The sequence below is a fragment of the Corynebacterium gerontici genome (assembly GCF_003813985.1).
GTDB classification, from domain to species: Bacteria; Actinomycetota; Actinomycetes; order Mycobacteriales; family Mycobacteriaceae; genus Corynebacterium; species Corynebacterium gerontici.
The window spans coordinates 2,010,793-2,123,791 of sequence record NZ_CP033897.1 but is presented as its reverse complement, the minus strand read 5'-3'; the positions used below and the strand labels follow the sequence as shown (position 1 = coordinate 2,123,791).

Below are 112,999 nucleotides of genomic sequence, written 5' to 3'. Positions count from 1 at the left end.
CGCTTGCGATCCCGCCCTATATCGGCGCCTACACCTATGTGGCGATGACGGGCTACACCGGCTGGATTCAGGTGGGGCTGCGCAACCTCGGTGTGGAACTCGCACCGGGCAGTTTCGACCTGCTCACGCCCTTCGGCGCGGTGCTGATGTTCACGCTCTTTCTGTACCCGTACATCTTTTTGGTGCTGCGCGCATTCCTTTCCCGCGAGGTGGGGCACCTGCTGGAGGCCGCCCGCATGTCGGGCGCCAGCCCGCTGCGCGCATATTTCACGGTGATTTTGCCACTCACGCGCAATGCGGTGGTCGCCGGCGCTACCTTGGTGGCTTTTGAGGTGCTTTCTGATTATGGCCTCGCCTCCTACTTTGGCCTGGAAGTGTTCACCACCGCGATTTTCAAGAGCTGGTTGGGCCTTGGTGATATGGCCTCGGCGCTGAAACTCGCCGCGATTCTGCTGTTGGTGGTCACGCTCCTTTCTGCGGGCGAGAAGGCCCTGCGCGGTCCTCGTTCGGCGGCGGTGGGCGTGCGTGCGCGTCCGATGCAGCGCATGCAACTGCGTGGCCCAGCAAAAATCTTCGTGCCGCTTGCTGCATGGTCTGTGCTGGCATTCGCCCTGCTCATCCCGGTGCTCCAGATGATCTACTGGGCGATCGTCTCTCTGCCCAATATTCGCTTTGAGGGTCTGCTGCAAACCTTGGGCACGTCGGTGTCGGTGGCGCTAGCCGGTGCGCTGGCCACTACCGTGTGTGCGCTGATCGTGGCCCAAACGCAGCGCCTCTGGCCTGGCAAACTGACCAAGACTTTCGCGCGCATCACGGTGATGGGATACTCGGTGCCCTCCACCGTCATTGCCCTTGCCATTCTTTCCGTTGGTGTGTGGTTGGACACCAACCTTGGCACCTCACTTACGGCAACGCCCGCCATCATCGTGGTGGCGTACCTGATTCGCTACCTCGCGGTGAGTATGCAATCGGTGGAGTCTGGCTTTGAGCGCGTTGGTATCCGCGCCCACGAGTCCGCACGCCTGCTGGGCTCCGGCCCCTTGCGCGCCACCGCCACCGTGGACGTGCCCATGATCCGCAGCGCGCTCATCGGCGCGTTCCTGCTGGCGTTTATCGACATGATGAAGGAACTGCCCATCGTGTTGATCCTGCGCCCCTTCAACTTCGCCACCCTGTCCACCCGCGTTTTCGAGTATGCCAACGACGAGATGATCCCCGAATCCTCCCTGTCGAGCCTGCTCATTATCGGTATTGCCATGATCCCCATCGCGCTGATCGTGGCACGCCAATCCCAGGAGAACACCAATGTCTAGCATCAAGCTTGTCGACGTCACGTTCCGCTACCCCCACGCCACCTGCGACCAGCTCGCGCACTTCAACCTCAATGTGGCTCCGCGGAGCTGCACCGCATTGCTCGGCCCCTCCGGCTGCGCCAAGACGACGGTGCTCAGGCTCATCGCTGGTCTTGAACGCCCCGCAGCGGGCGAGGTGTACGTGGGGGATGTGTGCGTGGCTTCGTCGGAAAGCTTTGAAGCGCCCGAAACGCGCGGGATTGGCCTGGTGTTTCAGGACTACGCGCTCTTCCCGCACATGACGGTGCAGCGCAACGTGGAATACGGCCTGCGCGGCATGGGGCGCAGCGAACGCAAGCAACGCGTCGCCGAAACCCTGGACATGGTAGGACTCAGCAACCTGGCGGGCCGCTACCCGCACCAACTCTCCGGCGGCCAGCAGCAGCGTGTCGCGCTCGCACGTGCACTGGCTCCAAGGCCCAAGGTGCTGCTGCTTGACGAGCCCTTCTCGAACCTCGACGCCAACCTGCGCCAACAGGTGCGTGAAGAAGTCCGCGAGCTGCTAGAACGAGCGGGAGTGACCAGCGTGCTCGTCACCCACGACGCTGCTGACGCCCAAGCTCTCGCCACCGACGTCGTGCGTATGCAACCCTCTTTCGACGCGCCTGTCTGCCCGGCGGCGTAAACGCGGCCACACGCACCCAACCACCTGCTGGACCAACCACCAGCAGGCAATACCTGCGGCCAAGGACACCACGATGCCCAGCCAAGGGCTTTCGATGCGCGCCAAAATATCGAACTGCAAAATGTAGCTATACAGTGAAGCGGCTGCCAATAGGCCCAGTGGAGCCAGGGCCCAGCGGGGCACGCGCACCTGCGGCACCCACAGCAAAAGCCCGGCGCCTGCAACCACATAGAGCCACTGCCACGGGGTGGCGAACATGCCCCACGCCGGGATGGCGCACAGTAGCCACGCCAAGACCTGCTGCGCCCTCGAGAGGGCATTACGCAACAGCACGCCCACGGCAATCAACCACATCGCTCCCAAAGGCCCGTGGCGCAAGTGGTCCGGATCGAACACTGCCACCAGATAGCGCGGCACCAGGAGCAAACCCAGCAGTACCAGCGAAGCGGCAAAAGCATCCCGGGCATACAAACGCCACCAAGCGGGCACACAGGAAATTGCCGTCACGACGACCATGCCCACCAGATACGTCTCGATGAACCAGAACAGCCAGGTAGATCCAGGGCTCTCCCACAACCATTCCACGAGGAACACATTGGACCAGCCATAGGTGCCGGTAATCAACACGCCAATCAAGGCCACCAGTGCAGTGGGCAGCCCCACAGCCAAACACGTGCGCGCAACCCTTGCCACACGCGCGCGCCGTGAAGGCAACCCGAAGGCAAAAGACGCCAGTTGATAGCCCGCCACCAGCAATAACGTGTGCGCGCCGCCCAGCAATTGCAGTACTTTCGCATGATTGAACACAATGGTCAGTGCCGCAAACGCACGTAACACCATCGACATATCCGCGCGCGCTCCACCTGAAGAACCCAAAATCTGCTCCAGTGGCACATGATGCCAATTCGGTGGCAACGCATGGCGGCGACCCAAAAGGGACGCGGCGGCGACGTGGTTGAGGGAAGTGCCGCCGTTTTCCACGAAAGACTTCCGCACATCCACATCTTCTAGATATATGCCTAGAAGGTGGGCGAGTTTGGGCAAGGTTTCGGCCCCAGCCCATTGCTTATCGACGATCCCCGCCGCCTTCCGCTTGTCCGGCTTCCCATTGGGAAGCAGCGGCAGCGCCTTGGTGGTGGCGGTGCGCACGTGGGCGCCGTCGAGCCCGGTGGCGCGGATGAGTGTGCGGGTATCGGTTGTGGTGTCGCGCGTGGCGAGGATGCGCACGGCCTCGTCATCGCCGGTGACGATGGCATGGACGCCTTCTTGGTTGAGGCGTTCCTGAATTTGGGGCAGGGAGATGCGTAGGCCGGCGATCTTGAGGAAGTCGTTGCGGCGGCCTTCGATAAAAACGACCCCGTTTTGGATCCGACCTAAATCGCCGGTGCGAAGTTCGGTGATCATGCGGCCGAGGGCAAGGTCGTCTTGGCTCATGGCGTACCCGAGCATCACACCGGGGCCGGTGAAGACGAGTTCGCCATCGCGCACTTCCATGGTTGAGCCGCGGATGACGCGCCCGACGCTGCGTGGGTCTTCCAGCGTGGTGGACGGCGGAGTGATGGTCATGCGTGCACTGGCCTCGGTTTGGCCGTACATCATGGAAAAAGCAATCCCTTGCTTGCCCAGGCGTTGCGACCAGATTTGTGCTGCTTGGGCATCCAATTTGCCGCCGGCTTGGTAAAGCAGGCGTAGGTGTTGTGGTGCCGGATCCAAAGTAGGGTTACTTTGGGCGAGCTGCAGCATGTGAGGCACCACGCCGAAGTTGGTGACGCCGAAGTGGGCGAGGTTTGTATGGAGGTCTGTGTCGGCGATGCTCCATTCGCCCACTGCCACGGCGGCGCCGAGGCGCAGGTGGGTGTGGAGGACGGAGAGGCCGAAGGAGTAGTGCAGAGGGAGGAGGGTGGCGGCGACGTCGAAAGGTTCAAGGCCCAAGCCGTCGATGATGGCTTCGGCGTTGCTGATGAGGTTTTCGGCTGACAGGCGCACCAGTTTGCTGGAGCCAGTAGACCCGGAGGTGCTCAGAAGGACGGTGAGCTCAGGATGCAGCTCGATCGGGTCGCGGTGTAAAGTAACCACGGTTTTACCGCGCATCACCGCGTTGGGGCGATAGGGGGCGCTGGCATCATCCCCGGCCAGCAGCGCCACGTGGCCTGCCTCTAGCACGGAGAGATAACCGATGATCGCCTCGACGCTGCGCTCAAAGGGCACTTGCACCAAGAGGCGGTGCGGGCTGCGTAGGGTTTCGGCCAGGGCGATCACTTCTTCGCGCAACTCGGCGTGGCTCAAACAGCGGCCGTGGCTGAGTAGAGCGGGAGCTGGGGAATCGTGCAGGAGGGCGCGAGCAAGGTTCATTGTCAATACCGGAGGCTAGGGATTCCTAAATTAGTTAAGGATATCCTATCCCTTATGGATCGCTCGGAAAGAATCGTACTGTGCCAGATTCCCCTGCGTGCAGCCGACGTTCGCCTCGAATCACTCCTGAGCGCCACTGACCACGCGCAGCTTGAGCGCTTTGTGCAGCCGGCTGACCGGGCCAGGCGCCTGCTCGGCCACGCCATTCTCCCCCTTCTAGATATATATCTAGAAGGGCAGGTGTGCCCTGAGTGCGGCCAGGAAGGCCACGGGCCGCTGCAAACCAACCCTGGTTTCGCCTCCATCGCCCACGCGGGCCAGTGGGTTTGGGTGGCCGTCTCGGATTTCCCCGTAGGCGTGGACGTCGAGCGACTACCTTGCGCGAAGGATTGGGCGCGCCGGGAAGCGAAGGTGAAATGCCCGCAGGCTACTTGGGTTGAAGACGTTGACGCCCCCGCGGGCTACGTTGGGGCGATCGCGGGGGCGTCGAAAAGCAAGGAAATAACAGTGGTGGATGGGGAGCTACTGCTCGCTGCTTACCTCGTAGAGGGAGCGGCCCATGATGAATGAGCCGATGGCCAGCACCACCAGCAGGCCGGTGATCGTGAGCACCGAAAGCAGCAGGTTATAGAACGTAAAGGTGCCTGCGCCGATGTCGTGAATCAATTTGGCGATGATGAGCAGTGGCAGCGCCAGGCTGGTGTTGGTGCTGAGCACATTCGCGCGGGTAAGCGGGTCCTTGCCGCGCCACACGGCCACGGTGGTAAGCACCATGACGACGCACGCAATGATCACGATGGCGGCGGAAACGATGTCGAACATTAGCGGCGTCCCTTCGAGATGATTCGGGCAGCGGACATGGTGGGCAGCACACCACCGATGATGGCCACCAAGAGCAACACGTCATAGGCGATTTGCGTCTCATGGGTCATGGACCACAACACGTAAAGCCCGATGAGCGTGTAGAAAACGAGGTCGCTGACCACGGCGCGGCTCAGCGCGTCCTTGGAGCGCAGCACCAGGGCCACCGCGGCGAGGGCGCACAAGCCGAGCACCACCATGGCCGCATAAATCACGGTGAGAAACATTTAGGGGCTCTCCTTTCGCTCCGGCACAGGTGCGGGGTGCTCCACGCGAGCGGCATCGAGGTCGTGGTTGATCTGGCGCACCGAAGGCACCATCGTTGCTTCCATATCAGCCAGATCATCCAGCACCGCGCGGGGGTCACTGCCGTAGACGGCGTGCACTAGCAGCGTGTGGTCTTCGCGAAGCCCAATGCTCATGGTGCCAGGGGTCATGGTGATCGAGACTGCGAAGGCGGTGATCTGCCAGTCTTTGCTCAGGCGCAGGGGGTAGTGGACGACGCACGGGTCCATGCTCTTATTTCCCTTGAGCGTATCGACGAGCACCGTATTCGATGCAAGCACAATCTGCCAGACCAGCCAGAACACGTATTTCAGCGCGTGCATTTACTTGCCTCCTTCTAGAGCCTGGGCATTGACCTGGACGTCGAGAGGCAAACCAACGGGGACATTCTCCAGCACCGCTTGGGTGTAGGCGTCGACGTCGAGCAAGCCCTCGGCAGCGGCGTTGGTGGCCTGGAACATTGGGCCGGCAAACAGGAACATGCCAAAGGACACGATCATGAGCGCGGCACTCGGCGCTAGCCTGCGCCAACGTACCTTCAACCCGTCCGGGTAGCGCTCCTTATTCAGCGGCTGCCCCCAGAAGGTTTCGCGCCACAGGCGCATCATGGACATGAACGCGCCGAAGCTCGCCACTATGATCACGCAGATGACGATCCAGGCTGCGGTGTCGCCGCGCTGGGCGGTAGCCACCACGAGCGCCACTTTGCCCCAGAGTCCGGAGAAGGGTGGGAAACCCACCACGGAGAAGGCACCTGCGGCAAACACCGCCGCCACCCAAGGATCGCGGTGAGCTAAGCCGTGCAGCTTGGAAATCAGATCGGTTCCGTAGGTTTCCTCCACGGCACCCGTGGCCAGGATCAGCGAACCCACCGTAATCATGTGGTGGAGCATATAGAGGATGCCAGCCGCTAGGGCAGCGCGCTCATTGCCGGAGGCGAAGGCCAGCATGACCAGGATAAAGGGCATGCCATTGACCATCTGGTAGGACAGTACGCGGCGCATGGAGTTTTCCGCCAGACCAGCAAACGCACCCACCAGCATGGAAGCGCAGCACACTACGATGATTAGCCACATCCAGCGGCTGTCCAGGTCGAACACCACCACGTAGATGCGGAAGAGCATGTACACAGACACCTTGGTGTGCAGGCCGGAGAACAGCCCCATCACCGATGCCGAGGTGGAGGGGTAGGAGCGGGGCAGCCAGGTGTGTACGGGGAACACGCCAGCCTTCACGCACAGTGCGATCACCACAACGCCCATAGCCACGGTAATTGGCCCGTTGCCTTTGGCAGCACCCGCCAGCGCCGCAATGTTCACAGCACCCGCCGCGCCGTAGAGCAGCGCCACGCCCGCCAGGAGCACCGTGGATGTAGCCAAGTTTACCAGCACGAAGGTGCGGCCGGCCGAAAGGCGAGCCCAGGTGCCCGTCATGGTGAGCAAACCATAGGAGGGCAGCAGCATGACCTCGATGAACACGAAGAAGTTGAACAGATCGGCAGTCAGCAGTGCGCCCATCACGCCGGTGAGCAGCATGAGCGAAAGCGGCGCGTAATAGCGGGCGCGGGTTTCGCCGACCACGATGGCGAACCAATTGGAGGCAAAGGCGACGATCGAGCTGGTCACGATCATCACGGCACTGAATTGATCAGCGGCGAAGGGGATGGCCACGCCACCGACGTAGAGGCCAACCGAATGAGCAATCGTGCCGTGGGTGCCGGTATAAGCAAAGAGCCAGCCGCCCGCCAAGCCAGTGATCACGGGAACCATCAGAGCCGAGACGTCGCGGAATCCGCGCCAAGGCGCCAAGGTGGTCAGCGCCACCGCCAGCAGGGGGAAGCCAACAAAGAGGGGAAGTACATAATCCATTAGTGCGCCTCCTCAGCGTTCTTGGCGTTCTCGCCGCGCTGCTGCAAGCGCTTGGCATTGTGGTCGAGGTTTTCTGCAACCTCAGCGCTAGAGATGGAACGCCCCAGGGTCTGCAGCGGCGATTCCTCGTCAGCTACTTCCTCAGCGAGTGTGTCATCAGAGCGGCCAAGGCCAGACAGCGTGAGCATGTAGGTGGTGGTTGCCATGGCAATCACGATGGCTGTGAGCACGAAGGCCTGGGGGATGGGATCCGCGGCGTCGGCAAGCGAAGTGATCGATGGGAATGCCTCACCACGCCACTTGGGCACGCCGGTGGCAAGGATGAGCAGGTTCACTGCGTGGCTGATCAGCGTCATGCCGATGACCAGGCGCAACATGCCGCGCTGCAGCACCAGGTAGGTGCCGCCCGCAGCCAAGATCGCGATAGTGAGTGCGAGGATCATTCTGCCTGCTCCTTCCTTAGCTCGGTGATGGTTTGTGCTTTTCTGCGCTCCCCGCGCGCTGGGCGCTTTGCCGTGGTGTGCGCGAAAGGCTCGCTATCGGGGAAGTCCTCATCATCGTCCTCACGCGCCTGTACCTCCGGCGGCGAGTGCAGTGGGGAATCTTCCTTGGTGAAGGTGAGCTGTTTTCGGCTCATGCCCGGGCGCAGGTAGCTGCCCAGCACATTGATGGCCATGCTCAGCATGCCCATCACCGCCAGGTACACGCCGATGTCGAAGATCATCGAGGTAGTCCAGTGCTCGCCGGCGAAGTGCCCGTGCAGCGCGTAGAGGAAGGAGCCCTTGCTCAAACCGATAAAGCCTGCCAGCAGGGCAAAGAGCACGCCCACTGCGGTGAGCTTGACCGGAGTATTGATCTCCACGATGCGCTGATCGCGCGGGAAGGAAATGTAGGAGATCATCAGCGCGCCACCGAAGATGAGCGCGGCAATGAAGCCACCGCCGGGGCTGTTGTGGCCACGCATGAACACCAGGAAGCTCACCACACCGAGGGTGGGGATGAGGAATCGCAGGAGTTGTTGCGCGGGGATGGCATTAATGCGTGCCTTGCCAAAGGGCGCAGGGTGCGTGCCTTTGGCAAAGGGGTAGCGCGGCATGGAGGTGACCACTGCGGCGATCACCACGGCTGCCATGCCGAGCACGGAAAGCTCGCCCAAAGTATCGAATGCACGGAACTCCACCAGGATGGTGTTCACAATATTGTCGCCGCCGGTGATCTCCGGGCCGTTTTGCAGGTACCAGATGGACAAGTCCGTGCGCTCGCGTCTGCCCAGCAGGAAGAAGACGGCGCCGAAGGTGGACAAGCCCACCAGCCCGGCCATCACTGCGGCAGAAATGCGACGCTTCGCCTTGGTTGGGTGGAAGGTCTCGGGCTGTTGGCGAACCACCAGCATCATGATCACCACGGTCAGTGCCTCCACCAGGAGCTGGGTAAGTGCCACGTCGGGCGCACCCAAGGTGAGCATCTGGAAGGTCACGCCCATACCGGCGATACCCACCAGCACCACAGCCGTCAGACGGGAGGCGGTGCGAAGCAGCAGCACCAGGGACACCACCACGATCAGAAGCGGCACCAGATCGCTCCAGCGATCCATGCCCTCGATGCGGGGAGCCAGCGGCGCGCCGTCGATGCCGCCGTGGACCACGCCCTTGATAGTAACGGTTCCCGCCAGCGCAATGATCATGAGGAACATGACGGCCAGGTGGCGGGTGGGGCTCAGGGAATCGCCCATCTTGCCCACGGCCTTGCCATAGCGAGCCAAGCCGCGAACCACACCATTGAGCAGCTCATTGCCGCTGCGCAGTGCCAGTTTGCGATCATCGAGTGTGGCCCAAATCTGCTTGCGGAACAACACGCCCACAACGCCCAAGACCAGCACCGCTATTGAGATGCCAAGCGGCAAGCTCACGCCGTGCCACAGCGCCAGGTGCGTATGGGGATCGCTAGAAATGACGCTCACGGCGGCGTCGACAGGCTTATCCAGCGCGGAAACGAAGAACACCAGCGGCAAAGAGAGCACGCCAGGAATCGCAGCCGGGAGCCACAGCGACACGGGTGCTTCTTTGGTTTCCGACATGTCGCGGTCACCATCGACGAAGCCATCGCAGACGATGCGGGCGGAATAAGTGAAGGTGAACAGGGCGCCCACACCAGCAGCAATCAGCAGCACAGCGGCAGGGACGGTGCCGATGGGGGCTTCCTCAAAGGCGGCGAGCATGCCTTCCTTAGAAATGAAGCCCATGGTGGGCGGCACCGCAGCCATAGAGGCGGCAGCGATGCACACCGAGCCGAAGGTAAAAGGCAAGTAACGCCAGGAGGAGCCAAGGCGCGAAGCGTCGCGCGTGCCGGTCTGGTGATCCACCACGCCGATGAGCATGAACAAGCTGGACTTGAACATTGCGTGCGCCAGCGTGTGCACCAGCGCTGCGGCCAGCGCTAGGGGAGTGCCCACGCCGATGGTGGCCACGATCCAACCGAGGTGCGAGACGGTGGAATATGCAGTGAGCTTTTTCAGATCCGACTTCTGAATAGCAAACAGTGACGCCATCACAGCGGTGCTGATGCCCACCACGATGAGCAGCCAGTTCCAGGTGGAGTTGTCGTGGAAGATGGTGCTAAAGCGCAGCAGCAGGTAAATACCGGCCTTGACCACCGCGGCGGCGTGCAGGAACGCAGACACCGGGGTGGCGGCGGCCATGGCCTCCGGCAACCAGAAGTGGAAGGGCAACTGAGCGGACTTAGTAAAGGCCGAGATTGCGATGAGCACCGCGATGGTGGTGGTGAGCCCAGGCTTTTGCGCCCACACATCACTGTGCAACATGCCAGTGATATTGGTGGTGCCGGTCTGCGTAGCGGCGATGGCCAAGGACACCAGCATGGTGAGACCACCGACGAAGGTGAGCACCAATGTGCGCTGCGAGCCCAACTCGCCACCACGTCCGCCCGAGCGGGCGATGAGCATGAAAGACGCCAGCGAGACGAGCTCCCATGCGATGAAGAGCACGAAGGCGTCGTCGGCAAGCACCAACATCAAGATGCTGGCGGTAAATGCCGTCATGATCGTGTAGAAGCTGGTGTTGCCTTTGTTTTTGGACAGATACGCGGCCGAATACACAAACACCACAGCGCCCACGAGCAGGGCGAGGAGGGCGAAGAAGACGCTTAGCGCATCCGCTCTCAATGCGAACGTCACGCCCAGGCCAGGGCCGAGCAGATCCGGCACCCACGTCTTTTCGTAGGTCACCGCCTGGCCTTCGTAAATGCCGGGGAGCTTTTGCATCAGCAAGAAGGCGGCGATAATAAAGATGCCCGCGAGGGGCCAGCCTGCGGCGCGGTCGATCAGCTTCACCAGCACAGGGGAAAGCACAATCGCCAACGCAGCAAGCGCTAACACATATATAAGGGTCACAGTAGTTTCACACCCAGTGAGGTCGGGAACTCTTGCCAACCAACACGACGTTGTTAAAAACAACACCGAATCGGAAGGTTTCGGGCACAGCTAACGCCCCCACACTACCAGCCGCGTTTTCCACAGAACACCTGGAAAAGGTCACGATTGCGCCAAGATTTCTCAATGGTCGCCGGTGCGTCTCCGCCCTAAAGCCCCAGCATGGAGCTAGGTTTTTAAGGTTATGAGCCCCAATTCCCAGCCACCGAGCGCAACCAAGCGTGTGATCGCAGGCATGCTTCTCGCCGCCCCGCTAGTGATCGGCGCGGGCGCGATTGCCGCGAGCAATACCCACATTCCCAACACCTGGAACACGACAGGGGAGGACCTCGGTGCGCCCAGCGGCGATGTTGATCTGAGCAATCTTCGCCGGGCGTTGGGGGACGCGAACATGGAGGCGTCCCTACTCAAGGCGGGAACCTCGCAGCTCGTCAGCGGCACCGGGAAGCTCAAAGGAGGCTCCGAGGAACTTTCGAACAAAATGCAAGAAGCTCGCAAGGGCTCACAGGAGCTTGCCGAAGGCATGGTGCAGATTCAAGCCGGCACCGCCCAACTGGGCGAAGGTGCAAGCAAAGTGGCTGAAGGTGTGGACTTCGCGGTAAAACAGATCGTCGGGCTTGAAGCCGCGCGCGGGCAAATCCTCACCGCCATCGAGGATGCGCAGCGCGACGCCGAGCAGAGCCAAGACCCCAAGGCTGCCGAATTGAAGCAGCGCCTTGAGGAATTTCACCGCCAAGTAGAGACGGCTCAAATCGATGCCGGGACGAAAGCGCAGTTGGAGGAACTTCGCAGTGGCTCGCGCGAAGTGGCGAATCAGCTTAATGCACCCGGCTATGGCTATCGCGACGGTATTTATAGTGCCACTAAGGGCTCAAAGGATCTGGCTTCTGGGCTCGGGCAGTTGTCGCAAGGAGTAGAAGAAGCAAAGGGTGGCATCACCCAACTCGACGACGGCGCAAAGCAGATTGACGCGATGGCGCAAGATACCCGCAATAACCTCGCCGCCGCGCGCAAAGCGCTGCCGAGCATCGCCCCGGGCACGCCGGAGGCCATCGATGCCGGTATAACGAAGTCACTCGCGCCCCTGTTGGCGTTTATGGTTGCTGCCGGGGTCATGCTCGCAGCCGGGGCTGCGAAGCGAGACAAGATGCTCAGCATCGTCAGCGTGGCTGGACTTGCGGTGTTGGGCGGGGTGCTCGTTGCAATTTTGGGCGTTGGAACTGGCCCCGTTGAGGTGCTGGCCGCTGGGGTGATCAGTGCCGCAGCGGCTGCGATGGCACTGTTGGGCACCACCCTCTTGGTGCGCCTGCTCGGCGCTCGCATCGGCGGTATATGTGCCGTGCTGGGCCTGGTGCTCCAAACTGCAGTGGTTGGCTGGGTTTGGAACAGTGCGAGTACCCAAGGGATCTCGAAGCCTCAGGAGGTGCTGAGTGCGCTCATGCCGCTGCACTACCCCACGATGGCTTTGAGTGCGGTGGGCAATGGTGTGAGTGGTGCTTCGCTTTGGTTGGCGGCAGGAGTGATGGGATGTGTGTTGTTGTTTGTGACTGGTATTGCGCGTTGGCTGCCCGCGGGAGCTCGGGGCGCGCAGGGAAATGTTAGCGAGGTGCGGGAATAGACCAGCCATAGCCCAGCAAATGTGACTGGAGTGTCTAGTGTGACATCCTGGACTTGTTCAAGGGGCGAAACTTCCGCTAGGTTGGAGTAACGAAATTATAACGACTCATGTGACGCTCCCCGTGTCGCTTCAAAGCGAAGCGGATAGTGTGATTGCCGAAAGAAGGACCCACATGCGCAACCGCGCCATCGCCACCATCGCAGCACTCGCCGCGAGTGCATCGCTGGTGCTTGCACCGCAGGCAAGCGCTGCAGAACCCAACGCCGTGTTCTTTGGTGACTCAGTGCCCGCCAACCCTTCCGTAGTTGATTTCTTTGCAGGCAAAGTGATCCAAAACCCCGCCACCGTCGCACTGTCAGCAGGCATCAACATCAACCAGTTCGGTTGCGGTTCCGATAATCAAATCACCAACGCTTTTGGGCGTGCTTCCGGGTTGCCTACCGCCAACTTCACCTGCGCCGGTGCCAGCCTGGCCTCCGGCGGCCGCCACGTGATTGATCAGATCAACGAAGCTGCGGCCCAGGGCCAGCTCGGCCCACAGACCAAGCAGGTGGCAATCCTCGCCGGAGCCAACGACACCTACGTGTATAACGGCAAGGAGCCCCTGGACGTCATCTTCGGGCGCATCCACAACACCATGCGCGATGCCGTGCTGCGCGCCAAGGAACTGGCACCGAATGCTGACATCAAGATTGTGGATTACCCCACGATCGCACCCGACGGCAACGTTTGCCTCATCCGCTTGGCCCCCGGCCAAACCGCCCCAATCCACCTGCAGGCTATGGGCGATTATGAGCGTGGAATGTCCGACACCTTCCGCAACGTCGCCCGTGAAACCGGCGTGAAGTTCGTGGACTCCAAGGCCCCCACCGCTGGCCATGGCATGTGCGATGTTGATCCCTGGTATGCCGGCCTGATCGACTTCGGTGCCGGTCCTCACCAGCTTCCGATCCACGCCACCGACGCTGGCCTGAACGCAGTCGGTGAGTTCGCAGGCCGTGCCTAACGCCTCTCTGCTGAAATAAAAAGCGCACCTTCGGGTGCGCTTTTTGCGTTAAGTGTGGGCGGGGTGGGATATGGCGTGGCGCGGAATAAATGACTGCCGGGTCTGAAGGAAGTTGAGGCTCTAAACATACAGCAGCGCTGCAATCTTGAATACAAGCCTGAACCACTGAAAATGAAAAACCGCAGATCAGAAAGCATCTAACTTATCTGACCTGCGGCTATTGGTCGGGATAACAGGATTTGAACCTGCGACCTCTTCGTCCCGAACGAAGCGCGCTACCAAGCTGCGCCATATCCCGCCATAACACCTGCGTGCTACCCAGAACAGCATAGTGAGCTGTTGGGCGAACTCCAAAACGGCAGGTCGCGCTCAACTGCTGTTAGGGCACATTTGTGCCCGAAGAAACACTCAATCCTTTGCTACCAAGCGCAGCAGGGTTGCAGAAGGCTTGCAGAATAGGCGCACGGGAGCGTACTTAGATTGGCCAAGGCCGTTACTCACGTGCATCCACATCTCGCCAAAGCGATGCAGCCCTTTGCAGCGCTCGGGATCGATGCCGCAATTGGTCACCAGTGCCTTGCCGCCGGGCAGGCACACCTGGCCGCCGTGGGTGTGCCCAGAAAGCGACAGCATGTAACCGTCTGATTTAAATCGTTCCAGCACTCGCGGTTCGGGGGAGTGCAGCAGGGCGAGGCTGAGATCAGCCTCGGGGTGTGGCTGGCCTGCGATTGCTTCGTAATCGTCGAGGTGGTGGTGTGGATCATCCACTCCGGCGGCGGCGATTTTCAGGCCGGAGGCTTTGAACTCGTGGCGGGCCTGATTGGCGTCCATCCAGCCGTGCTCCAGAAACGCGGCGCGCATCCCCTCCCAGGGCAGCGGCACCTTGCTGACCTTCCGCTTTTTGCCCGTCAAATATTTCAGTGGGTTCACTGGCCGCGGTGCGAAATAGTCATTGGTGCCAAATACGAAGAGGCCGGGGAAACGCAGGAGTGGTTCCAGTGCGCGCAGCACCCCCGGCACTCCTTTGAGGTCGCTCAAATTATCGCCAGTATTTACCACCAGATCTGGTTGCAGCGTGGCCAGCGAACGCACCCACTGCTGCTTTTTGTGCTGCGAGGGCACCATGTGCAGATCGGAGATGTGCAGGATGGTGAAGGCATCGCGCCCCTCAAGTGCGCCGGGTTCCAAAATGGGCACGTCTACCGTGTGGAGGCGAAATTGGGAACATTCGCGCATCGCCCACCCGAGCGTCGCTGCTGCTGTTCCTGCGAGCGTGAGGAAGCTGCCTGCCGTTGCCTTAAGAATCGAAACCACACCCCCACACTACCGGTACGCTGGGGGCATGAGTGAACTGAAAGCAACCATCCGCAATGACCTCACCACCGCCATGAAGGCGCGTGACAAGCTCACCACTTCGGCTTTGCGCATGCTCCTTTCGTCCATCCAGGCCGAGGAAACTTCCGGGGCGCGCCATGAGCTTGACGACGCCACCGTGCTCAAAGTCATCGCTCGTGAGATTAAGAAGCGCCGTGAATCCGCCGAGGTCTACGCAGACAACGGCAGGCAAGAGCTCGCCGATACTGAACTGGCGGAGGCTAAGGTATTTGAGCAATATCAGCCCACGCAGCTCGACGATGCCGAGTTGGAAACCCTAGCGCGGGAATCTGTGAAGGAAGCCGCTGGTGATGGAGAGGTTTCCATGAAACTCATGGGGCAGGCAATGAAGGTTGCGAGCGCCAAGGCTGATGGCCGAGCTGACGGCAAGCGCCTCAGCGCCGCGGTGCGGGCTGCGCTGCAAAGCTAAATCGGGCGCGACCAGGATTGGGGGAGGATGGCGCTGGTGGCGTCGAAAAGCTCCCTCGAACCTTCTACTGTCCTAGCAGGCGCCTGAGTGAATCGGCCAGGCTATCGGCTGGCTGGCTGGGGATCTGCGGCACTGGCGGAATGGATGGGGTGACGGTGCGCGCAGGAGCGGGACGAGGCGCTGGGCTGCCGTCTGAGACGTACAGGGTGATCGTGGCGCCCTTTTTCAGCGGTGTTGGCACACTGCTGCGAACTACTTGATCTTTGGGTGCCCCGTTGCCGGAAACGTATTGGCGCAGTACCTTGTATCCCCTCTTGGTCAGTTCCTTCTCGGCAACGCCAAAGTCGCGCCCGATGTATTGATCTCCGAGGGAAGCGGCGGTGCCACGGCGGTACTCGTTTTTTGCTGGGGGCAGAGTGCCCTCTTCGGCGGTGTCGCTGCTGGTTGCGGCGGAGAACCATGTGAGCGCTGGCTCATCGCCACCGTAGAGGCTCCCCGAAGCGCACTGCTGCACCGGCGAAGTACACAGCGGTGCCACGGATGTGCCGTCGTTATAAATGTAGGTCACTGCAGCGAACCTGCTATTGAATCCCATGAAAGCTGCGGATTGGTGGGATTCCGTGGTGCCGGTCTTCGCGGCCAAGGGAGTGTTCCAGTTGAACGCCTGGGCGGCGTCCGAGCCGGTTCCCTTGGTGACGTCTTTGCTCAATGCCTGGCCGAGGGCGTGGGCTGCATCAGGATCCATGGCATCTTCGCAGTCGGGGCGATCCAGGAACACTTCGTTGCCTTTGGCATCGGTCACGCTATTGACTGGAGTGGGTTCGCACCAGCGCCCGTCCGAGGCGATGGAGGCAGCCACGTTGGACATTTCCAGAGCATTAATCGCCGTGGGGCCAAGAGTGTAAGAGCCCAGATTATGGTCTTTGAAATAGTCCGCAATCGACGCTTCTCCGTCGAAAGTGCCCGCTTCTTTGTAGCTTCGCAGGCCGAGTTTGACGGATAAATCCACCACATTGTCCACGCCCACATCGCTGATGAGCTTCACAAACGGTGTGTTTGGTGAGTACGCGAGGGCGTCTTGCAGCGACATGGTAGATGCGTAGGAGCCGGAGTTTTCCACACAATACGTACCCGCGGGGCAGTTATCTGCGCCGCCCTCGCCCAGCCCCTTGGCCTCGTAGCGAGTAGGGACATCGAGCATGGTGTCCAAGCCGTAGCCCTGCTCCAGCGCGGCACCGGCGGTGAACACCTTGAATACTGAACCTGCACCGGAGCCCACCAATGAGGCTGTCTGCGGCAACACGGTCTGCCCCGCTTCGAGGTCAAGTCCATAATCTCGGGAGGAGGCCATCGCCAGGATCTTGCGGCTATCGCGGCCTGGTTCAACCACGTTCATCACGTCTGCCACGCCGGGCGTAGAGGAAGGCACCTGCTGCACAAGGGCATCGTGCGCGGCGGCTTGCACCGCAGGGTCAAGGGTGGTGCGGATGGTGTAGGAACCGGCTGTGAGTGTATCGGTGCTCAGGCCCTTTTCATCCAGATACTTCATGACGTAGTCGCAGAAGAATCCCGAATCTCCCGCCGCGATACATCCGTTGGGAAGCCCGCCCGGTTGTTCTTGCACCCCAAGGGGCTCGGCTTTGAAATTATTGGCTGCCTCGGCATCGATGGCGCCGCTATCCGCCATGGCATCCAACACCTCATTGCGGCGATTCGTGACCGCCTCTGGGTTGGTATAGGGATCGAAATAAGAGGAGGACTGCACGATACCGGCGAGCATCGCCGCTTCTGGCACATTCAATTCTGCCGCTGGCTTAGCAAAGTACGTTTGCGCCGCAGCTTCCACCCCATAGGCCCCATTGCCGAAGGGCACCAAGTTGAGGTAGCGGGTGAGAATTTCGTCCTTGCTGAGCTTCGCGTCGATGCTGGAAGCCATGCGCATTTCGCGCAGCTTGCGGGGAATCGAGGTTTCGGTAGCTGCCGCTTGCTCATCGGCATTATCGGAAGCTACCAGGAGCAGATAATTCTTAACGTACTGCTGGTCTAGGGTAGAGGCACCTTGCTCAACGCCGCCTGCAAAAAGGTTGGTTGCCATGGCGCGAAGGTTGCCTTTGAGGTCTACACCGTTGTGTTCGTAGAAGCGCCTGTCCTCGATGCTGACGATGGCGGCTTTCATGGATTGGGCGATCGCTTCGGAAGGAACCGAGTAGCGCCGCTGCTTATATATCCATGCCATTGGCTGATCGTTGGCATCCAAAATGGTGCTCACGCCGGGGGTGGTGCCGAAGGTGAGATCGTCGATGTTGGACTGCATTGTCTCGTCCGTGCGTTCCACGGCTACCGCCCCGATGGCAGCTACCGGCGTCAGCACCAACGCTGTGATGGTGCCGGCGGCGATGGCGCCACCGAACATTTTGAACAGAGATTTCCCTAGAGACACGGTTTTACCCTACTCAGTTCCTGCGGATGGTAAAAGCATCATTCTCAATCTGGCTACCGGGCTGAGTGTCCATCGGGTTTCTCTTGAGCGCTTCGAAGTGTGTCCTTGGTCGGGGGTACCCCTTTCGTGTGACGTATTCGCTTGATGGGTTGTTAGGTGAATAGAATTACAGATGTACGTTTTCGGTGCTTCAAACAGCGTCGATCGGGTCCCAATGTGTGGCAGGAGGCGTTCAACGTGACCACCTCGTTGATGAAAGAAACCAGGCGCGATCCTTTTGCGGTGGAATCCCGCGAATTGGATGTGACGAGTCCTCGCGGCGAGTGGGTGATGCAAGCAACGTGCCGCAATGTGGACCCTGACCTCCTCTTTGTCCGCGGTGCCGAACAGCGACAGGCCGCCACGATTTGCGATGGTTGCCCCGTTTTGATGCAGTGTCGCGCAGACGCGCTGGATAATCGCGTGGAGTTCGGCGTATGGGGCGGACTCACCGAACGCCAGCGCCGCGCAATTCTTCGCAAGAACCCTAACGTTGATAATTGGGCGGAGTTCTTCGCCCGCGGTGGCGCGCCGGTTGGGCTCTAAACCCCAAGCTTTTCGACGACCCACGTCCATCATCTCAGCGCACCCATTAGTATGTGCCCTATGACTCAATGGGAATACGCAACCGTACCGCTGATTACGCACGCCACCAAGCAGATTTTGGACACCTGGGGCGAAGATGGCTGGGAGCTCGTGACCGTAGTGCCCGGCCCCAACCCTGAAAACGTGGTGGCTTATCTCAAGCGCCCGGTGCAGGCATGAGCAGCGTCTCAGATCGCCTGCTAGAGCTGGGTATTCGCTTGCCGGAGGTGGCTGCACCGGTGGCCGGTTATGTGCCAGCAATCCAGGTTGGCAACCAGGTGTGGACCTCCGGGCAGCTCCCATTCGTTGAAGGCTCCCTGCCCGCCATGGGCAAAGTGGGTGCTGATGTTTCTCCAGAAGATGCCAAAGACTATGCGCGCTTGGCGGCGCTCAACGCGCTTGCAGCCATCGACGCACTCGTAGGCATCGACCGCGTTGAGCGTGTGCTCAAGATCGTGGGGTTCGTTGCATCCGCAGACGAGTTCGGTGGCCAACCCGGAGTGGTCAATGGTGCCAGTGAGCTGATGGGTGAAATCTTCGGCTCTGCCGGAGCTCATGCCCGCAGTGCGGTGGGCGTTGCCGAATTACCGCTCAACGCCCCGGTAGAAATTGAGGTTGTCGTGGAGCTGACCGCCCCTTAACGGGGTAGGTTCGGTGCCCGGACATGTCTGATTGGGTGCGTGTTCGGCGGAAGTGTTTCCGAATGCACACCGAAGGTGAGTGCTGGGACACTTCCCCGCAAAGAACTAGTCGGAGATAACAAAAGTGTCCTAAGCTAGTGCGTATGGAGCATCCCGCTTACAGTCAGCGAAGGCCGGTGACCCCCTCAACCTCGGTGGTTCTTTGCCCGAATCCGGGGTACGCGTCACTGGAAGGCACGAACTCTTGGGTGATTCGCGGCGAGGAAGACCCTCGCGCAATCGTGATTGATCCCGGTCCTGCGGACGAAGGTCACCTCAACGTGCTGCACCGCAACGCAGATGAAGTAGCACTGGTTTTGGTCACCCACCGCCACCACGATCACGCCGATGGCACCGAGCGCTTCCGGCAACTCACCGGCGCACCCGTGCGAGCTTTTGATCCGGCCTATTGCATCGGAGGCGAAGCGCTCAAGGATGGCGAGATCATCGCCGTCGATGGCGTCACCCCTCAGATTGAAGTGGTAGCTACCCCCGGCCACACCGCCGATTCTGTATCTTTCTTCATCTGGTCCGGCAAGCCTCACGAGTCCACCTTGGAAGCCATTGCCACCGGCGATACCATTGCTGGCCGTCACACCACGATGATCTCCGAAACCGACGGTGATTTGGGCGAGTATCTCAAAACGCTGGACGTGCTGGAAACACGAGGCAAGGACGTCCACCTCCTGCCGGGCCACGGCCCCGACGGAGACAATGTTGCCGCTTATGCCCGCAAATACATTGATCGCCGTCATCAGCGTCTGGACCAGATCCGCGATGCAAAAGAGAAGCTCGGTGAGGACGTCAGCTTGAAGGAGCTTATCGACGCCATCTATGACGACGTCGATCCGGTTCTGCGCGGAGCGGCGGAGCAGTCCACGCGAGTGGCGTTGCGCTACCTCGATTCGCAGGAGTAAGCGAACACAACTAAAACAGCGATGCTCCCGGTGGAAGCCGGGGGCATCGCTGGTTCGTCGAAAAGCTCAGCGGGCCCGCTTTGCCAGGTGCTCGGTGTCAATGATGAGCACGGACTTACCTTCGAGGCGGATCCAATTGCGGTGCGCGAAGGTGGCGAGCGCCTTGTTCACGGTCTCGCGGGAAGCACCCACCAACTGGGCGATTTCTTCCTGGGTGAGGTCGTGATTGACGCGGAGCGCTCCGCCTTCCTGGGTGCCGAAGCGGTTGGCGAGCTGTAGCAAGGCCTTGGCAACGCGGCCGGGAACGTCGGTGAAGATGAGGTCGCCAAGCGATGCGTTGGTGCGGCGCAGGCGACGAGCCAACATGCGCAGGAGCTGCTCTGAAATCTCCGGATAATCGGAGATCCACTTGTGCAACATGGCGGAGGTCATGGTGGCTGCGTGCACCTCAGTCACGCACACGGCTGAGGAGGTGCGTGGGCCTGGGTCGAAGATGGAAAGCTCGCCGAACATGTCGGACGGACCCATCACCGTCAGGAGGTTTTCGCGACCATCGAGTGCGTGGCGCGCGAGCTTCACCTTGCCGGAGGTGATGATGTAGAGGCGGTCGCCCGGTTCACCTTCCTCAAAAATGGTGGCGCCGCGGGGGAAGCGGACCGTTTCCAGTTCTTTGATCAGGTTCTCAACGGCCACAGGGGCAACGCCCTGAAAAATACCGGCGCGGGAGAGAGTCTCTTGTACACCTTCCACGTAAGTTCTCCTAAGTTTCAAGGTGCTGGGCTGCAAGACAATTGCAACGCAACACCGGAGTGTCGTGTCCAGCGGGCCCGGCCGGGTGGGGCTGTGGCGCGCTGATCGCTCATTTCTTTGTCCTCAGTAACCCTACTATGTGGTGCGTCACGTCCGCACCTCCCTGTTTGAAATCGTCACATTTCCACGCGGCGATTGTGGGGAGTGGGGGTAGGTCGGCTTTGGGGGCTTGCCCCAGGTTCTCCCTACCCCATCACGCTATCGTGTGGGAATTTCTTGGGTTTTGCGCCCCTTCGTGCCCGTTTATGTGTATTTTTGTGGACTTTTTAGAGTGTGGTGCGGAGCACCCCCATAGGTGGGCAATATTCCGTGGCCCCACCAAGGTCTGGAGGTAACGGGTGCCATAACACTTCGGGAACTATTGTGGTTGGCATGCCAACAACACGCCCCCGCAGCACGAATTCGCAACTTGCCCGCACCCGACGTGCCCGCAAGTTCAACCGACTGCTCACCGAGGCGTATCCCGATGCTCATTGCGAGCTCAACTTCAACAATCCGCTTGAACTTACCGTCGCCACGATCCTATCGGCGCAATGCACAGACGCCCGCGTTAATACCGTGACACCCGCGATCTTCGCCCGCTACCCCGAGGCGCATGATTACGCCAGTGCCAACGAAGCCGAACTACAAGAGCTCATCCATTCCACCGGCTTCTATAAAGCCAAGGCGCGCAACATCATCGCCATGGCACAACAACTCGTTAGCGAACACCACGGGGAAGTGCCGGAAGATTTCGACGCGCTGATTTCCCTTCCGGGTGTGGGACGCAAAACCGCACACTGCGTGCGCGGTAATGCCTTCGGTTACCCCGGTCTCACCGTAGACACGCACTTTGGCAGACTGGTTCGCCGCTGGGAGCTCACAAACTCAGAAGACCCGGTGAAGGTAGAACACGAAATCGCGGCCATGCTGCCCAAAGAAGAATGGACGATGTTCTCGCACCGCCTGGTATTTCATGGCAGGCGCGTATGTCACGCACGCAAACCGGCGTGTGGGGCTTGCCTGCTCAAGAACCACTGCCCGAGCTTCGGCATTGGGCCAAGCGACGCGCTCGCGGCCGAATTGCTCAAAGGACCAAACACCGAGCACTTACTTGAACTTGCCGGGCTGAACACAGCAGAGGAAGCATAAAACGAACATGAGCATGCGAAACACCCTGATTGCCTCCATTACCGCATTTGTGGTGATCCTTGGCCTGCTGATCCTTCTCATTGCTCGTCCAGCGAGTGAGGATCACAGCAACACCAATGCGACTGCGGAGCAGGCACAGACGGAGGACGTCGAAAAGCGCCCCGATTGCCCGGATGTCACCTTTGATGTGGAGTTGGACTGCCTCGGCGGCCAAAAAATTCCCGCGAAACAGCAGCTCACCGTGGTCAATGTGTGGGCCTGGTGGTGTGGCCCCTGCCGTGAGGAGCTGCCCGTGGTAGAGGAATTTGCTAAGGCTCATCCCGAATATCACGTGGTTGGTGTCCATGCCGATCAGAACTCAGCCAACGGCGCGTCGATGCTCAACGAGCTCGGTGTTGATCTGCCCAGCTTCGCCGATACCGAGGGGAAGTTCGGCGCTTGGTACGCACTGCCCAACGTTGTGCCCACCACGGTGCTGCTTGACGAAAAGGGCAACATGATCGGGCAAAAAACACAGGTGTTCCACAGTGCCGAAGAAATGGATGCGGCGATCACCGCGCTGAAGAAAGTGGCCAGTCAGCAATGACGCCAGACGCCACGCCACTGGGTCGCGACCTCAAACCGGATTCCCCAGGCGAGAACACAGAACTGCTGCCCGAACGCGCCCCGCTTTGGATGCGCCAGCTCGTCGGAGATGTGCGCGCCGGCGCCATGAACGAACCCCTGCGCAGGGCCCTCACTCCCGACACCGGAATCGACCGGACCCGCCAAGCCTCTGTGCTCATGCTCTTCGCTGGCGCAGAGACCTCGGCAGAACTGCCCAACGATGCCGCGGTGTTGCTCACGCACCGCTCGCCGCGTTTGCGGTCCCACTCGGGGCAAATGGCATTCCCCGGCGGGCGCAGAGACCCCACGGACCGCAACGCAGTGGACTGCGCCCTGCGTGAAGCATGGGAGGAAACCGGCCTGGATAGGCACAACGTCACCCCCTTAGCTCAATTGCCAGAAGTGCACATCCGCGCCACCGGCTATCCGGTTCACCCGATCCTCGGCCACTGGCATACCCCCTCGCCGGTGGGCGTGGTTGACCCCGGTGAAGCAGACGCAGTTGCCAGCGTGCCACTAGCGGAATTGCTGGCACCGGAAAACCGCCTGACGGTGGCACGCAGCGGTTGGTCAGGCCCTGCGTTTCGCCTCAACGGCTACATCATTTGGGGTTTTACCGGTGGCTTGCTGGATGCAATCATTCGACAAGCGGGATGGGAACGCGAATGGGAACGCCACAGGCACTACGATCTTGTGGATACTTTGGCCGCTTCGAGAAACAACGAAGCCATCCGTGAGCCATTACCGGAAAGGAAGCCGCGCACGTGAGCCTTGGGCTACTGGTTGATCTCACAATTGTGCTCATCTTGCTGATCGCCTTTTTTGCAGGGTGGCGCCAGGGGGCCGTCTCTGCGGTGCTTTCCACCGTCGGCGTTGTCGCTGGCCTTATCTGCGGGGCAGCACTCGCGCCGCTCATGATGCAAATCAGCGAGTCCCAAGCTCTGCGATTCATCCTCGCGCTCGGAGTGCTGGTGCTGCTCGTAGGCGCGGGCAACATGGCGGGTGCGGCAATTGGGGCGGCGCTGCGCGATGGTCTGCTTTGGAAACGTGTGCGCTGGTTGGATTCGCTCATCGGCGCCTGCTTCCAAACGCTTGCCGTGCTGCTGGTGTTGTGGCTGGTGTCCATCCCGGTGGCCTCCGGCCTGCGTGGTCAACTGCCCAAGGGCATCCAGGAATCGAAGATCCTCGGCAACGTGGATGCCATGGCACCAGCTCCGGTGAAGGCTCTGCCCAGCAAGATTTCCGCCATGCTCAACGAGTCCGGCCTGCCGCCTTTGGTGTCGCCTTTCACCCACGGCACGCAGCCGAGCGTGGAGGCGCCGAATATCCAGGTCAAAGATGAAGCATTGATGCAGCGTCTGCGACCCTCGGTGATCCATGTGCTAGGCGAATCTCAATCCTGTGCCCGTCGGCTCATGGGCTCCGGTTTCGCGGTTGATGATCAACACGTGATTACTAATGCGCACGTTGTGGCTGGCACGCAGACTGTGAGCTTGGATACCGTGCTTGGGCTCAAAGAAGCGCAGGTGGTCTACTACAACCCTGAGCTAGACATTGCCGTGTTGTCCACCCAATCGCTTGATGTTCCCCCTCTGCAGTGGGCACCACAGCCAGCCCATACCGGCGACGACGCGATTGTTCTGGGCTTCCCCCAATCGGGTCCCTACACTGCTTCACCTGCGCGTATCAATGACAGGATCACCATTTCCGGGCCTAACATCTACGCAGATGGGCGGGTTGAGCGCGAGGCCTACACCGTTCGCGGCAATATCCGCCAGGGTAACTCTGGTGGTCCGCTTGTCAACGCCAACGGCGATGTCCTCGGCGTTGTCTTCGGGGCTTCCGTTGATTCATCGGATATCGGCTACGCCCTGACCGCCCAGCAGGTGCAAGACGCCATTGGTGATGTACGCCAGTTGAACGAGCCCGTTGATACCCGGGAATGTGTGGCTCACTAGCGGCGCACGGGGGCGTGGGCCACTAGCCGATTGCTTTTGCGAAGCGCGCGACGCTGTGCGCAAACGCCACTGGCTGCTCGATGTGCGGGCGCTGGCGAGTGCCGGGGATACGCTCCGTGGAAAAGGGGCCTTGGCAGCGGGCAGCGCCACGTTGGACCATGCTGCGTGACGTGGCTGAAGCGTCAGCAAAGATATGCGCAGGAGCTGTGACTTTTTCCTTTGCCCAGCGCACCGGCGGCACATTCACCACGTACCGAGACGTCTTCGCTACAGGCGTAAAAGTGGATTGGATGGACATCGCGGCGAAGCGAAGTTGGAGTTCGTCTTGAAACGCTTGAGACTGCTGGAACTCCAGGGAGGTGTTATTGCGCAGGTCCCTGGCGATCATGCGTTCGCGCCACGCCCATGCCTGCTTCGATAGCAGCCTGGGAAGTCGAAAGGCGGTCGTCATCGCCACGAGATTGCTGAAGTTCCACGGGCTTGTCAGAATAGCGCGGCGCATATCGAGTGGGTGGAGCGCCCCCGAACTCATCACGCTGAGTACTCGATCCTGATGGTGGGCGGCGACGAGCCACGCAATGGAGGCGCCTGCGCCGATGCCGAGCAGATGTGCGCGCTGGTGCCCCAGGGTGCTGATGCAGCCGACCACGTCGCCGACGGCCTCGCGGTGGTTGTAGCCCTGCGGGGGTTTATCGGACATGCCGTAGCCGCGCAGATCGATGGCGGCAACGTGGAATCCCAATCGTGCCAAGGGAGCAATGGCGTGCCGGAAATCAAACCAGCCGCCAAAAGAATCATGCAGCAGCACGATGAGGGGATGGTGGGATTCGCCGGCGGTGACGGCGTGTAAACGCACGCCGCGGGTGTGCAGCATTTGGTGCTGAAAGTCTCCCTCGAATGCCACGACATTCGGGGAAAGCTGCCTGCGGCGACGCTTCGCTGGGCTGGGCAGTTGTTGAATCTGCGGATCAGAACTCAAGGTTGTTACCTTCAAAAGATCGAACACCCCGCCTATCCCACAAGCGTGGGACAGCGGGGCGTGAAATCTACATGCGGTGTTAGCTGTACATGCCGCGGGTTTTGGAGTCTTGCTTTTCGCTTGCTTTGCCCGGCACCAGGGTCTTGAGTTCTCCAACAGACTCGATGGTCTTCTTCGGTGCACCAATCTTCTTTACCTTGCGGTAGCCAAACAGCGCCAACAAGCCAGCGAGAGCCACCATGATGATGAAAACGATGAGGAACGCCGCCCAGCGGTCCAGCCACTGGGAAAGCAGTTCGGCTAGGAAGAAGAAAAAGAAGAAGGAGCTGTACAGGGCAAGCGTGCCAGCAACACCGAAGAGGCCACCGCCGATGGCGCCCTTCTTCGCCTCTGCTGCCAGCTCAGTCTTGGCGAGCTCGACTTCAGAGCGGAACAGCGAGGACATCTGGGCAGTTGCCTGCGAAACCAGACCGCCGATGGAATCCTTGCTCACCGAATCGACGTCGCTGAGCGGAATCGAATGTACTTGCGCCTCGAAAGTCTCGGCACCCTCGGTGTAAAAGCCACTGTCCTTGCTCACGGGAATGTCCCTTCACGATCAATTAGAGAAAATACTACGTAGTTACTCAATATGGTGCCACGAATTGCCCGCTAACGCGAAGTTGGCACACATTCTTAGAATATTCTTCATGGCTCTGCTTGAACACCTTGCTCAAAACCCCACCGTGCAGCCTGCCCTGGAACGCGCCACCAACGCCATTGAAGCGGTGCATCGCAGGCCAGTGAACCTGCGCAAAGTGGCCATCACGAGCTCCGAGTCTGCAGTTCGTGGAGCTAAGTCAGCCTCGATGCTCACCGGCGAGGATCAATCAATCTGCCTGAAGGCTTACAGCGTTTTAGCTCCTGAAAGCGTGGATACTACTGCCAGAACGCTTCGGCGAGCACCGCTTCAGGTGCTCGCACGCATCGATGTGCTCGCGGGTGGCAGTGGACGCCCGGCGGAAGGAAAATCTGAGGCAGCGCAGTCACTTGCTGCAGTGCTAAGTAAACAGCCGCATCCGGGCGTGATTCCGGCGGTGGCGATGGCCGCCATTGCTGGACAGGAGATGTTCGGACAACGATCATTGCTGCTTGGCCTGGTGGCCGCCCGTGCCGCTGCGATTGCGTTCGGCTTTGATCCCCGAGGCTTGTGCGTCCCGGAGCCCTACTACTACAGGCGCCAGAAGCAATGCGCCGCACTAGTGCGCGACGCCCTGGACAGCACCGATGCCATGGCGAATTGGATCGCGTTTACCTGCGAAGCCTTCGAAGGAGGTGCGAAGGAAGCCGAAGGCATCGCGGCTGTGGCGGCGCAAACGGGTTAGGGTTCTTCGCGGGGGCGTCGAAAAGCCCACCAAAGGCCAGCGATACCGGCCACAGCGGCGGCGACTCCCGTAGCGGTGGTCACGTCCTTCTTCGTGGGTGGGCGAAACAGCGGGACAGGATTGTTGAAGGTGCGCACCTCCCAGCCATGCTCAAGCGCGTGCTTTTTCATGGCTCGATCCGGGTTGACGGCCACGGGATGGCCAACCGCATCGAGCATCGGCACATCATTGAAGGAATCTGAGTAGGCAAAGGACTCCTTGAGCTCGTAATTGCGCTCACGCGCCCTACGCGCCAGCGCCTTCGCCTTCGCGCCACCCTTGCAATAAAACAGCAGCTCACCGGTAAATTTTCCGTCCTGCACCTCCAGCTCGCTGGCGATGACGTGTTCAATGCCGAGTTCTCGTGCGATGGGCTCCACCAGAATTCTTGCCGAAGCAGAAATGATCACCACCTCATGCCCGGCCGCCTGGTGCTCCTCGATGAGCTGCCTGGCCTCCGCGTAAATCGTGGGGCGGATGATGCTGTGCATGGTGTCTGCGGCGATGTCGCGAATTTGCTGCTCATCCCAGCCGGTAGCCATGTGGGTGAGCTGATCTCGGGTGGCATCGAGCTGCTGGGAGGTGTGGCCGCTGAACATGTAGGTGGCTTTGGCCATGCTCATTTGGAGGGCGTCCGCGGGGCTGATGAGTCCCGATTGGAGGAATTCCTTGCCATACGCCAGGGCGGAGGAGGTGGCGATGATGGTCTTGTCAAGATCGAAAAACGCCGCGATGCACGCCGGGTGCTGGCCGGTGTGCTGCGGGTTCTTGGTGCTCATAATGGCTCTAAGCATACGGGGTGGCGCGGTGCTTGTGCAGGGGGAAGGTGCGGGGCAGTTTGCCGTAGCAGTGCGCCATGCCAGCCTTTGGTGTGACGCAAGTGAAACCTGGGGTGAGTTTTCCACAGAGTTGGCGTGGTTCGCGCCGCGCGCCGGAGGCTATCCACAGGGCTGCAGATGTGCGTTCGACGGGAAGGTGGGGCAATTTCATACTCGTGGCATGAAGCAACAAGCAGTGCTCATCGCCATCACCGACCCCACCCTGCACTCCGAAGCAAGCCATGTGGCAGCAGCAAGCGGCCGGGAAGTCATCAGCACCGCCGATCCGCGAGAGATCACCCGCATTGCACCCAAAGCTGCCGCAGTGCTTGTCGACGCCACCACGGCGCACCATGTAGCTAAACTGCCCACCCACCGCGCGGTGTTATTGAGTGCCGAACCAGGGCCGGTGGATTGGCAGCTTGCCATGGAAATTCACGCCGAGGCTGCCATGCTCCTGCCTGCTCAGGCCCCCGAGCTGTTGGAACTGATCGGGCGCGAAGATGAGCCTCCGCCAGGTGAACACACTGCCATCATGGTCTGCGGCGCAGCAGGCGGCGCTGGTAGCACCACGCTGGCGGCTGGCCTTGCGCACGAAATCGCGGGAGCGGTGCTCATTGATGCCGATCCTTACTCAGGCGGTTGCGATCTTGCCCTCGGCATCGAAGATCAGCCAGGACTTCGGTGGAATGACCTCGGTGGCGACGTTGCGGGAGTCTCCGGTGAAGAACTCGCGCGGGCGCTTCCTCACAGCCTCAATGGGGTTCCCGTGCTGACGGCAGCGCGGGGAGGTGAACGCTGCTTGCACGCCGAGAAATTGCAAGCAGCCACCCGCGCCCTGCTCGGATCCATGGACGTGGTGATTGATGCCCGACTGGGCAGCGAACTTGCCCATGCCGCCCTTGAAGTAGTCGATGTGGCGGTGGTGGTCATTCCCGCAGAAGTGCGCGCAGCGGCGGCAGCGGCGGAATTGCAGCGGCAGTTGCAGCAGCGGCACGTGCTGAGCGTGGGCGTCTTACGGCATCGGACGTGGTCCGGGCTGGATTGTGAGGAGGCAGAGAACATCAGCGGGGTCCGCATTGTCGCTGAGCTACCCAACATGTCGCGACTGAGCAAGATGATGGAACTTGAGGGCCTCATTGCGGTGCCCAAGACGCTGCGGCGCACCGCAATGAATCTGCTGCAAGCAATCGAGGCAGCATGATGCAGCGAGACGCACTCATCGAAGCAGTCCAGCGCAAGCTTGCCCAAACACCAGACACGAATGAGACGCAGCGTGCGCAGATGGTTCGCGAAGTCTCCGGTGGCGTCATGAGCGACGTGGAGGTAATCAACATTTTGCGCCAATTGCGCCACGAATCCCAGGGGGTGGGCAGGCTCGAGTCTGTCCTTGCGATTGAAGGCGTGACCGATGTGCTGGTCAATGGCGTTCACGGAGTGTGGTTTGACCGGGGGCGGGGTTTGGAACGGGCTGCTGTGACCTTCGGTTCTGACGCCGAAGTGCGCAAACTCGCCACCCGCTTGCTCGTTGCGTCGGGGCGCAGGCTTGACGACGCCCAATGCTTTGCCGACGGACGCCTCCAACGCCAAGACGGCACCGCACTCAGAGTGCACGCAATGTTGAGCCCGCCCAGTGAATCCGGCACCTGCATTTCACTTCGCGTGTTACGCCAGGCAACCACCAGCATCGATCAGTTGCAGCGCAGCGGCACCTTTGATACCTCCGTGGCGGACTGCCTTCGCAACCTCGTGGCGGCAAGAAAATCGGTGCTCATCATCGGAGGAACCGGCAGTGGGAAAACCACGCTGCTGAGTGCGCTGCTCAGCCAAGTGCACGAGCATGAGCGCATCATCTGCATCGAAGACACAGCAGAACTCAAACCCAATCACCCCCACGCCATCTCGCTGCTCAGCAGAACCGAAAATGTGGAGGGCAAAGGGGCGATCAGCATGGCTGATTTGCTTCGGCAATCCTTGCGCATGCGGCCGGACCGAATTGTGCTAGGAGAAATCCGAGGTGCCGAAGTGGTGGACCTCTTGGCCGCATTGAATACCGGCCACGAAGGATGCGCTGGCACCTTGCATGCCAACACCGTTGTTGAGGCGGTGGCGCGCGTTGAAGCACTAGCGGCGCTCGGTGGTTTGCAGCAACACGCGCTGCATTCCCAGCTTGCCGCTGCGGCACCTGTGCTGTTGGCGATGAAGCGAAGCAGCAGCGGAAGAACACTCCATCAAATAGGTGTGTTGCGGGGCAACCCCGTGGAGGTGGAGTTGCTGTGGGATGCCCGAAGCAACGGGCAATGTGACGTGGATTGGGGGCAGCAATGAGGCAAAGTTTCATCGGCGAGCTAGCACCGCTAATCGTGATCGTGTTGGCTTCGGCATGGGTTCCTCCGGCACCTGTAAGGCGAATACAGCGCAGGAAGTCCAGCTCCACATCAGCCCGCTTCGTCCTAGTTGGTGCAGTGCTGCTGGTCGCGCCGCTGCTCGCCCGCTATGTGTTGTTGTTCGCTAGCGCGCTCGTGTTGCTCGCAGCCGGGTGGAAAGTATTCCGAGACATGCAGAAGGAGCGCAGGCAGCAGCAACAGCGCCAAACGTTATCGAAAATGCTGGGCATGTGCGTCAGCGAACTTCGCTGCGGAGCCAGCCTTGGAGATTGCCTCGAACATGCTGCGCAACAACATCAATACGAACCAGCCGCCACAGCATTCGCGGCAGCGGCTCGTAGCCTGCACACCGGCGGTGGCGCCAGTGCTCAATTAGAGCACTACTGCGAACAGATGCCGGACCTTCGCACCGTGGCACATTGTTGGCGAATTGCAGAACGCCACGGCATCGCCATGGCACCCCTGCTGGAAAATGCCGAACGACAACTACGAGCCCGCCTGCACCATCGCCAGCGCACCAACGCGGCAATGCAAGGGCCGAAGGCCACCGCTGCGATCCTCTGCGCACTGCCACTAGTGGGGATGCTCTTAGGCGCAGCGATGGGCGTGAACGTTCCGCAGCTACTGGTGAGCAGCTTCATCGGAAACTGCATGCTGCTTATCGGCATCGTATTGATCAGCAGTGGGCTGCTGTGGACCCAAAGAATCATCAGGGGTGCAACATCATGACCATTCTGGCTCTGATCTGTCTGGCCGTCGCATCGTGGCCTGGTGGAATCGGCATCAGCGCACGTATCCATGGGGCTACGGACACGGGCGCCGTGCATCGGATTCGCGCCCGTGAACCACCACCCTGGGCGCGTTCGCTGCTGCAAAAGTTTGCTGCTGGATCAAGCGTTGATCCGCACGAGCTTGCGGGTGACCTGGAACTGTACGTGGCTTGCGTACAAGCCGGGCTCAATCCCGCAGCAGCAGTGACGGCGGTGGCGGAAAGCGCCACTGCCAGCACCGCAAGAGCGTGGGAACAAACAGCCACCATGTTGCACATGGGAATTTCAGCTCAACAGGCGTGGGCGCCCATCGCCAACGTCCAGGGGCTCGAAGGTATCAGCGCCATCGGGCAAACATCCAGCAACAGCGGGGCATCCATGGAATCGGGGCTTAAGGGCATCGCCCAACAGCTCCAGCAGGGCGCCGAAGCGCACGCGGTGGCGAGCGCAGAGCGCGCAGGAGTCTTCATCGCCATGCCGCTGACCGTCTGTTTTCTGCCCGCGTTCTTCGTGCTCGGGTTGCTGCCAGTGCTGTACCAACTTGGCAGCAGCATGTTCTAGAAAAGCAAAGATTTCAATGAAGGAGTGTTCAAGACCATGATTCAGCAAGCAATGATCGCCCGAATTTACAAGCTCTACACAGATGAGGAGGGCATGAGCACCATTGAATATGCAATGGGCTCGCTCGCAGCGGCGGCGCTCGCCGCAGCCCTCTACCTGGTTGTGTCCTCCGGGTCAGTCTCCGATGCGCTCGAAAGCATCATCACCTCAGCGCTCAATAACTCCCCGGGCTAAAAGCACCATGAAGCGATCCATCCACAGCCGTCTGGTTGACCAACGCGGAAGCGTCAGCATCGAAGCAGCGATCGCCAGTACCGCCTTGTTGTTGCTGTGCGCTTTGATGGTGGCAGCGTTGGCAACTCTGGCGGCGTATGTGCAAGCCGTGGACATCGCTGGGGCGGCGGCGAGGGCTTACGCCATCGGCGAAGCATTCGAGGCTCCCAAGGGTGAGGTTGAAATTTCCACCAGTGACGGCATGATCCGAAGTGAAGCCAGGGTGCCATCGCCTTTCGGGACGATGAAAGCGAGTGCGCAATTTCCGCAGGAGGTGGTGCATGAAGTCCAAGGTGATTGATGAGCAGGGGAATGCCACGATTCTCGCGGCGGGGATCGCAGCCGCATTGGCCTTAGTACTCGGTGTGTTGCTGCTCGCAGCCAGCGCGGTCATTCACACTCACCAGGCGCAGGTAGCTGCAGACATGGCAGCGGTAGCCGGGGCATATGCCGAGGCTGAGGGGCGCTTCGGGTGCCCCGTTGCCACCCAAGTGCTCGAAGCCAACCAGGCGCAGATGCTTACCTGTGATAGCGAGGGAGGTGATGTGCAGATTCAGGCGAACATCGGCGGCCAGGTGGCGGCAGCGCGCGCAGGCCAGATCCAAGAAACAGCATCCTAGGGCGTGAAACCAAGCATCGTGCACATGGCACCCAGCAGTTGGATAGCACCAGCCTTGTCCAAAGGCTGGTTGCCATTCCCGCACTTTGGAGACTGCACGCAGGAGGGGCACCCGGATTCGCACTCGCAACTGCGAACCGCCTCAAAGGTTGCAGCAATCCACTGCCCAAAGCGTTGGAATCCACAATCGGCAAAGCCGGCACCGCCCGGGTGCCCGTCGTACACAAACACCGTTGGCAGACCTGTATCGGGGTGCTCTGCGGTGGACACACCTCCGATATCCCAACGATCGCACGTAGCAATGAGTGGCAACATACCAATCGCCGCGTGTTCGGCGGCGTGGAGGGTGCCCGGAACGTCGTCGACACCAAGTTGTTGCAGCACCAAAGGATCAACGGTGTACGCGACGGCCCGGGTGCGTAACTGCTGGGGCGGCAGATCCAGTGGCACAGTTTCCAAAACGCTTCCGTCGCTCGCCTTCACGGTGTAGCCCACTACTTGATCGGTCACCTCAACGTCCACGTTGCTCAACCAAAAGCCGGGGGAGGGGTTTTGCACCGAGTCATCGACACCGATGATGCGGATGTCGGTAGTGGTGCGCGCATGAGTGCTATAGGCGGGAGCGTCCGGGTGCACGAGTGCAACATGATCGTCAAGCAAGAGCTTGTCCACCACAAAGGATTCGCCCTGGTGAAGGTACACCGCGCCGGGGTGTACCTGTGCCATGCCCGTTGCGGCATCGATCGTGCCCAATAACCGGCCATCGCTGTGATCCACAATGGAAATCCGCTGTCCGCTGCCGCGCAAATTCACCTGCGCGTGAACGTCGGGCGCGCCGGGTTGAGGAAGTGCGAACCAGCCACGAGGGCGGTGCCGCATCAGCCCCTGCGCCGCCAGCGCTTCGGCTATGTCTCGCGCACCAAGTGCATCCACTTCGCTTTCGGTGAGCGGCAACTCCTCCGCCGCGCATAAGAGGTGTCCGCTGAGGATGTGGGGATTATGAGGATTGAATACCGTGCGTTCCACAGGGCGAGTAAGGAGCGCCTCCGCGTGATGCACCAGGTATGTATCCATTGGTTCATCGCGCGCCACCAGCACCACCAAGGAGCCCTGCCCCCGGCGTCCAGCGCGGCCGGCCTGCTGCCAGAAACTCGCGATGGTTCCAGGAAACCCAGCTGTAATCACCGCGTCCAATCCACCCACATCAATCCCCAGCTCAAGCGCATTCGTTGAGGCAACACCAAGCAGCTCGCCGGAATCGAGTTGCTGTTCGAGGCGCCGGCGATCTTCCGCAAGATAGCCCGCGCGGTACGCGGCAATCCTGCGTGCGTCCTGCAAACGACCCATCCCCACCAGTTCTTCTGCGGTGCGCATGGCAACCACCTCGGCACCGCGCCGGGAACGCACGAACGTGAGCGTGCGCGCGCCTTCCGCGATGAGGGTGGCCATCATTCCGGCGGCTTCGGTGGAGGCGGCTCGCCGGACCGGGGCGCCGTGCTCACCCGTTGCGCCCTCGATGAATCCGGGTTCCCACAGCATGACGGTTCGGGCACCACTTGGTGCGCCATCTTCAGTGACCGCCTGCACCGGTTCGCCAATGAGCAATGTGGCGTGCTCAGCAGGGTCGGCGGCGGTTGCCGAGGCGAAGATGACGGTGGGGCTGGCGCCATAACGCCGGGCAATGCGAAGCAGGCGGCGCAGCACCAGCGATACGCCTGCACCGAATACGCCCCGGTAGGTGTGGCACTCGTCTACCACCACAAACTGCAGGTGGCGCAGAAAGCGCATCCACCGGCTGTGATGAGGCAGGATTGCGGCGTGGAGCATGTCGGGATTGGAAAATACGCACCGCGATTGCTCGCGAATTCCAGCTCGCGCTTCTTTGAGGGTATCGCCGTCGTAGGCGCACGGGTGGACGTCGAAAAGCTGGGGTATCGCGGCGGTGAGCGCGAGTGCGTTGCCGAGCTGATCGGATCCGAGCGCTTTGGTGGGAGTGAGGTACAGCGCTGTGGCCTGCGGATTTATTGCAAGTTTGCTCAAAATGGGCATGAGGTATCCCAGGGATTTTCCTGAGCTCGTGCCTGTGGCAACCACAACGTGGCGGCGCTGCCAGGCGTGTTCTGCGGTGGCAACTTGGTGCGAATACGGGGCTTTGATGCCCTGGTCAATGAGGTATTCGCGTAACTCAGGCAAGACCCACTCCGGCCAATCTGCGGTGATCGACGGGCGCGGCGGGATGGTGGTGAGGTGGGTGCAAGACTCCTCGGCGAAGCGGTTTTTCACACTCGCCGCAAGCTCTAGGCCGAGCTGAGCACCCGCAACGGGGTTGAAATCTTGCATGAAAATCCCTTCCTGGATCTTTCCCTGACCTGCGCTAACCAAGCATTTCAGCTGCTTTGCTCGTGTAAGCGGGGGTAGTGCTTACCAAGCGCCAAATGTGAAAGCGTGACACACTGGGCTTTGGTCGCCGCATCCAGCAGCAACGCTGGTGCATTTTTTACTAACGCGATCTGCGGGAATTCTATCCCGCGGTGATGCTCGAAGTGTGGAATGAACGGCTCCCACGACAATTCGGTAATCGCCGAAGGTTTTTCAAAGAAGTAAGGTTTTACAACATGGCACAGGGTACTGTGAAGTGGTTCAACGCCGAAAAAGGTTTCGGCTTCATCGCTCCCGAGGACGGCTCCGCTGACGTCTTCGTTCACTATTCAGAAATTCAGGGCAACGGCTTCCGTACCCTCGAAGAAAACCAGCGCGTTGAGTTCGAGGTCGGCGAAGGCGCTAAGGGCCCGCAGGCTCAGCAGGTGCACGCTCTCTAAGCGCGCCGCATAAGACTTTTGAGCACGTCATCCCGTAAGGGATGGCGTGTTTCTGCATGTCCGGGGCTTTTGCGCGGCGGCTCTGCGGCCCGGTTTCGGCGCCTGGAAGGCCACGGTGGAACGTCGAAAAGCTAAGTAAGCGGCGTCACTTTTGCCCCCGCGATTGTGCCCTAGGGCGCTTTACTGCTTATGCTGCTTGCTTAGACCTTTGTGCGCAGGGGCATCCCTTATATATAAGGAATGAATTTGCGTGGGCAAGAGCCCGAAGCAAAGTCGGCTGAAACTACAAATTCGCAGTGTTTTGAATTGAGGTTTTCACCTTTTATGGCTGAAACATCCGGCACCAAGCGCCTCGTCATCGTTGAGTCCTCCACGAAGGCGAAGAAAATCGCGCCCTACCTTGGCAATGACTACATCGTGGAGGCGTCCGTGGGTCATATCCGCGACCTGCCGCGCGGTGCCGCCGACGTGCCTGCGAAGTACAAGAAGGAGCCCTGGGCGCGCCTGGGTGTCAATACTGAGGACGGCTTCAAGCCCCTGTACGTGGTCAGCGCCGACAAAAAGAAGAAAGTGTCCGACCTCAAGGCAAAGCTCAAGCTTGTCGACGAACTCCTGCTCGCCACAGACCCCGACCGCGAAGGCGAGGCAATTGCTTGGCATCTCTTGGAGGTTCTCAAACCCAAGGTGCCCGTCAAACGCATGGTGTTCAACGAGATCACCAAGCCAGCGATCCTAGCCGCGGCTGAGAACACCCGCGATCTTGACGAGCACCTGGTGGATGCTCAGGAAACCCGACGCATCCTCGACCGCCTCTACGGCTACGAGGTGTCCCCGGTTCTGTGGAAGAAAGTCATGCCGCGCCTTTCGGCAGGTCGTGTGCAGTCTGTGGCTACCCGCGTCATCGTGGAACGCGAGCGTGAACGCATGCGCTTCGTTTCCGCCGAGTACTGGGACCTCGAGGCCGAGTTCGATACCGGAAAACCCGCGCAGGACGGCAACCCGCGCACCTTCATGGGCCGCCTGGTGAGCCTGAACAACCAGCGCGTTGCCACTGGCCGTGACTTCAACGATCGAGGTGAGCTCACCTCTGACGCCGTGCGCATCGAGCGCGATCAGGCCACGGCACTGGCAGACGCCCTACAGGGCGCCCCAATGCAGGTGGCGAAGGTGGAGGAAAAGCCCTACACCCGCCGCCCCTACGCGCCATTCATGACCTCCACGCTGCAGCAGGAGGCCGGCCGCAAGCTGCACTTCACCTCCGAGCGCACCATGCGCATTGCGCAGCGCCTCTACGAAAATGGCCACATCACCTATATGCGTACTGACAGCACGACGCTGTCCGAGCAGGGCATTCAGGCCGCTCGTGAGCAGGCAATTTCGCTCTACGGCAAGGAGTACGTAGCAGACGGTCCGCGTCGCTATGACCGCAAGGTGAAAAACTCCCAGGAAGCACACGAGGCAATCCGGCCCGCCGGTGAATCTTTTGCCACCCCTGGCCAGCTTCATTCGCAGCTCGACGCCGAAGAGTTCAAACTCTATGAGCTGATTTGGCAGCGCACCGTCGCCTCGCAGATGGCTGACGCCAAGGGCACGTCCATGAAGGTGACCATCGCTGGCGAGGCGTTGGGTAACGCCGTCGAATTCGCCGCCACAGGCCGCACAATCACCTTCCCTGGCTTCCTGCGCGCCTATGTTGAAACCTCCAAGCTTGCCGACGGCCGCGATGTAGCCGACAACGCCGAAAAGCACCTGCCGCGCCTTTCGCAGGGGGATGACCTGGGCGTGAACAAGTTGAGCGCCGAAGAGCACAACACCAATCCGCCTGCCCGCTACACCGAGGCGTCGTTGGTGAAAAAGATGGAAGACCTCGGCATTGGCCGTCCTTCTACCTATGCCTCGATTATCAAGACCATCCAGGATCGCGGCTATGTGTTCTCCCGCGGCAATGCACTGGTGCCAAGCTGGGTTGCCTTTGCCGTTGTGGGGCTGATGGAAGATAGCTTCTCCGCGCTGGTGGACTACGACTTCACCTCCTCGATGGAAGACGAGCTGGATGAAATCGCCGCTGGCCACGAGAACGGTACTGATTGGCTCACCGGCTTCTACTTTGGGGATGCTGAGGCTTCGGAAGCCACGGCGGAATCCATCGCCCGCCAGGGCGGTTTGAAGGCGCTGGTTGGTGACAACTTGGAGCACATCGATGCTCGTTCGGTGAACTCCCTGCACCTCTTCGACGACGCCGAAGGCCGCGCTATCAACGTGCGCGTGGGCCGTTATGGCCCCTATATCGAACGCCAGGTAGGCACCAAGGACGGCGAGCCTGAGTATCAGCGCGCCAACCTTACTGATTCCACCACGCCCGATGAGCTCACCCTCGAATTCGCCGAGCGCCTCTTTGCTACCCCGCAGTCGGGGCGTGAGCTGGGGCGCAATCCCGAAAATGAGCGCATGATCGTGGCAAAGGAAGGCCGCTTCGGGCCGTATGTCACGGAGCTGGTCAATGACGATGAACGCGAAAAGGCCGAGGCCAAGGCCGAGGAGATCGTCGCCGCCGAGCGTGCCGAGGAAGATGAGCAGCGCAAGGCTGAGGGTAAGCGTGCGAAGAACTGGGGCACCAAGACGGCTGCCGCGCAGAAGGAAAAGCGCATCAACCAGATCGTGGAAGAGACGCTGAAGCCCAAGACGGCCTCGCTGTTTAAGTCCATGGAGCCCTCCACCGTCACGCTTGAACAGGCTCTGCAGTTGCTCTCCCTGCCCCGCGAGGTAGGCGTGGATCCCAGCGATGGGGAAGTTATCACTGCCCAAAACGGCCGCTACGGCCCTTACTTGAAGAAGGGCAACGATTCGCGCTCACTCAACCGCGAGGAGCAAATCTTCGAGATCACCCTGGACGAGGCTCGGCGAATCTACGCCGAACCGAAGCGCCGCGGCCGTGGCGCCACGCCTTCTGCGATTAAACAGCTCGGCGATAATGACGTCTCGGGCAAGCCCATGAGCGTGAAAGATGGCCGCTTTGGCCCCTATGTCACCGATGGTGAGACGAATGCCTCGCTACGTCGTGGCGATGATCCGCTGAAGCTTACCGACGCCCGCGCGAATGAATTGCTCTCTGAGCGCAGGGCAAAGCAAGCCGCCGAAGGTCCGAAGAAGACCACTAAGCGCGCCACCAAAAAGAAGGCCACGAAGAAAGCCGTGAAGAAGACCACCAAGCGCGTAGTCAAGGCGGGTAACCGCAAGAAGTAGTGCCCAGGCTCGTGCCTAGAAAGACTCCCGAGAGCAGCATACGTTGAACGGGAGTCTTCCTTTTGTATTTGGTGGTTTGGACTTCCAGGATCCACCATCGACATCCTTCTAAATTTGGCTATGCTAACCTTATTTTTCCAAGATATGTCGGTTATTTTCCTAGGCTGACACTCGCAAGCGGGAATTGTTTCCCTTGGTAAAAATAAGGAATACGCATGTTCCAACAACGCAAAACGCTTGGGCTAGTAGGTATCGGAGTGACTTTGAGTTGTGCACTGGTTGCCTGCGGTGCTTCTGAAGAAGTAGAAAACTCAAACGTCCAAGCATCCGTCAATGTCGAAGGTCATACGCAGTATCCAATCAGCATTGAAAACTGCGGAGAGTCTATCACCATCGACGAGGCGCCCAGCCGAGTCGTTTCCTTGGACCAAGGCTCCACAGAAATCCTGCTGTCCTTGGGGCTACAAGATAAAATCGTTGGAACCGCCTCCTGGACGGATCCGATCCTTCCCGAGCTTGAGCAGGCAAATAAGAACGTGCCGCGCCTTTCCGATAACGCACCAAGCTATGAGGTCGTCCTCGATACTGACCCGGACTTCATCACCGCCTCCTTTGGGCGCCACTTCAAAAAAGAAGGCGGCGTTGCCCCTCGCGAGCGTTTTGAAGAAACCGGCATCCCCACCTACCTTTCACCAACCGACTGCGATAACGGCGAGAGCATCAACGCCGGCGGTACGCGCAGCTCTGCGCTGACCCCTGAGATGATCTACGAAGAGATCACTCAGTTGGCAGAAATTTTCGACGTCCAAAGCCGCGGCGAAGAACTCATCGATTCGTTCAAGCAGCGCGTAGAAAAGGCCACCAAAGATCTGCCCGATGCCGATGGACAGAGCGTTGCCTTCTGGTTTGCCGATACCAAGACCCCCTATATGGCCGGCGGCCAAAGCGAACCCCAGATGCTGGCGAACATGACCGGTCTGAGCAACGTCTACGCCCAAGACAAAGAAGACTGGCCAGCAGTGACCTGGGAGGACGTAGCCGATAAGCAGCCAGACATCCTGGTGCTTGGCGATCTTGAACGCGATCGCTTCCCCGGGGACCGTTTGAAAGACAAAAAGGAGTTCCTGGCCAAGGATCCGCTGACCAAGAACATGAAGGCAGTCAAGGAAGAGCGCTACATCGCACTGCACGGTGCAGAGCTGAACCCATCCATCCGCTTTGTTGATGGCTTGGAAAAGATTGCTGAATACTTGCGCGAACACGATCAGCGCTAAGGCGAATTGTGAACGCTGCACCCCATCGCTTTCGCCACATTCTCGGTGTTGGAGCGCTCACGCTGCTTGCCTGCGTCCTCATCGCCGCCTCCCTGCTCGGGGCCACCGTGTTAGGGCCTGCGGCGGTCAGTGCCGTGAACGTGCGTGATGTGCTGGCCAACCACCTGCTCGGTGCCGATATCCCGGTTCGGAATATCAAAGATGCCATCGTCTGGGAAGAACGCCTCCCGCGCGCCATCCTCGCCGCCTTATGCGGCGCAGGCTTGGGCCTGTGCGGTGTGATTATGCAGTCGCTGCTGCGAAACCCACTGGCAGATCCCTATATCCTGGGTGTTTCCTCTGGTGCCTCCACCGGAGCCGTGGTGGTGGGCATCTTCGGCCTTGGAGCATCACGCTTAAGCCTTTCTTCCGGTGCCTTCGTCGGCTCGCTCATCGCCTTCGGCCTAGTGCTGCTGCTGGCTCGGTTTTGTGGTGGGACAACGGAAAAAGTGCTGCTTGCCGGCATCGCTGCAACCCAGCTCTTCTCCGCGCTGACTTCGCTGCTGGTATTTGCCTTCGCAGATTCCGATGAGGCTCGCGGCGTGATGTTCTGGCTTCTCGGCTCCCTTGAAGGCATCCGCTGGTTCGATGTTCGCATCGCCGCCGTGGTGGTCGTATTGGGCACGCTGCTCTGCCTGTACTTTGCGCGCGTGCTCGACGCCTTCGCCTTTGGCGATACCATCGCATCCACCCTGGGCATTAACGTGACCAGGATCCGGCTGCTCCTACTCGGGCTGTGCGCACTTATCACCGCCACCTTGGTATCAATCACCGGAGCTATCGGCTTCTTAGGCTTGGTGCTGCCGCACGTAGCAAGGCTATTGCTGGGCACCGCTCAACACCTCAAGGTCATCCCCGTCACCATCGTCGTCGGTGCGGTGTTCATGGTGTGGGTGGATGTCTTCTCCCGCCTCGCGTTTGCCCCAACCCCATTGCCAGCCGGTGTGGGCACCGCTCTCGTGGGCGTACCGGTGTTCGTCTTCTTAATGGCAAGGAGGCGAGCATGAGCCTGCAAGCACACGAAGTGAGCTGGAAGCGCGGCAACAACCTAGTAGTCAACGGTGTGTCGCTTACACCAGAGCCCAACACCACCGTGGGTCTGCTCGGCCCCAATGGCTCAGGCAAATCCTCCTTCCTGCGCCTCCTGCACGGCGAGGTGCGTCCCACCGAAGGCAGGGTGCTATTAAACCAACGCGATTTGCACAGCATTGGGCGCAAAGAACGAGCCAAGCACATCGCGGTGGTAAGCCAGCATGTGGGCACTGAGCTGAACATGTCGGTGCGCGAGGTAGTGGCCTTAGGGCGTATCCCATTTCGTTCCCTCATCGCTGCAGAGCAGCGCGCAGATCAAGCAGCCATCGAGGCCGCCATGGAAAGAACTGGGGTCACGCACTTACAGGATCGTTCCTGGCATCAGCTTTCCGGTGGCGAGCAACAGCGTGTTCACATTGCGCGCGCCTTGGCTCAAGAGCCCAAAGAGCTGCTTCTCGACGAACCCACCAACCACCTCGATATCCAACACCAGCTGGAAATCCTCCGCCTAGTTCGCTCCCTTGATGCCACCTGCGTGGTGGCCTTGCATGATCTCAATCTCGCCGCGATGTTCTGCGATAGCCTCATGTTGCTCAAAGACGGCAAAGTGGCAGTAGCGGGCGCCACGGAAGAGGTGTTGCACCCAGAGACCATCCAAGAGATCTTCGGGGTTCGGGCAAAGATCAACCGCGACCCAAACAATGGGCGCATGCATATCGCCTACGAGTGCTAAAACAAATAACCCCCCGGCTAGCGCCTTTTTAAAGCTGTAGCCGGGGGTTAGGTTTAATCCGAGCGATCCGCCAAGGTGGGCCTGATTGGGCGGGCGAGTTGCGTCATCAAATTCCTACCGCGTAGCTCCACCGACTTCATCAGCGTCCAGCGGGCCTGCTCCGCCTCATTGGCGCTTTCGAGGGTGGAGGCGTTGGTGAGCACGCGCCCAGGGGTGTCCTTGGCAATCTCGGTGAGGCGCGCGGCGGTGTTCACAGCATCGCCGATCACGGTGTACTCGAAGCGGTCATGCCCGCCAATGTGCCCTGCCACCACGTGGCCTGAAGCCACGCCGATGCCCGCCTGCAAGCGTAATCCCTGCAGCTCCTGGCGCAGCTCGCGGGCGGCGGTGAGCGCGTGGCTCGTAGAATCTGTCAAAGAAATTGGGGCGCCAAAAACCGCGAGAGCGGCGTCGCCCTGGAACTTGTTGATGATGCCCTTATTGCGGTGCACGACCTCAACAACGTGCTCGAAGAAGCGATTGAGCTCCTCGACTACTTCCTCGGGATCATGATTCACGGCGAAGGTGGTGGAACCCACCACGTCCACGAACACCACGGCCACCTCGCGGTCCTCGCCACCCAGGGTGGGGCGTTCCTCCAGGGCACGGCGGGCGACCTCGATGCCTACATAACGACCGAAAATATCGCGCACGCGCTGACGCTCCTGCAGGCCACGCATCATCTCGTTGAAACCTGCTTGGAGCACGCCGATCTCCGAGCCGTCATAAATGTCTACCTGCACGTCAGACTCGCCGCGACGCACGCGATTGATGGCGGCCTGCAGTTCGCGAATGGGATCCACCACCGACATGATGGCCAGCGTGGTGCCAATGAAACCGGTGATAAGGCCAGTGATCGCCAGTGCGATCACGGCAGGGGCGATGTTGTTGGCGTTTTCGGCGAAAAGCCCCATGGCCTCACCCAGGGCCATAAGAGCAATGCCCAAAATCGGCGCCGCAGAGGTGAGCAACCAGGTCAGGCCGAGGCGTTGATTGATCGGTGGCTCCAGGGTGGAATCCTCAAAACGCCTCGCCAACGCAATGGCCGCCACGGGCCGCACAAGGCGCTCAGCAAAAAGATAAGTGATCACCGTGATCGCACTACCAGCCAAGGTGGTGGCAACCGCGATCACGATGGAAAGGCGCGTCGAGGTTTGAGCTGCAGCGACGCTCACAATGACGATGCCAAGCAGCCACACCGCCAAACACAATGCCGACTGCAGAAAAGGAATGCGCATCACCAGGTGGCGCACCATGTTGGGATCGTGACGCTCCGGGTGGCGCTGCCAATCGATCACAGGCCGAAAGAGAATAAACGTGGCAATGGCCCCCACCACCACCGCGAAGATCACATAGGCAACGCCAATGGCGGGAAGATACGGGGCGTCGGCGGGGAAGTCAGCGAGTTCCGGCATTGGCACCAGGTACTTCAAGAACAGCATGACGCCCGCTGCGGCAAGCAGATTCGTGCCCAGCACCGCCGTGGCGTACAAAGGCCACGAGGTACTGAACAGCCACTTGAATGCTCGCCACAATCTGGTCATAGCAATAACTCTAACCGGCAGTGCAATCTTGTGGTGACATAGCGGTTAGGGTGGATTCCGTGACTAGCAATGACGTGTTCACCCAAATGGGTGTGAGCGAACTAATCGCACCACAGTTGCGCAACGCCGCACGCGCAGCCCGCGCGGGAGATACCGGAAGCGCGATGACGCACGCCTGGCTTTTTAGCGGCCCTCCCGGCTCCGGACGTTCCGTGGCGGCGGTGGCATTCGCCGCAGCACTCGAATGCTCCAACCCCGAAGTGGTGGGCTGCGGGCAGTGCGAACAATGCCGAGCAGTGCGCAACGGCACGCATGGCGATGTAGTCCACATCGTGCCCCAGGAACTTTCCATCGCCGTGGCCACCATGCGCCGAGACGTGATCGAACCAGCCGCCACCCGGCCCACCGTGGCCTCCTGGCGCGTGGTGATTTTGGATAATGCCGATCGGCTTACCGATGGAGCCGCGAACGCCCTGTTGAAAACTGTGGAGGAACCGCCCAAGCACACCGTCATTTTGCTATGCGCGCCTTCGACTGACCCCCAAGACGTGATGCCCACGCTCGTCTCACGCAGCCGCCATGTATATGTGCCACAACCAAACACCAAAGAAGTGGCGCGGCTTTTAATGCAAAGCGACGACGTGAGCGAAGAAATTGCCACCTTGGCCGCCGCATCGACCAGTAATCACGTCGGCCGTGCCAGACGATTGGTGCGAGACCCCGATATGCAGCGCAGCCGTGCGCGCACACTCACCCTTGCCGAGGACGTATTCAGGGGCGATAAAGCCTTCCGCAATGTCACCGCCATGGTCAAAGAAATCACCAAAGTAGCAGAGCAAGGCCTGGCTGAGGCATCCGAGGCAGAAGTAGAAAAATTGCGCACCGCTTTGGGCATGGGCGCTAGTGGCCGTGGCGCACAAAAGGCATTGCGTGGCAGCGCCGGGCAGATCCGAGAATTGGAAGATAAGCACAAAAAGCGCAGAACGCGTGCGGTGCGTGATGCTCTGGATCTGGCCCTAGTAGACCTCGCAGGGCTGTATCGCGATGCGCTGATCAAGGCCGTGGACTCCAACGTTGAGCTCATGCACCCAGATTTCCAGCAGCTCTCCGAGGGGCTGTGCCAAAGAGTGAGCCCACAGGGGCTCAGCGCCTGCATCGAGGCCATTATGAAAGCCCGTGAACACCTGGGAATGAACGTGCGGCCAGAGACAGCTTTAGATGCGATGGTTGGGCGTATCAGGCTTGCATGCGGTGTAAGTGAGTAGCAATTTTCTTGCTGCCAGCACCGTGATGTAAAGTGCCAACAGGATCATTTGATCCAAGGCCGCCTTAGCTCAGTCGGTAGAGCATCTCACTCGTAATGAGAAGGTCGCGAGTTCGATTCTCGCAGGCGGCTCCACACAATATTCAACCTCCACGTTCCACCGCAGGAACGTGGAGTTTCTTTTTCCCACCTCGTGCATTTGCCTGCCTGTAGGCTGATCAGACGAACTCAAGATCTGATGCCCGAGGGGGACGTTGTGACCTTATCGCCAGCAAGCCTATCGGCTGCGCTTGCTGTTCTGGGCAATCCCGAGCAGGCGGTTCCTGCAGAGACGGTGTGGGCACAAACGTCGGTGTTCTATCCGCGGTGGTGGTGCAAGCGCTGGCCGCAACATCTAGCACTGCCTGAGTTTCTTAAAAGACCCGACCCGCTTCTTTAGGTTTCTAGAAAAGACTCTTCGAGCTCGCCGGTGGCATTGAGACTGAAGCCGACGCGCTGCGCTTTTATGTGGCTGTCTGCTCTTGGGGTGCTGGAACGTATGCGCAGCAGATCGCCCGCAGCATGAAAACCTCCGGTGCAGCCCGATGCGCCCATTGATTTTGGATAAGCGAGTGGCGCAGGCCATTGGTTGGAGGAAAACTGCTGATTGGTCCACCGGCGAGTACAGCGCCTATCTCGACCTCGTCGAGGCGTTACATCGACAGTGGCGTCCGGATCTTCCTACCGACGTGATTGAGTACACCCTTGGTCCAAGGCCCTGCGGCTGCGCTGCCACCAAGCATGTAAGCGGCGCTCTTTTTCTGCGCAGGCACCGGCGTATGTATTAACAACAATTTTGTTGTTATGGCTAGCATCGGGGTATGTCTGCTAAAGATTCGCTCATCTACCTGGTGGCTCCGGCTGGGCACCCTAACTTTGGCGACGAATACATCGTGGCCTCCTGGCTGCGCACCTTGGCCGAGCTGCGCCCTGATGCGCGTGTGATTCTCGATTGCCATTCACCCGGCAGGGCCTCCTTGCTGCACCACAACCACCACCCCGATCTCATTGTGACCAACACATTGTGGGATCTCGCCGGCCACGCCTACCACGCCACGGCCGATCACTTCGGCCTCGATCCGGCCCAACCCGAGGGCTTCCACGCCGAGGCCTATGAGTATCTTGCACACACGGCGGTGCAATTGCTTTTCGACGCAGGCCCGCACCCCGAACACGTCACCGGCACCAATATCGCCCGCACCGCCGATGTGGTGCACATCCTTGGTGGTGGCTGGCTCAATGATTTCTGGCCGAAAAATGTTGCGGTGTGCGCCATGGCCTCCCAGGCTGGTGCCGAGCATGCCCGTCGTTTTGCCACAGGCCAAGGCGTAGTGCCCCTTGAGCAGGCTCGAGCGGTACTGGTTGATTCCCTCCAACGCTGCGACGTGGTGGATGTTAGAGATGCAGCATCCCGCGACCTGCTCCAAGCAGCAGGCCTGCAACCGAGCATGAGCGGTGATGATGCCTGGCTGGGTATCAACAGCCCGGAGCATAGCGAGGGCGTTTTTGGTCCTGGCGCAGACGATGCCCGCGAGCGTCCCTTTGTGCTGTGCGCCCAAGCAGACCTCCTGCGCAGCAACGCTGCCGATGCCGCAGCCTGGATCCACCAGGGCCTGCAGCACTATGGCGTGTGCGGAGAAGAATTAAGCATTATCGAGTGCATCCCCGGTATCGATGGCCAGATCTGGCGCGAGCTGCATCAGCGCTGGCCAGAGCGCTACCAGGGTTTCCGCTTCGTGGCCTTTGATGAGCTCTGGGCCTTCGGGGTGCCAGTCACAAGCGAGCAAACCTGGCTCAGCACCCGCTATCACCCACACATGATTGCCGCCGCTGCCGGTGCCAAGGGCGTTGCTCTAGAGATGCACAGGCAGGACTATTACGCGGTCAAACACGAGGCGGTGCAGGCGGCTGGTTCTTCCTGGCCGATGGCGCACTTGAGCGCTACGCAACAGGATCCTTGGCCACAACCGGGTAAGGGGATCGACCCGGATCAAGTGCAGCAGTGCCGGGATGCCAAGTGGCAACTTGCGCAGCGCTGCTATCCGCCGGAGCCGGAGGAGCACATAGATGAGCCTGAACAGGCACCCGAGCCACCACATGCTTCCCGTCGGCTTGGGCGCCTGGTGGCTCGTGTGCGCGGTGATGAACGCTAGAAAGCGTTAGCCCACGGCAGCCAGCGATGCCGGAGCACCCTCGACGTCTGTGTGCGTGATCGAGTCATCGCTGAGGTTTACCTGGTAGAGAGTATTGCTCTTCGGGTCGCTTACCCACACCAGGGTATCCTCGCCGTTTTCGCCTGCAGCGATGCCAGGTGCCACGCCGCCATGACCTTTGGGTTTGGTCCAGGCGCCCATCACCGGAATGCTGCGTTGCTCTACGGCCTGATCATCCAAAATGTGCAACACGCCCTCGGTATCAAGGTAGGCAAAGCCGCCTTCGGGCAAGCTAATGCGATTGCCAAAAGCCGCTGGGGTGGGCACCACTTTTGCCTGGTGTTCGCGGATCAGCAGCAGCGACTCCTCGCCCCAATCGCCAAGGGCCGCGCTGGCATCGTGATTAAAAGTAATCGCACCCACGCGCTCACCGGAGGCATCGGGCGCGGGGATCATCGTCGGCTTGCCATCTTGGATCTCCAACACTCCATCACTGCATCCAAAGATGGCGTTATTGGCGTGCACATCCTCGCCGTGCATCTCTGAGCAGTCGAAAGTCCCGATCGTCTCACCATCGGCGTCGAGCAACGTGATGGTATCGGCCAGGCGTGCGCCCTTCTGGGATACCAACATCTGATCATTGGCCAAAGGCACAACAACCCCGTGGTGGGCTTCTTTGGCCTTGATGCGTTGTGCTGCATCAAGCTGGCCATGTTCAAGTTTTTCTGCGTCCAACACACGCCCTTCGGCGTCATCGTCGAAGAAGATGGCGCTGGTGCCAGCGTTCGCATTGCTTACAACATGAATGGGCTTTGCCCCTTCCAGTGCTTGCTGCGCCTTGGAGGGCTCGGTGGTGTAGTAGTGGGAGTGATCACCGTGGGGCACGCTCCAACTGCCCGCATCGATGATCTCCACCGCGTTGTTCTTGGTCAGTACCGCTGCAATATGGCGATGATCGCCAAGGGTGCTCAAGGTGGGCCGTGCCGGTAGATCGAATGAGGCGAGCTGCTGCAGATTGCCATCGAAGATCGTGATGCCATCCTCGGTAGCCACGGCTACCCTGGCCTGGGGTGCATCTTGTTCTTGAGCCTGCTCGCTACTGCTCTGTGCACCTGGCTGCTCGCTGCTGCTCGTCGTGCTTGCCTGCTCGCTGCTGCCGGGACTGCAGGCCGCCAGTGGGAGGGCGATGCTGCTCAGCGCTGCCATGAATAATGTCAAAGTCTTATTGGAAAACATACCCACCAAATGTAATGGTGATGTTTTTCAGTAGCAAGGCCTCGCCCACACCTGAGGGGCATTAACCACCTTGGAGTGCACGCAACAAATAATCCCCATACCCAGACTTCTGCATCGCCTTGGCCTGCGCTTCAAGCTGGGCATCACTAATAAATCCCTCACGCCAGGCAGCCACTTCTGGTGAACCAATTACCCCGCCGGTGCGCTTTTGCAACACCTCCACATAGGCTGCCGCCTCGCTCATGGAATCAATGGTGCCGGTATCAAGCCACACATCACCGCGCTGGAGACAGTGTACATTGAGCTTCCCGCGGCGCAAATACTCCTCATTCACTGAGGTGATCTCGAGTTCTCCGCGCGCAGAGGGTCGAATGTGTGCGGCAATATCAACCACGGAATTGTCATAGAAATACAACCCCACCACAGCAAAATTGGAGCGCGGTTGCTCGGGCTTTTCTTCAATCGAAGTAGCGCTGCCGTGCTCATCAAATGCCACCACGCCATAGCGCGAAGGATCCGACACCTCGTAAGCAAACACGGTGCCACCTTCGGGTTCGCGGCATCGCTTTAGCGCATCGCCAAGGCCGTGGCCGTCAAAGATGTTGTCGCCTAGCACCAGGGCGACTGAATCTGAGCCGATGAAATCCCGGCCGATGATGAATGCCTGAGCAAGACCTTCTGGTCGCGGCTGCACTGCGTATTCCAGCGTGACGCCAAATTGAGCACCGCCACCAAGCAGGCGTTGGAACGCGGGCTGATCCTCTGGGGTGGTGATGACCAGGATTTCCTGAATACCTGCTTCAATCAAGGTGCTCAATGGGTAGTAGATCATTGGCTTGTCGTACACGGGCATGAGCTGCTTGGAAATGCCAAGGGTAATCGGATGCAAGCGTGTCCCGGAACCGCCGGCGAGGATGATCCCTTTCACTGTGCCCCAGCCTCCTTCGATGGTCGTACCTCGACAGTCCTCACGTATTCAGCCAACGCCGGGCGCCAGTCGCGCGGCACAAATCCACTGGCTTCAATTTTTGCCAAGTTCAATGCGGAGTGTGTGGGACGAGGAGCGTGAGGTTGCGTGCCAAAATATTCTTCGCTGCTCACAGGCTCTACGTCTTTCGCGGAGCGTCCGCACAGTCGATACACTTCGCGGGCGATATCTGCCCAGCACACGACCTCACCGCTATTGCTGAGGTTGTACACGCCCCACGGCGCTTGCTCTTGGAGGAGATGCACGATGCCAAAGGCGAGGTCGTCGGCGAATGTTAGGCGTCCGAACTGGTCGTTAACCACCTTCGGATGAATGTCGCGTTTGGCCAAGGAGCACATGGTGGCGACGAAATTATTGCCATTCCCAACGACCCAACTACTGCGCACAATATAGTTTCGTCTTGCTCCCATTGCTGCGAGTTCGCCCGCAGCCTTCGATTGTCCATAGACACTCAACGGGCTGAGCATTTCTGATTCATCGTGGCATTGATTGGAGCCGTCAAAAACATATTCGCTGGATACCTGCACCAAGGTGATCTCATGCTCATTTGCTACAGCAGCTAAGCGTTGCACAGCGGTTGCATTCACAGCCCAGCTTGTGGCTCGATCATCCTCGGCCTGATCCACTGCGGTGTAAGCGGCGGCATTGATGATCACCCCCACCTGCGACCAATCCATCTCCGGCAGCGGCTTGCGCATATCCCAATCGCTGCGTGTCCACGTAAGTGCATTGGGCAGGACTGCTTGGAGCGCTTGCCCGAGCTGACCATCAGCGCCGATGATCAGCGTTTGCTTTTGGGGGACAGGGGTGGCGTCGAAAAGCTGGGGGTGTTCACGATCCTTCTGCGACCATTCGGTGATGGGCAGGGGCCAATCGATGCCCAAGGTTGGGTCGGCGAGATTGACAAAGCTGTAGTTGGCATCGGCAGACCAATGGCCATTCACCAGGTAGGTGTAGACGGTGTCCTGCGCCAGCGCCTGAAAACCGTTGGCTACCCCGCGGGGTACGAATATTGCGCGTTCCGGCCCGATTTCGCACGTCAAGACTTCACCGTATGTGGCTGAGCCTTCGCGGATATCACACCACGCTCCAAATACGCGACCGTTTGCAACGGAGACGAGCTTGTCCCAGGGCTCGGCATGCAAACCGCGCGTAACCCCAGGTGAGGCATTAAAAGAGATATTTTGCTGAATCGGCTCAAATTCCCGCAGCGCGCGGGCGCCTGCCACTGCACTTGATCCGTCTGCCGCGACGGGGTGAAGTTCGCGGAATTTCGCTCGCTGCCACTGTTCCTTGAACCATCCGCGATTGTCTCCGTGCACCGTGAGGTCGAGGATGAACAGCCCCTCGATCGCGGTGGCATGAGCTGCCAGCGGTGTGCCGAAAGTTTTCATCTATTGCCCGCTTTCCGCGTACTTGGCTTCAACTGCCTGCTTCTGTGGCAGCCACCAGTTTTGGTGCTCCCGATACCACTCGATGGTCTGTGCCAAGCCCTCGCGCATGCCGTTTTGATCGGTAAAGCGGGGTTGCCATCCCAGTTCACGGCGCAGTTTGCTTGAATCCATGGCGTAGCGCAGGTCGTGTCCGGGCCGGTCAGCAACGTGTTCGAAATCGTTTGCATCACGGCCCATCAGCTCGTTGATTATTCGGATCACCTGCAAGTTGTTCACATGATCATTGTCTGCGCCAATGATGTACGTTTCCCCCACACGTCCGCGCTCCAGGATAGCGAGCACGGCGTCGTTGTGATCATCTACATGAATCCAGTCCCGCACATGTTCGCCGCTGCCGTAAAGTTTGGGGGAGAGCCCAGCGAGCACATTGGTGATTTGCCGAGGAATGAACTTCTCAATGTGCTGATAAGGCCCATAATTGTTCGAGCAGTTCGAGATGGTCACGGGAACGCCAAAGGATCGGCACCACGCCCGCACCAGCATGTCCGAACTGGCCTTTGTCGCCGAATAGGGCGAGGACGGCTGGTATGGCGTGTCCTCCCGGAAACGCTGCGGATCATCCAAGGCTAAGTCGCCAAAAACCTCGTCCGTTGAAATGTGGTGGAAACGGGTATCGTGCCGCCTGCACGCCTCCAAAAGCTGAAACGTCCCCTCCACATTCGCGCGCAGAAATGGTGAAGGATCCTTCAAGGAATTGTCATTGTGCGTCTCGGCCGCAAAGTGCACCACAACATCGTGGCTTGGTACTAGCTTTTCGACGATCCCAGCGTCACAAATATCGCCCTGCACAAAATCAATGTTCAGCCCCGCAAGATTGGCGCGATTGCCTGCGTATGTGAGTTTGTCCAGCACAGTGATGCGGTAGCGCCCGGTATCGAGCGCGCGGCGCACAAAGTTAGCGCCGATAAAGCCGGCACCACCGGTGACAAGCATCCTGGTTTCAAGCATGTTTTGAGCGTACCTGAAGGGATCTGAGTCGCCGCTGGAATGTTGTAGATAAAGGCGAAGGGCACGCGAGTCATTTTCGGGGGGGGTGAAGAAAACTCGCGTGCCCTTCTGGGATGGCGGGGGCAGTGCCTCTCGGGGGGGGGTGTTGGTTGGCACCGCCTGCGCACACCACCCTGGTTAATTAGATACCAAATCCGCGGGCGATTGTCGACCAAGAATCGCGCAGATCCTGCTGCCAATAGCCCCAAGAGTGCGTCCCAGCAGGGCGGAAGTTGTAATCAGCCGGAATACCGAGTGTGTCCATCTTCACTTTGAAAGCGTGGGTGCAGGCGTTGGTGGAGGCTTCAATCGCGCCACCTTCAATGCCCAACGTGGCGCTTGCGGAAGCAAGCTGCGCCGGCTTGACGCCGTTTTCCAGAAGATACTGGGGTGAATCGAACTCGCCCATGATTCCGGAGCCGTTGGAAACATAGACCGGCGTGTTGCGAAGACCCTCGGCATTGATGAGGGCATCGTTGAAGCGGTTGTATTCGCCGCCCATCGGTCCCCACATTTGCTCTGGCTCGTTACCGCCGCGATTGACGGTGAGGCGCACGAAATTGTAGGTGACGGGATCAGAGGTGGATGCACATCCTGAGAAGGAAGCGACGGAATCGTAGAACCCGGGATTGTGCTCAGCCATGAGCAGAGCCGAGGTGGCAGACATTGACATGCCAGCGATAGCGCGCTGGTTATTCGCGCCGAGTGTTTGTTCAAGGGGGCCAGGCAGCTCCTTGGTGAGGAACGTTTCCCAGCTTTGCTTGCCTCCAATGCTCGGCGCGTCCTCCACCCAGTCGGTGTAATAGGAAAATGCCCCCGACATGGGGATCACGACGTTAATGTCTTTATCCGCATAGAAGTCCAGGACGTCGGTGCGCAGCACCCAGTTCACCGGGCCTTCACCGCCGTCTGCGCCGTTGAGCAGATAGAGGGTCGGACGGTTCGGGGAAGAAGCCTTCAAAACCACGAGTGGGACATCGCGGTTCATGGAAGGCGAGTGGGCCCACATCTCAACTTGCCGTTTGCCATCGAGCTTGTCGCGCCAGAGTGGAGCCAAATTCGGAGTCTCACCGGTGTGGACGCTAGCCAGAGGAGTTTCACCAGCAACCTGAGCTGGGTTGATCTCGGATGCGTGGGTTGGCGTGGCAACGCCAAGGCTGAGGGCGAGCGCCGAACCTGCGGCGAACAAGCTGCGATGAAGCTTCATTGACATATCTCTCTTGCAAGATTGAGGGAATATTACGGAACTGTAACGGAGAGTGTATCTCATTCGATAGCCCGCGTCACTGCCCAATTTCTCTCAGCACTGTTCCACATGCCTTCGTGACCTTGAAGAAAAATCTGGAAAGATTCCGTATCCTTAGAGTTTGTGACTAATCATTATGACGTAGTAGTTCTCGGCGCTGGCCCCGGTGGCTATGTCGCCGCCATTCGTGCAGCACAACTGGGCAAGAAGGTCGCTGTTGTTGAGAAGCAATATTGGGGCGGTGTCTGTCTCAATGTCGGTTGCATCCCCTCCAAGGCTCTGTTGAAGAACGCCGAAGTGGCACACATCTTCAACCATGAGGCGAAGACCTTCGGTATCTCAGGCGACGTGTCCTTCGATTACCCAACCGCTCACAAGCGTTCCCGCAAGGTCTCTGCGGGCATTGTCAAGGGCGTGCATTACCTAATGAAAAAGAACAAGATCACTGAAATTGATGGTCTAGGTTCTTTCAAGGATGCAAACACCATCGAGGTCAGCGAAGGCAAGGACGCTGGAACGACCATCACCTTCGACAACTGCATTATCGCCACCGGCTCCGTGGTTCGTTCTCTGCCGGGCGTTGAACTTGGTGGCAACGTGCTGTCCTATGAGGAGCAGATCCTCAAGGAAGAAGCACCGAAGTCCATGGTGATCGTTGGCGCTGGCGCCATCGGCATGGAGTTCGCGTATGTACTCGCCAACTATGGTGTTGACGTCACCATCGTCGAGTTCATGGATCGCGTGCTTCCCAATGAGGATGCCGACGTGTCCAAGGAGATCGCCAAGCAGTACAAGAAGCTCGGCGTGAAGCTGCTCACCGGCCACAAGACCACCGCCGTGCGTGACAACGGCGACAGCGTCGAAGTTGACGTGGAATCCAAGGACGGATCCAAGTCCGAGACGCTCAAGGCCGAGCGAGTGATGATCTCCATCGGCTTTGCACCTCGCGTTGAAGGGTACGGCCTGGAGAACACTGGTGTGAAGCTCACCGAGCGCGGCGCGATCGACATCGACGAGCGTATGCGCACCTCCGTCGACCACATTTACGCCATCGGCGACGTCACCGCGAAGCTACAGCTCGCTCACGTGGCTGAAGCTCAGGGCGTCGTGGCGGCAGAAACCATTGCTGGTGCAGAAACCGAAGAGCTTGGCGACTACATGATGATGCCGCGCGCCACCTTCTGCAACCCGCAGGTCGCTTCCTTCGGCTACACCGAAGAAGCCGCGAAAGAGAAGTTCTCCGACCGCGAGATCAAGGTGGCCTCCTTCCCCTTCACCGCGAACGGCAAGGCTGCAGGCCTCGCTGAAACGGCCGGCTTTGTCAAGATCGTTGCCGACGCCGAATATGGCGAGCTGCTTGGCGCACACATGGTTGGCGCCAACGTCTCCGAACTGCTTCCCGAGCTCACTCTGGCACAGCGTTTCGACCTCACCTGCGAGGAAATCGGGCGCAACGTTCACACGCACCCGACGCTGTCGGAGGCGATGAAGGAAGCGGCAGAGGGAATCATGGGGCACATGATTAACCTTTAGTGAAACCGCAGGTCAGCGCCCTGTAAATCCTCGGAACTGCCGGAAATCCCGCAAATATCCCGCAAAACTGCGGCATGGGATTTCCGGTTTCGCCGTCTCTATCCCAGCGGAATCGTTAAAAGGCAGCGGCTCCCCGCCGAAACAGTTAGCGTTTTTCAAAACCTAGCTTTAACTCCAGATCCTTCGACGCGCTGAGTGCCTCGGTTTCTTGGCCGTCGATGTAATGGGCGTAAATCCGGGCGGTAACGGCAGAGTTCGCATGCCCCAATAAGCGTGAAACCGCAGGCAGTGGCACGCCCGACCCCAACATATGGGAGGCATAGAAGTGCCGTAGCGCATGAAATGTGAGCGTTTCAGAAAGTCCCGCGCGTTTGCGGGTGGCAGCCATGGCGTTTGCGATCACGGCTCCGCTGACCCCGGTGCCGCTACGTGTTCTCAATAGTGGCGTTTCCCCATTTGGTTGGCGTCGGATGACGTCGCTAAGCACCTCCGGGACGGGCACTGACCTGTAAGATGCGGGAGTTTTGAGCGGCGAATATTCTCCCACTGTTTTGGTGCATTGACGCTCGATGCGCAGCCCCTCGGATCCATAGTCGCCTCGCTGTAGTCCGGCCGCTTCGGAGGCACGCAAACCGCAGGTGGTGGCAACGTGAATCGCCAGTGCGAGCCAGTGGTGTTCGGGACGGGTGGCGTCGACAAGCAATTGCAATTCTTCGATGCTTGGAATCGATTTGACCTGGTGCGTTCCCGGATCGCTGAAGCGCATTGATTGCATTGGATTGCGCCCAAGTGTTCCGAGTTCGACGGCGTGATCGAGCGTGCGGCTCAGATAATTCATCAGATGGCTAACCGTGCGCGGTGCCAGCGTCCGTCCACCCGCCCACGGCCGCCCAAAGAGAAGTTGCGCGTGCCAGTCTCGGATGTCGGTTGGAGTGAGCTTTTCGACGTCCACCGCTGCCAACCAGTTCAGATTTTTGAGGAAGTGCTGCCTAGCATTGTGGGTGTTGCTGCGCTCTGACGTCCCCGCCCACAGTCTCGCCAGGTCACCTACGCGGGACGCATCCCGCACATTCACCCAATTTCCGCTCTTCACAAGCTCCTGTTGAGTATGTACCCAATGCTTCGCCGCGTTCTCATCGCGAAAACTTTTCGCGTGCTCTTTCCCTTTAGCATCGCGAAAACGTCCAATCCAACGCGTGTCTCCGCGCGCGGTGAAGCGGCGCTGAACAGCCATGATTCCTCCCCCGAGTGAATATTTTCTTCCGGGCTCAAGGGTAGAGGGGTGTGGCTATGTTCGCCTGCCGTGTCCCGCCGAACGCTTTTCTTGCCGCATCTGTTGTTGGAGTTCGAGCAGTTCGGGGTCGTCTCGAACGAGGGCGACCAGTTGGCAGTCTTGGGGGCCGTTGGCGCCTGGAACGCACAGTGAGCAGGGTTCGCCAAAGCGGATGGGGCATTTGGGTTCTGGGCGTGCCATGTGTTCGATGGTACGCCCGGCGCCGCCGAGTCTGCGGCGCGCATCGGGTGGTTTAGTAGGGCGCGATGGAGGAACTGTGGGGATTGATGTTGATAGGGCGGTTGACCGGTGGGAATGCGCGTTGGGCGCAGTCTTTGCGCAGGCATACGCGGCATCCGGCGCCGATGGGTACGGTGTGGTTGAGGTCGAGTCCGGTGGCGTACACCGTGCGTGAGGCGTGCTGGATTTGGCAGCCGAGTGCGATGGAGAAGAGTTTGCTGGTGTCGCCGAAGTGTCCGACGTCGTGTCGGACGGTGCGGGCAATCCAGAGGTAGGTTCTTCCGTCGGGCATTTGTGCTACTTGTCGCACGATTTGTCCGGGTGAGCCGAAGGCTTCGTAGACGTTCCAGAGGGGGCAGGTGCCTCCTGCATGGGTGAAGTGGAATCCGGTGGCTGATTGGCGCTTGGAGATGTTGCCCGCGCGGTCTGCGCGGATGAAGGTGAAGGGGATACCTCGGAGGTTTTCGCGTTGAAGTGTGGATAGGCGGTGGCAGACTGTTTCGTAGCCCACGCCGAACATGGTGGAGAGATATTCGATGTCGTATCCGCAGCGTTCGGCCTGGGCGTGAAAGAGGCCGTAGGGCATGATGAGAGCGGCCGCGAAGTAGGAGGCAAGGCCTTTTCGGGCCAGTTGTTCGGCTTCTGCGGTGCTGAAGCTAGTTTCGTGCACGAGTTCTTGAATGGTGCTTCCCGCTTCGAGGAATCCGAGTTCGGTGGCCATGCGGAATGCGATTTGTCCTGCGTCGAGGACGGGGGAGAGTGCAATGATGCGCCGGTGTGGGTCAAAGTCGTGCAGCGCTCCGTCCAACTCTCCTATTTCGACTGTGACGCCGTGTTTTTGTAGCTGTTCTGTGAGGCGGTCGCCTGTGCCGCGGATGTCGAAAATTTGGATGCTGAGTTCGTCGGCAAGCTGCTCAGCGTGTCGGTCCAGTGCGTCGAGGTAGTTTTGTCGCGCGTAGAAGAAGTCCCGCACTTCGTCGTGGGGCATGGACAGTGCTTCGGATACCGCGCTCGTTTCATCGAGTGAGCCAGCGAAGCGGGCATCGGTGGCGACGCTCAATTTGTCGCGCACGTTGCGGTAGCGGCGATGCATGGCGACCATGAGCCTGGCGATCTCCGGGTGGTGTTCTACCATTTCGCCGAGGTGTTCGAGTTGGATGGGGGTGGGGCAGATTTCGCGGTCGAGGGTGACGTCTTGAATTTCGGCGACGAGCCTGGAGTTGTCGTCTCTGGAAAAGAAGGTTCGATCGACGCCGAATGTCTCGGTGATTCGGTCGAGCACACTCATGGTGAGTGGGCGAACGTCGTGCTCGATTTGATTGACATAGCTGGCCGATAGCCCGAGTGATTGGGCAAGTGATGCTTGGCTTAAGTCTCTCTCGCGCCGTAATTGGCGAAGCCGCGAGCCGACGAACGTCTTTGTCATAGATCACACTTTATGCCAGCGGCAAAGCATTGCAAAGTTTTGCATTGCTGAATTTCGCAAAGTCTCCGGGACATGTTCACATCTCAGTCAATCCTTTGGTTGAGTCCTTATGGGTGTAGGTATTAAGCATGGAATAATCAGTGCTTAATACTCCCGGATTTCCAAGCTTTTCGACGCCCCCGCACACTCAAAGAGAATGTGCCGGTCGTGCCATATTTTGCCCTTGTGTCAGCAGTGGCCAATAGCTAAGGCAAACCTAACCTGCAGGCAGAGAGCTCTTTTCGGGCCGTTGTGAGGTGAGTCACCCAGGGAGTTCTAAGTGGTCTAGGGTGACTCCAGCGTTCTAAAGTGAATACGACACTGGAGGTGCCATGACTGTACAAAATATCGACCGTGAGGCAGTTGCTCACGGCAAAATCACAGAAAAGCCGCTGCGTGAGCGGCCGAAGTTCCCAACGTGGGCACTCAAGCTCACTATGGCCGTCACCGGCCTGATCTTCGCGTTGTTCGTTGCCTTCCATATGGCCGGCAACCTGAAGATCTTCTTGCCGTTCTATGACGACGGCACGCACCCAATCGACGTCTACGGCGAGTGGCTGCGCAACATGTTCTACCCGCTGTTCCCCCACGAGGCTTTCCTCTGGATCTTCCGCATTGTACTGCTCGCCTGCCTGGCGCTGCACATCTACGGCGCATTCGCGCTGACCGGGCGTTCCCACAAGTCCCGTGGCAAGTTCCGCCGCAGCAACCTCATGGGCGGTATGAACAGCTTCACCACCTCGACCATGCTGGTCACCGGTGTGGTGCTGCTTGCGTTCATCGTGTTCCACATCCTCGACCTCACCGCAGGTGTGGCACCGGCTGCCTCGGATCAGTTCGCACACGGCGAGATCTACGCCAACATGATTGCAAGCTTCTCGCGCTGGCCCGTCACCATCTTCTACATCATCGCCATGGTGACGCTGTTCCTGCACCTGACGCACGGCATCTGGCTCGCTACCAGCGACCTCGGTATCACCGGTCGCCGTTGGCGCGCGGTCATGCTCTTCATCGCATACCTGCTCCCCGCAGTGGTGATGATTGGCAACATTGCCATTCCTCTATCCATCGCTTTGGGCTGGATCGGCTAAGGACGTAAAGGTTTTTCAACTATGAGCAATCAAATGCAAACCACAGCTCGCCCTGAGTTCAACCAGCCAGCATCGGTCGTACCGGGAGTCCGCCCGGGTAGCATCCTCGACTCGGCTGAGCCCAAGGGCGTTCCCACCAAGGAAATGTGGGAATACCACAAGAATCACATGAACCTGGTGTCCCCGCTGAACCGCCGCAAGTTCCGCGTGCTGGTCGTCGGCACCGGTCTCTCCGGTGGCGCTGCCGCTGCGGCGCTCGGTGAGCTTGGCTACGACGTCAAGGTATTCACCTACCACGATGCTCCGCGTCGTGCGCACTCCATTGCTGCTCAGGGTGGCGTGAACTCCGCACGCGGCAAGAAGGTCGATAACGACGGTGCGTACCGCCACGTCAAGGACACCGTGAAGGGCGGCGACTACCGCTGCCGTGAGTCTGACTGCTGGCGCCTGGCCGTTGAGTCCGTTCGCGTGATTGACCACATGAACGCCATCGGTGCTCCCTTCGCCCGCGAATACGGCGGCACCCTCGCCACCCGCTCCTTCGGCGGTGTGCAGGTCTCTCGTACCTACTACACCCGTGGACAGACGGGTCAGCAGCTCCAGCTCTCCACTGCATCCTCGCTGCAACGCCAGATCCACCAGGGCTCCGTTGAAATCTTCACCCACAATGAGATGGTCGATTTGATCGTCACCGGTGAAGGTGACAATAAGCGCTGCCAAGGCTTGGTCATGCGCAACCTGATCAATGGTGAGCTCACTGCCCACACCGGCCACGCCGTAATCCTGGCTACCGGTGGCTACGGCAACGTGTACCACATGTCCACGCTGGCCAAGAACTCCAACGCGGGCGCCATGATGCGTGCTTACGAGCAGGGCGCATACATCGCTTCGCCTTCCTTCATTCAGTTCCACCCAACCGGCCTGCCGGTGAACTCCGAATGGCAGTCGAAGACGATCCTGATGTCCGAGTCCCTGCGTAACGACGGCCGCGTTTGGTCTCCCATTAAGGAGAAGGACGATCGCGACCCCAACACCATCCCCGAAGATGAGCGGGACTACTTCCTCGAGCGTCGCTACCCCGCATTCGGCAACCTAGTGCCCCGCGACGTCGCATCCCGTGCGATCTCCCAGCAGATCAACAAGGGCCTCGGTGTTGGACCGCTGCATAACGCCGCATACTTGGACTTCCGTGACGCCATCGAGCGCCTCGGCCAAGACACCATCCGCGAGCGCTACTCCAACCTCTTCCAGATGTACGAAGAGGCTATCGGCGAGGATCCCTACACCTCCCCGATGCGTATTGCTCCTACCTGCCACTTCACAATGGGTGGTCTGTGGACGGACTTCGACGAGATGACCTCCATCCCCGGCTTGTTCGCAGCCGGCGAGTGCTCCTGGACCTACCACGGCGCAAACCGCCTCGGCGCTAACTCGCTGCTTTCGGCTTCCGTCGACGGTTGGTTCACCCTGCCGTTCACCATTCCTCACTACCTGGCAAATCACCTCGGTGAGGAGCGCCTGTCGGAGAGCGCACCTGAGGTCACCGCTGCCTTGCAGCGTGCACAAGCTCGCATTGACCGCTTGATGAACGTTCATGGCACCGATCCTCACGGCCCCGAGTACTACCACCGCCAGCTCGGCGAGATCCTGTACTTCTCCTGTGGCGTGGCTCGTAACGTTGAAGATCTCAAGGCAGGCATTGAGAAGATCCGTGCTCTGCGCCGCGAGTTCTGGTCCAACGTCCGCGTGACCGGTAAGCAGGAAGAAATGAACCAGGTGCTCGAGTACGCACAGCGCGTGGCCGACTACATCGACCTGGGTGAGCTCATGTGCGTCGATGCGCTCGACCGCGACGAGTCCTGCGGTGCTCACTTCCGCGACGATCACCTCTCGCCTGAGGGTGAAGCAGAGCGCGATGACGACAACTGGTGCTTCGTATCCGCATGGGAGCCGGGCGCTGCAGAGGGCGAATTCATCCGCCACGCTGAGCCGCTCACCTTCGAATCGATCCCGCTGATGACAAGGAACTACAAGTAATGAAACTCCATCTCGAAATCTGGCGCCAAGCCGGACCGTACAGCGAGGGCCACTTCGAATCCGTCGATGTGCCCGATGCGGTTCCGCAGATGTCCATCCTGGAGCTGCTTGACCACGTCAACAGCAACCTCATCGAGCAGGGTAAAGAGCCTTTCGCCTTCGCCTCTGACTGTCGCGAAGGTATCTGTGGCACCTGTGGCCTGCTGGTCAACGGTCGCCCCCACGGCCGCGAGCAAAACCAGCCTGCCTGCCAGCAGCGCCTGCTCAACGTCAAGGATGGCGAAACCCTTAAGATTGAGCCTTTCCGCTCCGCTGCATACCCCGTGATCAAGGACATGGTCGTTGACCGTTCCGCCCTGGATCGCGTGATGCAGCAAGGTGGTTACGTCACGGTGAATGCCGGTACCGCACCGGATGCCGACACCCTGCACATGAATCACCAGAGCGCTGAATTGGCACTGGATCACGCTGCCTGCATCGGCTGTGGTGCTTGTGTTGCTGCCTGCCCGAACGGCGCAGCTCACTTGTTCACCGGCGCGAAGCTGGTACACCTCTCCCTTATGCCCCTGGGCAAGGAAGAGCGTGGCAAGCGTGCCCGCAAGATGGTTGATGAGCTCGAAACCAACTTCGGTCACTGCTCCCTCTACGGTGAATGCGCCGATGTCTGCCCCGCAGGCATCCCGCTGACCGCCGTGGCAGCCGTCAATAAGGAGCGCGCTCGCGCTGCACTGCGTGCCAAGGACGACTAAGTCCTCATAGCCACCTCCAAGCACAGCCCCGCTCACCCCAAGGCGGGGCTGTTTGCTATCAATCGGAGGGTTGATATGCCACAAATGATTGCCCCTATTTGTGGCTAGTGTGAGAAATGTGATGCGGATGAGGTTCGCACCGCATCGCCGGGGGCGACTAAGCTAACACCTACGAGCATGCTCGCCGCAGGGATCTTCTCGCCGGGCATTCAAGCGAAAACGAACGTTTGAAAGAAAGGGCCAACACCACATGTCTGACGCTGTAAAAGCTAAAAACGCCGAAGGCTACCCCGTCTTCGAGGGGCGCATGAACTACATCGATGGCTATGACCCAGTGAGCTACTACGCACCTCACTCCTCCCTGCAGAAGACCTCCACCTGGCTCGGCATGGGGCTTTTGTTGACCGCCCTCGCTGGCCTCGGCACCCTTGTGTTCGGTTTCGGTGCTAAGAGCGTTGGCTCCCAGGAACTGTGGGGCACCTACGCTCTCATCGGCGCTGTGATTGCCGGCGCTTGCATCGTGGGTGGCTTCGGCCTCATCCACTACGGCCGTCGCGATTACCGTAAGTACCGCGCAGAAACCGGCCGCATCAACTAGAAGCTGCAAAAGCGGCACGTTTTCGCCTCACCTGCACCCGGAACCTCCTTAGCGGACCCCGGGTGCTTTTTGCTGCTGAGAGCCGCTGTCTTCTTCGACTCGGGGGTCCAGTGCAATAATGAGCCGCATGCAAGAAACCCCGATCGCTGGCATGGCGGTTCCAGGTCCCTCGCCGGAAGATGAAGCCGCGCGCCGCAAAACGCTTCGTGCGCACAAAACCTTCGCTACCGGCCTACTGGTGGTCGCGGCCGCCATCTTCCTCAGTTGCCAGTGGTATGCCGCAGAAACGGACCCGACGCCCACATGGGTTGGCTTTGTGCGTGCAGCCGCCGAGGCAGGTATGGTCGGCGGATTGGCGGACTGGTTCGCAGTGACCGCCTTGTTCCGCTATCCGCTGGGTCTGAAGATCCCCCACACCGCGATTGTGAAGCGCAAAAAGGATCAGGTTGGGGAGGCCCTAAGCGATTTTGTGGCGGAGAACTTCCTCAACGCCACCCTCATCACGCAGAAGATCCAGGCTGCGAATCTGCCCACTATCATTGCCAATTGGTTGGTCAAGCGGGAAAACGCCGATCGGGTCTCCTTGGAAGTAGGCAAGTTCACCGCCAAGGTGGTGCGGGCACTCAATCCCGAGGACGCGGAGGCTGTGATCAGGCAGGGGATCGTCGAAAAGCTCAAAGAGCCCGCGTGGGGGCCTCCTGCGGGCAAGCTGTTGCAAGACCTCATTGACGGCGGTCAGTTGGAGCCGGTGGTAGACCAGTTGGTTTCGTGGCTTCATCGAAAGGCGTTGACCTCTGAGGCGCTCATTGTGCGCTTACTCGATGAGCGTGCGCCGACGTGGGCGCCAAAGTTCATTAATGAATTGGTCGGCGATCGCGTCTACCGCGAGCTTGTGCAATGGACGGCGGCTGTGGACGGAGATAAGAACCACGAGGCGCGCCAAGCTATTCGACGTTTCCTGCAGCAATTCTCGAATGATCTTCAACATGATCCGAAGATGATTGCCAAGGTCGAGGACATAAAACATGACCTCATGGCCAGTGAGCCGATGCAGAACATCGCCGGTACGTTGTGGGAGAAGGCCTCGGCAAACATCATTGAGGTCGCGGAGGATCCGGATTCCATCTTGCGCGTCAAAGCCCGTGAGCTGGCGTTGCAGTGGGGTCAGCGCCTCCACGACGATGCTGAAGTACGAGAGGCACTCGACCGGCGCATCACGCAGGCGGCAGCGTTCCTGGCGGATAACTACGCCGATGAGGTGACCTCGATCATCGCGGAGACCATCGAGCGCTGGGACGCTGATGAGGCTGCGGACAAAATCGAACTGATGGTAGGCAAGGACCTGCAATACATCAGGCTGAACGGCACCGTCGTTGGCGCGATCGCAGGCCTTGGCATTTACACTGTTTCCTACCTTTTGTTTGGCGTTTAGGAGAATTGTTTCGTGAGTATCGCAATGATATATGTCGCGCTGAAGTACGTCGTCTTCGGATTCAAGCTGCTCATTTTCGCAGGGGGAATCACCGGAGCCGCGATGGCAGCAATGACGCGCGGAGACGCCTTCTCTGTAGCCGACCGCCACGACAAGTGGATCTGGGTGGCAATGCTCGCGGGCTCGTCGCTGGTCCAATTAATCAACGTCCCGTTCCTCTCCTGGATCGGTATCGTGATCATCGGACTCTACTGGTTCGATGTACGACCCCAGATCAAGGACATTCTCGAAGGAAACTACGGCTGGTAAATGGCCGTGGAACTTCCAATTTCCTCGCTCCTCATCAATCCAGCGGCCACATTCGATGAGATACGCGAACAATCAGCCGACGCGCTGCGTCAAGCCATGGGTGTCGTGGTGGAGCCCTCTATGCTCACCGCGATTGCCCCGCATCCAGATGCCGCAGACATCCCAGACACCCCAACCATAGCCACCTTTGCAGGTTTCCCCACCGGCAAGCACCACAGCCTCATCAAAGCAACTGAGGCCAGGTTCGCGGTGCAGCAAGGAGCCACCATCGTGGCTCTTGTGCCTGACGTAGCGCATGTTCAACAGCGCCAATCCACAGCGCTCATCACCGAGGTTGCCACTTGCCGGGAATCTATCCCGCGACCCGCACAGCTTGCTGTAGTGCTCGAAACCACCGTGCTTGACCCGGCCACCCTGCAATGGGCTGTGCGGCAATTGCAGCCCGTGGGAGTGGATGCATTCATTGCCGGCACTACCGGCAGCTCTCCCGAGGGTATTCACGCACTCACCTCGGCCAGTAGCGTTCCCGTTATCGGGGTAGGGGGACATGAGTCAGCCCCCGCCTTGGTGGAGGCAGGGGCTGGCGCCCTGTGGGCCATCTTCTAGATATATACCTAGAAGACTAGATGGATGGCCCGAAGTTATTCTCCGCTGATAGTTCATTGAGATCCACGTCGTGGCCTTCAAGCTCAACGGACATGCCATCGTCGAGAACGGTGACTTTTTTGAAGCTGAGTCCAACGTCGATGCTGCCTGCAGCTTGTTTGAGTGCTTGCGTCAGAGCGTCGGATACGGCACTAGGCATGCTGAGTCCCAGCACCGAAGCCCCCTTTGCCTCAAAGGTGATCTGCCCGTCTTTCGCCCTGGGTTTGAGTTCTACTTTTGCGGCGCCGTCGGTGAATTCCACTTCCATGGTGCCCGCTTGAGGGTTGGAGCGTACGTCGCTGACTCGGACGCTCTTGTGCAGCAGATCGTTGACGAGCGCGCCTAGAGGATTGCTGCTTTCGGGTGCCTGCTGCGGCAATGCGTTTTCGAGGTACAGCTGGAGATTTGCCAGAAGAAACTCATTGCTCAGGTCGGTGGTGAGATCAATATCCTTGGCAATCAGGTGGTCCGGGTCGGAAATATCCAGGTGTTCGATCACGATGTGGGCGTCTGGTGTGCCGTTGATCGTAGGCACAGCGTTGGGGGCTGCGGGCTGTTCAATCTTCACCGTGTCGGGGGTGGTGATTTCTACGTGGTTGACGTCTTTTTGCAGCATGCCAAGCAGCACAGGGGAGCTGCCGAGGGAGACCTCTGCCTCGCGACCATCAGCGCTTTGGCCAACCTCATCGCGGATCTGCTTGGTGATGTACCAGCGGGTACCGAACTCCGCGCCAATGAGGACGATCAGCAGCACGGCGATGATGCTCAGGATAATTTGGAACACGGATCCATTTGATGTTTTGCTCACGGTGTTCAGAGTGCCTGAAAAAACCGCAAAAAGCTACGCGGCTGTGAGCCAGCGCATGAAGGGAAGCGGCAAGTGCTCAGGGCGCTACGAGTTCCCATTTAACGGTGAGCAGGTTATCGCTCAGCCTTCTGCGTGGCGGGGTGATCGGCCATTCGGTGGCGAGCATCCGCCTTGCTTCTCGCCACCGTTCCCTTGGCCCGAAGGGCGCGTAACCTGCGGCGTGTTCCCAGGCACGGTCGCAGGCTTGGAGCAGGGTGTGGATGCGTTCACCCGGGACGTTGCGATGAATCAGCGCCTTGGGCAGTCGCTCTGCGATCTCGGAGGGATAGTTGGTGTGCAACGGATCCCACGCCAGTGTGAGGCTTCGCGGCCCGGCGGCATCCAGGGTGATCCAGGTGCTGCGGCGCCCAAGTTCATCACATGTGCCCTCAACAAACAGTCCTCCGGGGGCGAGCCTGGAGCACACGGTGTCCCACGCCGCGGCCACTTGCTCCACGTCGTATTGCCGCAGAACGTTGAAGGCGCGAACGAGCTGCGGGGTATAGCCCGCCAGCTCAAAGCCGCCGAGGGCAAAGTGCACGCCGTGCTGATCGGGTTGGATGCGTTCGGGGTCGATCTCTAGGCCAATCACGCGCACATCCTCACGGATGCGCCGAAGCCATCCGGCCCATTCCACGGTGGTGGTGGCGGAGGCCCCGTAGCCTACATCCAGCGCAATCGGTGCAGCGGCGCCTTGGAGTATGCCGCGCACCGCTGGGTCATTGGCCATCCACCGGTCGAAGCGCCGAAGGCGGTTTTGGTTGGTGGTGCCACGGGTGATCACGCCGATGGGACGCCAAAGCCGACCCGCCCGGGCGAACTCGGCTCGCTTATTGTGGGCGTGGTCGGCCATGTGTGCTGCGCAAACAGTGGTTTAGAGGTTTTCTGCGATCCACTGTTCGGTGAGCTTGCCTTCGTTGTCGAAGAGTTCACCGAGTGCCTCTGCCACCTTGGGTTCGATGGCGCCGCCCATGAAGGGGATGTTCACGGTGACTTCATTGGCATACTCGAGCACGGTGCTATCGCCTTCGCCGCGAAGGCTGATGTCGCCCTTGAAGTCCACGGGAGTGCCCTTGACGTCTGCGGTGTAGGAGTTCTGCGCTTGCCCGTCGTTGAGCGCGCCTACGGTGACAACGCGCTTCACCTTCAGCGATTGGCTGATCATCGCGCGGACTGCCTCAGGCAGCAGCTCCTGGGGCAGCACTTCAAACAGGGTTGCCACTGCGCCGCTGTCTTGTTCGTTGAACTCGTGTACCTCGCCCGGCTCTGGCGAAAGGTGCTGGGTAATGTGTGCCCAGTAGTCGGCGTTGCAGAGCGCCTGGTGCACCTTTTCGGCAGGCTGTGCGATCGTTACGGTGTTCTCGCTTCGTGTGGTCATGGGTACAGACTACCGTTGAAGCTGTGACAGACCTAGACAACTCCCGCATTCTTGAACGAGCCCTGGCTATCGAGGGCGTTACGCGCACAGATGAGCGCTTCGCCGACCTCACCACGCTGCACGTTGGTGGACAGCCGGCGGTGAGCCTTCGCTGCAGCAGCGCTGAGGCCACGTGCCGTGTTATTGAGCTTCTCGACGCCCACGCGGTGCCCCTCCTCGTGGTTGGTGGGGGATCGAACCTGGTTGTTGCCGACGGCTCCTTGCCGTTTGCCGCTGTGATCCTGGACTTTGATGACATCGACATTGATGTGGAACGCGCTGTGCTGCGCGCCGATGCTGGTGCGGTGTGGGATGACGTAGTGGCAAGCGCCGTAGAGGCAGGCCTGGGAGGAATTGAGTGTCTCTCGGGAATCCCGGGCAGCGCCGGTGCAACGCCGGTGCAAAACGTGGGTGCCTACGGCTGTGAAATCGCCGATGTGCTCAGCAGCGTCACGCTCTTTAACCGCGAGTCTGGCCAAGTGGAGCGGGTCGAGGCTTCAGCTTTGGATCTAGCGTATCGCTATTCCAATTTGAAGTTCACACAGCGCGCGGTGGTCTTAGATATTCATCTGCAATTGCGCGCCGATGGGCTTTCTGCTCCGCTGCGTTTCGGCGAGCTCGCCCGCGTGCTAGAGGCGCAGGCGGAGCAGCGGCGTCCCGTGAAAGAAGTCCGCGACGCGGTGCTGGCGCTGCGAACAGGCAAGGGCATGGTGTACCAGCCAGAAGATCACGACACTTGGTCTGCGGGCTCATTTTTCACCAACCCCATTATGACCCCTGAGCAGGCAGAAAAGGTGCGTGCGGTGGTCGTCGAAAAGCTTGGAGCGGATGTTGCTGCGAGCATGCCCGCCTTTGAGGTCGAAGGTGGGGTGAAGCTTTCGGCGGCGTGGCTGATCGATCGCGCCGGGTTTGCCAAGGGCTATCCAGGCGAGGGCGCACCGGCGCGGCTATCCACCAAACACACCTTGGCGTTGACGAACCGCGGAGACGCCAAAGCCGCAGACATCGTTGCGTTGGCCCGAGATGTCCGCGGCGGCGTTGAGCAGGCCTTCGGGGTGACCCTTGAACCCGAACCCGTTTGGGTTGAGCTCGAGATTTAGCGCTTGGTCTTCTTCAACAATTCGTCTTGCACATCGCGGCGACGAACCTTGCCAAGCTGATCCTTGGGCAGCTCCTCAAAGTGGTAGAAGGTGCGCGGGACTTTGTAGCGGGTGAGGTTCTCGCGGCAATAATCCTTCAAGCCTTCAGGATCCAGCGCCGCGCCCGCTTGCAGGGTGATAGCGGCAACGACCTGCTCGGAGCCGTCGCCGCGCGGCAGACCAACCACCGTCGCCTCAACAATGTCCTGGTGGCCGCGAAGCACCTCTTCCACCTCGGCGGGGTACACATTAAACCCGCCGGTGATGATCACTTCCTTGATGCGCGCCACCAAGCGGATGAAGCCATCGGGTTCCATGATGCCAACGTCGCCGGTGCGGTACCAGCCGTCGTGGAAGCTCTTTTCTGTGGCCTCGGGGTTGTTGAGGTAGCCCTTGAACACCTGCGGGCCGCGAACCAACACCTCGCCTTCCTGTCCGTCTGGCATGGTCTCATCCAAGTTCTCCGGGTCCGCAATGCGAATCTCGGTATCGGGGAAGGGCACACCTACATACCCGGGGCGTCGATCGGAGCTCATGGGATTGCCCACAATGATCGGAGACGTTTCCGTAAGACCGTAGCCTTCCACCAGCAGGCCGCCGGTGAGGTTCTCCCAGCGTTCAACGGTTTCGGTGGGCAACGTTGATGCGCCCGAGAAAGAATTGCGGACGCCAGAGATAGAAATATTCTTCTCCTCGGCGGCCTCTACAATCTTCTGATACAACGTGGGTACGCCCGGCACCCACGTCGGGGTGTGCTTCTTCATGATCTTCATGATCAGTGGGATCTGCGGGGCGGGAAGCAGCACGATTTCTCCACCGATATATACGGCCAGGTTCAGCACAATGGTGATGCCATAGGCGTGGAACATGGGCAGCGCGCCCAATAGACGCTCTTCTTGATCGCCGAGGCCCTGCACCCATGCCTTACCTTGCAAAAGATTGGCGAATAGCCCACCGTGGGTGAGCTGCGCACCCTTGGGGGCGCCCGTCGTGCCAGAGGTGTAGAGCACCAGCGCCACAGATTCCTTGGTTACTTCTGGGCAAGACTTCACATCATCGCCGTTGCCACCAAGAGCAGGGCCGGTGAGCACATTCCATGGCACGGTGTTGGGTGCGTCTGCGGTGAGCGCCTCGCGCTGCTTGCGGATCATCGGTACGGGGAGTTTGAGCGCAAAGCGCTGCAAAGAAGGCATGGCGTCCACCATGTTCACTGAAACGATAGTTTCAAGCGGAGTTGTGTGGCGCAGCTTCTCTAAGGTGGAAGCCGCCTTATCCCACACGATGGCCACCCTGGCCTTGTGATCTTTAAACGGTCCCTCCAACTCGTGTGCGGTGTAGAGCGGATTGTGCTCTACCACGGTGGCGCCGAGCTTGAGCACCGCAAAATAGGCGGCGATGTGCTGAGGACAGTTCGGAAGGACGATCGCAACGTGATCACCGGGTCGCACACCCAGGGCCCGCAATCCAGCGGCGGCGCTGCGCACCTTCTTGTCCAGCTCGCCGTAGGTCATCTGGCGGCCGAAGAAATACGTGGCTGGCTTGTGGGCGTTCAGCTCAAGGTTGTTGTCGTAGATATCGAGCAACGTGGTGTCCCCGTATTCCAACGTTGGGGGAGTCCAATCGCCGTAATATTGCAGCCACGACTTCTCTTCTAACGCTGACATGGCACTTCCTTTGCAAGTTGTGTGCATTGTGTTGTGCCGCGCCTTAGTCCGTGCGGCCGCGCGGCACGCTAGTTACTCAAGCGTAACCTTGAGATGTGCCCCGCGCCATCTTTGCACCTAAAAATATTTTCTGGCGTTTTGTCCAGCGCATCAAGAGAAAGTAATTTCCACCAGCAATGCATGACGTTTGACACTGTGCCCAATGGCACGCCTCCCTAGTTTCTCTGCCTGAGAAACAGGGGATACGCTCGATACCATGTCTTTTGTCAACGCTGCTAGCCATGAGTTGCTCGCAAACGCCAGTCTGAAGATCAGCCCCGCAGGCGGCCACATCACCAGCGCCTCCACGGGCGATGGTGAGATCTTCTACCTCTCCTCGAACGCGAATTTTGGTGTTGGCGAGTCGATCCGTGGAGGCGTGCCGGTTATCGCGCCGTGGTTTGGCGGTTTGTTGGGCAAAGAACCATCGCATGGCTGGGCGCGCCGCGAACTGTGGGAGGTAAGCGAAAAGCCCACGGGCTTCGTTGCCAAGATCCGCCACGATGATTTCTGCTTGGAGCTCAGCGCGCTAAATGACGGAGATGTAGTGGAGATTCGCCTCCAAGCCACCAACCGAAGCTCGAGCCCCACCACAGTGCAGTTGGCGCTCCACCCGTATTTCGCTGTCAATGACATTGAGGACACTGCCATTCGCGGGCTCGGCGGCACCCGCGCATTGAACCAGGTCACGGGTGAAGAATGCTCGCTTCCTAAAGAGATCCGCTTTGATGGGCAGTACGACAATATCGCCCACGAGGCTCGTCGCGCGGTGATCGACGATGGGCAGCGGCGGATCGAGGTATCACCCATCGGCGCAGATGCGACGGTGGTGTGGAACCCGGGTGAAGCACTTGCGGCCACCATGGCAGACGTGGGCGAAGGTGAATGGAAGAAATTCGTCTGCGTTGAACCTGCGCTTTTAGGTGACAACTTTAAAGGTGTGCGCCTGCGCAGCGGCGATTCCGCCGAGGTGGGCATGCGAATCCGCGTCGAGGCGATCGAACACTAACCAACCAGCCAACCAGCCAAGCCCCGCAGTGCATCTAGGATGGCGAACATGCGTATCGCGATGATTTCCATGCATACCTCGCCCCTGCAGCAGCCGGGTTCGGGGGACGCTGGTGGCATGAACGTCTATGTGCTGGCTACGGCCCGTGAGCTGGCGCGCCGGGGTGTGGAAGTGGACGTGTTCACTCGCGCTACCCGCCCAAGCCAAGGCCACGTGGTGGATGTGGAGCCGGGGCTGCGGGTGATCAACGTGGTGGCGGGGCCTTACGAGGGCTTGTCCAAGGAGGAGCTGCCAACCCAATTGGCGGCATTCGCGGGCGGTGTGCTGCAGTTCGTTCGCTGCGAACAGATCCGCTATAACCTCATCCACTCCCACTATTGGCTCTCAGGGCAGGTGGGCTGGTTGCTCCGCGACCTCTGGCACGTTCCCCTGGTACACACCGCGCACACGCTCGCGGCGGTGAAGAACTCGCACCGCACCCCCACTGACACGCAGGAGTCCGATGCTCGGCGCATCTGCGAGCAACAATTGGTGGATAACGCGGATGTTTTAGTGGTGAATACCCCAGAGGAAACTAACGATCTGGTCCGTCATTACGACGCCGAGCCTGAAAAGGTGGCGGTGATCGCCCCGGGCGCAGACGTTGAACTCTTCACCCCAGGTCAGCAGCGCAATACAGAACAGGCGCGGCGTAATTTGGGCATCCCCATGCACACCAAAGTGGTGGCGTTTGTTGGGCGGCTCCAGGAATTCAAAGGGCCTCAGGTTCTCTTGAGGGCTGTCGCGGAACTGCTGCGGCGCGATCCCGCACGCGATATGCGGGTGATTATGTGTGGCGGCCCCTCGGGAGCCCAGGCCACCGTGGAGCACTACACCGAGCTTGCCCGATCGCTTGGGATTTGCCACCGGGTTCGCTTCTTGGATCCGCGTCCGCCGGAGGAACTCGTCGCTATTTTCCAGGCGGCCGACGTGGTGGCGGTGCCCTCCTATAACGAGTCCTTCGGGCTTGTCGCGATCGAGGCGCAGGCGTGCGGAACGCCAGTGATTGCGGCGCGCGTAGGTGGGTTGCCCATGGCCGTGCTCGACGGCGAAACTGGATTGCTGGTTCATGATCACGAGCCTGAGACCTGGGCTGATGCCATCGCAGAGTTACTTGACGACGATCCAACGCGCATCGCCATGGGCGTGGCGGCCAGAGAGCACGCCGCGCATTTCACGTGGGCACAGGCGGCGGAGAAGCTCGAGAGTGTGTATGTGGAGGCGTTGGAGTTTGAGCTCAATGTCTGCCACGATCGGAAACCCGAGGGCGCTTGAGCGCTGCAGCGGGGGACGTCGAAAAGCTAATGCCCGAACGGGCATAAATGTAAACATTCCCACATTTTCAATTCTTGGTGGAAGAAGCACGGCGAGCTCGACGCTTTGGTGGCATGCTGGGAGGTATGAGTAACGGCAAATTGATTCTTCTGCGTCACGGCCAGAGTGAATGGAACGCTTCAAACCAATTCACCGGCTGGGTGGACGTGAACCTCACCGAAAAGGGCGAAGCAGAGGCTCGTCGTGGCGGCGAACTGCTCAAGCGAGAAGGCGTGCTACCAGAGGTCGTGTACACCTCGCTGCTGCGTCGCGCCATCCGCACCGCCAACATTGCGCTGAATGCCGCTGATCGCCACTGGATTCCCGTGGTGCGCGACTGGCGCCTGAACGAACGCCACTACGGTGCGCTGCAGGGCCTGAACAAGGCAGAGACCAAGGACAAGTACGGTGAGGAACAGTTCATGGCGTGGCGCCGTTCCTACGACACCCCGCCACCGGCGCTCGAGAACGACGCCGAGTACTCCCAGGCCAACGACGTCCGCTACGCGGATCTGGACACCGTGCCACAGACCGAGTGCCTCAAGGATGTTGTTGAGCGCTTCGTTCCTTATTTCGAGGAAGAAATCCTGCCACGCGCTAAGAAGGGTGAAACCGTGCTTATCGCTGCTCACGGCAACTCCCTGCGCGCGTTGGTGAAGCACCTGGACGGCATCTCGGATGCAGACATTGCAGAGCTGAACATCCCCACCGGTATCCCGCTGGTGTACGAGCTCGATGCTGATGGCAAGGTGCAGAACCCTGGTGGTACCTACCTTGATCCCGAGGCTGCTGCCGCAGGCGCCGCTGCTGTAGCTGCCCAGGGCGGCAAGTAAATCTTCAGCCGGCTAGCGAAACATTAACGCACCCAATCCGTTCGTGGACTGGGTGCGTTTTGCTATAGCCTTGCCTGGTTTAGGCCTTCTCGTTGATCTTGTTCACCTGATTTTGTGCCAGTGCCTGTAGGGCTTCCTTCGGGATGGTGTTGGAGCCAACCACGGTGAAGGTTTTGCCCTTCACGGTGCCGGTGATGATCACGTTCTGGGAGCCGGCCGGGGGCACGTCCAGATCTTGACCCGCCACATTGAGGCCTTCAAGCTTTTCCTCAACCGCCACCACGTTGTCGGCGTCATTGATGTCGATTTCCATGGGGGTGACCGAGTAGGTGCTCACGCTCTTGGCAATCTCATTGGCGTGCTCACGGGTAATCGTGCCGCATTCATCTGGGTTCACTGTTGTTTCGGTGGCGTCGACGCGCACGATCGCCACTTCATCGCTATCGGGTACAGAGAACATTGCGGTGGCCGACTCTTCTTTGGGGAGCGCCGCCCACTTGCCCACGGTGGAAATATCAACGGCAAGCGGCTGGCACTGTTCAGGCTGCACCGGGCCATCGAAGTTTACGTTTCCCGCGAGATCCGAGGCCAGATCATTGATGGTGGATACGTCCGTGTGCTCAAGCCCCTCCGGCGCATCTTCGGGCCCGACGATCATTTCCTGCAGTGCAGAAGCCTGGGTCTGGGCGATCGTGGATTGAGCAGTGCTGGTGACGGTATTCGTGCTAGTTTCCGTCGAAGCGACGTCCCCACCTGAATCATTGCCGCAGGCACTCAAGCCCAGGGTCAAACAAAGGGGAATGGCAACGAGTGCCTTGCGGGAGGCGCGCTTGGAAAAGAAAGAACGGCTGTTCATCAAAAATCACTCCTGGGGAAGATGTGGCCGAGGTGGTGTGGACGAGTGTACGTGCTTTCGTCTAGCGCGGGACGTTCACGAGCCGGGGCAGTGCTATCGGTTTGCTTGAGCGTCCAATTTTGCAATTTGGCTGGACGCCAGCGTGCGCAGCACCTCCGGCTCGATGTTGTGGCCTACAACGGTGAGGTGTTTTCCCTGAGCATTCGCGCTGAGCACCAAGGTGGTCCTGCCAATCTTGTCACCGGGGCTGTCCTGGCCATCGAGTGCAACCGCCGATGTCACTACCTCCACCGCCTGGACGTCCTCGGCGTTGTCGAGCTCCATTGGCACGAGCTTGAGCTGGTAGGTGGTGGTGATGTTGCCAATCTGCGTGTCGTCGCTGCGCTTGACGCTCTGGCACTTTGCGGGATCCGCGCTGCGTGGACGCGCGTCGAGTTCAACGATTGCCCATTGCTGTTCAAAACCGCTGTACATGGCAACCGTGGTTTGATCCAAAGGGGTTTTTGCCCAAGCGGCAGCGGTATTGGAGTCGAAGATCAGTGGCTCGCACTCTGCGGGATCGAGCGTGGCCGGTGATGGTGGCTCATTCGAGCCGAATACTTCATAGAAATTGCCTGGTGCCAGGCCTTCGGGTGCATCGGCGGGGCCAACGATGGCGTCGCTGAGCTCCGTGTGCGCAGCCTGAGCTTGCACCTCGCCATGGGCGGGGGCTTGCGAGGCGTCGGGCGACTGGGAAGTTTGCTGCGCGGAGTCTGACTGAGAACATGCGCCCAAGCCCACGGCGAGGGCTATGACACACAGGCCGAGGTGGTAATGAGCGCGCATCCGTTCTCCTTTTGCGTCAAGGGCTGTGCATGTTCGGGTTCTTCCTGCATGAGCCTAGCAGCGCAGGCGCCTCTCTCTTGGTTCATCCGCAAGACAGGAAGATGCTTCACTGAGGTGGGGTCTGAAGTGATTGCTCGGGGCGCGCGGGTGGCCGATGTGCACTAGCATGAGGAGCTAGTGACACTTCTAGCAGCTTTTTTCCTGGGCGTGGTCGTAGCCGGCCTCGCCCTACCGGCATTTCAGTGGCTGAAAAAACGCGTGCGCCGCTATCGTTCGGCAACCACTTTGAATGCGAATAAGGTCACCACTGTCAGCCAGGTCCTTCACCTAACGGTGCAGGGTTCGCCCACTGGGGTGACGGTGATCGACCGTACTGGCGCCGTGTTGCTTTCCAACACGCCCGCGCACGAGATGGGCATTGTCCACGAGCGTTCATTGAATCCTGACATTTGGAAGCAGGCGGAGCTTGTGTTCGAGGATCAAGAGACGCATTCGGTGGAATTGGCCACGGATCAACGCCGACCAGGTGGCCGTATCACCTCGGTACGCGCGGTGGTTCAGCCGCTTTCGCTTGTCGACGATCGCTTCGTGGTCGTTTTCTCCACAGATGAATCCGAGAGCCAGCGCATGGAATCGGCTCGGCGTGACTTTGTGGCCAACGTTTCCCACGAGCTGAAAACGCCGGTGGGTGGCATGGCGCTGCTGGCTGAGGCACTCATGGAGGCATCCGATGATCCAGAGCAGGTGGCGTACTTCGGGGAACGCCTGCATAGCGAGGCACATCGTTTGGCCGACATGATCAATGAGCTGATCTCGCTTTCCAAGCTGCAGGGAGCAGAAGCACTGCCTGACATGAGCCCGGTAGACATTGACGATGTGGTGGATGAGGCGCTGGCTCGCAACTACCTGGCGGCGGAAAACGCGGGCATCGAACTCAGCCGGACCAAACGTGCTGGGGTGCAGGTGATGGGTGACAAGAATCTACTGGTCACCGCGCTTTCTAATCTGGTGAGCAACGCCATCAACTACTCGCCGAACGCGATGCCGGTCTCGGTGAGCACGAAGGTGGCCTCGGGTGATCGCGTGTTGATCCGCGTCATCGATCGCGGCATCGGCATTGATCCCGCCGATCAGAAGCGCGTGTTCGAGCGTTTCTTCCGTGTGGATAAAGCTCGTTCGCGATCTACCGGCGGAACGGGCCTGGGGTTGGCTATCGTTAAACATGTGGCTGCGAACCACGGGGGCACTGTGAAGCTCTGGTCGCGCCCTGGAGCAGGATCAACGTTTAGCATCGAGCTGCCCGTGGCCACACAGCAACGTGGAGAACCTGAGACTTTAGACCCCGAAGTTTCGCCAAGACTCTCCGGCTCGCTGAGAACCGGTGTGCCGAGGGTGGGAGTCAGACGAAAGGAAAAGCCGTGACCACAATCTTGCTCGTTGAGGATGAAGCATCGCTTGCAGATCCCTTGGCCTTTCTGCTGAAAAAAGAGGGTTTCGAAGTCATCCACGCGGCCGACGGCCCCACCGCGTTGGAATACTTCCGCAGCAACGACATCGACATTGTGCTGCTGGACCTCATGCTTCCGGGCATGTCTGGTACGGACGTCTGCAAGGAGCTGCGGGCAACCTCGCAGGTGCCAGTGATTATGGTGACCGCCCGCGATTCTGAGATCGACAAAGTAGTGGGGCTTGAATTGGGGGCGGACGACTACGTAACCAAGCCCTATTCCTCCCGAGAACTGATCGCCCGCATCCGCGCCGTCCTGCGCCGCGGTGGTGAGCCCGCCATGTACGAGGAAGAAGAAGACGAGCAGCTGCTTGAAGGCGGCCGCGTGCGCATGGACGTGGAGCGCCACACCGTGACCGTCGAAGGTGAAGTGGTGCAGATGCCACTGAAGGAGTTCGACCTTTTGGAATATTTGCTGCGTAATGCGGGCAGAGTGCTCACCCGCGGCCAGCTCATCGACCGAATCTGGGGAGCCGACTACGTCGGCGACACGAAAACCCTCGATGTGCACGTCAAGCGCTTGCGCTCCAAGATCGAGCTTGAGCCAAAGTCTCCGCGTAACCTCATTACTGTTCGGGGTCTTGGCTACAAGTTTGAGCTTTAACCGTTGCCGGATGGCGTGAGAACACCTCTGGGTGCACGCTGATCAACTCCTGCCGAGAACGGCAATGCTGGGCTAGGACCTCGTAAGAAGCGTCCCCGATCAAGGCGCGTAATTCCTGCTCGTGGCTCTGCCACATTGGTTGGGCATTGTCGTGGCAGCGCGCATCGGTGGTGCAATACCAATCGAAGTCCTCACCACCGCCACCCCATCCACGGCGCTCATACTCGGTGATGGTGGTTCGCAGAATTTCTTGTCCATCAGCTCGATCTTCATAGGCCTCCAGGCGGCGCAGCGGTAACTGCCAGCACACCTCGGGTTTGACCACCGTCAGATCTTCGCCTGCCTCTAGTGCCCACTGATGGATCGCGCATCCTGCGCCAGTGTCCCAGCCTGCTCGGTTAGCAAAAATGCAGGCGCCGTCGATCACTTTCGTCTTGAGGGCGGGCTCCGCTTCGCCATCATCGTTGTCCAGCTCATCCCACACTAACCAGGGCTCCAGTTCGCCCTCGGCAGTTTCAAGGTGGTGTTGCCAAAAGCGTTTGGGCATGCGCGTCGCGGCGTCGAAAAGCTGAGCGCGATCCTCCTCATCGGTGAGGAACGCACCGTGGCCGCAGCAACCAACGTCGGGGTTGGTGGCATCGATGCCCTTGCAGCGCGATGTGCCGAAACCGCAGGCATAGGTTGATTCCAGCCAGGTTAAGTCGATGGTGATTTGGTGCAGTGGATCCTCGGGGTTGGTGAACTCGAACCATTCGCGCGGGAAATCCGGGGGCAGTTCATCGCCGCGGCGGATGGATGCTGCGGCGGGAGAGCTTGCGGGAAAACCGAGGTTGATCCTAGGCATGAAAACTCAACTTTCGGGGGCGGTGCATACGAAATCACGCTATACCGTCTACGCTAATAACGTGCGATTAGGTGTATTGGACGTGGGAAGCAATACCGTTCATATGGTTGTGGTGGACGCCAAGCAAGGTGGCCAGCCAAGCCCAATGAGCGATTGGAAGACCACCCTGAAGTTGGTTGAGTACCTCGATAGCGACGGTGCCCTCAGTGGCAAGGGCGTGCGTAAGCTCACCAACTTCATTGAAGAAGCCAAAGATGTAGCAGAGAAACTTGGTTGCGAGGAAATCATGCCCTTTGCAACCTCAGCCGTGCGCTCGGCCAGCAACGCCGATGATGTGCTCGATCACGTCGAGCGTGAAACGGGTGTGCGCTTGGAGATCCTCTCTGGCACCGATGAAGCGCGATTGACCTTTCTCGCTGTCCGCCGCTGGTACGGATGGTCTGCAGGGCGCATCATTAACCTCGATATCGGTGGCGGTTCCCTGGAGATGTCCTGCGGGACGCAGGAGGAGCCGGATGCGGCATTTTCCTTGGACTTGGGTGCCGCGCGTTTGACCCACAATTGGTTCGATTCCGATCCGCCTTCACGTAAAACGATCAATCTTCTACGTGATTTTATCGACGCCGAATTGGACGAGCCTGCAAAAGCGCTGCGAGCCTATGGGCCGAAGTGGCGCGCGGCGGCGACGTCAAAAACCTTCCGTACGCTGGCGCGACTCACCGGCGCGGCGCCTTCTTCTGCCGGAATGTACGTGCAACGAGAGCTTACAGCGGCGGGTTTGCGACAATTGATTGCCTTCATTTCTCGCATGACAGCGGCTGACCGTGCAGAATTAGAAGGAGTAAGTTCCAATCGCTCGCACCAGATTGTGGCTGGCGCACTCGTTGCCGAAGCAGCGATGCGGGCCTTGGAGCTTGAAAGAATTGAGATTTGTCCTTGGGCGCTACGCGAGGGAGTAATCCTTCGTCGTCTCGAACAAGGAGTGTCCCCACAGACGACCCGGCCGAAGGGCCGAGGAGGTAACAAGGAGTAATGAGCGATAAGCAACTCACTGTCGCCGAACTGCTAGCACGTTCGGGCGGTTCGGAGGACAGCTCCAGCACCCCACGTCGCCGTCGTCGCCGTAGCCTGGAAGAAGGCGGTATCTCCGTTGCGGAGCTGACCGGCAACATTCCCAAGGTGGCTTCCAAGCCTGCGGAATCGAAGCACTCCAATGTGCCGATCGACGAAGAGCACGAAAACCGTCAGGATCCAGACTCCCCGGATCCGCTCGAGGTAGAGCGCGACACCGAAGCGGACAAGGACCCGGCAGAGGATCAACCTGCGCCGCTGGGCGTAGAGCCCAATGAAGATGCCACCGACGCTCAAGAAGACGTGATTGCCCATCCCCTTGGGGCACAGCCCCGCGAGGATGCGGACGAAGATCACGATGAGCCCCTCGCCGTTGACATTCCAGACGAGGCGGCGGATGCAGAGGATGAGCAAGACCGTCCCACCGCGCATGATGCTGGAGACGTCTCCACCGGCTCCCAGGACGGCTCCGGTATTCAATTGCAGGTGGTGGACGAAAAAGATCCGGTGCGTTTGACCACCGGTTCCTTCCCCGCCCAGGCGCCTGCGGTTTCCGAGTCGGAGACCCAGCAGCCGGAGGCGGAATCTGAACGCTTTGAGGCAGAGGAACACGATGCCGAGCAGACCACGGTGATCCGCGGCGTTTCTGAGCCTGTTCGCCCTCAGATGGATGCGGAGGACACGAACGTGATTCCGCAGATCGCGGAGGAAGACCCCACATCTGAGGCTGACGTTCAAGACACTCAGAAACAGCGTGACGAGCTGGAAGAGCTCGACGATGACGCGCTTGCCACCGCCTACGATGAGGAAGAGGCTAAGAACGAAAAGGTTTCCATGGGGGCTGTGATCTTGATGGCCTTGGTGGGCATCGTGATCGGCGCCGTTGTGTTCTTCGGCTTCCAGATGCTCTGGGGATCCTTGAACAAGTGGATCGTGACTGTTCTTGCTCTGCTGGTGACCGGCGCGATGGTCGGTGTGGTGCACGCTCTGCGCACATCTAGCGACAAGCTCAGCATGGGACTGTCAGCTCTTGTTGGTTTGGTGATGACATTCGGCCCCGCGCTGATCGCATAAATCCAGGTTTCAGGTTTTCAACTGGTGCCCCGCATGTAGTTGCGGGGCGCTTTTGCTGTGTAGCGCCGGGTGGCGAATGTTTGGGTTGTCATGGCACTGTGGGAGCCATGTCTACTGTTGCAATCATTGGTGGCGGCAAGATCGGCGAGGCTTTGCTCGCTGGATTGATCGCCGGTGGAATGAGCCCGAAGAGGATTCACGTTGCCAATCGTCGCAAGGAGCGGGGGCAGGAGCTCAAGGAGCAGTATGGAATTCAGCCCTTTGAGGAAAATGCTGCTGCCGCGGATGGCGTTGACGTGGTCTTCTTGTGCGTGAAGCCCAAACAGCTTGTGGCTGTGGTCGATGAGATTGCAGAGACCGTGGATAACAACGACGCCACGATCGTGGTGTCCATGGCTGCGGGGGTGAAGTCGGCCGCCATCGAAGAAGTTTTGGCGGCTGGTACGCCGGTGCTTCGCGTTATGCCGAACACTCCGATGCTGGTGGGCAAGGGCATGTCTGCCGTTGCACCGGGGCGTTTCGCCGATGATGAGAACGTTGAGCAGGTTCGTAAACTGCTGCAAACGGTGGGGGAGGTCGCGGTAATCGACGAGTCCGACATGGACGCGGTGATCGCGATGTCTGGTTCTTCGCCTGCGTATCTCTTCCTTTTCGTTGAAGCGATGATTGACGCCGGTGTTGATCTTGGCCTGCCGCGCGACGTTGCGAAGACTTTAGCCACGCAATCGATGTATGGTGCGGCGACGATGCTCAAGGAGACCGGTGAAGAGCCCGCCCAGTTGCGGGCGAATGTGTCTTCGCCGGGTGGTACAACGATTGCTGCGCTGCGTTCCCTGGAGGAGTCCGGTTTGCGCGGCATGGTGTATCGTGCGGCGGAAGCGGCGGCACAGCGCAACGCCGAGATGGGGAAGTAAGACGCTTTTCGACGTCTCACGCGAGGGGTAACAACCACGAGGGTTGTTACCCCTTTTCTTTGAAGTTCTACTTCAAGGTACATGCTGCTGTTGCCGCGAGAAACTGTTGTGTGCAGTGCTTTCTATGAGGCGCAATGTTGTTCAGGGGATGATTGAAACGCCTGAGTTCCCGTGAGTCGCAGCCGTCTCACAATTCACGCTAAGCTAATGCAAGCACGTGCGTGTCCGTTCTGTGGGAGGGGAAGCCTACAGCGCGCCACGAGCTGAAGGGTAGATATAACTATGGCAAGAGAAGAAAACGGAACCTTTTTAACGGTCGCTGAGGTCGCAGAAATCATGCGAGTGTCCAAGATGACCGTCTATCGCTTAGTGCACTCCGGCGAATTGCCTGCAGTGCGCGTGGGGCGCAGTTTCCGCGTCCACGAAAAAGCGGTGAATGAGTATCTGGATGCCTCGTACTACGAGGTCGGCTAGATTCTTGCGCTGTGGTGAGCCGCTCGTGGCTGCTCACAGCAGTTCCGTACACTTCGTCAGCCCCATCAGCAACATCCAGGTGGATCGCAAACACCTGCGGCGTTGCTGATGGGGTTGACGTCTCTGATTGGTGTTCAAAGCCTGTTCTTTCGGACAACTCATTTTGGTTGGCCGCCCGCCCGCCGGTATGATGGAGCGCATTCGTGTCGGCTCCGACTTGGATACGGTGCGTTCTGCATAGAGCGCGCTTGTACTCCAAGTGCCGCCCAGTTGCGGGAGAATGTGCACTTCAAACGCAAAATCCGGCGAAAGCGGGAATGAGCTTGGGTGGCCACGTCGACAGGGAAGTACGTACACCAACGAAATTTGTAAAGGGGACCGTTATGGGTTCTGTGATTAAGAAGCGCCGCAAGCGCATGTCCAAGAAGAAGCACCGCAAGCTGCTGCGTCGCACCCGTGTGCAGCGTAGAAAGCTTGGCAAGTAATACATCCTTGCACGCTAGAAGCCGCCGAATCTCAGCCAAGAGCTTGTGTATCTCGGCGGCTTTGGTGCATCCGGAATCCTGAGCGCACAAGGAAGGTGACCTTATGAGTAGCAACAAACCCAACCGTCCTGTACTGATCGCGCTCATCGTGGTCGTTGTGCTTGTGGTGGGCGCCGGTGCGTACTTCTTCGGACTGCGCTCGGGGAATACCCGCGGTGGGGAACATACGCAGCAGGCCGCCAGCAGCAAATCCAGCGCATCCGCAGATGCGCAGGTGCGCCAAAAAGTAACGCCAGGTACTAAGGGTCTTGAGGGCCCGAAGCCTTTGGAGGATGGTAGCTACAACGCGATGATTGTTGGGCCAAAGGCGCCAATCCGCAGCGCGGAAGACGTGCTGAATGTGCATCGGCGCAATCCGGAGGATCCCTTCGCTATCGGCGCGGTGGACGCGCCGGTGGTGATTAGCGAGTTTTCTGATTTTGAATGCCCGTTCTGTAGTCGATGGGCCAATGAAACCGAGCCGGCTTTGATCCGGGATTATGTGGATCAAGGGCTTGTGCGCATTGAGTGGAACGATATGCCGGTGAATGGCCCTGCGGCAGAAGCTGCGGCCAAAGCGGGGCGCGCCGCAGCAGCGCAAGGTAAGTTCCAAGAATTTAAGCGAGCCTGGTACGAGGAAACCGCCCAAACGCAGGGACATCCGAATTTCCAGATGGAAGATTACGTTCGCATTGCCAAGAAGGCGGGGGTTCCGGATTTAGCTCAGTTCCAGGCGCAGGCGGGCGACGGCACTTTCGACGAGGTGATTGCACAGGCTCAGCAGTACGGCGCTTCCATCGGAATAAATGGCACGCCCGCCTTCGTTGTTGGTGAGCAATTCATCTCTGGTGCGCAACCCCTTTCCACCTTCGTGCAGACCATCGACGCGGAGTTGCAGAAAGTGGCGGATGCCTAAGGAGCTGGTCTAGCGCCGTTTGTTTGCTCGCCGGGTGATTTTCCAGCCGCTGTAGCTCACCGCGGCGGCCGCAAGCGCTGGTTTGCCGTAGGTGCGGGCAGCTTTGCGGAGGCTGCGATAGTCGCGCACCTCCCAGCCTCGCCGTTCCGCCTCCTTCCGCAATTGACGATCAGGGTTCACCGCCACTGCGGTCCCCACCATTGAGAGCATGGGAACGTCATTGATGGAATCCGAATAGGCGGTGCATCGGTTGAGGTCGAGTTTCTCTAGCGTGGCAAGGGCGGCCACGGCGTGGCGTTTGCCGGGCCCGTGCAGGATGTCGCCCACGAGCCTGCCGGTAAAACGCCCATCTTCCACTTCGGCCACGGTGCCGAGCGCCCCGGTAAACCCAAGTCGCTTCGCAAGCACCTGTGCGAGTTGCACGGGGGTCGCGCTGACGAGCCACACTTGCTGGCCTGCGGCGAGGTGCTGATCGGCGAGCGCTTTGGTGCCCGGCCACAGTTTTTCGCCCATGTTGCTATCAACGATGTCCTCACAAAGTTCAACGAGCTCGGCGACGCTTCGCCCCTTGACGAATTCGAGGGCTTGTTCACGTCCCTTCGCAACGTCCTCGGCGTTTTCGCTGCCGGTTAAGCGGTACTTTGCCTGCTTCCACGCCACCGGCAGAATTTCGTTGAGTTTGAAGTATCGCCGCTTCGCCAGTTCCATGAAGAACACGGCGAGGGAGGAACCCTGAATGAGGGTGTTGTCGATATCGAAGAAAGCCGCCGCGCCAATATCTTGGGGGATGTGCGGGTCCGGGGTGCTGATGCGTGCAGATCCGGCAGCTTCGAGTGATCCAGAGACGGAATCGAGCCCCGAGGCGTAATCGCCCAGTTCCAGGTCGAAGAGTTCCGCGGCGGCGAGGGCAGCAGACGCCTCACCGGCGAGGCGTTGGGAATTGGCATCAACTGGAGGCAAAGCGAGCTCCTCAAAGAAGCGTCGCAAGTTGCCCCTCGTCATGGACCATCCCGCGAGGAATTCCTGGGGTGTTTGTGGCCAGGTGGGATCAGGCAGATGAGAACTCAACAGCTTCGCTTTCCACGTTTGGTGCAGGGGGATTCAGTAACCTGTTCCTATGGTAACGGCTGAAGCCTTGAGCTTCTCGACGAACATGTGGCCGCCTAGAAAGGTGCAGTACAACAATGGCAGCAAAAGTAGAGCTCATGACGCGCGCGAGCTGCGGTTCTTGCAGGCGTGTCGCTGAACAAATCGCGCCAGTGGTGCGCGCGGCGGGTGCGGATTTGGTGTTGCGCGACGTTGATGAGGACGCCGATCTTGCGCTGGAATTCGGCGATCGGGTGCCCGTCGTTGTGATCGACGACGAAGAATTTGCCTGTTGGGAAGTGGACAATGAGGAGCTTGCGGCCGCACTGGATACCCCTGCATTGGGCACTTAGCCAAGGCTATGTTGTGGGAATTGTCTGCTAGGCATTAGCGTTGATTAGTCCGTACGACGCGGTTGTCAATCAACCAAACGGTTGATGTTATTGAAGTGAAAGCGGTGATGAAGGCGTGAGCTTGTTGGTGGTGGGCATGTCCCACCGTTCCGCGCCGGTGACCCTGCTGGAACAATTAAGCCTTGATAGTGATGCGCAACAGACCGTGGCCTGCGCAATGGTGGACCGCCCCTCGCTCAGCGAGGCGATGGTTGTGTCTACCTGCAACAGGCTGGAGGTGTATGCGGTAGCCAATAGCTTCCACACCGGTGTCAACGACGTGGTTGAAGTGCTGCAGCGGCACTCGGGCGTGAATCTGCAAGATCTCCGGGGTTCTTTGTACGTTCGCTACGCCGATGCTGCAGCCGAACACATGATGCTGGTGTCTTCCGGATTGGATTCCATGGTGATTGGCGAACAGCAAATTATCGGGCAGGTGCGTAGCAGCTATCAGGGGGCCATCGAGTCCGGGTCCGTTGGACCTGCCCTCCACGGTTTGGTGCAGGCTGCTTTGCGCACTGGAAAACGCGTGCATTCTGAAACCTCTATCGATGAAGCAGGCGCGTCGATGGTTTCCTATGCCTTTGATCAAGCGCTGCATGCCATGAACCGCAGTAACCTCGAGGGGCAGGTGGGCTTGGTGTTGGGCGCCGGCGCTATGGCGTCTCTTGCGGCCACCCATATGGGAAGGCTCGGCATTTCGGAACTCGTCGTAGCGAACCGCACCCGTGAGCGCGCCGAGCGCCTTGCGGAACATGCTCGTGAGGCGGGGCTCAAAGCTCGTGTGATCGCTTTCGAGGATCGGCATACTGTGCTTGGCGAGGTTGATATTGCGGTGTCTGCAACCGGCGCGGATAATTTCACCATCGAGGCGGCTGACATTCCTGAGCAGCGCAAAGCTCTCATGCTCATCGACCTGTCCTTGCCGCGCGACATCTGCGATGACACCGCGCTTCTCGATGGCGTACACCTGGTCAATATCGAGAAGCTGCGTGAGTTGAACCGCGCCACGGGCACGCCAACCGATGCGGCAGCTCAAGCGATCGTGGCGGAAGAGCTTGAGGCTTATACTTCCGCCCAGCGCGTGCGCGATGTGGCTCCCGCCGTGTCAGCTTTGCGACGCCACGCCTCCGACATCATGGACGCTGAGATTGAACGCTTGTCTTCGCGGACTCCAAATATGGATCAGCAATCCTTCGCTGAGGTGCAAAATACGGTCCGCAGGGTCGTCGACAAGCTCCTGCATCACCCCACGGTGCGAGTCAAGGAACTCGCAGCCACCAGTGGCACCGTTTCCTACGACACTGCCTTGCAGGAATTGTTCGGCCTCCCGTTGGAGCACGGGGTGAGCGTCGCGGTTTCAGAACTGCCAGATGCGGACCTTGTGGCCTTGGGGTTTACGGAGGCTGACAAGGTGAATAGAACCCAAACGACAGTGACTGAGTCGAGGTAATAGCCAATGAGTTTGACCATCGGTACCCGCGGGAGTTTGCTCGCCACCACCCAGACCGGCCATGTGCGTGATGCGCTCGCTGAGCAGGGGGTCGAGGCGGAACTGCACATCGTCACTACGCAGGGTGATGTGAACATGGCCCCGGTTGAGAGGATCGGCGTGGGCGTGTTTACCCAAGCGCTGCGTGAAGCCCTCGCCAATGGCGAATGTGACATCGCCGTGCACTCCTTCAAAGATCTCCCGACGGAAGCTGATCCGCGCTTCCATCTGGTGGTTCCTAAGCGCGCCGATGCCCGGGACTGCCTCATCGCCCGCGATGGGCTGAGCCTGGAGGAGCTGCCATCCGGCGCCAAGATTGGTACTGGCGCCCCACGGAGGATTTCCCAGGTCAAGCGGATTCGTCCGGACGTTGAATGCGTGTCGCTGCGTGGCAATATCGATACGCGTATGGGGAAGGTAGCCTCAGGCGAACTCGACGCCGTGGTGCTGGCGTATGCAGGGCTGGAGCGCGTGGGCAGGGGCGCCGAGGCTACGCAGGTATTCGACCCGGAGGTTTTTGTTCCAGCTCCCGCTCAAGGTGCACTAGCTATCGAATGCCGCGCCGATGATGAGGTGGCTTGTGCAGCGCTCGACGCCATTGCCGATCCCTGGGCTACCCAAGCGGCTCAGGCCGAAAGGGTGGTGCTTAACCGTCTGGAGGCCGGCTGTACCGCGCCAGTGGCGGTGGGATCACAACAGCGTGACGGGCAGATCGCCCTACATGCCGTGGTGGTGTCCCTGGATGGTTCCACTTTGCTCAGCGCGCAGGCGCAGGGCGACATTAGCGACGCCGAGCAGCTTGCAGAAGGCGTGGCTCAGGAGCTTATTCAAGCCGGAGCAGCAAAAATTTTGGATTGATTCACCCCAATGGAAGGGGTGAAAATTAGGTCGTGATATAAGGCCAGTTTTCCATTCCCCTGACTCAGGGGTTAGGCTGGTCTGTGAGAGATCGCCTCAGCCATACACCAGCAATGGTGCTGTCTGGGGCGTGAATTTATGTGTCGATACCGCGTGCCTCGGCACGAGGCCTCTAGCGAACCTGCAAAGGGTTCTAGAACAGCGAATGTGTGTAGATGAGTGAAGCCTTGCAGGATGTCAACCCCGCCAACCTTCAAGACCGCGGCGTTCAGGGTGCCGTGATCTTTGTGGGCGCAGGGCCTGGCAACCCAGACCTGCTCACCGTTCGTGCACGCGAGGTGTTGAGCCAGCACGAATACGCCGTGGTTGATCAGGGCGTCCTGCCGGGGGTCACGGCCGTGGTTGGGAGCGCGTTGGCGGTGCCAGAAGAAAAGCTCAAGGCCGCCGAACAGGCCTACGAAGAACTCTGCGCGCAAGCGAAAGCGCAGGGGGCAAAGCGTAAGCCTCCTCGTCCTGCGCCGCCAACCGCAGCGGAGTTGCACACGGTGAGCGCCGAGACCGTCGGTGACGTGGCGGATCTTCTCGCAGCACTCAGCCAACATGGCAAACCTGTGATTCGTTTGGTGCAGGGCAACCCGCTAGCCGACGATCGCACGCTCGCAGAAATCAACGAAGTGACCAGGCGGGGCATGGAGTTCCACATCGTCCCCGGCATGTCTTTGCCCGCGACCGTGCCCATGTTCGCTGGTATTGCGTTGGGATCCTCCTTCACTGAAACGGATCTTTCACAAGGCGAGGTGGACTGGGATCAGCTCGCTGCGGCACCACAGCCCTTGGTCTTGCAAGCCAGCCGCGATGACCTCGCTGCAATTGCCGAGGAACTGACTTCGCGGGGTATTGCTGGGGATACTTCAGCCACCGTCACCGCCTACGGCACCACCCGGCTCCAGCGCAGCTTCGACGTCGAAGTTGCCCAATTGCCCCGCCTGGACGTGGACCTCAGTCCAACGGTGGTGGTCACCATTGGACGGGCCGTGGATGAGCGCACGAAGTATTCGTGGTGGGAAAACCGCCCCCTGTTCGGGTGGCGAGTGCTTGTGCCCCGCGCCAAGGATCAAGCTGGTCCCATGAGCGCGCGCCTGGCCTCACACGGCGCGATCCCGCAGGAAGTGCCTACGATCTCCGTGGAGCCGCCCAGGAATCCTGCCCAACTGGAACGCGCCATCAAGGGCGTCGTCGAGGGCCGCTATCAATGGGTGGTGTTCACCTCGGTGAATGCGGTCAAGGCGGTGTGGGAGAAAATTCGAGACTTCGGCCTTGACGCCCGCGCCTTCGCCGGTGTTCGCATCGCCGCCGTGGGCACAAAAACCGCAGAGGCAGTCAGAGAGCTGGGCATTACTCCTGAGCTTCTGCCGCCACAGACCAGGCAGAATGCTGCGGGCTTGGTGGAGGTCTTCCCCGATTTCGTGGAGGAACTTGATCCGGTTTCGAGGGTGCTCTTGCCTCGGGCCGACATCGCTACCGAAGTGCTGGTGGAGGGTCTTGCCCAAGCCGGTTGGGAAGTCGACGACGTCACCGCCTACCGAACCGTGCGGGCAGCCCCGCCGAGCGCAGAAGTGCGCGACATGATCAAAACGGGCGGATTCGACGCGGTGTGCTTTACCTCAGCATCCACCGTTCGGAACTTGGTGGGTATCGCCGGTAAGCCGCATCAGCGAACCATCATTGCCTGCATTGGTCCGATGGCGAAAGCTGCCGCAGAGGAAGCGGGGCTTCGCGTGGATGTCGTGCCCGAGGTTGCGGACGTACCCTCGTTGGTGGACGCGTTGGCGGAGCACGTCGCGCATCTGCGTGCCGCGGGGCAATTGCCTCCTCCACGCAAGAAGCGGCGCGCACGCAAACAGGTCTAGGACACAGGCGTGTTGGGCGCCGTGGGGCGTCGAAAAGCTCCCCATCACCGTCGAAGAATGATGAAAGGAATCGGCATCGTGAAGGACCACTCACTTTCCAGACGCCCAAGGCGCCTGCGGACCACCCCCGTCATGCGGGAATTCGTGGCGGAAACGCAACTGAAGGCGTCCGATCTGATCCTGCCCATGTTCGTAGCCGAAGGGATCGAGAGCTCGAATCCCATCGCCAGCATGCCAGGGGTGGTGCAGCACACCCTGGAATCCCTGGTGGAGGCCGTGCGCGAGGCCATCGAGGTTGGGATCTGCTGCGTGGATCTTTTTGGTGTGCCGCTAGATGAACGAAAAGATGCTGAAGGTTCACAGGCGTGGGATCCAAACGGCATCCTCAACGTGGCGGTGCGCCGCTTGCGTGAAGAATTCGGCGATGCCGTGCTGATCATGGCCGACACCTGCCTGGACGAATTCACTGATCACGGGCATTGTGGCGTGCTCAGCAACGACCGTTTCGGCAACACGGTGGTGGACAATGACGCCACCCTGCCGCTGTATGCACGCATGGCGGTGGCGCAGGCGGAAGCCGGGGCGCACATAGTGAGCCCTTCCGGCATGATGGACGGACAAATCGCCTATATTCGTCGCGCGCTGGACGAAGCCGGTTTCAGCGATGTCGCGATCATGGCGTACTCCGCCAAGTATGCCTCCGCATTCTTTGGCCCATTCCGCGAGGCCGTCGGCTCATCGCTGCAGGGGGATCGCCGCGCGTATCAGCAAGACCCCGCTAATATTCGTGAATCGCTGCTGGAAGTTGATCTTGACATTGCCGAAGGTGCGGATTTCGTGATGGTCAAGCCTGCGATGCCCTACCTCGACGTGCTGCGCGAAGTGGGGGAGTGTTCCAGCGTGCCCGTCGCCGCGTATCAGGTGTCCGGTGAGTACGCCATGCTCAAGGCCGCTGGCGCTCAAGGGTGGCTGGATGAGCGTCAGGTGATGATGGAGTCGCTGATGGCTATCAAGCGTGCTGGGGCCAACCAAATTCTGACCTACTTTGCGGTCGAAGCGGCCAAAGAACTGCGAAAATAGCGCGTAGATGGAAAAGAAACCAAGTCTAGACGCCTCCAGTAAGCCCGAATCCGTACTGTATGCCACTCGCTGCTGGTGGGCGGTGGTGTGTGCGGAGCTGGTGCATCAACTGTTGAACTTTGTCATCGGCATGCAAACGCGCCAAGACATCAGCGCCCAAATCAAGGCGTCGATGAGCCCGAATCAGCAGTTTTCCCCAGAGCTTATCGACGTCGCCGCGGTGCTTGCCCTCGCAGGAATATCGGCGTTCTCGTTGTTGATCGTTGGGTGCCTTGCTTGGTTTGTGCGCAGTTTCTCCCAAGGATCCAAGCGTGCGGAACTCGCGCGTAAGGTGCTCACCTACTTCGGCATCTACTTCGTGATCCGTGCAGTCATGCTCTTTTTTGCCCAGCCGGTGGGGGCGATTCCGGTTCAGTATTACGCGGTAGATGGGTGCATCCAGATGGGCGTGGGCGTCTTTGCGTGCCTGGGGCTCATTTACGCCTCGAAGAAGGAATCCGCAGAGCACAGCCAATCCACTCCCTCGGAGTAGCGGATGAACAAATTCGACGTCCGAGCTCCGCGAGTCCGCTTTGCCTATTGGACCTTCGTGGTCGCGGCACTGTTGCTGGTGATCGACGGTTTCCTCCTGCTGAGCGTCCAGCTTCGTGGCGGAGAAGAACGTACCCTCGTCGCCCTCGCCAACGTGCTTGGCGGGGTGGTGCTAGCGGCAGCGATCGGGCAATTTCGCGGTCGGCTTTTAGAGGTTGCCCCCAAAATTACGTTGCTTGCCCAAATATTGATCGCGTTGAACTTGTTGGCATTGGCGCTCGGTGCCCCAGTGCTGACTCACGTGGCGGTGATATTGCTGCTCAGCGCTGCTGTGATTACTCTCCGAAGAGCTATACCGAGGCACCAAACCCAGGCGGTTGCGAATGAAGAACTATGAAGACCATCTAAGCCAAGAAGATCCCCAGGACACCAACGAGCAGTTAAACTGGGTGATCAAGCAGGCAAAAAAGGCCGCGGAACGCGCCGGCGTGTCGACCGGGAACGGTAGGAATCCCCAGGCAGATGTCACGGCTTTGGTGCATGCCGGCAAAACCTCCTTCGCCTTTGAACTCAGCGGGTTGAATAGTGCGACGATGGTGGGCGAAATTGAGCAGGAGCTGGAGCAGCTCGACGGTGTTGATGCACGCATCGTGTACCCATCGGCAACGGCTTGGGTGAGCGCTTCCAGCACCATTGATCCCCAAACCATCATTGAGGTGTTCTCACGATTTGGCGTAGAGGCATCCTTAAGTGATTCCTCTCTGCGCAGGCGCGTCGCCTGGTCAGATGTGGAGGAGGGGCGTTTTCATCGCTCCCTGCGTAGGCATCGTCGACACGCCACGCGTGAGCAAGCTGAGGAAGAAGAAAAAAAGTTCGAACGGGCCAGGCGCCAGGGATTCCTAGAGCGTCAAACGGATCATCGACGCAAAGAAGCCTCCACCCAAGTGCTGTTTACTGCCCGCGAACTGATTCACAAGAAGCGCCTGCTGGTATCCCTGGCGTTTTCCATTCCCGTGTTGCTGGTGAGCTACTACCCATGGCTGCAATTCGATTATTGGCAGTGGGTGCTCGCGGCGCTCTCAGCCCCCGTGGTGTCTTGGGGTGCATGGCCTTTCCATCGCGCCACCATCGGCGGTGCCCGCCGCGGCATGTCCGCCTTAGATTCCGCGAGTTCCGTCGCCATCCTCCTAGCCTGGATCTGGTCCGTCACTGCGATGCTCTTCAGTGAAGTGGGCGAAATTGGCTACAGAGCGGATCCGACTTGGGTATCGCTGAGCCCAGATCAAGCCAGAACTGGCATGCTGTTCTTCGATGTCGCGTGCGGAATGACGTGCATCCTCCTAGCGGGAAGGCTCTTGATCCGCCACACCCGGAATAACTTGCTGGATGAGCTTGACCAACTCCGGCCCGACCAGCACACCCAAGTCACCGTTGCAACAAGGAACCGCAAAACGGGCAAGGTGGATCATCGCCGCGTGCCGGTGCAGAAGCTGAATGTCGGCGACGATATTTTGATCGCCCCCGGCGACCTCATCCCCGTCGATGGCGTAGTTGTTGGAGGATCCTCCCGGGTGCATCCGGAAGCCCTTGGCATCGAGTCCGCGGATGTTTCAGTGAATGACAAGGTGTTCGCGGGCAGCGTCAATGGGGATCACAACCTCAAAATCCGTGTGCTGCGAACCGGCCATCGCACGTGGCTGGCAGAGGTCTATCGATGGGTCGCAGACACCAATGTGCACCAAAACCTTGCCGACGACCTCGCGACCCGCACAGCCTCGACCTTGGTGCCGGTGTCGCTGATGATCGCAGCGGCAGATTTCGCACTCTGGGCGCTGATCACCGGCAACCTGACGCAGGCATTTGCCACTGCCCTCGCAGTGCTTGGCGGCGTGGCTCCGGTGGCGTTGGCTGTCTCTGCTTCCCTCGCCATGCGCCAAGGTATCGAAGGTGCTGCGCGCCGGGGCATTTTGATTAGGGCCGGTTCAACACTGCGGGATCTTGATGCAGTAGACACCGTGATTTTCAACCGAGTGGGCGCACTCTCCGGCGAAGAGATGCACGTAGAAACCGTGACTGCCGAGCGCGGCGAGGATCTAGACTTAGTGCTGCGAGTTGCTGGTGCACTGGCGCTGGAAAGTGATCACCCTGTCTCACGCGCGATTGTTCGTGCTGCTCGCGAGGCCCGCGATGCCCAACACACCACTACCATTCCCAACTGGATAGAGGTGTCCCATTACGAGGTGGACGAGGACGGTAACTTCCACGCAATGGTGGAACTCCCACTGCACAACTCAGACGGCGAAGAGGAGATGCGCCAGGTAGAAGCCGTGCTGTGGCGTCCCAAGAACCTCTCCGAACTCGATGGACGTCTAGCGCAGGCCGCAGTCGCAGGTGGCACCCCATTAGTGGTGCGTTGGAAGGGCAAGAACCGTGGCGTGATTACCCTCCACGATGATCCGAAGGACGACGCCACCGATGCCGTGGACGCCCTTGAGCAAATGGGCATTGAAACGATGATGCTCAGCCGCGACACCTATCCGGTGGCCCGGCGTTACGGCGACAGCCTGGGAGTATCTCACGTCCTTGCCGGGATTCAACCAGCGAACAAGGCACAAACTGTTCGTTCCGTTCGCACCCACGGCGCTGCCATTGCGATGGTCGGCGACGATTCAGTCCACCGTTGTTTCCGCGTTGCCAATGTTGGCATTCAGATCGGGGCGATGGGCCATGTTCACACTCCTTCTTCGATTGAACGCAGCGAAGCGGACGTTGTGATGCTCGAAGGCAGCGTGCAACCAATCCCTAGGCTGTTCCGGTTCGCTAGAAAGATCAACAAGGTGGTGCACTCCAATATCGCCTTCGCGTGGAGCTATAACTGCTTGGCCATGCTCGCGGCGATCGCAGGTGTGCTGCACCCCATGATCGCCACCGTTTTGATGCTTGCCTCAACGCTCATCATCGAAGTGCGATCCAATCGCGTTGGCACTTTCTAAGCACTGAAGTGCCCATGCCGCGGGGGACAACCAAAAGTTTGACTCGCGCCAGGTAGCATAAGGCACATGCTTAATACCGCGCCCAACCCTCAAGCGCCCGAAGCCCCAATCCTTGCGGCTGCCGCAGGCTATACCCCTACGCGTCGCCCCGTGTGGTTCATGCGTCAGGCGGGCCGATCGTTGCCCGAGTATCGCAAGGTTCGCGAGGGCATCAGCATGCTCGATAGTTGTTTCATGCCTGAACTGCTGGCCGAGATCACGCTGCAGCCGGTGCGCCGCCATGACGTGGACGCCGCCATTTTGTTCTCCGACATTGTGGTGCCGCTCAAGGCCGCGGGTGTGGATGTAGAAATCGTGCCAGGGCGAGGCCCCGTGATGGGGCAGGCGATTGAGAACGCGAGTGACGTCGAAAAGCTGCCCATCTTGGATAAGGATGTGGCCGAGGTAGCTGAGGGTATTGGGATAATCCGCGAAGAACTCAATCAGCAGCAGACGCTCATTGGCTTTGCGGGCGCGCCGTTTACGCTGGCGAGCTACCTGGTTGAGGGTGGGCCGAGCAAGAACCACGAGAAGACCAAGGCGATGATGCACGCGGAGCCCGCCACCTGGCACAAACTTATGGAACGCCTGGTGCCAACGATTGTGCAATTTTTGAAGGTTCAGGTTGCAGCCGGTGTGCAGGCGATGCAACTGTTTGATTCCTGGGCTGGTTTCTTGAGCGACCGCGATTATCGCGAGTTCGTCTTGCCCTATTCCGAGCAGATTCTCGCGGAGATGGAGGGCATTCCGCGCATTCACTTTGGCGTGACCACCGGTGAGCTGCTGGCGAGCATGAGCGAGGCTGGTTCCGAGGTCATGGGTGTGGATTGGCGCGTGCCTATGGATGTGGCTGCCAAGCGCATTGCCGAGCGCAGTGGGGCGAAGGTGCTGCAGGGCAACCTGGATCCAGCCATCCTTTTCGCCGGCGAGTCCGTGATCCGCGCGGAGGTTGAGCGCATCTGTGGCGAGGCCGACCGTGCCATTGCCGAGGGTCTTGCAACCGGTCACATTTTCAACCTCGGCCACGGGGTATTGCCGAATACTGACCCGGAAGCCATTACCCGCGCCGTCGAAATTATTCACGAGTTTTAAGCTTTTTAACGCCCCCGCGTTGCAATATCACCGAAAATTCAAGGAAAGGAATCGACACTCATGCGCATCGCCATCATTGGTGCAGGCTTGGCAGGGTTGGTCTCTGCTTATAGCATTCACAAGCAGCAGCCCGAGGCGAAGGTGGAGGTGTTTGAGGCAACCGATCGCATCGGCGGCAAGCTCTTCACTGTGCCTTTCGATTCCGGCCCCACGGACATGGGTGCGGAGGCGTACCTGGCGTTTCGTAAGGATGCCACCGAGTTCTTTGAAGAGCTAAATCTTGGTGGGGAAATAGTGGATCCCTCCGGTTTGCCATCGCTGTTGTACGTGGATGGTGAGCTGCACGCTATGCCGATGGCGACGGTGATGGGTATTCCGGGCAGCTCCGAGGGGCTCGAAGGCTTGGTTAGCGAGGAATCCCGCGCCCGCATCGATGCCGAGGGCGAGGCCGAGCCGATTCCGTGGGCGCTGGATAAGGAGGTTTCTGTTGGTGCGTTGGTGCGCGAGCGATACGGCGATGACGTAGTCGAACACGTGGTGTCGGCGCTGCAGGGCGGTGTCTATTCCTCCACCTCCGATGACCTTGGCTTGCGTGCGACAATGCCGCAGATCGCCAACACCTTCGACGCGATGCTCGCCGAGGGGCAGCCGGTGACGCTGAGCGGCGCGGTCAAGCGCATCATGGCGGCACGCCCGGTGGCCCGTGGTTACAAGCCGAAAGTATTCGGTGCATTCCGGGGCGGCTACGCCCAGGCATATGAGGCTCTGGCGGAGCAGTCGGGTGCTGATATTCACATTGATGCGTTTATCTCGCAGATCAGCCGCACCAAGGAAGGTTTCAAGCTCAAGGGCGCAGATGGTGTGTTTGATCGTGTGCTGTTGGCTGTGCCAGCGCCTACCGCTGCGGTGCTGCTGAAGGGGCTCGGCGAGGATGCCCAGGTTGCTGCTGAGCAGCTCAAGCGCATTCCGCTGGCAAGCTCAGTGGTGGTTGGTATGAAGTTCGATGATGAGGAAGGCTTGCCCGATAACTCCGGCATTTTGGTTGCCACCGATGCCAAGGACGTGCGTGCCAAGGCGTTTACGTTCTCATCCAAGAAGTGGCCACATCTGGGTGAGCGTGGCGGTGCGCTGGTTCGTGCATCCTTCGGGCGCTATGGGGACGACGCGATCACGCGCATGGAGGAAGACGAGCTTGTGGATCTTGCCCTCGATGACCTGCAACGCATCACCGGCTTTGATGGGCGGGCCGCAGGGCTCTCCGAAATCTTTGTGCAGCGCTGGTTCGGCGGCTTGCCCGTCTACAATGTAGAACACCTCGACGCGGTTGCTGCTGCGCGTGATGCCTTGGCCAAGGTGCCGGGTATTGAGGCAACTGGCGCTTGGGACCAGGGCGTTGGCGTGCCGGATGTGATCGTTGCGGCGAAGGATGCTGCTGAGAGGGTGCTGGGATCCTAATTTCAGGTCAGCCGGATCCAATGCTTGCAGTTCGAACTCGGGCATCGAGAAACCCGCAAGTTTGAGGATCTGCTCATAAAGAGCACACTGGCCTTGGCGGGTCTTGTTATCCGTCAAGCTAATGCTCAGATCGCATGTTGCTCAATTTTAATGACTGAGCTCCATCGATTCGTCCCGAGCTCGTCGAAAAGCAAGGCGTGATTGACCCCGGTTTGCCCCCGTCTGCTTAGAATGGGCGACATGACGCTTACTTCCGAAAACACTCGTCGTTCTGCGGAACTCATGGAGCAGGCAAAGGTGCTCACCCCCGGTGGCGTAAATTCGCCGGTGCGTGCCTTTGGTTCCGTGGGTGGGCAGACCCGCTTCATTGCTTCGGCGAAGGGCTCGAGGCTTTTCGACGTCGACGGTAACGAATACGTTGACCTGGTGAATTCCTGGGGGCCGATGCTCCTGGGCAATGCGCACCCCGCGATCGTGGAGGCGGTGCAGCAGGCGGCGGCGAAGGGTCTTTCCTTCGGGGCGCCAACCGAATCGGAAATTGAGCTGGCCAAGTTGATCGTGGATCGCACTTCCGTGGAGGAGGTACGCATGGTCAATTCTGGTACTGAGGCCACTATGTCCGCTGTGCGTTTGGCGCGCGGCTTCACAGGCCGTGCCAAGATCATCAAATTTGAGGGCTGCTATCACGGGCACGTAGATGCGCTACTGGCTTCCGCTGGTTCTGGCGTGGCCACCTTTGCTCTGCCGGATTCTCCCGGTGTGACCGGCGCTTCGGCTGCTGACACCATTGTGGTGCCCTACAACGACATTGCCGCTGTTGAGCAGGCTTTTGCCGAGCATGAGGGCGAGATCGCCTGCATCATCACCGAGGCAGCCGCAGGCAACATGGGCACCGTTGCACCCCAAAATGAGTTCAACGCCAAGCTCAAGGAAGTAGCCCACGCCAATGGCGCACTGCTGATCCTCGATGAGGTCATGACGGGCTTCCGCACCTCCTACTCCGGCTGGTTTGGTGTGGATGGCGTGGCAGGTGACCTCACCACCTTTGGCAAGGTCGTCTCCGGTGGTCTGCCCGCCGCGGCCTTTGGTGGTCGCGCCGAGATCATGCGCTACCTCGCACCCGAAGGGCCCGTCTACCAGGCAGGGACGCTTTCGGGTAACCCAGTAGCCATGGCTGCAGGCAAGACCTCGCTTGAGCTTGCCACTGAGAATGTGTACGACACGGTGCGCGCCAACGCTGATCGCCTCGCCGGCATGATCTCAGATGCGCTTTCGGCTGAAGGCGTTGCCCACCACATGCAGCGCGCCGCCACGATGTTCAGCATCCGCTTTGCCGAAGGCCAGGGCAATAACTTCGCAGAGATGAAGGATGCGGACACCTTCCGCTTCCCGGCTTTCTTCCACACCCTGCTCGACCACGGCGTGTACGCGCCGCCGAGTGTGTTTGAAACTTGGTTCACCTCCGCCGCGTTGACTGATGAGGATTTCGAGCGCATCGAGGCCGCACTCAAGCCCGCTGCCAAGGCGGCCGCTGCAGCAAAGAAGGAGCACTAAGTGCCACACACCATCGTGCACCTCGTGCGCCACGGCGAGGTCGATAACCCCGAGCGCATCCTCTATGGACGCATCCCCGACTACCACCTCTCTGAGCGTGGACGCCGCCAAGCGCAGCGTACTGCCGACGCTTTTGAAGGCCACGACGTGGTCAAGCTTTATGCCTCTCCATTGGAGCGCGCTCAGGAAACTGCGGCACCCTTCAGTCGCGGGCTCGGCCTGGAGATCGAGACCGAGGAGCGCCTGTTGGAAGCCGGCAATCAATTTGAGGGCCTACACGTCAAGGGTGTGCGATCCCAATTGTGGAATCCAGTGCGCTGGCCTTTGATGCGCAATCCGCTCACCCCAAGCTGGGGCGAGCCCTATACGGAGATCGTGGAGCGCATGGTTCAGGCCATCGAGCGTGCGGTGGAAGAAGCCCGCGGGCATGAGGCCATTATGGTGAGCCACCAACTGCCGATTGTGTGCATCCAGCGCCACATGCAGGGCAATCCGCTGGCGCACAATCCAGCCATGCGCCAGTGCAACCTTGCCAGTGTGACCTCCCTGGTGTTCGATGATCAGGGCTTGTGCGACTATCGCTATAGCGAACCAGCAAAGGGGCTGTAAAAGGTGACGAAGCCTCGTACCAAGGTGCTCGCCGCAGTCTTGGCCAGCACCGCGCTTTTGCTAGGAGCCTGCGGTGGCACTGCAGGCAAGGACGCGGTTGCCACCGGCGGTTCCTTCCAATTCCACTCACCCGGTGGCCAGCAGGAAATCTTCTACGAGCCGTCTGAACGCTCCCCGGTGCACGACTTCGAAGGCCCGTCAGTGGTGGCTTCGGACAAGACCGTCAAACTCTCGGATTACGAGGGCAAGATTATGGTCCTGAATGCTTGGGGCCAGTGGTGCGCCCCTTGCCGCAGTGAATCGGATGACTTGCAGGAAGTACACGAGTACGCGCTCAAGCACAATGGCACTGTCTTAGGCATTAACGTGCGCGACTTCAACCCTGAAATCTCGCGGGACTTCATGCGAGACAATGGTTTGACCTACCCCAGCATCTACGATCCGCCATTTAAGACGGCGGCTGCTCTCGGTGGGGTGCCAGCCGCAGTGGTGCCCACCACCATCGTCTTGGATAAGCAGCATCGCCCTGCCGCAGTGTTCCTTCGTGAGATCACTGCTGATGACCTCAAACCGGTGATTGACAAGATCAACGCGGAATAAGGCCGCGGCCTGATCACACTGATACAACTATGGGAAATTACTTCGCAGATCTCGCGGCCACAGGCCCACTGCTGCTGGGCATGCTCGCCGCTGCCTTCGCCGGCCTGGTGTCTTTTGCCAGCCCTTGCGTGATTCCGCTGGTGCCCGGCTACATGTCCTACCTTGCGGGCGTGGTGGGCACAGAGGTGGAGCTGGGCAAGGAAGGCCCACAAGTGGCCAAGCAAGGTCGCTGGAAAGTCGCCGGGGCAGCTCTGCTGTTCGTAGCCGGTTTCACTGTGGTGTTCGTGCTGGCCACGGCCACTATCTTCGGAGCGATCGGTGCGCTCACACTCAACGCCGAAACCTTGATGCGCGTCGGTGGTGTGGTCACCATCCTCATGGGCGTGGTGTTCCTCGGATGGATTCCGGTGCTCCAGGAGGAACGGAGATTCTCCCCAAAGCGCTGGAGCACATGGATTGGCGCCCCGCTACTCGGCGGCGTCTTCGCCCTTGGCTGGACACCGTGCCTTGGTCCTACGCTCGCGTCGATCATCTCGATCTCTGCAGGTACGGAAGGTATGACGGCCCTGCGTGGCGTCATCTTGATCGTCGCCTACTGCTTGGGGCTCGGTGTTCCATTCATCGTGGTCGCCCTGGGTTCGGCACGCGCCATGCAGGGTGTTGGTTTCCTGCGCCGCCATTCGCGCACCATCCAAATGATTGGTGGCATCGCCTTGATCCTGGTTGGCCTTGCCCTGCTCACAGGCTTGTGGGGCGAGTTCATTACCTGGATCAGACAGTGGACCGTGCAGTTCGGTACTACGCTTGTGTAATCGCAGTGCCCCGGACGCGGGGTGCGCAGAATATGTGAAAGGTCCATAGTGCGGACAATCTCTTTGTGGTTGAAGCGTGCGTGGCGCTGGCTTACGTCGATGCGCACAGCCTTGGCGTTGCTCTTCTTGGTTGCCATCGCCGCAATCCCCGGTGCGTTGTTGCCGCAACGCCAGCTCAACGAGCAAAAGGTGCAGGAATACATCGCCAATAATGGCAAGATCGCGGAAATCTACGACCGCCTGCAGCTTTTCGACGTTTTCCAGTCCACATGGTTCAACGCCATCTTCCTGCTGCTGTTCATCTCCCTGATCGGCTGCATCATTCCCCGTTCCTGGGAACACTTTAAAGCCATGCGCACTCCGCCCGTGCGTGCACCGAAGAATCTGGCGAGGATGCCTTGGCACGGTGAGGGGAGCGTCGAAAAGCCAATCGACGAAGTCGAAACCGAGGTCCACAGCGCGTTCAAACGCTGGCACTTGGCCGATTATCAACCCGAGCAAGACCGCGCCGGCGCTAGGTCTTTTGCTGCTGAGCGTGGCTATTTGCGCGAGTTCTTCAACCTCGTCTTCCACTTGGGGCTCGTGGGCATCCTGGTGAGCGTGGCGATCGGCCACTTCTACCACTACGAGGGGCAAGTGATCATCGTTGCGGACAAGGATAAAGGCCAAAACACGCAGTTCTGCAATACCGCGACGGCCAACTACGACTCCTTCCGTGCCGGCCCGCTTTTCGACGGCACGGGGCTGCATCCCTATTGCTTCGAGGTTCACGACTTCTCGGCAGACTATCTGCCCAACGGGCAGGCGAAGATGTTTACCTCGAATATCTCCTACGCCACCGGTGAGGATGTGTTCAGCGATCCATCCACCTGGAAGGATTATCAACTGCAGGTGAATCATCCGCTGCGCGTTGAGGGTGACCGCGTGTACCTGCAAGGCCACGGCTACGCTCCCACCTTCACTATCCAGTGGCCCAATGGTGAGAAGCGCACCCAAACCGTGCAGTGGCAGCCGCAGGATCCCACCTTCTTCCTCTCTGCAGGCGTGATGCGCTTTGATCCCCCAGCAGGGCTCTACCCGGATCTGTTTGAGCGCCGCCAACAGCAGATCGCTATCCAGGGCCTGTTCGCACCAACGGCTCAGTGGAATGGTGAAAACAAGAACCTGCTCAGTTCCTCCTACCCGGAAATGACCGATCCGGCCGTGGCGATCGACGTCTACCGCGGCGATAACGGCCTGGATACTGGCCGTGGGCAGAGCCTATTTGAACTGGATCAATCGCTCATGCATTCAGGGGCGCTGCAAAAACTGGAGCGCGTGAACCTCACCGTTGGTGAGTCGATCACGCTCGATGATGGCACCAAGATCACCTTCGACGGTGCCAAGGAATTTGCCAACTACCAGATCAGCTACAACCCCACGCAGGTGTGGACGCTGGCCTTTGCACTGATCTCCTTGGCGTCGCTCGTGGGTTCGCTCATGATCAAGCGACGCAGGATCTGGGTGCGCCTCTACCCCGAAGCTGGCGGCACGCGAATCGAGACAGCAGGCCTTTCGCGTACCGACCGTGCAGGTTGGGGTGAGGAATATCAAAAGATTCACCGCCAACTGTTGAATCTTCCAGAACCCGAGGATGAAGAATAACTGCCCGCTTTGGGCAGCGTAGCCTCCGCAACGTTCCAACTTCCGTAGCACTGCGAGTAGTGTGTTCGATACTGCCTGATTAATCCGAAGGATGAACTGACATGCCCATCAACTCCAGCCTTGCGTCGCTTTCCGATATGGCGTTTGGTACAGCGTTTGTGATTTACCTGTTGGCAATGATCCTCTCCGTGGTGTTCTACGTAAAAGCCGCTGGTGAGAAGCCAGAAGGCGCACAAAAATTCATCGGCATGACGCAATCACTGGTGTGGCTGGGCATCATCGTGCACCTGGTGTCTGTGGTGACACGCGGCCTTGCTACTCACCGATTCCCCTTCGGCAACCTTTACGAATACATCGCCATGATTACCCTCTTTGCCATGGTGGTGGCGGCGATTTTCATGCAGCGCCGCGAGTTCAAGCCGTTGTGGCCATGGGTGCTCGTACCCGTGCTGTCTTTGCTTTTCCTCGGCGGAAAGAACCTCTACGCAGACGCCGCCCCAGTGGTGCCTGCTTTGCAATCGGCCTGGTTGCCCATCCACGTATCCGTGGTCGCGTCCGGGGCTTCTATCGGTTTGATCTCCGGAGTGGCCTCCTTGCTCTACCTGCTTCGGCGTTGGCAGCCCGAAGGTAAAGAAAAGGGCTTTTTTGGCAAGCTCGCCAAGCCGCTGCCGGGGGCAAAACGCCTGGATTTGGTGGCATACCGCACCGCAATTATCACCGTGCCCGTCTTCGGCCTCGGCATCATCCTTGGTGCGATCTGGGCTGAGAGCGCCTGGGGTCGCCCCTGGAACTGGGACCCGAAGGAGACCTTTTCCCTCATTACCTGGTTCCTGTACGCTGCCTACCTCCACGCGCGGGCAACCTCGGGTTGGCAAAACACCAAGGCCGCATGGATCAATATTGTGGCGCTGGCCGCGATGACCTTTAATCTCTTCTTCATCAACCTGGTCACCTCGGGCTTGCACTCTTATGCAGGACTGAATTAATTCTCCGCGGCACCGCCGGGGCCTTGTGGACCCAAACCACCTTTTCCTTGATCCCGGCGTTCGCGTTGGCGTTTCAGTTCCTCCTCCCGCTTGATCCGATCCCTCTCGCGCTTAAAACGCTGCTTTTCTAATTCCCAAAGGAAGTTCGGATCATCATCGGGCCCCTTGATTTCCGGGGCGTGCTGAGCTTGCTGCTTCCACGATGACGGCCCGAATGCGCGCCACACCAGCCAGATAGCTGCGATGAGCAAAATGAGCAGGATCAACCGTCCCATCGGGAAAACTCCTTGATAAAAGTTGTGGTGAATTGGCTACCAGACTACCTGCGCAACGCCCGGGTGAGTAGGCTACTTGCTTGTGAATGAGCAAGAACCCCAAAGCCCCGATCCCCAACTCAAGCGCGAAGCCCGAAAGTCGGTACTGCTATACGGTTTGGCGCGCCTCGGACTCTTTGTCGTGCTCACCATTGTGATCCAGCTCTTGGCAGTGCTCTTCGGGGCGCCCGTGCCGCTGCTGATTTCTGCAACTTTGGCGTTGATTGTTGCCATGCCCCTGTCTGTTTTCGTTTTTAAAGGACTGCGCGTGCGCGCCACCCAGGCAGTCGCCGAATGGGACGCGCAGCGTAAGGCGCACAAGGCGTGGCTACGTGAAGAACTTTCAAAGCGCTAAACCAGCGCCAATGCCAAACTTGTGGCAATAGACCACACCAGCATGGCGCGCCCAGTGAAACCCAACACCGGGATCAGTGCTTTGCCCTGCGCCTGCTGGCGCACCGGCTTGGATGCGGCGATAGCGAAGGGGAGCGCCAATATACCGGCCGCCGCCCAAGGGTGAGCAGCGGCTAACAGTAGCGAAACGAAAAACGGTAGACCCAGCAAGGCGAGGTAGAGTTTGCGCGTGGTGGCGTCGCCAAGCTTGACTGCCAGGGTGATCTTCCCGGCTTCGCGATCGGTGGGGATGTCGCGCAGATTGTTCGTGAGGTTTACGGCGCTGGACATCGCGCCGATCGACACTGCAAGACCGAAGCCAACTAGTGAGAGGCTGCCCGACTGTGTGTACTCAGTGCCGAGAACGGCGACGAGGCCGAAGAAGATGAATACGGCGATCTCACCGAAGCCGCGGTAGCCGTAGGGGTTCTTGCCGCCGGTGTAGAACCAGGCACCCGCGACGCAGAGGATGCCGAGCAAGATCAGCCAGGGGGCTGAGAGTAGCGATAGCCAGATACCCGCGATGCCTGCCAGGCCGAAGGCGCCGAACGCGGCGAATTTGACGTGCTCGGGCTTGGCGATGCCAGAGCCGGTGAGACGTAATGGGCCGGAGCGATCATCGTCGGTGCCGCGGATGCCGTCGGAGTAGTCATTGGCGTAATTCACTCCCACGATCAGCGCCCATGCCACCACCATCGCCAGTAGGGCGCGGCCGAGGTTGAAGTGGCCCGCGTATGCAGCCGCACCAGAACCCGCCAGCACCGGGGCGAATGCGTTTGCCCAGGTGTGAGGGCGTGCGCCCTCCAGCCAATCAGCGGGGGTTGCGGTGCGTTGCGCAGAAGAACTCATGTGGCACATTGTTCCACGCTGGCCAGGTTTGGGGCGAATGGAAGAAACGGGGTGTTGGTGGCATGCGCCTGGGGCGTAGGGCGGGTGTTCACAGGGTTACATAAAGTTCATAGGCTCAAACAAAGTTCATAACTCTACATAAGGATTCCTTGGAAGTTACTAACACGAAAAGGAGTAAATGATGACCGGGGACAAGCGTCGTCTGTCGAACCCATTGAAGGTCAGCTTTTGGAGCGACTCCCGCTCACATTGCCGGCCGCAGCGTGCTCCTTAAAGACTTCGCGGACACGCTACAAAATGGACCGGGCACTCATGAACGCATCGCATTAGTAACTGGAGCCAGGGGTTCTGGCAAGACGTCTGAGAGACCCAGGAAAGTATTCATACGTTGTGTTCAGTTCGACGTAGAAACCAAACCCCTCCAGCTAGTTGGTGCAGCAAAGGAACCCAGTACACAAACGAAGTGATCAAACACGACGCAACTCTTGTGGATCATGATCGTTTCCGCGGTATCGCTGGCGATCGCGACGGTGGTTTCCGGCATCCATTACCGCAGGCATGAATTCGATGAATTCGTCTACAACACACCCCAATGGATACTCACCTGGCAAGGCATCAGCCTGCTGGTGTTGGTGATCGCCGCAGTGGGGTACGGCATCACCAAGGTCAGCACAAAGCGGCGTTAATGAGCCTGCGAGGCAAATAGTCCTTGCACCGTTTGGCGGTCCACCTTGCCCACTCCGATCAGTGGCAGGGCTTCAAGCTGGCGGATCTGCCTTGGCAACTGCCAGCGGGGGAGATCATCGAGGGCCTCAATCAGATTTTCGGGTGTGGCATCGCCCTCGTAGGCACAAGCAATCGCCTGGCCAAGGCGGCGATCCGGCACACCGACGATGCACACCGCGCGCACGCCGGGCACATTCGCCAGGCGCTGCTCCAATACCTCGGGGTGAATTTTCAGGCCACCAGAATCGATGATCGTGTCCATGCGCCCAGTCACGCGCAGCACACCGTTTTCTACCACGCCCGTATCGCTGCTGGCAAACCAACCAGGCTGCGCAAAAGCCTCGTGGCCAGGCAGATTCCGATACCCAGCAGCTACCATCGGGCCGCCCAACACAATGCGCTCACCCTGCAGGCGCACCTTCGCGCCGGGGATCGGCTTGCCGTTATACACGCAGCCGCCGGAGGTTTCAGAGGAACCGTAGGTGCTCACCACTGTGATCCCCAGTTCTTGGGCGGCTCGTTGGTCGTCGAAAAGCAAAGGAGCCCCACCAACCAAGATGGCGTTGAAGCTGCGCAGGGCGTCGATGCCTTCGATCGTGTCCATGGCCTTGAGCAATTGCATGGGGGTGAGCGAGGTGTAGCGGCGGCCTTCCAAGTTGCCGGCGGCCTCGGCGAAGATGTGGATGTTGAAGCCGTGGCGCACGTCGATGACTTCTGGGGTGAAGCCCGCGATCATCGATCGCAGCAATACCTGCAGGCCAGCGATGTGATTCGGTGGCATCGCGAGCAGCCACTGGCCCTCGCCGCCTAAGAACTGATGGGTGGCATCCGCGGAGCTGACCAGGTTCGCTGGGGTGAGCATCGCGCCCTTAGGTGTGCCCGTGGAACCCGAGGTGGCCACCACCAATGCGATGCTGGGATCGATTTCATCGCCCGCTCGTTGGGAAGTGCGCAATACAGTTTCATTTTCGGCAGATACCGGTAGTAGCGTGCGCTTTCCTGCAATAGATTGCTCAAGCGTGTTCAGTATCTGCTCGGTGGCATGTGATTGCTCAAAGCGCAGCCCGGAGTCGGGGAAGAGCTCGCGGGTGATGTGAAAAGTTTCGAGGGTATGCATCGCGGGGGTCCGGCCGGGTGAGGCGGCCTAATAGTAGTAGGGGAACGCGGACCAATCGGGGTCGCGCTTTTCTAGGAAGCTGTCGCGTCCTTCCACAGCCTCATCCGTCATGTAGGCAAGGCGCGTGGCCTCACCAGCAAAGACTTGTTGGCCCATCAGTCCGTCATCGGTGAGGTTGAAGGCGAACTTCAGCATGCGCTGCGCCGTGGGGGACTTGCCGCAGATTTCGCGAGCAGCATGAATAGCCTCCTGCTCCAACTCGCCGTGGTCCGCGACAATATTCACCGCGCCCATGCGCTGCATCGTTTCCGCATCGTAGGTGCGACCCAGGAAGAAGATCTCACGGGCAAACTTCTGGCCCACCATCTTGGCCAAATAAGCGGAACCATAGCCGGCATCGAAGGATCCTACGTCTGCATCGGTCTGCTTAAAGCGAGCCTCCTGGCGCGATGCGATGGTCATGTCACACACCACATGGAGCGAGTGTCCACCACCGGCTGCCCAACCATTGACCACGGCGATCACTACTTTGGGCATGGTGCGGATCAGGCGCTGCACCTCAAGAATATGTAGGCGCCCGCCCTCGGCCTTCTCACGGGCTGCGTCTACAGTTTCCGCAGTTTCGCCTGAGGCGTAGCGGTAGCCGGAACGTCCGCGAATGCGCTGGTCACCGCCGGAACAAAATGCCCAGCCGCCGTCCTTTTCGCTCGGGCCATTGCCGGTGAGCAGCACCGCGCCTACGTCCGGGGTGCATCTAGCGTGGTCGAGTGCACGGTAAAGCTCATCCACGGTGTGCGGGCGAAACGCGTTGCGCACCTCTGGCCGGTCAAAGGCGATGCGGACGATGCCGTTCTCGCGCCCCTCGCCGACGTGGCGGTGGTAGGTGATGTCGCTGAATTCCTCGAAGCCTTCCACCACCTTCCACTGTTGGGGGTCAAAGGGGTTTTCGGTGGAGTAGTGGGGCTGTTGCTTGGGGTCTTGTTGCGCTTCGCTCATACCTAGCAAATGTAGTCGGTGGGTGCCGGGCGGTGCGCTCTTGCACGCCTGAATGCCGCGCTCGTGGGTCGGTGTTTAGACTTCACACTATGGCGATTGCTTTGAAAGACGTGTTGGAACGCAGCCACGTTGTGGCCCTCCCCATGCGCGTCAAATTCCGCGGCATTACCACCCGCGAGGCGCTGCTCATCGAAGGCCCTCAAGGCTGGGGTGAGTTCTGCCCATTTGAGGATTACGCACCGCATGAAGCCGCGCATTGGTTGGCCAGCGGCCTTGAGATGGCATTCCAAGGCCCGCCGCCTTTTGAGCGCGAGTGGGTAGACATCAATGCCACCATCCCCGCCGTGAGCCCAGAGCAAGTCCCTGAAATCCTCGCCCGCTTTGAGGGCTGCACCACGGTGAAGGTCAAGGTAGCTGAGCCTAGCCAGGAGCTTTTCGACGATATCGCGCGCGTGCAAGCCGTCCGCGAAGTATGGCCCTTGGCGAAGATCCGTGTAGACGCCAACCGAGGTTGGCGCGTGGATGAGGCCCTCGAGGCCGCCAAGGCGCTCGGCCCGCTGGACTATATGGAGCAGCCTTGCGCCACGGTGGCTGAGCTCGCTGAGTTACGCCACCGCCTAGTGCGTAGCGGCATATTCCTGCGCGTGGCGGCAGATGAGTCGATCCGTCGCGCCGATGACCCCTATGAAGTGGTACGTGCCAAGGCAGCAGACGTCGCCGTGGTGAAACCAGCCCCCATTGGAGGGGTTCGCAAGGTGCTGGATCTGGCCGCGTATATGCGCGCACAGGGGCTCGACATCACCGTCGCCAGCGCACTGGACACTGGCGTGGGCATCAATGCGGGTCTAGCAGCGGTGGCGGCCTTGCCGCGGCACAGCGACGATGAGGAATTCGATGTACCCCCAGCCGCCGCGGGGTTAGGCACCCAGCGGCTGTTCCTCGAAGACGTCACCGCGCCGCGCGAGCTCATCGATGGCCGCTTGAAAGCTGACATGCTCGTGCCCGAGCAAGACCGCCTGGAGGCGCTCAAAGCCCCGGCGGCGCGCAGGGACGCCTGGTTTGATCGCCTCAAGCGGGCGTGGGAGTACCTGCCGGAGAAAGCACTAGACTGCTAAGCCATGACTTCCTCGCCTGAGCTCGCCCGCGCACTCGCAGCAGAACTTGCCCGCCACATCACAGACGTGGTGCTCTGCCCCGGTTCGCGCAACTCTGCTCTCTCCCTGGCCGTTCTGGAACGCGCGGATCTCCGTGTGCACACGCGCATTGATGAGCGCAGCGCCTCCTTCTTGGCGCTAGGCATGGCGAGGGTGCAAAAACGGCACGTTGCCATCATCACCACATCCGGGACGGCGGTGGCCAATTGCACCCCGGCGATGGTGGAGGCAGCGCATTCCCACACGCCACTGCTGATGATCTCCGCGGATCGTCCAGAGCGACTGCACGGCACCGGAGCCAATCAGACCATCGAGCAGGCAGGCATCTTCCATGTGGCACCAACACACCGCATAGCCGGTGAGGCTGATATAGCCCACGTTGCTGAGGCTCTCAAGCACCACGCAGCGCACCTCAATGTGGAATTGGATACGCCGCTGCTCAGCGAGGAACTTCGTGCGCCCGCGCCCGAGGTAGCGGATTTGGTGCGTGCGGGGGGCGTCGAAAAGCAAGATCATGGCGAGGTTAGCATCGATCTTTCCAGGCCGACGCTGGTGATCGCTGGTGACGAGGCGTGGGAGGTGGAGGGGCTCGAAGACGTGCCAACTATTGCGGAACCCACCGCGCCCGCCCCGTACTACCCGGTGCATCCGCTGGCGGCTGGCGTGTTTGGAAAGCAACAAGTTTCAGCCGAAGGCTATGTCGTCAATACCAAGCCTGAGCAGGTCATTGTGGTTGGACACCCCACCTTGCACCGTGGAGTGATGGCGCTGCTGGAAGATCCAGAGATCGAGCTCATTGTGCTGAGCCAAACGGCAACCATCACTGATCCTGCCAAGCGTGCCAAAGCCGTGGCGTCGAGGGTCAAGACCACTGGGCAGCCGCGAAAAGAATGGCTCAACATTGCCAAAGCGGCAGCAGAATTGGGTGCACAGGCAGTGCGCGACACCTTGGCAGAAGATCACGGGTTCACCGGATTGCACGTTGCAGCAGCCGTCGCAGACACCTTGGGTACGGGCGACACCTTGGTCCTCGGCGCCTCGAACCCGGTGCGCGACGCATCCTTTGTTGGACTGCCCTTTGCAGGAGTGGATACCGTGGCCGCCAGGGGAGCTGCAGGAATCGACGGAACCGTTTCCCAAGCCATCGGCGTGGCCACTGCCATTCAGCAGGCACATCCGGAGGATTTACGCCCGCCAAGAACCGTCGCGCTCATGGGCGACGTAACCTTTCTGCATGACGTGGGCGGGCTGCTCATCGGTGAAAACCCATTGCCGGAAAACTTGAGCATCGTGGTGGCCAACGACGATGGCTGCGGCATTTTTGAAACGCTCGAATCCGGGCAAGATGCCTATCGGGCGAACTTTGAACGCGCCTTCGGCACACCGCACAATGTGGATATCGAGGCGCTTTGCCAGGCCTACGGCGTGGAGCACGTGCGGGTGGATTCTCTGCAGACGCTCATCGAAGCACTCATCGATGCCACCGACCACGCCGGATTCCGCATCATTGAGGCCACCACCATCCGCAGTACCAGGCGCGAACTGCACCAGTCGCTCGCGAAGAAGGTGGCTATGTGAGCCCCGATCAACGCACCCCCACGCCCACAACCTCGGGCTCAGAAGCAGCCGTGCGCCGCCGTGCCCACCAATTCGTGTTAGTGCTGTACATCTTCGCAGTGCTGGGGTGCGTGGCGATGGTCCTGGGGCCCGCGCTCAATGACCGCACGATCAACCAAAATCCTGGGCGAGCCCTCGCAACCGTGGTGAACGTGGGGACGATTCGCACGTCCGTGGAATACCAAGGCGATGATGGGCGCCTGCATTCCCCCAAGGCCGGCCTGTTGTATCCCAGCGGGCTCGGCGAAGGGCAGCGAGTGTGGGTCACCTACGCCAAAGACAACTATGACTTGGTGAAGGTCGAAGGGCGTCGCTGGACGCTCGCGTTCATTCCGGCACTGAGTTGCCTAGCGGTCGCGAGCGCGATAGCAGCAGGGTTATGGTTACTGGTGAGCCGTTGGCCTGCGCGGCGGCGGCCGCAACCACCGAGCATCCGAAAGCCGCTGAAGAGGTAATCCCATGCGCGTGGCGATCATCGCCGAGTCGTTTCTTCCTTACGTCAATGGCGTCAGCAACTCGGTGATCCGCATAGCAGAATATGCCCAGCGCCACGGCCACGAATGCTTTATTATTGCGCCCGGCAAACGTGGTGACGTCACCGCGTTTCGCGGCATTCAGGTGATACGAGTGCCCGAAATCCGTGTGCCTCGCATCAACTCCTTGCCAGTGGGGTTCCCCAATCCGTTGTTGATGAGGCAGCTCCGCGCGTTTCGCCCCGACGTGGTGCACCTGGCAAGTCCCTTCGTTCTCGGCGTGATCGGTGCGTGGGCCTCGCGCAGGCTGAAGGTGCCCAGCGTGGCGGTGTTCCAAACGGATATCGCGGGCTTTTCTCTTCGCTATCGCCTGAGCTGGCTGTACCGCGCCGCTTGGCGTTGGATCGGCACCCTGCACAACGCCTGCAGCCTCACCCTCGCGCCTAGTTCAGTTGCTCAGCAGGCGCTTGTCGACGCCAACGTGCGCGACCTTAAACTGTGGGGCAGGGGAGTAGACGTTACCTTGTTCCACCCGAGTAAGCGCACCCGTCCTCATGACGATCAGCGGATTCGAGTGGGATACGTGGGCCGCTTGGCGGCCGAAAAGAGTGTGCACCGTCTGGCGGTGCTCGACGGACAACCCGATGTAGAGCTGGTGATCGTCGGTGATGGCCCCGAGCGCGCGAGGCTCGAAAGAGCTATGCCCAATGCCACCTTCCTCGGTGCACTGTATGGGGAAGCGCTGGCCCGGGAACTCGCCAATTTTGACGTGTTTGTGCACACCGGAGAGTTCGAGACGTTTTGCCAAACCATTCAAGAAGCTCACGCAAGTGCGGTGCCCACCATTGCGCCACGCGCCGGAGGCCCCATCGATCTGATTAGCCCGGAAGTAGGGGTGTTGCTCGATGTGGAACATTTTGAGCGCGAACTCCCAGGAGCCGTCAGGGCTATTGCTGCACAGCGGCAGGTGATGGCCACGGCGGCGCGAGCCAAAGTGGAAGGCAGAACCTGGGACGCCTTATGCGAGGAACTCTTCAATACCTACTCGTCGGTGCTTGCTGGCTACACTGGTTGATCGTGGCAAAGGCATCCTTGGATAAGCAACCCAGCGACGTTGCAAAAATGTTCGACGCGGTGGGCAAGAAGTACGACCTCACCAACACCATCTTGAGCTTTGGTCAGGATCGTCATTGGCGTAAACGCACTCGCGAGCGCCTCGACCTGCGGCCCGGCGAGCTGGTTTTGGATTTAGCAGCGGGCACTGCCGTCTCCACCGAGGAGCTGGCGAAGTCCGGCGCCACCGTTATTGCCTGCGATTTCTCCCAGGGCATGCTCGCTGCTGGTGCAGAACGTGATGTGCCCAAGGTCTGTGGTGACGGCATGAAGCTGCCGTTTCCCGACGCCACCTTCGACGCCGTGACCATCTCCTATGGCCTACGCAATATCCAGGATTTTCGCGCCGGACTGCGCGAAATGGCGCGCGTAACCAAGCCTGGTGGTCGATTGACCGTGGCGGAGTTCTCCAAGCCTGTGGTGCCGGTGTTTGGCACCGTGTACAAGGAATATCTGATGCGCCTGCTGCCCCCGGTGGCACGGCTGGTGTCCTCCAACCCCGATGCCTATGAATACCTGGCGGATTCCATTCGAGCTTGGCCGGAGCAGGAGGCCTTGGCTCGTGAGATCAATGCCAATGGCTGGGCCGATTGCGGCTGGCAAAACCTCACCTTCGGCATCGTGGCGATGCACTCTGCGTTGAAGCCGGCCTAAGCCCCACGAGTAGCATCGGGGTCATGCAAAGAGTCGTCCCGAATATTTGGTGCAATGGCAATGCTGATGAGATGGCAGAGTTCTACGTAGGCGTCTTCGAGGACGCCCACGTTGTTGAGCGCCAGCGCTACCCGGAAGAAGGCTTGCTCGATTTCCAGCAGCCCATGGCGGGCAAAACTTTGATGATTGAGCTTTCGCTGCGCGGATTCCACATCATGCTCATCAACGCTGACGACACCTTCACCCCGAACCCGTCGATCTCGTTGATGGTGAGCAACTCGAACGCGGAAGCAACCACCGCGTTGTACGAGCGCCATCTGCGATGGGGGTTTCGCCCTCATGCCGCTTGCCTCCTACGACTTCAACGAACATTACTCCTGGGTGCAGGACAAATTCGGCGTGAGTTGGCAGTTGCTTACCCACACCGAACCCACCGGGCTGCCCGCCATTTACCCCAGTCTCATGTTCTGTGGACAGGCTCAGAATCGCGCCGCTGAAGCCATCGATCGCTATACCAAGCTTTTCGACGGCCGCGTGAACCAAAAGGTGACCTATGGCGAGATCGGCCAGGGTGCCAATGGAGTGATCGAACCCGATTCGGTGGTGTTTGCCACTTTCGAGCTGTTCGGTGAAACCATCGGCGCCATGGACTCCGCGGTCAAACAGCCGTTTAGCTTCGATGGCGGCGTGGCGCTGCTGGTGAATGCACACGGCCAAGGGGAAATTGACCGATACTTCGACGGACTCAGCGCCGTGCCTGAGGCCGAGCGCTGCGGCTGGCTTCGCGACGAATTCGGCGTGAGCTGGGAAATTGTGCCCGACAATATGGGCGAGCTGATGACCAAGCCCAATGCCTATGAAAAGCTCATGGGCATGGGCAAGATCATCATTGAGGAGTTCTAGGCGGGGCGATAAAACACAACCAATGAGGCTATCGCCTCAGCCGATGTCCGATACGCAAATCTGCTCGTTTCTTCGTGGTCGATTCCAGTGTTGGCACTCATGAAACAGTGTTGAAGAGCCAATTGGGTCATGCGAACCCATTTGTGCAAACATGTGTTCTAATTGTGTCGAAGGACTCGGAAGTGGGGCGGTAGGGTGTTAGCCATGAAGAATCTTACAAGTGTTGAAATCTGCGCTGGAGCCGGTGGCCAAGCTCTTGGGCTTGAGCGTGCAGGCTTTGAACATTTAGCAGCAGTTGAAATTGACGCCGATGCGGTAGCGACGCTTCGGGCTAACCGGCCTGAATGGCACGTCCAGCATATGGACGTGAATGAGTTTGACATTGCGCCGTACAGGGGAATGGACCTGTTCGCCGGTGGCGTCCCGTGCCCACCTTTTTCGATAGCCGGCAAGCAGCTTGGTGCAGAGGATGACCGAGACCTTTTTCCTCGAGCATTAGAGATGATCGAAATTGCACAGCCTCGAGCTGTGCTTTTAGAGAACGTGAAAGGGCTAGGCCAGAGGCGCTTCGATTCCTACAGGGCTGAAATTATTCGTCGACTGAATGAGCTTGGGTATGAGGTCTTCTGGGAGCTTATCCAGGCAGCGGATTTTGGGGTACCTCAACTGAGGCCAAGATTTATCTTGGTGGCATTAAGGCCTGAGGACGCGCCATTTTTTGCTTGGCCGAAGCCGTTAGATCGAAAGGTGACAGTCGGTGAGGCTCTAGAAAACCTGATGGCTGAAGACGGATGGCCGGGTGCCGCCGATTGGGCACGTGGAGCTAATGCAGTTGCACCAACCCTTGTTGGAGGCTCCAAAAAACATGGAGGTCCCGATGTAGGCCCCACTCGTGCCAAAGCGGCCTGGGCTCATCTTGGTGTCAAAGGATCATCGATTGCGGACTATCCACCATCTCCCACTTTTACTACCGACCCTGAGGAAGAAATGCCACGGTTAACGGTAAAAATGGGCGGAGTGATCCAAGGATTTCCTGAGGATTGGGAATGGACTGGAGGCAAAACAGCGCAATGGCGTCAGGTCGGAAATGCCTTCCCGCCGCCCGTAGCGTATGCGGTTGGAAGGTCTATCGTTGCTGCGCTGAATCACGAGCAGCTCGAAAAAGACGTTCGATCGGCGGAGCCTATCGCCCATCAGTCCCTGCTCCTTGAAGGCTGTGCGGTATGAATCAAACAGAAATTGCCCTTCTGACGCGGGCGCGACGCGATTTTCACCGATTCTTAATTGAGTCGGGAACGTTGAGTATCGCGGAAACCGCACAGGGGCGAGTCGCATCAAACGCGGACAAAAGTCAAGCCAGCTCCAAGAACGTGGCTTTGCATATCGCCGAGCAACTCGAGGTGCCTGTTGGCACAAAATCTGCTGGTCAAACCGCTGGAACAAAGTTTGAGCTTGCAACAAACAATTTCCTTGCCGCCACCTTTCCGCTTCTGCAGGCTGTTAGGCCTGGCACCTGGGAAGTGATGAACCTGGGAAATCGGCGTCGCCATGATCACTTTGCGGACTATGAGCCCTACCGTCATCTTGCGGATCTAGCCGATGCAATCGCGCTGGATTCAAGCCTGGCAGCAGCTTTGGGCAATTCCTATGTGATTAGCCCGGACGTAATCGTTGTGCGATCTGCAGTGGCGGATGTCGAAATTAATGCGGATCAATACATTGTCGATGAGTTCGCAGGAAGACTGTCCCCGCTGCGGGCGGATAACTTCGCGGGCGATCCGACAAAATTTATCCATGCCGTTGTTTCCTGCAAGTGGACTATGCGCAGCGACCGGGCGCAAAACACTCGAGCTGAAGCGCTCAACCTACTAAAGAACAGAAAAGGGCGTGCACCTCACATCGTGGCAGTCACCGGAGAACCGAGTCTCAGCAGAATTGCCTCACTGGCACTCGGTACAGGAGAGATCGATATGGTCTATCACGCATTTCT

General features: G+C 59.6%; 111 protein-coding genes, 2 tRNA genes and 2 pseudogenes (2 of these 115 running past the window's edge). 78 read left to right on the top strand and 37 right to left on the bottom strand.

Annotation, left to right across the window (positions count from 1 at the left end):
• A protein-coding gene (locus CGERO_RS10000) for an ABC transporter permease (RefSeq protein WP_123935558.1) crosses the window boundary here: on the top strand, positions 1–1,313 show its 3' portion. It extends 274 nt beyond the left edge of the window; 1,313 of the gene's 1,587 nt are visible here — the last part of the coding sequence; its start codon lies beyond the left edge, outside the window; its stop codon occupies positions 1,311–1,313.
• Complete coding sequence (locus CGERO_RS09995; protein ID WP_123935556.1) at positions 1,306–1,977, top strand: ABC transporter ATP-binding protein; 672 nt, start codon at positions 1,306–1,308, stop codon at positions 1,975–1,977. The genes CGERO_RS10000 and CGERO_RS09995 overlap by 8 nt, the downstream gene beginning before the upstream one ends.
• Positions 1,978–3,426: 1,449 nt before the next feature.
• Here CGERO_RS09995 and CGERO_RS10795 read toward each other — a convergent pair.
• Positions 3,427–4,068: pseudogene (locus CGERO_RS10795) on the bottom strand (AMP-binding protein); the annotation flags it as partial.
• A 315-nt stretch (positions 4,069–4,383) separates the two neighbouring features.
• On the opposite strand from CGERO_RS10795, the gene CGERO_RS09985 reads away from it, so the two are divergent.
• A complete protein-coding gene (locus CGERO_RS09985; RefSeq protein WP_123935552.1) occupies positions 4,384–4,899 on the top strand; it encodes a 4'-phosphopantetheinyl transferase family protein in 516 nt (171 codons plus the stop codon).
• Here the strand turns inward: CGERO_RS09985 and CGERO_RS09980 are convergent.
• From CGERO_RS09980 to CGERO_RS09955, 6 genes are read right to left on the bottom strand one after another with little or no spacing between them, the layout of a single operon-like run.
• The gene (locus CGERO_RS09980) at positions 4,852–5,151 is read right to left on the bottom strand and encodes a Na+/H+ antiporter subunit G (protein WP_123935550.1); all 300 of its coding nucleotides are present in this window, start codon (positions 5,149–5,151) and stop codon (positions 4,852–4,854) included. The two genes, CGERO_RS09985 and CGERO_RS09980, sit on opposite strands and share 48 nt — an antisense overlap.
• Positions 5,151–5,417 carry a cation:proton antiporter gene (locus tag CGERO_RS09975; protein WP_123935548.1) on the bottom strand — a complete coding sequence of 89 codons (267 nt, stop codon included), beginning with the start codon at positions 5,415–5,417 and terminating at the stop codon, positions 5,151–5,153. Before CGERO_RS09975 ends, CGERO_RS09980 begins: the two co-directional genes overlap by 1 nt.
• Positions 5,418–5,798 carry a monovalent cation/H+ antiporter subunit E gene (locus CGERO_RS09970; protein ID WP_123935546.1) on the bottom strand — a complete coding sequence of 127 codons (381 nt, stop codon included), beginning with the start codon at positions 5,796–5,798 and terminating at the stop codon, positions 5,418–5,420.
• Positions 5,799–7,343, bottom strand: coding sequence for a monovalent cation/H+ antiporter subunit D family protein (locus tag CGERO_RS09965; protein ID WP_123935544.1), 1,545 nt, complete (start codon positions 7,341–7,343; stop codon positions 5,799–5,801).
• Positions 7,343–7,786, bottom strand: a complete 444-nt coding sequence (locus tag CGERO_RS09960; protein ID WP_123935542.1) for a cation:proton antiporter subunit C — start codon at positions 7,784–7,786, stop codon at positions 7,343–7,345. Before CGERO_RS09960 ends, CGERO_RS09965 begins: the two co-directional genes overlap by 1 nt.
• Positions 7,783–10,752 carry a DUF4040 family protein gene (locus CGERO_RS09955; RefSeq protein ID WP_123935540.1) on the bottom strand — a complete coding sequence of 990 codons (2,970 nt, stop codon included), beginning with the start codon at positions 10,750–10,752 and terminating at the stop codon, positions 7,783–7,785. Before CGERO_RS09955 ends, CGERO_RS09960 begins: the two co-directional genes overlap by 4 nt.
• Before the next feature lie 223 nt (positions 10,753–10,975).
• Here CGERO_RS09955 and CGERO_RS09950 point away from each other — a divergent pair, with 223 nt between their 5' ends.
• Entirely contained in the window at positions 10,976–12,409 is a 1,434-nt protein-coding gene (locus tag CGERO_RS09950) for a hypothetical protein (protein ID WP_123935538.1), read from the top strand.
• Positions 12,410–12,581: 172 nt separating this feature from the next.
• Complete coding sequence (locus tag CGERO_RS09945; RefSeq protein ID WP_123935536.1) at positions 12,582–13,415, top strand: GDSL-type esterase/lipase family protein; 834 nt, start codon at positions 12,582–12,584, stop codon at positions 13,413–13,415.
• A gap of 221 nt (positions 13,416–13,636) precedes the next feature.
• Here CGERO_RS09945 and CGERO_RS09940 read toward each other — a convergent pair.
• Positions 13,637–13,713, bottom strand: a tRNA-Pro gene (locus CGERO_RS09940).
• Between the two features lie 110 nt (positions 13,714–13,823).
• Positions 13,824–14,651: a metallophosphoesterase gene (locus tag CGERO_RS09935; RefSeq protein ID WP_123936137.1), complete on the bottom strand. Its 828-nt coding sequence runs from the start codon at positions 14,649–14,651 to the stop codon at positions 13,824–13,826.
• A gap of 106 nt (positions 14,652–14,757) precedes the next feature.
• On the opposite strand from CGERO_RS09935, the gene CGERO_RS09930 reads away from it, so the two are divergent.
• Positions 14,758–15,219: a GatB/YqeY domain-containing protein gene (locus CGERO_RS09930; protein ID WP_123935534.1), complete on the top strand. Its 462-nt coding sequence runs from the start codon at positions 14,758–14,760 to the stop codon at positions 15,217–15,219.
• Between the two features lie 64 nt (positions 15,220–15,283).
• On the opposite strand, the gene CGERO_RS09925 is transcribed toward CGERO_RS09930, so the two are convergent.
• The gene (locus tag CGERO_RS09925) at positions 15,284–17,659 is read right to left on the bottom strand and encodes a transglycosylase domain-containing protein (protein WP_377017373.1); all 2,376 of its coding nucleotides are present in this window, start codon (positions 17,657–17,659) and stop codon (positions 15,284–15,286) included.
• 237 nt (positions 17,660–17,896) lie between these two features.
• On the opposite strand from CGERO_RS09925, the gene CGERO_RS09920 reads away from it, so the two are divergent.
• The 4 genes from CGERO_RS09920 to CGERO_RS09905 all read left to right on the top strand — a co-directional run bounded on the left by CGERO_RS09920 (position 17,897) and on the right by CGERO_RS09905 (position 19,880).
• On the top strand, positions 17,897–18,244 hold the full coding sequence (locus CGERO_RS09920) for a WhiB family transcriptional regulator (RefSeq protein WP_281271024.1): 348 nt from the start codon (positions 17,897–17,899) through the stop codon (positions 18,242–18,244).
• 60 nt (positions 18,245–18,304) lie between these two features.
• Positions 18,305–18,463: a Sp36 family protein gene (gene sp36 / locus CGERO_RS09915; protein WP_206423900.1), complete on the top strand. Its 159-nt coding sequence runs from the start codon at positions 18,305–18,307 to the stop codon at positions 18,461–18,463.
• Positions 18,460–18,924: a RidA family protein gene (locus CGERO_RS09910; protein ID WP_123935530.1), complete on the top strand. Its 465-nt coding sequence runs from the start codon at positions 18,460–18,462 to the stop codon at positions 18,922–18,924. Before sp36 ends, CGERO_RS09910 begins: the two co-directional genes overlap by 4 nt.
• Before the next feature lie 143 nt (positions 18,925–19,067).
• A complete protein-coding gene (locus tag CGERO_RS09905) occupies positions 19,068–19,880 on the top strand; it encodes an MBL fold metallo-hydrolase (RefSeq protein WP_123935528.1) in 813 nt (270 codons plus the stop codon).
• A 66-nt stretch (positions 19,881–19,946) separates the two neighbouring features.
• Here the strand turns inward: CGERO_RS09905 and glxR are convergent, their stop codons facing one another.
• Positions 19,947–20,630 (bottom strand): CRP-like cAMP-activated global transcriptional regulator GlxR, encoded by a 684-nt coding sequence (gene glxR, locus CGERO_RS09900; protein WP_123935526.1) that lies wholly within the window; start codon positions 20,628–20,630, stop codon positions 19,947–19,949.
• Positions 20,631–21,062: 432 nt separating this feature from the next.
• Here glxR and nth point away from each other — a divergent pair, with 432 nt between their 5' ends.
• From nth to CGERO_RS09880, 4 genes are read left to right on the top strand one after another with little or no spacing between them, the layout of a single operon-like run.
• On the top strand, positions 21,063–21,821 hold the full coding sequence (nth, locus tag CGERO_RS09895) for an endonuclease III (protein WP_123935524.1): 759 nt from the start codon (positions 21,063–21,065) through the stop codon (positions 21,819–21,821).
• Positions 21,822–21,828: 7 nt separating this feature from the next.
• On the top strand, positions 21,829–22,407 hold the full coding sequence (locus CGERO_RS09890) for a TlpA family protein disulfide reductase (protein WP_123935522.1): 579 nt from the start codon (positions 21,829–21,831) through the stop codon (positions 22,405–22,407).
• The gene (locus CGERO_RS09885) at positions 22,404–23,195 is read left to right on the top strand and encodes an NUDIX hydrolase (RefSeq protein ID WP_123935520.1); all 792 of its coding nucleotides are present in this window, start codon (positions 22,404–22,406) and stop codon (positions 23,193–23,195) included. Before CGERO_RS09890 ends, CGERO_RS09885 begins: the two co-directional genes overlap by 4 nt.
• Complete coding sequence (locus CGERO_RS09880; protein ID WP_123935518.1) at positions 23,192–24,385, top strand: MarP family serine protease; 1,194 nt, start codon at positions 23,192–23,194, stop codon at positions 24,383–24,385. The genes CGERO_RS09885 and CGERO_RS09880 overlap by 4 nt, the downstream gene beginning before the upstream one ends.
• A 22-nt stretch (positions 24,386–24,407) precedes the next feature.
• On the opposite strand, the gene CGERO_RS09875 is transcribed toward CGERO_RS09880, so the two are convergent.
• Both CGERO_RS09875 and CGERO_RS09870 read right to left on the bottom strand, forming a co-directional pair.
• The gene (locus tag CGERO_RS09875) at positions 24,408–25,364 is read right to left on the bottom strand and encodes an alpha/beta fold hydrolase (protein WP_245998828.1); all 957 of its coding nucleotides are present in this window, start codon (positions 25,362–25,364) and stop codon (positions 24,408–24,410) included.
• Positions 25,365–25,443: 79 nt separating this feature from the next.
• Entirely contained in the window at positions 25,444–25,944 is a 501-nt protein-coding gene (locus CGERO_RS09870; protein ID WP_123935516.1) for a phage holin family protein, read from the bottom strand.
• Positions 25,945–26,053: 109 nt separating this feature from the next.
• On the opposite strand from CGERO_RS09870, the gene CGERO_RS09865 reads away from it, so the two are divergent.
• Positions 26,054–26,728, top strand: coding sequence for a hypothetical protein (locus CGERO_RS09865; protein ID WP_123935514.1), 675 nt, complete (start codon positions 26,054–26,056; stop codon positions 26,726–26,728).
• On the opposite strand, the gene CGERO_RS09860 is transcribed toward CGERO_RS09865, so the two are convergent.
• The gene (locus CGERO_RS09860) at positions 26,725–27,546 is read right to left on the bottom strand and encodes an HAD family hydrolase (RefSeq protein WP_245998827.1); all 822 of its coding nucleotides are present in this window, start codon (positions 27,544–27,546) and stop codon (positions 26,725–26,727) included. The two genes, CGERO_RS09865 and CGERO_RS09860, sit on opposite strands and share 4 nt — an antisense overlap.
• A gap of 7 nt (positions 27,547–27,553) precedes the next feature.
• Complete coding sequence (locus CGERO_RS10700) at positions 27,554–27,757, bottom strand: hypothetical protein (protein WP_164470303.1); 204 nt, start codon at positions 27,755–27,757, stop codon at positions 27,554–27,556.
• A gap of 9 nt (positions 27,758–27,766) precedes the next feature.
• Between CGERO_RS10700 and ssd the strand changes: the two genes are divergently transcribed.
• Genes ssd through CGERO_RS09825 form a run of 7 tightly spaced genes read left to right on the top strand, consistent with a single transcriptional unit; the run spans position 27,767 to position 32,196 of the window.
• Positions 27,767–28,789: a septum site-determining protein Ssd gene (gene ssd, locus CGERO_RS09855; protein ID WP_123935510.1), complete on the top strand. Its 1,023-nt coding sequence runs from the start codon at positions 27,767–27,769 to the stop codon at positions 28,787–28,789.
• Positions 28,786–29,913, top strand: a complete 1,128-nt coding sequence (locus CGERO_RS09850; protein ID WP_206423899.1) for a TadA family conjugal transfer-associated ATPase — start codon at positions 28,786–28,788, stop codon at positions 29,911–29,913. Before ssd ends, CGERO_RS09850 begins: the two co-directional genes overlap by 4 nt.
• The gene (locus CGERO_RS09845; RefSeq protein WP_123935508.1) at positions 29,910–30,701 is read left to right on the top strand and encodes a type II secretion system F family protein; all 792 of its coding nucleotides are present in this window, start codon (positions 29,910–29,912) and stop codon (positions 30,699–30,701) included. Before CGERO_RS09850 ends, CGERO_RS09845 begins: the two co-directional genes overlap by 4 nt.
• Positions 30,698–31,303, top strand: coding sequence for a type II secretion system F family protein (locus CGERO_RS09840; RefSeq protein ID WP_123935506.1), 606 nt, complete (start codon positions 30,698–30,700; stop codon positions 31,301–31,303). Before CGERO_RS09845 ends, CGERO_RS09840 begins: the two co-directional genes overlap by 4 nt.
• A gap of 36 nt (positions 31,304–31,339) precedes the next feature.
• Positions 31,340–31,537 carry a DUF4244 domain-containing protein gene (locus tag CGERO_RS09835; protein ID WP_245998826.1) on the top strand — a complete coding sequence of 66 codons (198 nt, stop codon included), beginning with the start codon at positions 31,340–31,342 and terminating at the stop codon, positions 31,535–31,537.
• 7 nt (positions 31,538–31,544) lie between these two features.
• Positions 31,545–31,877 (top strand): hypothetical protein, encoded by a 333-nt coding sequence (locus CGERO_RS09830; RefSeq protein WP_123935504.1) that lies wholly within the window; start codon positions 31,545–31,547, stop codon positions 31,875–31,877.
• On the top strand, positions 31,858–32,196 hold the full coding sequence (locus CGERO_RS09825) for an Rv3654c family TadE-like protein (RefSeq protein ID WP_123935502.1): 339 nt from the start codon (positions 31,858–31,860) through the stop codon (positions 32,194–32,196). Before CGERO_RS09830 ends, CGERO_RS09825 begins: the two co-directional genes overlap by 20 nt.
• Here CGERO_RS09825 and CGERO_RS09820 read toward each other — a convergent pair.
• Complete coding sequence (locus CGERO_RS09820; RefSeq protein ID WP_123935500.1) at positions 32,193–34,535, bottom strand: DEAD/DEAH box helicase; 2,343 nt, start codon at positions 34,533–34,535, stop codon at positions 32,193–32,195. The genes CGERO_RS09825 and CGERO_RS09820 overlap by 4 nt on opposite strands.
• A gap of 275 nt (positions 34,536–34,810) precedes the next feature.
• Between CGERO_RS09820 and cspE the strand changes: the two genes are divergently transcribed.
• From cspE to CGERO_RS09795, 5 genes are all read left to right on the top strand, one after another.
• Positions 34,811–35,014: a transcription antiterminator/RNA stability regulator CspE gene (gene cspE / locus CGERO_RS09815; RefSeq protein ID WP_123935498.1), complete on the top strand. Its 204-nt coding sequence runs from the start codon at positions 34,811–34,813 to the stop codon at positions 35,012–35,014.
• 324 nt (positions 35,015–35,338) lie between these two features.
• Positions 35,339–38,257, top strand: coding sequence for a type I DNA topoisomerase (gene topA, locus CGERO_RS09810; RefSeq protein ID WP_123935496.1), 2,919 nt, complete (start codon positions 35,339–35,341; stop codon positions 38,255–38,257).
• 215 nt (positions 38,258–38,472) lie between these two features.
• Positions 38,473–39,531, top strand: a complete 1,059-nt coding sequence (locus tag CGERO_RS09805) for an ABC transporter substrate-binding protein (protein ID WP_123935494.1) — start codon at positions 38,473–38,475, stop codon at positions 39,529–39,531.
• Positions 39,532–39,539: 8 nt separating this feature from the next.
• Positions 39,540–40,577 carry a FecCD family ABC transporter permease gene (locus CGERO_RS09800; RefSeq protein WP_377017353.1) on the top strand — a complete coding sequence of 346 codons (1,038 nt, stop codon included), beginning with the start codon at positions 39,540–39,542 and terminating at the stop codon, positions 40,575–40,577.
• Positions 40,574–41,335 carry an ABC transporter ATP-binding protein gene (locus CGERO_RS09795; protein ID WP_123935490.1) on the top strand — a complete coding sequence of 254 codons (762 nt, stop codon included), beginning with the start codon at positions 40,574–40,576 and terminating at the stop codon, positions 41,333–41,335. Before CGERO_RS09800 ends, CGERO_RS09795 begins: the two co-directional genes overlap by 4 nt.
• Before the next feature lie 53 nt (positions 41,336–41,388).
• Here CGERO_RS09795 and CGERO_RS09790 read toward each other — a convergent pair whose 3' ends face one another.
• Positions 41,389–42,918: an adenylate/guanylate cyclase domain-containing protein gene (locus CGERO_RS09790; protein WP_123935488.1), complete on the bottom strand. Its 1,530-nt coding sequence runs from the start codon at positions 42,916–42,918 to the stop codon at positions 41,389–41,391.
• Between the two features lie 59 nt (positions 42,919–42,977).
• On the opposite strand from CGERO_RS09790, the gene CGERO_RS09785 reads away from it, so the two are divergent.
• The 4 genes from CGERO_RS09785 (at position 42,978) to CGERO_RS09770 (ending at position 46,374) form a co-directional block, all read left to right on the top strand.
• On the top strand, positions 42,978–44,183 hold the full coding sequence (locus tag CGERO_RS09785; protein ID WP_245998825.1) for a DNA polymerase III subunit delta': 1,206 nt from the start codon (positions 42,978–42,980) through the stop codon (positions 44,181–44,183).
• Between the two features lie 58 nt (positions 44,184–44,241).
• Positions 44,242–44,317, top strand: a tRNA-Thr gene (locus tag CGERO_RS09780).
• Positions 44,318–44,766: 449 nt separating this feature from the next.
• Entirely contained in the window at positions 44,767–45,009 is a 243-nt protein-coding gene (locus tag CGERO_RS09775) for an 8-oxoguanine DNA glycosylase OGG fold protein (protein ID WP_123935486.1), read from the top strand.
• Between the two features lie 33 nt (positions 45,010–45,042).
• A complete protein-coding gene (locus CGERO_RS09770) occupies positions 45,043–46,374 on the top strand; it encodes a polysaccharide pyruvyl transferase family protein (RefSeq protein WP_123935484.1) in 1,332 nt (443 codons plus the stop codon).
• Positions 46,375–46,380: 6 nt separating this feature from the next.
• Here CGERO_RS09770 and CGERO_RS09765 read toward each other — a convergent pair whose 3' ends face one another.
• The 5 genes from CGERO_RS09765 to CGERO_RS09745 form a co-directional block, all read right to left on the bottom strand.
• On the bottom strand, positions 46,381–47,610 hold the full coding sequence (locus tag CGERO_RS09765) for a hypothetical protein (protein ID WP_123935482.1): 1,230 nt from the start codon (positions 47,608–47,610) through the stop codon (positions 46,381–46,383).
• Positions 47,611–47,671: 61 nt separating this feature from the next.
• On the bottom strand, positions 47,672–48,538 hold the full coding sequence (rfbA, locus tag CGERO_RS09760) for a glucose-1-phosphate thymidylyltransferase RfbA (RefSeq protein ID WP_123935480.1): 867 nt from the start codon (positions 48,536–48,538) through the stop codon (positions 47,672–47,674).
• On the bottom strand, positions 48,535–49,992 hold the full coding sequence (locus CGERO_RS09755; RefSeq protein WP_123935478.1) for a sugar nucleotide-binding protein: 1,458 nt from the start codon (positions 49,990–49,992) through the stop codon (positions 48,535–48,537). Before CGERO_RS09755 ends, rfbA begins: the two co-directional genes overlap by 4 nt.
• Positions 49,993–50,985, bottom strand: coding sequence for a dTDP-glucose 4,6-dehydratase (rfbB, locus tag CGERO_RS09750; protein WP_123936123.1), 993 nt, complete (start codon positions 50,983–50,985; stop codon positions 49,993–49,995).
• Between the two features lie 196 nt (positions 50,986–51,181).
• Positions 51,182–52,246 (bottom strand): alpha/beta hydrolase, encoded by a 1,065-nt coding sequence (locus CGERO_RS09745; protein WP_123935476.1) that lies wholly within the window; start codon positions 52,244–52,246, stop codon positions 51,182–51,184.
• A gap of 162 nt (positions 52,247–52,408) precedes the next feature.
• Between CGERO_RS09745 and lpdA the strand changes: the two genes are divergently transcribed.
• Entirely contained in the window at positions 52,409–53,818 is a 1,410-nt protein-coding gene (gene lpdA / locus CGERO_RS09740; protein ID WP_123935474.1) for a dihydrolipoyl dehydrogenase, read from the top strand.
• A gap of 145 nt (positions 53,819–53,963) precedes the next feature.
• Here lpdA and CGERO_RS09735 read toward each other — a convergent pair whose 3' ends face one another.
• The 3 genes from CGERO_RS09735 to ramB are packed head-to-tail and all read right to left on the bottom strand — an operon-like array spanning position 53,964 to position 56,757.
• Positions 53,964–55,052 (bottom strand): tyrosine-type recombinase/integrase, encoded by a 1,089-nt coding sequence (locus CGERO_RS09735; RefSeq protein WP_123935472.1) that lies wholly within the window; start codon positions 55,050–55,052, stop codon positions 53,964–53,966.
• Between the two features lie 54 nt (positions 55,053–55,106).
• Positions 55,107–55,292 (bottom strand): DUF6767 domain-containing protein, encoded by a 186-nt coding sequence (locus CGERO_RS09730; protein ID WP_123935470.1) that lies wholly within the window; start codon positions 55,290–55,292, stop codon positions 55,107–55,109.
• 52 nt (positions 55,293–55,344) lie between these two features.
• Positions 55,345–56,757 (bottom strand): acetate metabolism transcriptional regulator RamB, encoded by a 1,413-nt coding sequence (ramB, locus tag CGERO_RS09725; RefSeq protein WP_123935468.1) that lies wholly within the window; start codon positions 56,755–56,757, stop codon positions 55,345–55,347.
• Between the two features lie 371 nt (positions 56,758–57,128).
• Between ramB and CGERO_RS09720 the strand changes: the two genes are divergently transcribed.
• The 7 genes from CGERO_RS09720 (at position 57,129) to CGERO_RS09690 (ending at position 63,618) form a co-directional block, all read left to right on the top strand.
• Positions 57,129–57,887, top strand: coding sequence for a succinate dehydrogenase cytochrome b subunit (locus CGERO_RS09720; RefSeq protein ID WP_123935466.1), 759 nt, complete (start codon positions 57,129–57,131; stop codon positions 57,885–57,887).
• A gap of 21 nt (positions 57,888–57,908) precedes the next feature.
• Entirely contained in the window at positions 57,909–59,924 is a 2,016-nt protein-coding gene (locus tag CGERO_RS09715; protein WP_123935464.1) for a fumarate reductase/succinate dehydrogenase flavoprotein subunit, read from the top strand.
• Complete coding sequence (locus CGERO_RS09710) at positions 59,924–60,673, top strand: succinate dehydrogenase/fumarate reductase iron-sulfur subunit (protein ID WP_123935462.1); 750 nt, start codon at positions 59,924–59,926, stop codon at positions 60,671–60,673. The genes CGERO_RS09715 and CGERO_RS09710 overlap by 1 nt, the downstream gene beginning before the upstream one ends.
• Before the next feature lie 250 nt (positions 60,674–60,923).
• Positions 60,924–61,271 carry a hypothetical protein gene (locus tag CGERO_RS09705; RefSeq protein WP_123935460.1) on the top strand — a complete coding sequence of 116 codons (348 nt, stop codon included), beginning with the start codon at positions 60,924–60,926 and terminating at the stop codon, positions 61,269–61,271.
• Between the two features lie 127 nt (positions 61,272–61,398).
• The gene (locus tag CGERO_RS09700; protein WP_123935458.1) at positions 61,399–62,703 is read left to right on the top strand and encodes a DUF445 domain-containing protein; all 1,305 of its coding nucleotides are present in this window, start codon (positions 61,399–61,401) and stop codon (positions 62,701–62,703) included.
• A 24-nt stretch (positions 62,704–62,727) separates the two neighbouring features.
• Entirely contained in the window at positions 62,728–63,012 is a 285-nt protein-coding gene (locus CGERO_RS09695) for a DUF2516 family protein (protein ID WP_123936121.1), read from the top strand.
• Positions 63,013–63,618, top strand: coding sequence for a beta/alpha barrel domain-containing protein (locus CGERO_RS09690; RefSeq protein ID WP_123935456.1), 606 nt, complete (start codon positions 63,013–63,015; stop codon positions 63,616–63,618). It abuts the gene before it with no gap.
• A gap of 16 nt (positions 63,619–63,634) precedes the next feature.
• On the opposite strand, the gene CGERO_RS09685 is transcribed toward CGERO_RS09690, so the two are convergent.
• From CGERO_RS09685 to CGERO_RS09675, 3 genes are all read right to left on the bottom strand, one after another.
• Positions 63,635–64,465 carry an LmeA family phospholipid-binding protein gene (locus CGERO_RS09685; RefSeq protein ID WP_164470302.1) on the bottom strand — a complete coding sequence of 277 codons (831 nt, stop codon included), beginning with the start codon at positions 64,463–64,465 and terminating at the stop codon, positions 63,635–63,637.
• Positions 64,466–64,541: 76 nt separating this feature from the next.
• A complete protein-coding gene (locus CGERO_RS09680) occupies positions 64,542–65,357 on the bottom strand; it encodes an O-methyltransferase (protein ID WP_123935452.1) in 816 nt (271 codons plus the stop codon).
• Between the two features lie 21 nt (positions 65,358–65,378).
• Positions 65,379–65,882, bottom strand: coding sequence for a DUF2505 domain-containing protein (locus CGERO_RS09675; RefSeq protein WP_123935450.1), 504 nt, complete (start codon positions 65,880–65,882; stop codon positions 65,379–65,381).
• Between the two features lie 47 nt (positions 65,883–65,929).
• Between CGERO_RS09675 and CGERO_RS09670 the strand changes: the two genes are divergently transcribed.
• Positions 65,930–67,021 carry a UDP-N-acetylmuramate dehydrogenase gene (locus CGERO_RS09670; protein ID WP_123936119.1) on the top strand — a complete coding sequence of 364 codons (1,092 nt, stop codon included), beginning with the start codon at positions 65,930–65,932 and terminating at the stop codon, positions 67,019–67,021.
• On the opposite strand, the gene CGERO_RS09665 is transcribed toward CGERO_RS09670, so the two are convergent.
• Positions 67,018–68,724, bottom strand: a complete 1,707-nt coding sequence (locus tag CGERO_RS09665) for a long-chain-fatty-acid--CoA ligase (protein ID WP_123935448.1) — start codon at positions 68,722–68,724, stop codon at positions 67,018–67,020. The two genes, CGERO_RS09670 and CGERO_RS09665, sit on opposite strands and share 4 nt — an antisense overlap.
• Positions 68,725–68,980: 256 nt before the next feature.
• Here CGERO_RS09665 and CGERO_RS09660 point away from each other — a divergent pair, with 256 nt between their 5' ends.
• The 3 genes from CGERO_RS09660 (at position 68,981) to CGERO_RS09650 (ending at position 71,958) form a co-directional block, all read left to right on the top strand.
• Positions 68,981–69,772, top strand: coding sequence for an aldose epimerase family protein (locus CGERO_RS09660; protein WP_123935446.1), 792 nt, complete (start codon positions 68,981–68,983; stop codon positions 69,770–69,772).
• A 48-nt stretch (positions 69,773–69,820) separates the two neighbouring features.
• Entirely contained in the window at positions 69,821–71,086 is a 1,266-nt protein-coding gene (gene mshA, locus CGERO_RS09655) for a D-inositol-3-phosphate glycosyltransferase (protein WP_164470301.1), read from the top strand.
• A gap of 125 nt (positions 71,087–71,211) precedes the next feature.
• Positions 71,212–71,958 (top strand): phosphoglyceromutase, encoded by a 747-nt coding sequence (locus CGERO_RS09650; RefSeq protein WP_123935442.1) that lies wholly within the window; start codon positions 71,212–71,214, stop codon positions 71,956–71,958.
• Positions 71,959–72,037: 79 nt separating this feature from the next.
• Here CGERO_RS09650 and CGERO_RS09645 read toward each other — a convergent pair whose 3' ends face one another.
• Both CGERO_RS09645 and CGERO_RS09640 read right to left on the bottom strand, forming a co-directional pair.
• A complete protein-coding gene (locus tag CGERO_RS09645; protein WP_123935440.1) occupies positions 72,038–72,814 on the bottom strand; it encodes a hypothetical protein in 777 nt (258 codons plus the stop codon).
• Between the two features lie 93 nt (positions 72,815–72,907).
• Entirely contained in the window at positions 72,908–73,639 is a 732-nt protein-coding gene (locus tag CGERO_RS09640; protein WP_123935438.1) for a hypothetical protein, read from the bottom strand.
• A gap of 177 nt (positions 73,640–73,816) precedes the next feature.
• Between CGERO_RS09640 and CGERO_RS09635 the strand changes: the two genes are divergently transcribed.
• Both CGERO_RS09635 and CGERO_RS09630 read left to right on the top strand, forming a co-directional pair.
• Complete coding sequence (locus CGERO_RS09635; protein WP_123935436.1) at positions 73,817–75,061, top strand: sensor histidine kinase; 1,245 nt, start codon at positions 73,817–73,819, stop codon at positions 75,059–75,061.
• Positions 75,058–75,750 carry a response regulator transcription factor gene (locus CGERO_RS09630; RefSeq protein WP_123935434.1) on the top strand — a complete coding sequence of 231 codons (693 nt, stop codon included), beginning with the start codon at positions 75,058–75,060 and terminating at the stop codon, positions 75,748–75,750. The genes CGERO_RS09635 and CGERO_RS09630 overlap by 4 nt, the downstream gene beginning before the upstream one ends.
• On the opposite strand, the gene CGERO_RS09625 is transcribed toward CGERO_RS09630, so the two are convergent.
• Complete coding sequence (locus CGERO_RS09625) at positions 75,713–76,594, bottom strand: DUF3109 family protein (RefSeq protein ID WP_123935432.1); 882 nt, start codon at positions 76,592–76,594, stop codon at positions 75,713–75,715. The two genes, CGERO_RS09630 and CGERO_RS09625, sit on opposite strands and share 38 nt — an antisense overlap.
• Positions 76,595–76,655: 61 nt before the next feature.
• On the opposite strand from CGERO_RS09625, the gene CGERO_RS09620 reads away from it, so the two are divergent.
• The 6 genes from CGERO_RS09620 to CGERO_RS09595 all read left to right on the top strand — a co-directional run bounded on the left by CGERO_RS09620 (position 76,656) and on the right by CGERO_RS09595 (position 81,567).
• Positions 76,656–77,627 (top strand): Ppx/GppA family phosphatase, encoded by a 972-nt coding sequence (locus tag CGERO_RS09620; protein ID WP_164470321.1) that lies wholly within the window; start codon positions 76,656–76,658, stop codon positions 77,625–77,627.
• Entirely contained in the window at positions 77,627–78,739 is a 1,113-nt protein-coding gene (locus tag CGERO_RS09615; RefSeq protein ID WP_123935430.1) for an adenosylcobinamide-GDP ribazoletransferase, read from the top strand. Before CGERO_RS09620 ends, CGERO_RS09615 begins: the two co-directional genes overlap by 1 nt.
• A gap of 107 nt (positions 78,740–78,846) precedes the next feature.
• Positions 78,847–79,653 carry a pyrroline-5-carboxylate reductase gene (gene proC / locus CGERO_RS09610; protein WP_123935428.1) on the top strand — a complete coding sequence of 269 codons (807 nt, stop codon included), beginning with the start codon at positions 78,847–78,849 and terminating at the stop codon, positions 79,651–79,653.
• Positions 79,654–79,935: 282 nt separating this feature from the next.
• Positions 79,936–80,127, top strand: a complete 192-nt coding sequence (locus CGERO_RS09605; protein ID WP_123935426.1) for a helix-turn-helix domain-containing protein — start codon at positions 79,936–79,938, stop codon at positions 80,125–80,127.
• Between the two features lie 383 nt (positions 80,128–80,510).
• Positions 80,511–80,612 carry a 30S ribosomal protein bS22 gene (locus tag CGERO_RS09600; protein WP_003402602.1) on the top strand — a complete coding sequence of 34 codons (102 nt, stop codon included), beginning with the start codon at positions 80,511–80,513 and terminating at the stop codon, positions 80,610–80,612.
• A 103-nt stretch (positions 80,613–80,715) separates the two neighbouring features.
• A complete protein-coding gene (locus CGERO_RS09595; protein WP_123935424.1) occupies positions 80,716–81,567 on the top strand; it encodes a DsbA family protein in 852 nt (283 codons plus the stop codon).
• A gap of 9 nt (positions 81,568–81,576) precedes the next feature.
• Here the strand turns inward: CGERO_RS09595 and CGERO_RS09590 are convergent, their stop codons facing one another.
• Entirely contained in the window at positions 81,577–82,635 is a 1,059-nt protein-coding gene (locus CGERO_RS09590; protein ID WP_123935422.1) for an HAD-IB family hydrolase, read from the bottom strand.
• A gap of 116 nt (positions 82,636–82,751) precedes the next feature.
• Here CGERO_RS09590 and CGERO_RS09585 point away from each other — a divergent pair, with 116 nt between their 5' ends.
• The 16 genes from CGERO_RS09585 to ccsB all read left to right on the top strand — a co-directional run bounded on the left by CGERO_RS09585 (position 82,752) and on the right by ccsB (position 100,700).
• Positions 82,752–83,006, top strand: coding sequence for a glutaredoxin family protein (locus CGERO_RS09585; protein WP_123935420.1), 255 nt, complete (start codon positions 82,752–82,754; stop codon positions 83,004–83,006).
• A 115-nt stretch (positions 83,007–83,121) separates the two neighbouring features.
• Positions 83,122–84,498: a glutamyl-tRNA reductase gene (locus CGERO_RS09580; protein ID WP_123935418.1), complete on the top strand. Its 1,377-nt coding sequence runs from the start codon at positions 83,122–83,124 to the stop codon at positions 84,496–84,498.
• Positions 84,499–84,504: 6 nt separating this feature from the next.
• On the top strand, positions 84,505–85,395 hold the full coding sequence (gene hemC / locus CGERO_RS09575) for a hydroxymethylbilane synthase (RefSeq protein ID WP_123935416.1): 891 nt from the start codon (positions 84,505–84,507) through the stop codon (positions 85,393–85,395).
• Positions 85,396–85,610: 215 nt separating this feature from the next.
• Entirely contained in the window at positions 85,611–87,305 is a 1,695-nt protein-coding gene (locus CGERO_RS09570) for a uroporphyrinogen-III synthase (protein ID WP_123935414.1), read from the top strand.
• Positions 87,306–87,383: 78 nt separating this feature from the next.
• Positions 87,384–88,385, top strand: coding sequence for a porphobilinogen synthase (gene hemB, locus CGERO_RS09565; protein ID WP_281271023.1), 1,002 nt, complete (start codon positions 87,384–87,386; stop codon positions 88,383–88,385).
• A 7-nt stretch (positions 88,386–88,392) separates the two neighbouring features.
• Complete coding sequence (locus tag CGERO_RS09560; RefSeq protein WP_123935412.1) at positions 88,393–88,917, top strand: hypothetical protein; 525 nt, start codon at positions 88,393–88,395, stop codon at positions 88,915–88,917.
• A 3-nt stretch (positions 88,918–88,920) separates the two neighbouring features.
• Positions 88,921–89,313 carry a hypothetical protein gene (locus CGERO_RS09555; protein ID WP_123935410.1) on the top strand — a complete coding sequence of 131 codons (393 nt, stop codon included), beginning with the start codon at positions 88,921–88,923 and terminating at the stop codon, positions 89,311–89,313.
• Positions 89,300–91,909 (top strand): heavy metal translocating P-type ATPase, encoded by a 2,610-nt coding sequence (locus CGERO_RS09550; protein ID WP_123935408.1) that lies wholly within the window; start codon positions 89,300–89,302, stop codon positions 91,907–91,909. The genes CGERO_RS09555 and CGERO_RS09550 overlap by 14 nt, the downstream gene beginning before the upstream one ends.
• 66 nt (positions 91,910–91,975) lie before the next feature.
• Positions 91,976–93,040, top strand: a complete 1,065-nt coding sequence (hemE, locus tag CGERO_RS09545) for a uroporphyrinogen decarboxylase (RefSeq protein ID WP_123935406.1) — start codon at positions 91,976–91,978, stop codon at positions 93,038–93,040.
• Positions 93,041–93,100: 60 nt separating this feature from the next.
• Entirely contained in the window at positions 93,101–94,495 is a 1,395-nt protein-coding gene (locus tag CGERO_RS09540) for a protoporphyrinogen oxidase (protein ID WP_123935404.1), read from the top strand.
• A 240-nt stretch (positions 94,496–94,735) separates the two neighbouring features.
• Positions 94,736–96,049, top strand: coding sequence for a glutamate-1-semialdehyde 2,1-aminomutase (gene hemL, locus CGERO_RS09535; protein WP_377016943.1), 1,314 nt, complete (start codon positions 94,736–94,738; stop codon positions 96,047–96,049).
• Positions 96,050–96,658 carry a histidine phosphatase family protein gene (locus CGERO_RS09530; protein ID WP_123935400.1) on the top strand — a complete coding sequence of 203 codons (609 nt, stop codon included), beginning with the start codon at positions 96,050–96,052 and terminating at the stop codon, positions 96,656–96,658.
• A gap of 3 nt (positions 96,659–96,661) precedes the next feature.
• Positions 96,662–97,258: a TlpA family protein disulfide reductase gene (locus CGERO_RS09525; RefSeq protein WP_123935398.1), complete on the top strand. Its 597-nt coding sequence runs from the start codon at positions 96,662–96,664 to the stop codon at positions 97,256–97,258.
• A gap of 29 nt (positions 97,259–97,287) precedes the next feature.
• Entirely contained in the window at positions 97,288–98,070 is a 783-nt protein-coding gene (locus tag CGERO_RS09520; RefSeq protein WP_123935397.1) for a cytochrome c biogenesis CcdA family protein, read from the top strand.
• Positions 98,071–98,169: 99 nt separating this feature from the next.
• Complete coding sequence (locus CGERO_RS09515) at positions 98,170–99,714, top strand: cytochrome c biogenesis protein ResB (protein WP_164470300.1); 1,545 nt, start codon at positions 98,170–98,172, stop codon at positions 99,712–99,714.
• 101 nt (positions 99,715–99,815) lie between these two features.
• A complete protein-coding gene (gene ccsB / locus CGERO_RS09510) occupies positions 99,816–100,700 on the top strand; it encodes a c-type cytochrome biogenesis protein CcsB (RefSeq protein ID WP_123935395.1) in 885 nt (294 codons plus the stop codon).
• On the opposite strand, the gene CGERO_RS09505 is transcribed toward ccsB, so the two are convergent.
• Positions 100,697–100,975 carry a hypothetical protein gene (locus CGERO_RS09505; RefSeq protein ID WP_123935393.1) on the bottom strand — a complete coding sequence of 93 codons (279 nt, stop codon included), beginning with the start codon at positions 100,973–100,975 and terminating at the stop codon, positions 100,697–100,699. The two genes, ccsB and CGERO_RS09505, sit on opposite strands and share 4 nt — an antisense overlap.
• 82 nt (positions 100,976–101,057) lie before the next feature.
• On the opposite strand from CGERO_RS09505, the gene CGERO_RS09500 reads away from it, so the two are divergent.
• Positions 101,058–101,369 carry a DUF4229 domain-containing protein gene (locus CGERO_RS09500; RefSeq protein ID WP_245998824.1) on the top strand — a complete coding sequence of 104 codons (312 nt, stop codon included), beginning with the start codon at positions 101,058–101,060 and terminating at the stop codon, positions 101,367–101,369.
• Here CGERO_RS09500 and CGERO_RS09495 read toward each other — a convergent pair.
• The gene (locus CGERO_RS09495; RefSeq protein WP_123935389.1) at positions 101,366–102,256 is read right to left on the bottom strand and encodes a 1,4-dihydroxy-2-naphthoate polyprenyltransferase; all 891 of its coding nucleotides are present in this window, start codon (positions 102,254–102,256) and stop codon (positions 101,366–101,368) included. The genes CGERO_RS09500 and CGERO_RS09495 overlap by 4 nt on opposite strands.
• Positions 102,257–102,750: 494 nt before the next feature.
• On the opposite strand from CGERO_RS09495, the gene CGERO_RS09490 reads away from it, so the two are divergent.
• Entirely contained in the window at positions 102,751–102,942 is a 192-nt protein-coding gene (locus CGERO_RS09490) for a hypothetical protein (RefSeq protein ID WP_123935387.1), read from the top strand.
• Here CGERO_RS09490 and menE read toward each other — a convergent pair.
• Positions 102,939–104,099 carry an o-succinylbenzoate--CoA ligase gene (gene menE, locus CGERO_RS09485; RefSeq protein WP_123935385.1) on the bottom strand — a complete coding sequence of 387 codons (1,161 nt, stop codon included), beginning with the start codon at positions 104,097–104,099 and terminating at the stop codon, positions 102,939–102,941. The two genes, CGERO_RS09490 and menE, sit on opposite strands and share 4 nt — an antisense overlap.
• A gap of 27 nt (positions 104,100–104,126) precedes the next feature.
• Positions 104,127–105,095: a 1,4-dihydroxy-2-naphthoyl-CoA synthase gene (locus tag CGERO_RS09480; protein ID WP_123935383.1), complete on the bottom strand. Its 969-nt coding sequence runs from the start codon at positions 105,093–105,095 to the stop codon at positions 104,127–104,129.
• Positions 105,096–105,184: 89 nt separating this feature from the next.
• Between CGERO_RS09480 and CGERO_RS09475 the strand changes: the two genes are divergently transcribed.
• The 9 genes and pseudogenes from CGERO_RS09475 to CGERO_RS09440 all read left to right on the top strand — a co-directional run.
• On the top strand, positions 105,185–106,210 hold the full coding sequence (locus tag CGERO_RS09475; RefSeq protein WP_123935381.1) for an o-succinylbenzoate synthase: 1,026 nt from the start codon (positions 105,185–105,187) through the stop codon (positions 106,208–106,210).
• A 3-nt stretch (positions 106,211–106,213) separates the two neighbouring features.
• Positions 106,214–107,827, top strand: a complete 1,614-nt coding sequence (menD, locus tag CGERO_RS09470) for a 2-succinyl-5-enolpyruvyl-6-hydroxy-3-cyclohexene-1-carboxylic-acid synthase (RefSeq protein WP_123935379.1) — start codon at positions 106,214–106,216, stop codon at positions 107,825–107,827.
• 50 nt (positions 107,828–107,877) lie between these two features.
• Positions 107,878–108,321, top strand: coding sequence for a DUF3592 domain-containing protein (locus CGERO_RS09465; protein WP_123936111.1), 444 nt, complete (start codon positions 107,878–107,880; stop codon positions 108,319–108,321).
• Between the two features lie 4 nt (positions 108,322–108,325).
• Positions 108,326–109,414 carry a glycosyltransferase family 4 protein gene (locus CGERO_RS09460; RefSeq protein WP_123935377.1) on the top strand — a complete coding sequence of 363 codons (1,089 nt, stop codon included), beginning with the start codon at positions 108,326–108,328 and terminating at the stop codon, positions 109,412–109,414.
• Positions 109,415–109,416: 2 nt separating this feature from the next.
• A complete protein-coding gene (locus CGERO_RS09455; RefSeq protein WP_123935374.1) occupies positions 109,417–110,106 on the top strand; it encodes a demethylmenaquinone methyltransferase in 690 nt (229 codons plus the stop codon).
• Between the two features lie 23 nt (positions 110,107–110,129).
• Positions 110,130–110,369, top strand: a pseudogene (locus CGERO_RS10830) (VOC family protein); the annotation flags it as partial.
• Between the two features lie 76 nt (positions 110,370–110,445).
• Positions 110,446–111,009, top strand: coding sequence for a VOC family protein (locus CGERO_RS10785; protein ID WP_245998822.1), 564 nt, complete (start codon positions 110,446–110,448; stop codon positions 111,007–111,009).
• A gap of 204 nt (positions 111,010–111,213) precedes the next feature.
• The gene (locus CGERO_RS09445; RefSeq protein ID WP_123935372.1) at positions 111,214–112,236 is read left to right on the top strand and encodes a DNA cytosine methyltransferase; all 1,023 of its coding nucleotides are present in this window, start codon (positions 111,214–111,216) and stop codon (positions 112,234–112,236) included.
• Positions 112,233–112,999: the 5' portion of an NgoMIV family type II restriction endonuclease gene (locus tag CGERO_RS09440; RefSeq protein ID WP_123935370.1), read on the top strand. It continues 124 nt past the right edge of the window; 767 of the gene's 891 nt are visible here — the first part of the coding sequence; it begins with the start codon at positions 112,233–112,235; its stop codon lies off the right edge, out of view. The genes CGERO_RS09445 and CGERO_RS09440 overlap by 4 nt, the downstream gene beginning before the upstream one ends.

Excerpts from the sequence above, each read along its gene's own strand:
- CGERO_RS09995 (WP_123935556.1), top strand. The coding sequence starts at position 1,306 with ATGTCTAGCATCAAGCTTGTCGACGTCACGTTCCGCTACCCCCACGCC.
- CGERO_RS09985 (WP_123935552.1), top strand. The coding sequence starts at position 4,384 with ATGGATCGCTCGGAAAGAATCGTACTGTGCCAGATTCCCCTGCGTGCA.
- CGERO_RS09980 (WP_123935550.1), bottom strand. The coding sequence starts at position 5,151 with ATGTTCGACATCGTTTCCGCCGCCATCGTGATCATTGCGTGCGTCGTC.
- CGERO_RS09975 (WP_123935548.1), bottom strand. The coding sequence starts at position 5,417 with ATGTTTCTCACCGTGATTTATGCGGCCATGGTGGTGCTCGGCTTGTGC.
- CGERO_RS09970 (WP_123935546.1), bottom strand. The coding sequence starts at position 5,798 with ATGCACGCGCTGAAATACGTGTTCTGGCTGGTCTGGCAGATTGTGCTT.
- CGERO_RS09965 (WP_123935544.1), bottom strand. The coding sequence starts at position 7,343 with ATGGATTATGTACTTCCCCTCTTTGTTGGCTTCCCCCTGCTGGCGGTG.
- CGERO_RS09960 (WP_123935542.1), bottom strand. The coding sequence starts at position 7,786 with ATGATCCTCGCACTCACTATCGCGATCTTGGCTGCGGGCGGCACCTAC.
- CGERO_RS09950 (WP_123935538.1), top strand. The coding sequence starts at position 10,976 with ATGAGCCCCAATTCCCAGCCACCGAGCGCAACCAAGCGTGTGATCGCA.
- CGERO_RS09945 (WP_123935536.1), top strand. The coding sequence starts at position 12,582 with ATGCGCAACCGCGCCATCGCCACCATCGCAGCACTCGCCGCGAGTGCA.
- CGERO_RS09935 (WP_123936137.1), bottom strand. The coding sequence starts at position 14,651 with ATGCGCGAATGTTCCCAATTTCGCCTCCACACGGTAGACGTGCCCATT.
- CGERO_RS09930 (WP_123935534.1), top strand. The coding sequence starts at position 14,758 with ATGAGTGAACTGAAAGCAACCATCCGCAATGACCTCACCACCGCCATG.
- sp36 (WP_206423900.1), top strand. The coding sequence starts at position 18,305 with ATGACTCAATGGGAATACGCAACCGTACCGCTGATTACGCACGCCACC.
- CGERO_RS09910 (WP_123935530.1), top strand. The coding sequence starts at position 18,460 with ATGAGCAGCGTCTCAGATCGCCTGCTAGAGCTGGGTATTCGCTTGCCG.
- CGERO_RS09905 (WP_123935528.1), top strand. The coding sequence starts at position 19,068 with ATGGAGCATCCCGCTTACAGTCAGCGAAGGCCGGTGACCCCCTCAACC.
- nth (WP_123935524.1), top strand. The coding sequence starts at position 21,063 with ATGCCAACAACACGCCCCCGCAGCACGAATTCGCAACTTGCCCGCACC.
- CGERO_RS09890 (WP_123935522.1), top strand. The coding sequence starts at position 21,829 with ATGAGCATGCGAAACACCCTGATTGCCTCCATTACCGCATTTGTGGTG.
- CGERO_RS09885 (WP_123935520.1), top strand. The coding sequence starts at position 22,404 with ATGACGCCAGACGCCACGCCACTGGGTCGCGACCTCAAACCGGATTCC.
- CGERO_RS09865 (WP_123935514.1), top strand. The coding sequence starts at position 26,054 with ATGGCTCTGCTTGAACACCTTGCTCAAAACCCCACCGTGCAGCCTGCC.
- CGERO_RS09860 (WP_245998827.1), bottom strand. The coding sequence starts at position 27,546 with ATGAGCACCAAGAACCCGCAGCACACCGGCCAGCACCCGGCGTGCATC.
- CGERO_RS10700 (WP_164470303.1), bottom strand. The coding sequence starts at position 27,757 with ATGAAATTGCCCCACCTTCCCGTCGAACGCACATCTGCAGCCCTGTGG.
- ssd (WP_123935510.1), top strand. The coding sequence starts at position 27,767 with ATGAAGCAACAAGCAGTGCTCATCGCCATCACCGACCCCACCCTGCAC.
- CGERO_RS09850 (WP_206423899.1), top strand. The coding sequence starts at position 28,786 with ATGATGCAGCGAGACGCACTCATCGAAGCAGTCCAGCGCAAGCTTGCC.
- CGERO_RS09845 (WP_123935508.1), top strand. The coding sequence starts at position 29,910 with ATGAGGCAAAGTTTCATCGGCGAGCTAGCACCGCTAATCGTGATCGTG.
- CGERO_RS09840 (WP_123935506.1), top strand. The coding sequence starts at position 30,698 with ATGACCATTCTGGCTCTGATCTGTCTGGCCGTCGCATCGTGGCCTGGT.
- CGERO_RS09835 (WP_245998826.1), top strand. The coding sequence starts at position 31,340 with ATGATTCAGCAAGCAATGATCGCCCGAATTTACAAGCTCTACACAGAT.
- CGERO_RS09830 (WP_123935504.1), top strand. The coding sequence starts at position 31,545 with ATGAAGCGATCCATCCACAGCCGTCTGGTTGACCAACGCGGAAGCGTC.
- CGERO_RS09825 (WP_123935502.1), top strand. The coding sequence starts at position 31,858 with ATGAAGTCCAAGGTGATTGATGAGCAGGGGAATGCCACGATTCTCGCG.
- CGERO_RS09820 (WP_123935500.1), bottom strand. The coding sequence starts at position 34,535 with ATGCAAGATTTCAACCCCGTTGCGGGTGCTCAGCTCGGCCTAGAGCTT.
- cspE (WP_123935498.1), top strand. The coding sequence starts at position 34,811 with ATGGCACAGGGTACTGTGAAGTGGTTCAACGCCGAAAAAGGTTTCGGC.
- topA (WP_123935496.1), top strand. The coding sequence starts at position 35,339 with ATGGCTGAAACATCCGGCACCAAGCGCCTCGTCATCGTTGAGTCCTCC.
- CGERO_RS09805 (WP_123935494.1), top strand. The coding sequence starts at position 38,473 with ATGTTCCAACAACGCAAAACGCTTGGGCTAGTAGGTATCGGAGTGACT.
- CGERO_RS09795 (WP_123935490.1), top strand. The coding sequence starts at position 40,574 with ATGAGCCTGCAAGCACACGAAGTGAGCTGGAAGCGCGGCAACAACCTA.
- CGERO_RS09790 (WP_123935488.1), bottom strand. The coding sequence starts at position 42,918 with ATGACCAGATTGTGGCGAGCATTCAAGTGGCTGTTCAGTACCTCGTGG.
- CGERO_RS09775 (WP_123935486.1), top strand. The coding sequence starts at position 44,767 with ATGCGCCCATTGATTTTGGATAAGCGAGTGGCGCAGGCCATTGGTTGG.
- CGERO_RS09770 (WP_123935484.1), top strand. The coding sequence starts at position 45,043 with ATGTCTGCTAAAGATTCGCTCATCTACCTGGTGGCTCCGGCTGGGCAC.
- CGERO_RS09765 (WP_123935482.1), bottom strand. The coding sequence starts at position 47,610 with ATGTTTTCCAATAAGACTTTGACATTATTCATGGCAGCGCTGAGCAGC.
- CGERO_RS09755 (WP_123935478.1), bottom strand. The coding sequence starts at position 49,992 with ATGAAAACTTTCGGCACACCGCTGGCAGCTCATGCCACCGCGATCGAG.
- rfbB (WP_123936123.1), bottom strand. The coding sequence starts at position 50,985 with ATGCTTGTCACCGGTGGTGCCGGCTTTATCGGCGCTAACTTTGTGCGC.
- CGERO_RS09745 (WP_123935476.1), bottom strand. The coding sequence starts at position 52,246 with ATGAAGCTTCATCGCAGCTTGTTCGCCGCAGGTTCGGCGCTCGCCCTC.
- CGERO_RS09735 (WP_123935472.1), bottom strand. The coding sequence starts at position 55,052 with ATGGCTGTTCAGCGCCGCTTCACCGCGCGCGGAGACACGCGTTGGATT.
- CGERO_RS09730 (WP_123935470.1), bottom strand. The coding sequence starts at position 55,292 with ATGGCACGCCCAGAACCCAAATGCCCCATCCGCTTTGGCGAACCCTGC.
- ramB (WP_123935468.1), bottom strand. The coding sequence starts at position 56,757 with ATGACAAAGACGTTCGTCGGCTCGCGGCTTCGCCAATTACGGCGCGAG.
- CGERO_RS09720 (WP_123935466.1), top strand. The coding sequence starts at position 57,129 with ATGACTGTACAAAATATCGACCGTGAGGCAGTTGCTCACGGCAAAATC.
- CGERO_RS09715 (WP_123935464.1), top strand. The coding sequence starts at position 57,909 with ATGAGCAATCAAATGCAAACCACAGCTCGCCCTGAGTTCAACCAGCCA.
- CGERO_RS09710 (WP_123935462.1), top strand. The coding sequence starts at position 59,924 with ATGAAACTCCATCTCGAAATCTGGCGCCAAGCCGGACCGTACAGCGAG.
- CGERO_RS09705 (WP_123935460.1), top strand. The coding sequence starts at position 60,924 with ATGTCTGACGCTGTAAAAGCTAAAAACGCCGAAGGCTACCCCGTCTTC.
- CGERO_RS09700 (WP_123935458.1), top strand. The coding sequence starts at position 61,399 with ATGCAAGAAACCCCGATCGCTGGCATGGCGGTTCCAGGTCCCTCGCCG.
- CGERO_RS09695 (WP_123936121.1), top strand. The coding sequence starts at position 62,728 with ATGATATATGTCGCGCTGAAGTACGTCGTCTTCGGATTCAAGCTGCTC.
- CGERO_RS09690 (WP_123935456.1), top strand. The coding sequence starts at position 63,013 with ATGGCCGTGGAACTTCCAATTTCCTCGCTCCTCATCAATCCAGCGGCC.
- CGERO_RS09680 (WP_123935452.1), bottom strand. The coding sequence starts at position 65,357 with ATGGCCGACCACGCCCACAATAAGCGAGCCGAGTTCGCCCGGGCGGGT.
- CGERO_RS09675 (WP_123935450.1), bottom strand. The coding sequence starts at position 65,882 with ATGACCACACGAAGCGAGAACACCGTAACGATCGCACAGCCTGCCGAA.
- CGERO_RS09665 (WP_123935448.1), bottom strand. The coding sequence starts at position 68,724 with ATGTCAGCGTTAGAAGAGAAGTCGTGGCTGCAATATTACGGCGATTGG.
- CGERO_RS09660 (WP_123935446.1), top strand. The coding sequence starts at position 68,981 with ATGTCTTTTGTCAACGCTGCTAGCCATGAGTTGCTCGCAAACGCCAGT.
- mshA (WP_164470301.1), top strand. The coding sequence starts at position 69,821 with ATGCGTATCGCGATGATTTCCATGCATACCTCGCCCCTGCAGCAGCCG.
- CGERO_RS09650 (WP_123935442.1), top strand. The coding sequence starts at position 71,212 with ATGAGTAACGGCAAATTGATTCTTCTGCGTCACGGCCAGAGTGAATGG.
- CGERO_RS09645 (WP_123935440.1), bottom strand. The coding sequence starts at position 72,814 with ATGAACAGCCGTTCTTTCTTTTCCAAGCGCGCCTCCCGCAAGGCACTC.
- CGERO_RS09640 (WP_123935438.1), bottom strand. The coding sequence starts at position 73,639 with ATGCGCGCTCATTACCACCTCGGCCTGTGTGTCATAGCCCTCGCCGTG.
- CGERO_RS09625 (WP_123935432.1), bottom strand. The coding sequence starts at position 76,594 with ATGCCTAGGATCAACCTCGGTTTTCCCGCAAGCTCTCCCGCCGCAGCA.
- CGERO_RS09615 (WP_123935430.1), top strand. The coding sequence starts at position 77,627 with ATGAGCGATAAGCAACTCACTGTCGCCGAACTGCTAGCACGTTCGGGC.
- proC (WP_123935428.1), top strand. The coding sequence starts at position 78,847 with ATGTCTACTGTTGCAATCATTGGTGGCGGCAAGATCGGCGAGGCTTTG.
- CGERO_RS09605 (WP_123935426.1), top strand. The coding sequence starts at position 79,936 with ATGGCAAGAGAAGAAAACGGAACCTTTTTAACGGTCGCTGAGGTCGCA.
- CGERO_RS09600 (WP_003402602.1), top strand. The coding sequence starts at position 80,511 with ATGGGTTCTGTGATTAAGAAGCGCCGCAAGCGCATGTCCAAGAAGAAG.
- CGERO_RS09595 (WP_123935424.1), top strand. The coding sequence starts at position 80,716 with ATGAGTAGCAACAAACCCAACCGTCCTGTACTGATCGCGCTCATCGTG.
- CGERO_RS09585 (WP_123935420.1), top strand. The coding sequence starts at position 82,752 with ATGGCAGCAAAAGTAGAGCTCATGACGCGCGCGAGCTGCGGTTCTTGC.
- hemC (WP_123935416.1), top strand. The coding sequence starts at position 84,505 with ATGAGTTTGACCATCGGTACCCGCGGGAGTTTGCTCGCCACCACCCAG.
- CGERO_RS09570 (WP_123935414.1), top strand. The coding sequence starts at position 85,611 with ATGAGTGAAGCCTTGCAGGATGTCAACCCCGCCAACCTTCAAGACCGC.
- CGERO_RS09560 (WP_123935412.1), top strand. The coding sequence starts at position 88,393 with ATGGAAAAGAAACCAAGTCTAGACGCCTCCAGTAAGCCCGAATCCGTA.
- CGERO_RS09555 (WP_123935410.1), top strand. The coding sequence starts at position 88,921 with ATGAACAAATTCGACGTCCGAGCTCCGCGAGTCCGCTTTGCCTATTGG.
- CGERO_RS09550 (WP_123935408.1), top strand. The coding sequence starts at position 89,300 with ATGAAGAACTATGAAGACCATCTAAGCCAAGAAGATCCCCAGGACACC.
- hemE (WP_123935406.1), top strand. The coding sequence starts at position 91,976 with ATGCTTAATACCGCGCCCAACCCTCAAGCGCCCGAAGCCCCAATCCTT.
- CGERO_RS09540 (WP_123935404.1), top strand. The coding sequence starts at position 93,101 with ATGCGCATCGCCATCATTGGTGCAGGCTTGGCAGGGTTGGTCTCTGCT.
- hemL (WP_377016943.1), top strand. The coding sequence starts at position 94,736 with ATGACGCTTACTTCCGAAAACACTCGTCGTTCTGCGGAACTCATGGAG.
- CGERO_RS09520 (WP_123935397.1), top strand. The coding sequence starts at position 97,288 with ATGGGAAATTACTTCGCAGATCTCGCGGCCACAGGCCCACTGCTGCTG.
- CGERO_RS09515 (WP_164470300.1), top strand. The coding sequence starts at position 98,170 with ATGCGCACAGCCTTGGCGTTGCTCTTCTTGGTTGCCATCGCCGCAATC.
- ccsB (WP_123935395.1), top strand. The coding sequence starts at position 99,816 with ATGCCCATCAACTCCAGCCTTGCGTCGCTTTCCGATATGGCGTTTGGT.
- CGERO_RS09505 (WP_123935393.1), bottom strand. The coding sequence starts at position 100,975 with ATGGGACGGTTGATCCTGCTCATTTTGCTCATCGCAGCTATCTGGCTG.
- CGERO_RS09495 (WP_123935389.1), bottom strand. The coding sequence starts at position 102,256 with ATGAGTTCTTCTGCGCAACGCACCGCAACCCCCGCTGATTGGCTGGAG.
- CGERO_RS09490 (WP_123935387.1), top strand. The coding sequence starts at position 102,751 with ATGATCGTTTCCGCGGTATCGCTGGCGATCGCGACGGTGGTTTCCGGC.
- menE (WP_123935385.1), bottom strand. The coding sequence starts at position 104,099 with ATGCATACCCTCGAAACTTTTCACATCACCCGCGAGCTCTTCCCCGAC.
- CGERO_RS09480 (WP_123935383.1), bottom strand. The coding sequence starts at position 105,095 with ATGAGCGAAGCGCAACAAGACCCCAAGCAACAGCCCCACTACTCCACC.
- CGERO_RS09475 (WP_123935381.1), top strand. The coding sequence starts at position 105,185 with ATGGCGATTGCTTTGAAAGACGTGTTGGAACGCAGCCACGTTGTGGCC.
- menD (WP_123935379.1), top strand. The coding sequence starts at position 106,214 with ATGACTTCCTCGCCTGAGCTCGCCCGCGCACTCGCAGCAGAACTTGCC.
- CGERO_RS09460 (WP_123935377.1), top strand. The coding sequence starts at position 108,326 with ATGCGCGTGGCGATCATCGCCGAGTCGTTTCTTCCTTACGTCAATGGC.
- CGERO_RS10785 (WP_245998822.1), top strand. The coding sequence starts at position 110,446 with ATGCCGCTTGCCTCCTACGACTTCAACGAACATTACTCCTGGGTGCAG.
- CGERO_RS09445 (WP_123935372.1), top strand. The coding sequence starts at position 111,214 with ATGAAGAATCTTACAAGTGTTGAAATCTGCGCTGGAGCCGGTGGCCAA.